The organism is Stenomitos frigidus ULC18 (assembly GCF_003003795.1).
Taxonomy (GTDB): Bacteria; Cyanobacteriota; Cyanobacteriia; order Leptolyngbyales; family Leptolyngbyaceae; genus Stenomitos; species Stenomitos frigidus_A.
Genome location: NZ_PVWK01000014.1, coordinates 115,343 through 230,685, shown reverse-complemented (window position 1 = coordinate 230,685; position 115,343 = coordinate 115,343). Strand labels below are relative to the sequence as shown.

Annotated in this window: 106 protein-coding genes, 1 tRNA gene, 1 other RNA gene and 1 pseudogene (2 of these 109 running past the window's edge); 43 read left to right on the top strand and 66 right to left on the bottom strand. The window is 50.1% G+C overall.

All coding sequences use genetic code 11. The features are described 5' to 3' along the window. On the bottom strand, positions 1–127 hold the 5' end (the start) of the coding sequence (locus tag C7B82_RS03045) for a Calx-beta domain-containing protein (RefSeq protein ID WP_106254819.1). 5,306 nt of this gene lie to the left of the window's left edge; only the first 127 of its 5,433 coding nucleotides appear in the window; the start codon lies at positions 125–127; its stop codon lies beyond the left edge, outside the window. 560 nt (positions 128–687) lie between these two features. On the opposite strand from C7B82_RS03045, the gene ssrA reads away from it, so the two are divergent. Then, positions 688–1,076, top strand: a transfer-messenger RNA (tmRNA) gene (ssrA, locus tag C7B82_RS03040). 21 nt (positions 1,077–1,097) lie between these two features. Here the strand turns inward: ssrA and thiO are convergent. The 3 genes from thiO to C7B82_RS03025 all read right to left on the bottom strand — a co-directional run bounded on the left by thiO (position 1,098) and on the right by C7B82_RS03025 (position 3,014). Then, positions 1,098–2,297: a glycine oxidase ThiO gene (gene thiO / locus C7B82_RS03035; protein WP_106254818.1), complete on the bottom strand. Its 1,200-nt coding sequence runs from the start codon at positions 2,295–2,297 to the stop codon at positions 1,098–1,100. Between the two features lie 10 nt (positions 2,298–2,307). Further along, entirely contained in the window at positions 2,308–2,598 is a 291-nt protein-coding gene (locus tag C7B82_RS03030) for a hypothetical protein (RefSeq protein WP_106254817.1), read from the bottom strand. Positions 2,599–2,669: 71 nt separating this feature from the next. Then, positions 2,670–3,014: a 2Fe-2S iron-sulfur cluster-binding protein gene (locus tag C7B82_RS03025; protein WP_106254859.1), complete on the bottom strand. Its 345-nt coding sequence runs from the start codon at positions 3,012–3,014 to the stop codon at positions 2,670–2,672. A gap of 307 nt (positions 3,015–3,321) precedes the next feature. Between C7B82_RS03025 and cimA the strand changes: the two genes are divergently transcribed. After that, entirely contained in the window at positions 3,322–5,136 is a 1,815-nt protein-coding gene (gene cimA, locus C7B82_RS03020; RefSeq protein WP_106254816.1) for a citramalate synthase, read from the top strand. Between the two features lie 60 nt (positions 5,137–5,196). Here the strand turns inward: cimA and C7B82_RS03015 are convergent, their stop codons facing one another. After that, complete coding sequence (locus tag C7B82_RS03015; RefSeq protein WP_106254858.1) at positions 5,197–5,481, bottom strand: DUF427 domain-containing protein; 285 nt, start codon at positions 5,479–5,481, stop codon at positions 5,197–5,199. A 129-nt stretch (positions 5,482–5,610) separates the two neighbouring features. Here C7B82_RS03015 and C7B82_RS03010 point away from each other — a divergent pair, with 129 nt between their 5' ends. From C7B82_RS03010 to C7B82_RS02995, 4 genes are all read left to right on the top strand, one after another. Beyond that, the gene (locus C7B82_RS03010) at positions 5,611–6,495 is read left to right on the top strand and encodes an alpha/beta fold hydrolase (protein ID WP_106254815.1); all 885 of its coding nucleotides are present in this window, start codon (positions 5,611–5,613) and stop codon (positions 6,493–6,495) included. A gap of 192 nt (positions 6,496–6,687) precedes the next feature. After that, a complete protein-coding gene (hpxZ, locus tag C7B82_RS03005; protein WP_106254814.1) occupies positions 6,688–7,074 on the top strand; it encodes an oxalurate catabolism protein HpxZ in 387 nt (128 codons plus the stop codon). 180 nt (positions 7,075–7,254) lie between these two features. Further along, complete coding sequence (gene glsA / locus C7B82_RS03000; RefSeq protein WP_106254813.1) at positions 7,255–8,181, top strand: glutaminase A; 927 nt, start codon at positions 7,255–7,257, stop codon at positions 8,179–8,181. Positions 8,182–8,386: 205 nt separating this feature from the next. Continuing rightward, positions 8,387–9,862 carry an aminobutyraldehyde dehydrogenase gene (locus tag C7B82_RS02995; RefSeq protein WP_106254812.1) on the top strand — a complete coding sequence of 492 codons (1,476 nt, stop codon included), beginning with the start codon at positions 8,387–8,389 and terminating at the stop codon, positions 9,860–9,862. A 45-nt stretch (positions 9,863–9,907) separates the two neighbouring features. On the opposite strand, the gene C7B82_RS02990 is transcribed toward C7B82_RS02995, so the two are convergent. Continuing rightward, positions 9,908–11,332 (bottom strand): APC family permease, encoded by a 1,425-nt coding sequence (locus tag C7B82_RS02990; RefSeq protein ID WP_106254811.1) that lies wholly within the window; start codon positions 11,330–11,332, stop codon positions 9,908–9,910. 378 nt (positions 11,333–11,710) lie between these two features. Further along, positions 11,711–13,057, bottom strand: coding sequence for a methylglyoxal synthase (locus tag C7B82_RS02985; RefSeq protein WP_106254810.1), 1,347 nt, complete (start codon positions 13,055–13,057; stop codon positions 11,711–11,713). Positions 13,058–13,262: 205 nt separating this feature from the next. Here C7B82_RS02985 and C7B82_RS02980 point away from each other — a divergent pair, with 205 nt between their 5' ends. The 3 genes from C7B82_RS02980 (at position 13,263) to C7B82_RS02970 (ending at position 15,584) form a co-directional block, all read left to right on the top strand. Beyond that, positions 13,263–14,156, top strand: coding sequence for a polyphosphate kinase 2 family protein (locus C7B82_RS02980; RefSeq protein WP_106254809.1), 894 nt, complete (start codon positions 13,263–13,265; stop codon positions 14,154–14,156). A gap of 505 nt (positions 14,157–14,661) precedes the next feature. After that, complete coding sequence (locus C7B82_RS02975; protein ID WP_181357323.1) at positions 14,662–15,315, top strand: class I SAM-dependent methyltransferase; 654 nt, start codon at positions 14,662–14,664, stop codon at positions 15,313–15,315. Continuing rightward, on the top strand, positions 15,312–15,584 hold the full coding sequence (locus tag C7B82_RS02970; RefSeq protein ID WP_106254807.1) for a hypothetical protein: 273 nt from the start codon (positions 15,312–15,314) through the stop codon (positions 15,582–15,584). Before C7B82_RS02975 ends, C7B82_RS02970 begins: the two co-directional genes overlap by 4 nt. Before the next feature lie 35 nt (positions 15,585–15,619). Here C7B82_RS02970 and C7B82_RS02965 read toward each other — a convergent pair whose 3' ends face one another. The 4 genes from C7B82_RS02965 to C7B82_RS02950 form a co-directional block, all read right to left on the bottom strand. After that, entirely contained in the window at positions 15,620–15,895 is a 276-nt protein-coding gene (locus C7B82_RS02965) for a DUF1830 domain-containing protein (protein ID WP_106254806.1), read from the bottom strand. Positions 15,896–16,065: 170 nt separating this feature from the next. Next, positions 16,066–18,144 carry a glycogen debranching protein GlgX gene (gene glgX, locus C7B82_RS02960; protein ID WP_245939704.1) on the bottom strand — a complete coding sequence of 693 codons (2,079 nt, stop codon included), beginning with the start codon at positions 18,142–18,144 and terminating at the stop codon, positions 16,066–16,068. A gap of 88 nt (positions 18,145–18,232) precedes the next feature. After that, positions 18,233–19,426, bottom strand: coding sequence for an HhoA/HhoB/HtrA family serine endopeptidase (locus tag C7B82_RS02955; protein WP_106254805.1), 1,194 nt, complete (start codon positions 19,424–19,426; stop codon positions 18,233–18,235). Between the two features lie 82 nt (positions 19,427–19,508). Continuing rightward, positions 19,509–20,192, bottom strand: a complete 684-nt coding sequence (locus C7B82_RS02950) for a DUF1345 domain-containing protein (RefSeq protein WP_245939703.1) — start codon at positions 20,190–20,192, stop codon at positions 19,509–19,511. A 149-nt stretch (positions 20,193–20,341) separates the two neighbouring features. Between C7B82_RS02950 and C7B82_RS02945 the strand changes: the two genes are divergently transcribed. Next, a complete protein-coding gene (locus C7B82_RS02945) occupies positions 20,342–20,821 on the top strand; it encodes a DUF3122 domain-containing protein (RefSeq protein WP_106254804.1) in 480 nt (159 codons plus the stop codon). Between the two features lie 63 nt (positions 20,822–20,884). Here C7B82_RS02945 and purN read toward each other — a convergent pair whose 3' ends face one another. The 30 genes from purN to C7B82_RS02805 form a co-directional block, all read right to left on the bottom strand. After that, complete coding sequence (purN, locus tag C7B82_RS02940; protein WP_106254803.1) at positions 20,885–21,535, bottom strand: phosphoribosylglycinamide formyltransferase; 651 nt, start codon at positions 21,533–21,535, stop codon at positions 20,885–20,887. Between the two features lie 475 nt (positions 21,536–22,010). Further along, complete coding sequence (locus C7B82_RS02935; RefSeq protein WP_106254802.1) at positions 22,011–22,499, bottom strand: PIN domain-containing protein; 489 nt, start codon at positions 22,497–22,499, stop codon at positions 22,011–22,013. Beyond that, positions 22,496–22,741, bottom strand: coding sequence for a UPF0175 family protein (locus tag C7B82_RS02930; protein WP_106254801.1), 246 nt, complete (start codon positions 22,739–22,741; stop codon positions 22,496–22,498). The genes C7B82_RS02935 and C7B82_RS02930 overlap by 4 nt, the downstream gene beginning before the upstream one ends. A gap of 54 nt (positions 22,742–22,795) precedes the next feature. Then, positions 22,796–23,074, bottom strand: coding sequence for a hypothetical protein (locus C7B82_RS02925; RefSeq protein ID WP_106254800.1), 279 nt, complete (start codon positions 23,072–23,074; stop codon positions 22,796–22,798). 19 nt (positions 23,075–23,093) lie between these two features. Beyond that, on the bottom strand, positions 23,094–23,306 hold the full coding sequence (locus C7B82_RS02920; RefSeq protein WP_106254799.1) for a DUF2283 domain-containing protein: 213 nt from the start codon (positions 23,304–23,306) through the stop codon (positions 23,094–23,096). Between the two features lie 12 nt (positions 23,307–23,318). Further along, positions 23,319–23,633 (bottom strand): HepT-like ribonuclease domain-containing protein, encoded by a 315-nt coding sequence (locus C7B82_RS02915; protein WP_106254798.1) that lies wholly within the window; start codon positions 23,631–23,633, stop codon positions 23,319–23,321. Positions 23,634–23,651: 18 nt separating this feature from the next. Then, positions 23,652–23,963: a nucleotidyltransferase family protein gene (locus tag C7B82_RS02910; RefSeq protein WP_219903946.1), complete on the bottom strand. Its 312-nt coding sequence runs from the start codon at positions 23,961–23,963 to the stop codon at positions 23,652–23,654. Positions 23,964–23,976: 13 nt separating this feature from the next. After that, positions 23,977–26,715 (bottom strand): SMEK domain-containing protein, encoded by a 2,739-nt coding sequence (locus C7B82_RS02905; RefSeq protein ID WP_281258912.1) that lies wholly within the window; start codon positions 26,713–26,715, stop codon positions 23,977–23,979. 542 nt (positions 26,716–27,257) lie between these two features. After that, positions 27,258–27,395 carry a hypothetical protein gene (locus tag C7B82_RS34950; RefSeq protein ID WP_219903936.1) on the bottom strand — a complete coding sequence of 46 codons (138 nt, stop codon included), beginning with the start codon at positions 27,393–27,395 and terminating at the stop codon, positions 27,258–27,260. Positions 27,396–27,419: 24 nt separating this feature from the next. Continuing rightward, positions 27,420–27,668 (bottom strand): hypothetical protein, encoded by a 249-nt coding sequence (locus C7B82_RS34945; protein WP_219903934.1) that lies wholly within the window; start codon positions 27,666–27,668, stop codon positions 27,420–27,422. Between the two features lie 139 nt (positions 27,669–27,807). Beyond that, on the bottom strand, positions 27,808–28,311 hold the full coding sequence (locus C7B82_RS02895; RefSeq protein ID WP_245939702.1) for a hypothetical protein: 504 nt from the start codon (positions 28,309–28,311) through the stop codon (positions 27,808–27,810). A gap of 583 nt (positions 28,312–28,894) precedes the next feature. Continuing rightward, the gene (locus tag C7B82_RS02890) at positions 28,895–30,301 is read right to left on the bottom strand and encodes an SLATT domain-containing protein (protein ID WP_146141034.1); all 1,407 of its coding nucleotides are present in this window, start codon (positions 30,299–30,301) and stop codon (positions 28,895–28,897) included. An 18-nt stretch (positions 30,302–30,319) separates the two neighbouring features. Beyond that, positions 30,320–30,586, bottom strand: coding sequence for a hypothetical protein (locus C7B82_RS02885; protein ID WP_106254795.1), 267 nt, complete (start codon positions 30,584–30,586; stop codon positions 30,320–30,322). Between the two features lie 130 nt (positions 30,587–30,716). Then, positions 30,717–32,327, bottom strand: coding sequence for a tail fiber domain-containing protein (locus C7B82_RS02880; RefSeq protein ID WP_106254794.1), 1,611 nt, complete (start codon positions 32,325–32,327; stop codon positions 30,717–30,719). Positions 32,328–32,404: 77 nt separating this feature from the next. Then, complete coding sequence (locus C7B82_RS02875) at positions 32,405–33,139, bottom strand: phage tail protein I (protein WP_106254793.1); 735 nt, start codon at positions 33,137–33,139, stop codon at positions 32,405–32,407. Continuing rightward, entirely contained in the window at positions 33,136–34,014 is an 879-nt protein-coding gene (locus tag C7B82_RS02870) for a baseplate J/gp47 family protein (RefSeq protein ID WP_219903932.1), read from the bottom strand. Before C7B82_RS02870 ends, C7B82_RS02875 begins: the two co-directional genes overlap by 4 nt. A gap of 82 nt (positions 34,015–34,096) precedes the next feature. After that, entirely contained in the window at positions 34,097–37,066 is a 2,970-nt protein-coding gene (locus C7B82_RS02865) for a putative baseplate assembly protein (protein ID WP_106254791.1), read from the bottom strand. A gap of 10 nt (positions 37,067–37,076) precedes the next feature. Further along, the gene (locus C7B82_RS02860) at positions 37,077–37,460 is read right to left on the bottom strand and encodes a GPW/gp25 family protein (protein WP_106254790.1); all 384 of its coding nucleotides are present in this window, start codon (positions 37,458–37,460) and stop codon (positions 37,077–37,079) included. Positions 37,461–37,463: 3 nt separating this feature from the next. Next, positions 37,464–38,048 carry a phage baseplate assembly protein V gene (locus C7B82_RS02855; protein WP_106254789.1) on the bottom strand — a complete coding sequence of 195 codons (585 nt, stop codon included), beginning with the start codon at positions 38,046–38,048 and terminating at the stop codon, positions 37,464–37,466. Further along, positions 38,048–39,115, bottom strand: coding sequence for a phage late control D family protein (locus C7B82_RS02850; RefSeq protein WP_106254788.1), 1,068 nt, complete (start codon positions 39,113–39,115; stop codon positions 38,048–38,050). Before C7B82_RS02850 ends, C7B82_RS02855 begins: the two co-directional genes overlap by 1 nt. 2 nt (positions 39,116–39,117) lie before the next feature. Next, positions 39,118–39,858: a CIS tube protein gene (locus tag C7B82_RS02845; protein WP_106254787.1), complete on the bottom strand. Its 741-nt coding sequence runs from the start codon at positions 39,856–39,858 to the stop codon at positions 39,118–39,120. Further along, the gene (locus C7B82_RS02840) at positions 39,849–40,967 is read right to left on the bottom strand and encodes a hypothetical protein (RefSeq protein WP_106254786.1); all 1,119 of its coding nucleotides are present in this window, start codon (positions 40,965–40,967) and stop codon (positions 39,849–39,851) included. The genes C7B82_RS02845 and C7B82_RS02840 overlap by 10 nt, the downstream gene beginning before the upstream one ends. A gap of 109 nt (positions 40,968–41,076) precedes the next feature. Continuing rightward, positions 41,077–41,649 carry a phage tail protein gene (locus tag C7B82_RS02835; protein ID WP_106254785.1) on the bottom strand — a complete coding sequence of 191 codons (573 nt, stop codon included), beginning with the start codon at positions 41,647–41,649 and terminating at the stop codon, positions 41,077–41,079. 17 nt (positions 41,650–41,666) lie between these two features. Next, positions 41,667–41,804 (bottom strand): DUF6760 family protein, encoded by a 138-nt coding sequence (locus C7B82_RS34535; RefSeq protein ID WP_342761303.1) that lies wholly within the window; start codon positions 41,802–41,804, stop codon positions 41,667–41,669. 17 nt (positions 41,805–41,821) lie between these two features. Then, a complete protein-coding gene (locus C7B82_RS02830; protein ID WP_245939701.1) occupies positions 41,822–42,199 on the bottom strand; it encodes a phage tail assembly protein in 378 nt (125 codons plus the stop codon). Between the two features lie 18 nt (positions 42,200–42,217). Next, a complete protein-coding gene (locus tag C7B82_RS02825; RefSeq protein WP_106254784.1) occupies positions 42,218–42,670 on the bottom strand; it encodes a phage tail protein in 453 nt (150 codons plus the stop codon). 41 nt (positions 42,671–42,711) lie between these two features. Continuing rightward, complete coding sequence (locus C7B82_RS02820) at positions 42,712–43,845, bottom strand: phage tail sheath family protein (RefSeq protein ID WP_106254783.1); 1,134 nt, start codon at positions 43,843–43,845, stop codon at positions 42,712–42,714. Next, positions 43,845–45,554: a phage tail sheath family protein gene (locus C7B82_RS02815; protein ID WP_245939700.1), complete on the bottom strand. Its 1,710-nt coding sequence runs from the start codon at positions 45,552–45,554 to the stop codon at positions 43,845–43,847. Before C7B82_RS02815 ends, C7B82_RS02820 begins: the two co-directional genes overlap by 1 nt. 23 nt (positions 45,555–45,577) lie before the next feature. Beyond that, positions 45,578–46,288 carry a collagen binding domain-containing protein gene (locus C7B82_RS02810; RefSeq protein WP_181357322.1) on the bottom strand — a complete coding sequence of 237 codons (711 nt, stop codon included), beginning with the start codon at positions 46,286–46,288 and terminating at the stop codon, positions 45,578–45,580. Positions 46,289–46,292: 4 nt separating this feature from the next. Then, positions 46,293–46,901 carry a Pvc16 family protein gene (locus C7B82_RS02805; protein WP_106254781.1) on the bottom strand — a complete coding sequence of 203 codons (609 nt, stop codon included), beginning with the start codon at positions 46,899–46,901 and terminating at the stop codon, positions 46,293–46,295. Positions 46,902–46,968: 67 nt separating this feature from the next. On the opposite strand from C7B82_RS02805, the gene C7B82_RS31895 reads away from it, so the two are divergent. Next, on the top strand, positions 46,969–47,112 hold the full coding sequence (locus tag C7B82_RS31895) for a hypothetical protein (RefSeq protein WP_181357321.1): 144 nt from the start codon (positions 46,969–46,971) through the stop codon (positions 47,110–47,112). Positions 47,113–47,346: 234 nt separating this feature from the next. On the opposite strand, the gene C7B82_RS02800 is transcribed toward C7B82_RS31895, so the two are convergent. Continuing rightward, positions 47,347–49,452 (bottom strand): ATP-binding protein, encoded by a 2,106-nt coding sequence (locus C7B82_RS02800; protein ID WP_219903930.1) that lies wholly within the window; start codon positions 49,450–49,452, stop codon positions 47,347–47,349. Here C7B82_RS02800 and C7B82_RS34120 point away from each other — a divergent pair. Next, positions 49,446–49,571, top strand: a complete 126-nt coding sequence (locus tag C7B82_RS34120) for a hypothetical protein (RefSeq protein ID WP_281258911.1) — start codon at positions 49,446–49,448, stop codon at positions 49,569–49,571. The two genes, C7B82_RS02800 and C7B82_RS34120, sit on opposite strands and share 7 nt — an antisense overlap. Before the next feature lie 51 nt (positions 49,572–49,622). After that, entirely contained in the window at positions 49,623–49,964 is a 342-nt protein-coding gene (locus C7B82_RS02795; protein WP_106254779.1) for a hypothetical protein, read from the top strand. 297 nt (positions 49,965–50,261) lie between these two features. Here the strand turns inward: C7B82_RS02795 and C7B82_RS02790 are convergent, their stop codons facing one another. Next, positions 50,262–50,519, bottom strand: a complete 258-nt coding sequence (locus C7B82_RS02790) for a Uma2 family endonuclease (protein WP_339375156.1) — start codon at positions 50,517–50,519, stop codon at positions 50,262–50,264. A 292-nt stretch (positions 50,520–50,811) separates the two neighbouring features. On the opposite strand from C7B82_RS02790, the gene C7B82_RS02785 reads away from it, so the two are divergent. Together C7B82_RS02785 and C7B82_RS02780 are read left to right on the top strand one after the other, a co-directional pair. Further along, complete coding sequence (locus C7B82_RS02785; protein ID WP_181357320.1) at positions 50,812–52,662, top strand: eCIS core domain-containing protein; 1,851 nt, start codon at positions 50,812–50,814, stop codon at positions 52,660–52,662. A gap of 99 nt (positions 52,663–52,761) precedes the next feature. After that, positions 52,762–54,378: an eCIS core domain-containing protein gene (locus C7B82_RS02780; RefSeq protein ID WP_245939699.1), complete on the top strand. Its 1,617-nt coding sequence runs from the start codon at positions 52,762–52,764 to the stop codon at positions 54,376–54,378. A 279-nt stretch (positions 54,379–54,657) separates the two neighbouring features. On the opposite strand, the gene C7B82_RS02775 is transcribed toward C7B82_RS02780, so the two are convergent. From C7B82_RS02775 to C7B82_RS02740, 8 genes are all read right to left on the bottom strand, one after another. Further along, positions 54,658–56,283 (bottom strand): hypothetical protein, encoded by a 1,626-nt coding sequence (locus tag C7B82_RS02775; protein ID WP_106254777.1) that lies wholly within the window; start codon positions 56,281–56,283, stop codon positions 54,658–54,660. After that, complete coding sequence (locus tag C7B82_RS02770) at positions 56,246–58,213, bottom strand: TnsD family Tn7-like transposition protein (RefSeq protein WP_106254776.1); 1,968 nt, start codon at positions 58,211–58,213, stop codon at positions 56,246–56,248. Before C7B82_RS02770 ends, C7B82_RS02775 begins: the two co-directional genes overlap by 38 nt. Next, a complete protein-coding gene (locus C7B82_RS02765) occupies positions 58,213–59,754 on the bottom strand; it encodes an ATP-binding protein (RefSeq protein WP_219903928.1) in 1,542 nt (513 codons plus the stop codon). The genes C7B82_RS02770 and C7B82_RS02765 overlap by 1 nt, the downstream gene beginning before the upstream one ends. Next, entirely contained in the window at positions 59,747–62,032 is a 2,286-nt protein-coding gene (locus C7B82_RS02760; RefSeq protein ID WP_106254774.1) for a Mu transposase C-terminal domain-containing protein, read from the bottom strand. The genes C7B82_RS02765 and C7B82_RS02760 overlap by 8 nt, the downstream gene beginning before the upstream one ends. Further along, the gene (locus C7B82_RS02755; RefSeq protein WP_106254773.1) at positions 62,029–62,874 is read right to left on the bottom strand and encodes a TnsA endonuclease N-terminal domain-containing protein; all 846 of its coding nucleotides are present in this window, start codon (positions 62,872–62,874) and stop codon (positions 62,029–62,031) included. The genes C7B82_RS02760 and C7B82_RS02755 overlap by 4 nt, the downstream gene beginning before the upstream one ends. 296 nt (positions 62,875–63,170) lie before the next feature. Further along, positions 63,171–65,087: a glutamine--fructose-6-phosphate transaminase (isomerizing) gene (glmS, locus tag C7B82_RS02750; RefSeq protein ID WP_106254772.1), complete on the bottom strand. Its 1,917-nt coding sequence runs from the start codon at positions 65,085–65,087 to the stop codon at positions 63,171–63,173. A 232-nt stretch (positions 65,088–65,319) separates the two neighbouring features. Continuing rightward, on the bottom strand, positions 65,320–66,099 hold the full coding sequence (locus C7B82_RS02745; RefSeq protein ID WP_106254771.1) for a class I SAM-dependent methyltransferase: 780 nt from the start codon (positions 66,097–66,099) through the stop codon (positions 65,320–65,322). A gap of 137 nt (positions 66,100–66,236) precedes the next feature. Continuing rightward, entirely contained in the window at positions 66,237–66,746 is a 510-nt protein-coding gene (locus tag C7B82_RS02740; protein ID WP_106254770.1) for a hypothetical protein, read from the bottom strand. A 396-nt stretch (positions 66,747–67,142) separates the two neighbouring features. On the opposite strand from C7B82_RS02740, the gene C7B82_RS02735 reads away from it, so the two are divergent. Next, positions 67,143–69,131, top strand: coding sequence for a StlD/DarB family beta-ketosynthase (locus C7B82_RS02735; RefSeq protein ID WP_106254769.1), 1,989 nt, complete (start codon positions 67,143–67,145; stop codon positions 69,129–69,131). Between the two features lie 105 nt (positions 69,132–69,236). After that, on the top strand, positions 69,237–70,178 hold the full coding sequence (locus C7B82_RS02730) for a DUF6999 family protein (protein ID WP_245939698.1): 942 nt from the start codon (positions 69,237–69,239) through the stop codon (positions 70,176–70,178). Here C7B82_RS02730 and C7B82_RS02725 read toward each other — a convergent pair. After that, positions 70,165–70,557: a LapA family protein gene (locus C7B82_RS02725; RefSeq protein ID WP_106254768.1), complete on the bottom strand. Its 393-nt coding sequence runs from the start codon at positions 70,555–70,557 to the stop codon at positions 70,165–70,167. The two genes, C7B82_RS02730 and C7B82_RS02725, sit on opposite strands and share 14 nt — an antisense overlap. 268 nt (positions 70,558–70,825) lie before the next feature. Further along, a complete protein-coding gene (locus C7B82_RS02720; protein ID WP_106254767.1) occupies positions 70,826–71,392 on the bottom strand; it encodes a Uma2 family endonuclease in 567 nt (188 codons plus the stop codon). A gap of 63 nt (positions 71,393–71,455) precedes the next feature. On the opposite strand from C7B82_RS02720, the gene C7B82_RS33540 reads away from it, so the two are divergent. After that, on the top strand, positions 71,456–75,115 hold the full coding sequence (locus C7B82_RS33540; protein ID WP_245939707.1) for an alpha-mannosidase: 3,660 nt from the start codon (positions 71,456–71,458) through the stop codon (positions 75,113–75,115). Positions 75,116–75,153: 38 nt separating this feature from the next. Here C7B82_RS33540 and psbN read toward each other — a convergent pair whose 3' ends face one another. Next, entirely contained in the window at positions 75,154–75,285 is a 132-nt protein-coding gene (gene psbN / locus C7B82_RS02710) for a photosystem II reaction center protein PsbN (RefSeq protein ID WP_106254766.1), read from the bottom strand. Between the two features lie 79 nt (positions 75,286–75,364). On the opposite strand from psbN, the gene psbH reads away from it, so the two are divergent. From psbH to C7B82_RS02660, 10 genes are all read left to right on the top strand, one after another. Further along, on the top strand, positions 75,365–75,568 hold the full coding sequence (gene psbH / locus C7B82_RS02705; protein WP_106254765.1) for a photosystem II reaction center phosphoprotein PsbH: 204 nt from the start codon (positions 75,365–75,367) through the stop codon (positions 75,566–75,568). A gap of 289 nt (positions 75,569–75,857) precedes the next feature. Then, positions 75,858–76,199 (top strand): TatA/E family twin arginine-targeting protein translocase, encoded by a 342-nt coding sequence (locus C7B82_RS02700; protein WP_106254764.1) that lies wholly within the window; start codon positions 75,858–75,860, stop codon positions 76,197–76,199. Positions 76,200–76,243: 44 nt separating this feature from the next. After that, positions 76,244–76,876, top strand: coding sequence for an aminoacyl-tRNA hydrolase (pth, locus tag C7B82_RS02695; RefSeq protein ID WP_106254763.1), 633 nt, complete (start codon positions 76,244–76,246; stop codon positions 76,874–76,876). A 146-nt stretch (positions 76,877–77,022) separates the two neighbouring features. Further along, positions 77,023–77,388, top strand: coding sequence for a hypothetical protein (locus C7B82_RS02690; RefSeq protein WP_106254762.1), 366 nt, complete (start codon positions 77,023–77,025; stop codon positions 77,386–77,388). A gap of 70 nt (positions 77,389–77,458) precedes the next feature. Beyond that, on the top strand, positions 77,459–77,719 hold the full coding sequence (locus C7B82_RS02685) for a DUF3146 family protein (protein WP_425443594.1): 261 nt from the start codon (positions 77,459–77,461) through the stop codon (positions 77,717–77,719). Positions 77,720–77,884: 165 nt separating this feature from the next. After that, a complete protein-coding gene (locus tag C7B82_RS02680) occupies positions 77,885–78,409 on the top strand; it encodes a polyketide cyclase / dehydrase and lipid transport (RefSeq protein WP_106254760.1) in 525 nt (174 codons plus the stop codon). Between the two features lie 93 nt (positions 78,410–78,502). Continuing rightward, a complete protein-coding gene (locus tag C7B82_RS02675; RefSeq protein WP_106254759.1) occupies positions 78,503–79,573 on the top strand; it encodes an Mrp/NBP35 family ATP-binding protein in 1,071 nt (356 codons plus the stop codon). 79 nt (positions 79,574–79,652) lie between these two features. Further along, positions 79,653–80,930 (top strand): rod shape-determining protein RodA, encoded by a 1,278-nt coding sequence (gene rodA / locus C7B82_RS02670; RefSeq protein WP_106254758.1) that lies wholly within the window; start codon positions 79,653–79,655, stop codon positions 80,928–80,930. Between the two features lie 126 nt (positions 80,931–81,056). Then, positions 81,057–81,254: an NAD(P)H dehydrogenase subunit NdhS gene (locus C7B82_RS02665; protein ID WP_106254757.1), complete on the top strand. Its 198-nt coding sequence runs from the start codon at positions 81,057–81,059 to the stop codon at positions 81,252–81,254. Positions 81,255–81,337: 83 nt separating this feature from the next. After that, a complete protein-coding gene (locus C7B82_RS02660) occupies positions 81,338–82,006 on the top strand; it encodes an HAS-barrel domain-containing protein (RefSeq protein WP_106254756.1) in 669 nt (222 codons plus the stop codon). 99 nt (positions 82,007–82,105) lie between these two features. On the opposite strand, the gene C7B82_RS02655 is transcribed toward C7B82_RS02660, so the two are convergent. Next, the gene (locus tag C7B82_RS02655) at positions 82,106–82,651 is read right to left on the bottom strand and encodes a pentapeptide repeat-containing protein (protein ID WP_146141032.1); all 546 of its coding nucleotides are present in this window, start codon (positions 82,649–82,651) and stop codon (positions 82,106–82,108) included. A gap of 199 nt (positions 82,652–82,850) precedes the next feature. Here C7B82_RS02655 and C7B82_RS02650 point away from each other — a divergent pair, with 199 nt between their 5' ends. The 3 genes from C7B82_RS02650 to ftsZ all read left to right on the top strand — a co-directional run bounded on the left by C7B82_RS02650 (position 82,851) and on the right by ftsZ (position 86,054). Beyond that, on the top strand, positions 82,851–83,297 hold the full coding sequence (locus C7B82_RS02650) for a DUF4168 domain-containing protein (RefSeq protein WP_106254754.1): 447 nt from the start codon (positions 82,851–82,853) through the stop codon (positions 83,295–83,297). 419 nt (positions 83,298–83,716) lie between these two features. After that, positions 83,717–84,556, top strand: a complete 840-nt coding sequence (locus C7B82_RS02645) for a cell division protein FtsQ/DivIB (protein WP_245939697.1) — start codon at positions 83,717–83,719, stop codon at positions 84,554–84,556. Positions 84,557–84,758: 202 nt separating this feature from the next. Further along, entirely contained in the window at positions 84,759–86,054 is a 1,296-nt protein-coding gene (gene ftsZ, locus C7B82_RS02640) for a cell division protein FtsZ (protein WP_245939696.1), read from the top strand. Positions 86,055–86,179: 125 nt separating this feature from the next. Here ftsZ and nblS read toward each other — a convergent pair whose 3' ends face one another. Then, a complete protein-coding gene (gene nblS / locus C7B82_RS02635; protein ID WP_106254752.1) occupies positions 86,180–88,225 on the bottom strand; it encodes a two-component system sensor histidine kinase NblS in 2,046 nt (681 codons plus the stop codon). Between the two features lie 81 nt (positions 88,226–88,306). After that, entirely contained in the window at positions 88,307–89,599 is a 1,293-nt protein-coding gene (gene purD / locus C7B82_RS02630) for a phosphoribosylamine--glycine ligase (RefSeq protein WP_106254751.1), read from the bottom strand. 420 nt (positions 89,600–90,019) lie between these two features. Here purD and C7B82_RS02625 point away from each other — a divergent pair, with 420 nt between their 5' ends. The 5 genes from C7B82_RS02625 to C7B82_RS02605 all read left to right on the top strand — a co-directional run bounded on the left by C7B82_RS02625 (position 90,020) and on the right by C7B82_RS02605 (position 96,178). Further along, entirely contained in the window at positions 90,020–91,438 is a 1,419-nt protein-coding gene (locus C7B82_RS02625) for a tetratricopeptide repeat protein (protein ID WP_146141031.1), read from the top strand. Positions 91,439–91,676: 238 nt separating this feature from the next. Continuing rightward, positions 91,677–92,672 (top strand): ketol-acid reductoisomerase, encoded by a 996-nt coding sequence (gene ilvC / locus C7B82_RS02620; RefSeq protein WP_106254749.1) that lies wholly within the window; start codon positions 91,677–91,679, stop codon positions 92,670–92,672. A gap of 294 nt (positions 92,673–92,966) precedes the next feature. Continuing rightward, positions 92,967–93,575, top strand: coding sequence for a DedA family protein (locus tag C7B82_RS02615; protein ID WP_106254748.1), 609 nt, complete (start codon positions 92,967–92,969; stop codon positions 93,573–93,575). A 267-nt stretch (positions 93,576–93,842) separates the two neighbouring features. Then, positions 93,843–94,454, top strand: a complete 612-nt coding sequence (locus tag C7B82_RS02610) for a DedA family protein (RefSeq protein WP_106254747.1) — start codon at positions 93,843–93,845, stop codon at positions 94,452–94,454. Further along, positions 94,451–96,178, top strand: a complete 1,728-nt coding sequence (locus C7B82_RS02605) for an ABC transporter ATP-binding protein (RefSeq protein WP_106254746.1) — start codon at positions 94,451–94,453, stop codon at positions 96,176–96,178. The genes C7B82_RS02610 and C7B82_RS02605 overlap by 4 nt, the downstream gene beginning before the upstream one ends. 128 nt (positions 96,179–96,306) lie before the next feature. Here the strand turns inward: C7B82_RS02605 and glsA (C7B82_RS02600) are convergent, their stop codons facing one another. Beyond that, the gene (gene glsA / locus C7B82_RS02600) at positions 96,307–97,296 is read right to left on the bottom strand and encodes a glutaminase A (protein ID WP_106254745.1); all 990 of its coding nucleotides are present in this window, start codon (positions 97,294–97,296) and stop codon (positions 96,307–96,309) included. A gap of 145 nt (positions 97,297–97,441) precedes the next feature. After that, positions 97,442–98,452, bottom strand: coding sequence for a Rieske 2Fe-2S domain-containing protein (locus C7B82_RS02595; protein ID WP_106254744.1), 1,011 nt, complete (start codon positions 98,450–98,452; stop codon positions 97,442–97,444). 150 nt (positions 98,453–98,602) lie between these two features. On the opposite strand from C7B82_RS02595, the gene C7B82_RS02590 reads away from it, so the two are divergent. Beyond that, positions 98,603–99,034, top strand: a complete 432-nt coding sequence (locus tag C7B82_RS02590) for an ArsR/SmtB family transcription factor (RefSeq protein WP_106254743.1) — start codon at positions 98,603–98,605, stop codon at positions 99,032–99,034. Positions 99,035–99,633: 599 nt separating this feature from the next. Here C7B82_RS02590 and C7B82_RS02585 read toward each other — a convergent pair. From C7B82_RS02585 to C7B82_RS02575, 4 genes and pseudogenes are all read right to left on the bottom strand, one after another. After that, complete coding sequence (locus C7B82_RS02585) at positions 99,634–102,324, bottom strand: MHYT domain-containing protein (protein WP_106254742.1); 2,691 nt, start codon at positions 102,322–102,324, stop codon at positions 99,634–99,636. 155 nt (positions 102,325–102,479) lie between these two features. Beyond that, positions 102,480–102,680: a hypothetical protein gene (locus C7B82_RS31270; RefSeq protein ID WP_146141030.1), complete on the bottom strand. Its 201-nt coding sequence runs from the start codon at positions 102,678–102,680 to the stop codon at positions 102,480–102,482. A gap of 307 nt (positions 102,681–102,987) precedes the next feature. Continuing rightward, positions 102,988–103,608: a DUF2808 domain-containing protein gene (locus C7B82_RS02580; RefSeq protein ID WP_106254741.1), complete on the bottom strand. Its 621-nt coding sequence runs from the start codon at positions 103,606–103,608 to the stop codon at positions 102,988–102,990. A 127-nt stretch (positions 103,609–103,735) separates the two neighbouring features. Continuing rightward, positions 103,736–104,614, bottom strand: a pseudogene (locus C7B82_RS02575) (iron uptake porin); the annotation flags it as partial. Positions 104,615–105,018: 404 nt separating this feature from the next. Here C7B82_RS02575 and C7B82_RS31885 point away from each other — a divergent pair. Beyond that, positions 105,019–105,183: a hypothetical protein gene (locus tag C7B82_RS31885; RefSeq protein WP_181357319.1), complete on the top strand. Its 165-nt coding sequence runs from the start codon at positions 105,019–105,021 to the stop codon at positions 105,181–105,183. A gap of 358 nt (positions 105,184–105,541) precedes the next feature. Here C7B82_RS31885 and C7B82_RS02565 read toward each other — a convergent pair. Beyond that, a tRNA-Gly gene (locus tag C7B82_RS02565) sits at positions 105,542–105,613 on the bottom strand. A 451-nt stretch (positions 105,614–106,064) separates the two neighbouring features. On the opposite strand from C7B82_RS02565, the gene folB reads away from it, so the two are divergent. Further along, complete coding sequence (folB, locus tag C7B82_RS02560) at positions 106,065–106,439, top strand: dihydroneopterin aldolase (protein WP_106254739.1); 375 nt, start codon at positions 106,065–106,067, stop codon at positions 106,437–106,439. 204 nt (positions 106,440–106,643) lie between these two features. On the opposite strand, the gene C7B82_RS31880 is transcribed toward folB, so the two are convergent. After that, a complete protein-coding gene (locus C7B82_RS31880; RefSeq protein ID WP_181357318.1) occupies positions 106,644–106,814 on the bottom strand; it encodes a hypothetical protein in 171 nt (56 codons plus the stop codon). Between C7B82_RS31880 and glgA the strand changes: the two genes are divergently transcribed. Together glgA and C7B82_RS02550 are read left to right on the top strand one after the other, a co-directional pair. Then, positions 106,813–108,237: a glycogen synthase GlgA gene (glgA, locus tag C7B82_RS02555; protein WP_106254738.1), complete on the top strand. Its 1,425-nt coding sequence runs from the start codon at positions 106,813–106,815 to the stop codon at positions 108,235–108,237. The two genes, C7B82_RS31880 and glgA, sit on opposite strands and share 2 nt — an antisense overlap. Positions 108,238–108,422: 185 nt before the next feature. Next, positions 108,423–108,899 carry a hypothetical protein gene (locus C7B82_RS02550; RefSeq protein ID WP_106254737.1) on the top strand — a complete coding sequence of 159 codons (477 nt, stop codon included), beginning with the start codon at positions 108,423–108,425 and terminating at the stop codon, positions 108,897–108,899. A 67-nt stretch (positions 108,900–108,966) separates the two neighbouring features. Here the strand turns inward: C7B82_RS02550 and C7B82_RS02545 are convergent, their stop codons facing one another. Then, complete coding sequence (locus C7B82_RS02545; protein WP_181357317.1) at positions 108,967–112,215, bottom strand: leucine-rich repeat domain-containing protein; 3,249 nt, start codon at positions 112,213–112,215, stop codon at positions 108,967–108,969. 623 nt (positions 112,216–112,838) lie between these two features. On the opposite strand from C7B82_RS02545, the gene C7B82_RS02535 reads away from it, so the two are divergent. Together C7B82_RS02535 and C7B82_RS02530 are read left to right on the top strand one after the other, a co-directional pair. Then, a complete protein-coding gene (locus C7B82_RS02535; protein ID WP_106254735.1) occupies positions 112,839–114,797 on the top strand; it encodes a CHASE2 domain-containing protein in 1,959 nt (652 codons plus the stop codon). Positions 114,798–114,804: 7 nt separating this feature from the next. After that, positions 114,805–115,343: the 5' portion of a DUF928 domain-containing protein gene (locus C7B82_RS02530; protein ID WP_106254734.1), read on the top strand. Its footprint extends 292 nt past the window's final position; 539 of the gene's 831 nt are visible here — the first part of the coding sequence; its start codon is at positions 114,805–114,807; its stop codon lies off the right edge, out of view.

The window sequence follows — 115,343 nt, the reverse complement described above, 5'->3', positions numbered from 1 at the left end:
CACTCCAACCAGCCAGGGGACTCATCCCAATGGCAGCAGCAGTATCCAACGCAGAGGTTAGCGAGAACACACTATCGGGTGTGGTCTTCAGGGAATCACTCAACACAGACGGTTTAGCAAAGTTCATACAAAGGCTCGATAGGTTGACACGACAAGATGAGGGACTGCGATCGTCCACGTCAGTGGGGGCCAACGTACGTCGATGCCAAATGGCTACAAGCTATTTCAAGTTTTGTGAACTCACGCTTTATGAGGAGAAGAGACTTGACTAACGGACTATACGTAGGCGTTACCAGCGTCTACGTTTGCGTTAGCGTAAGTGCCAACCTTTAAACATGAAAACTTAAATATGGAGGACGTAGTTGCACCTACTTCATAGATGCCCCAATCGTCTAAAGAAATATCAGAGGCAAAAAGTAGTCTTGATCGAACGTTGCTATAACGGCTCGTTTCTGGGTGGTATGTCTCCATCTGTGGACTGGCTTGGTGAGCGCTAGCGCCGCCCAGGCGTAACAGTTTGCAAGCATCAGTCAATGGAGTGATTTCGGTGCATGGGTCTCCAGAAGCGGCCATTCAGTGTGGGTAAAATCGGTCTCTGGGCGTTGCTAAAGGTGGTTCAAACGCTATAAGCCACGAATGTTATGCAGCCAACACCCACCAAGAGCCGCTATAATAGGAAGACTATAGGGGGCTGCAACGGTTTCGACGTTTTGGCGAACACTACAGTGTGATTCAGGCTGAGAGCGAGCTAACTCTCATAAATCAATGGCTCAAAACAACGTACATGCGAACAACATCGTACCCTTTGCTCGTAAGCAAGCACTTGTTGCTGCCTAACAACCTCTAACTGGTTCGAGCGTTTCCCATACGACTCCGTTAAGTATGGGAGACAACCCCCAACGGATGCTCTAGGAAGCTTTCTCTGGTAGGCTTTCTAGCTAAGAAATTATCAGAGAATCCCACCGTCCGGGACAAGGGACGGTTCCCGCTTCGAGGATCAGAGAAGCTAAGCCTGTGAATGAGCGATGTACCAATACCCAGGGCGGACACGGGTTCGACTCCCGTCAGCTCCACTTTTTAACCACTTGATGCCATTGTTAAGGCGCGGTTCTAAACCGTGACCAGTGGAAGGCATCTAGCAATTCATCAGATTGTTGCTGTAGGCGATCGGCGATCAACTGAGCCGTCACAGGAGCTAACAAAATGCCGTTGCGATAGTGTCCCGTTGCCAGTGTCAGGTTGCCGTAAGGGCTGTCACCCAATAGCGGCAACTCATCGGGCGTGGCTGGTCGAAAACCCCACCAAAATTCTTGTAGTGGAAAGTCCCGCAAGGCTGGATAGAGACGGATCGCCCGTTCCAATAGTGCTTGCACCCCTTCAGGCGTATTGTTTGGCGTAAAGCCAACATCCTCGCTCGTCGCACCGATGACAATTCGCCCATCGCGACGAGGCACGATATAAATTTCGCTGCCAAACAAGACTGTTTTTAACGGTAACTCCTGTCCTGCAGGCACGCGCACCGATAGCATTTGCCCCTTCCTGGGCGTTACTGGAATGGGTAACAATGCCTGTGACCATGCACCTGTCGCCAGCACATACTGCTCCGATTGCATTGTTCCGCTGGATGTTTGCACGCCCGTAATGCGATCGCTCTGATGCAGCATCGTTGCTACAGCAACCCCTTCTTGTAAGTCAACGCCAGCATCATAAGCGGCAACCCACAAGGCTTTCGCCAGCAGCCGATTATCAACCTGAGCATCGTCTGGATACCACCACCCGCCGCTAACGTCCTGGCTTAAGCCGGGTTGGTGCTGATGGATGGCAGCGCGATCGAGCCAGAGAGAGGGAGTGGGGGGTAGGGAGAGTTTTGAGTTTTGAGTTTTGAGTTCTCCTTGCTCTTTTACTCTCTCTGCTCCTCTAATTCCATCTTCCCCCTGCGCCTCTGCTGACGGTTGACGGTTGACGGTTGACGGCTGACCGCTGACCGCTGACTCCTTTTCATACACAGGCGCTAAAATGCCGCACGCCCAATACCCTGTCGGTAAACCTGTAAGCGTTTCTAGTTTTTGTGTCCAGCCTGGATAGAGCGATCGACTGCGCAGGCAGAACTCCCGCATGGCCCCGGGGGGAATCATTTCTGCTTGAGGAGCCAGCATCCCAGCCGCAGCCTGACTCGCTGCTTCAGCAAAGTCGCGGGTTAGAACGGTAACAGCCGCTCCCCGTAGGCGTAATTCGAGGGCGATCGCTAGACCAATCACACCGCCACCAATGATCAAGACATGTGATACTGCTGCCATTGACTGATGCTTACCATCCACCTGGGACTGCTCGCAGAGGTCTGGGTGGCAAAGGCGTGGTGTTGGCACCTACCGGATTAGATGTATTGACTTGATTGGGCGCATTGAAGTTTGACGAGACACCAGCATTGTTCGTAGTAGCGGCTCCTGTTGCTTCACTACTAAAGCCCGTGTTGCGCGTTGGTGGCGTAGGATTATTGCCCTGAATCAATAAATTACTCTGCAACAGAGACGGATTGCTTGCCTTCAGCCCGATGAGAACGGCAAATAAAATGAGGATGGCAGCTACCAGTCTGGTCATAGAATTTTCTCCAGAGTTTCTCTCACTCCAGTTAGCAGTCAATTTGAGCCGGTTATCAATTTGATCCTAAGTCAGACTACTCGTTCAGGCGTCCACATCACGCGATCGCCCTGTCCCCACAAGCCATCGTACTTGGTCACTGTGACATCACCCAAAACTTTTACCTGGCACGACAGGCGACGACCGTTCTCAAGGTTATGAGGTGGCAGCGACAGCCGTGTTTTCTCACGCCACTCTGGCTCTGAAACGGCCCCTTGCACCTGCACTGCACACGTGCCACAAGTCCCCAACCCATGACAGTTGATGACCGAAGCGGCGCCATTGTAAACATCAATGCCGTTATCCAGCATTACCTGACGCAGGTTTGCACCACTTTCGCAGGTAAACGTTTTACCCTCAGCTTGAACAGTTGGCATCGTAGTTGCCCCCATATGGCGTATTCCCTCTATTGTCGTGCTTTTTCTCTCTGTTTCGGTTCTTCCCATAGCATGAGGTGCGATCGTCTTTGCCCAAACTCTCATATAGCTGTTGTCACAAAGCTGAGGACATTAGGATCAAAGGGGGAGTGGGGGCGCGCCCCCAGCCAGGGGGGGCAGGGGTGCAACCCGTCCTAACCAATATGGCTATAGCTATATCTAATTTTTGCTACATGATCCCCGTCGATCGGTCGAACAGTTCCCTAAAATAGTCTTTTATCGGCTTAAATTTTCCAGTTGCTTCCCCATGACCTCAGACACCTCTCGCCAGATCTGGATCTACGACACAACCTTGCGCGATGGCTCCCAACGGGAAGGCTTGTCGCTGTCTCTGGAAGACAAACTGCGGATTGTGCGTCAACTCGATCGCTTGGGCGTGCCGTTTATTGAAGGTGGCTGGCCTGGTGCGAATCCCAAGGATGTGCAGTTTTTCTGGCAGCTACAAGAAGAGCCATTAACACAGGCAGAACTGGTCGCGTTTTGCTCCACGCGTCGTCCCAGCATGGCGGCAGCAGCAGACCCCATGCTGCAGCCCATTCTGGCAGCAGGAACCCGCTGGGTGACCATTTTTGGCAAGTCCTGGGATCTGCATGTCACAGAAGGACTCAAGACGACGCTTGATGAAAACCTGGCAATGATTCAGGACACCATTGAGTACCTGCGTGCCAATGGTCGCCGCGTGATTTACGATGCCGAGCATTGGTTTGACGGCTATAAGCACAATCGGGAGTATGCGTTAGAGACATTGAGGGTGGCGATCGCCGCTGGCGCTGAATGGCTCGTCTTTTGCGACACGAACGGCGGCACGTTGCCACACGAGATTGCTCAGATTGTGCATGATGTGTTGCAGGCGTTTGACTTTCCCGTGTTGGAGGAGTCAGCGGTCAGCGGTCAGCCGTTAGCGGTCAGCGGTCAGCGGTCAGCAGAGGAGCAGGGGGAAGATGGAATTAGCAGAGCAGAGGGAGCCACAGAGCAAGGAGAACTCAAAACTCAAAACTCAAAACTCAAAACTCAGAACTCAAAACTTCCCCCACACCCCACACCCCACACCCTCCGCCTCGGCATCCACACTCACAACGACTCTGAAACCGCTGTTGCCAACGCTCTCGCAGCCGTCATGCAGGGTGTCCGCATGGTGCAAGGCACGATCAATGGCTATGGCGAACGGTGTGGCAATGCTAACTTATGCTCACTGATTCCCAACCTGCAAGCGAAGCTGGGCTTTACCTGTATTTCAGATGAGCAACTGGCACAACTCACTGAAACCAGCCGTTTTGTTAGCGAAGTGGTTAATCTTGCCCCGGATGACCACGCGCCGTTTGTGGGGCTATCTGCGTTTGCCCATAAAGGCGGCATTCATGTGAGTGCGGTTGAGCGCAATCCGCTGACCTACGAGCATATGCAGCCAGAGCAGGTGGGCAACCGTCGCCGCATTGTGATTTCTGACCAGTCCGGTTTGAGCAACATTCTGGCAAAAGCCCGTAGCTTTGGCATCGAGTTGAACAAACAAGACCCCACTTGCCGTCAGATTCTCACTCGTTTGAAGAATTTGGAAAGCGAAGGGTATCAGTTTGAAGCGGCTGAAGCGAGCTTTGAGCTACTAATGCGCGAGGCGCTAGGACAACGGCAAAAGCCCTTTGAGGTGAAGGGGTTTCAGGTGCACTACAATATGCTGCCAGATGCGGAAGTCGATCGCGAGACCTCGTTGGCAACCGTCAAGCTATCAGTGAACGGTAAAGACATTCTGGAAGCGGCTGAGGGAAATGGTCCTGTTTCGGCGCTGGATGCAGCCTTGCGGAAAGCACTGGTTAGCTTCTATCCCGAAATCGGCACGTTTCACCTGACCGATTACAAAGTGCGGATTTTGGATGGTGCGGCTGGAACGTCTGCCAAAACGCGGGTGTTAATTGAATCCAGCAATGGACATCAGCGCTGGACGACGGTTGGTGTGTCCGGCAATATTTTGGAAGCATCCTATCTGGCAGTGGTGGAAGGCTTGGAGTATGGATTGCTGTTGCAGAATCAAGCAAAGTCAGCACTTTCCACCTCCACAACAGCCTGAAGACCGCTGGTAGGGACGTTCCATGGAACGTCCCTACCAATCAGAACGATTACCGTCCGGCTAAACTTCTACCTTTACGCCTTTCCAGAAAGCGATGTAGCCAGTGATGTTTTTGGCGGCATCTTTGGGGGTGGGGTAGTACCAGGCAGCGTCGGGATTGGTTTTGCCGTCTACTTCGATCGTGTAGTAGCTGGCAGTTCCCTTCCACGGGCAGCCCGTGTGGGTGTTGCTCTCTTTGAAATACTCACTGTGAATGGCATCAGGTGGAAAGTATTGATTGCCTTCTACCACTTCACACCGATCGCTCTCGGCTAATACAGTACCATTCCAAATTGCTTTCGGCATCGGTTTGTCATCTAACAACGTCATCAAAAGCCTAACGAACTCTGGGATTGGCTGCAAGGTGAAGAGAGTTTTGAGTTTTGAGTTTTTGCCCAGAGCTTTTCAGAGCTGGAACGGGATACACTGAACCTCATGATTGCCAGTTTTCTTCCGCCCGAAAGTGCTCAACTGACCGAAGCTACGTCGATCGCTTTAGCCAAAGACATTGAGCGGACTGACATTCCAACGCCACTTAGCGCGGCACCGATCGCCACTGCTTACGTCTACAAAGGCTCCGGTGGTATACCGATCATGTTGCTGCATGGTTTTGACAGTTCGGTGTTTGAGTTTCGTCGTCTGTTGCCGCTACTTGCTGCCTCTCACGAAACCTGGGCTGTTGATTTGCTTGGCTTTGGTTTCACCGATCGCCCTGTGGACAGTCCCTTCACTCCAGCCGCGATCAAAACCCATCTTTATGACTTCTGGAAAACGTTAATTGCTCGACCGATGATCTTAGTGGGCGCGTCAATGGGTGGAGCCGCTGCGATCGATTTTGCGTTGACCTATCCCGATGCGGTACAGAAGCTCGTGCTGATTGATAGTGCAGGCTTTGCTCGTGGTCCCGCGATCGCTCGGTTCCTTTTTCCACCCTTGGGCGAACTGGCAGCCAACTTTCTTCGCAGTCCTGGAGTCCGGCGCAAGGTGAGCCTTCAGGCGTATCGTGAGCCCACCTTTGCCTCGCCAGATGCATTAATATGTGCGGCTTTACATCTGCAGTCTCCCAACTGGCAGCAAGCCATTATTGCCTTTACCAAAAGCGGTGGCTATAATTTTCTGGCAGATAAAATTGCAGCGATCGACCAGCCAACCCTGATCTTGTGGGGTGACTCCGATAAAATCTTGGGCACACAGGATGCTGTGAAATTTCAACAGGCGATCGCCCACAGCAAGCTTGTTTGGGTAGAAAACTGTGGTCATGTCCCTCATTTGGAAAAACCCCACTTTACGGTAGAGCAGATTTTGGCGTTTAGTAGCTAGAAGCGGTCAGCGGTCAGTGGTCAGCAATCAGCAATCAGCAATCAGCGGTCAGCGGTCAGCAGTCAGCGGTCAGTGGTTAGTGGTCAGTAGCTGGAAACTCAAAACTCAAAACTCAAAATATTTCCTTCGGAAACGCTTCGCGTTTCTTGAATGCCGAAGGCTATACAAAACTCAAAACTCAAAACTTCCCCCATGCCCCAACTCAACGACCCGGCGATCGTGGCTGAACTCACTGCACTGTATCTAACCTACGAAAAGGCTCTGGTCGAAAATGACATCGCGACACTGGATGCCTTGTTTTGGGATTCTCCTGAAGTGCTGCGGTTTGGTGCGACCGAAAACTTGTATGGGATGGAGGCGATCAGAGGGTTCCGACAGGGGCGTCCCACCAAAAACCTGGTGCGCGAGATCTCGAATCTCAAAGTAGTGACGTTTGATGCTGATACGGCGATCGTCACGCTAGAGTTTCAACGCCTCGCGGATGGTCGGCTTCGCTCTGGTAGACAAAGCCAGGTTTGGCGTAAATTACCTGAAGGATGGAAGATTGTCTCAGCCCATGTGTCTTTGCTGCCAGAGTGACGGGGGGAAGGGGAAAAGGCTAAAGGTTCAGAGAGGTGAGAGGGGTCAGAATCAATTCCTCACGCCTCATCTGATCTTAAAACTCACCTTCTGCTTGAGCTTAGGAGTTCAGTGAGGCTCACTTGAGCCGTCGAAAGCAAAACTTTCATCCTTCATCCTTCATCCTTCATCCTTTCCCCTTTGAACCCTTCTCCTACACGATTCGCAGCCTTAACCCAAACTCAGTTAGAGAACTGGGTCGGGCAAGCGAGGGTCTATGCTCTGACAGGTCGCTTGCCGGACTATATTCCCTTGCTGGCACAGGCAGAGGCTCAGCGGGTGGCTGTAGCCATACGTTCGCTCGATGGACATGGCTATTTTGCAGGTGAACGCGATCAACCGTTTGCGCTGATGAGTGTGGTTAAGCCCTTGCTGCTGCTGTTTTTGCTGGAAACGTCGGGATGGGACGCGGTGTTTGATCGTGTTGGTATCGATCCATCCGAGCAGTCGTTTCACTCGTTAGCGCAGTTAAATGTCGATCGCGGCTTTCCCCGTAACCCCATGTTGAACAGTGGCGCGATCGCCCTTGCTGCGATGCTGCCCGGAGCGAAAGGTGCTGATCGGTGTGAAGCGCTACGTGTGTGGTTGAACCAGGCATCCGGTAGCCGCTTTGTGTTGGATCAGGCAATGCTGGCATCAGTGCGATCGCTACGAAACGAAGCCAATCGGGCGATCGCGGAGGTTCTCCTTAGAGCAGAGTCGATCGATCACGTCGAGACGGCTCTGGATACCTACAATCACATCTGCTGCCTCTCTGGTACCGCTGCCGATTTGGCGCAGGTGGGATTGTTACTCGCACAACCCAATGCCCCCACTCAACCAGTCCATCAACGTGCTGTGAATGCTTTGATGCTGACCTGCGGCCTGTATGAAGCGTCTGGTCGCTTTGCAGTGCGGATTGGACTGCCTACCAAATCGGGTGTGAGCGGTGCCTTGCTATCCATTGTGCCAGGCCAGGGAGCGATCGCCTGCTACAGCCCCACACTGGATGCTACAGGTAACTCGATCGCCGGACTCTTTCTGCTCGAACAACTGACTCAAACGCTGAATCTGAGTGTGTTTGGGTGAGAGGGGCAAAGGGGAAAGAGGAAAGGGGAGTTTTGAGTTTTGAGTTTTGAGTTACTTTAGCTTCCTCCTTTAGCCTTCCTCCTTTAGCCTTCTTCCGCTTCCCCTGCTTCCCATTCCACCGCTTGTATTCAAATTGACTGTTGTGTGTCCCGCGAATCTGTTCCAATCAATGCGATTGCCTTAAATTACCGCTTGTGAAGAACATATGGAAAAGTTTCCCCACTACCCGATGGTCATTGGCGATCGACTGGTCACTACTGGTAGCCAAGATTTAATCGATCCTGCGAATGGTGAATGCTTTGCAACTGTGGCGATCGGCACACCGGATGATGTGGCGATCGCGGTGGCACAGGCACAGCAAGCACAGCGCGAATGGAGCCAGCTTTCCTATGGCGAACGGAGCCTCGCGTTGCTCAAGTTTGCGGATGTGGTTGAACAACATACGGACGACCTTGCCAAGTTGGAAAGTCAGAATGCTGGCAAACCCATCAAGCTGGCACAGAACGGTGATGTCCCCTTTTCCATTGATAATATTCGCTACTTTGCCTCTGTGGTGCGACGGCAGGAAGGGGCGGCAGCAGGCAGCTATGTGGGCGGCTACACCAGTATGCTGCGACGCGAACCGATCGGCGTTGTGGCTGCCATTACCCCGTGGAATTATCCGTTGATGATGGCGGTGTGGAAATTGGCTCCGGCACTGGCGGCAGGGAATGCGATCGTCATTAAGCCTGCACCTAACACGCCGATTACGACGATTGAGCTTGCCAAACTCGCCCTCGAAGCGGGATTGCCAGCAGGACTCATCAACGTGGTTACAGGTGGTCCAGACGTGGGCGAGAGCCTATGTACCCACCCTCTCGTACGCATGATCAGCTTCACAGGCAGTACGCTGACGGGTAAACGGGTGATGGAACTGGCAAGCCAGCACCTCAAGCGCGTCACGCTGGAACTGGGCGGCAAGGCTCCCTTTGTGGTATTTGCAGATGCGGATCTTGAAGCCGCTGTGCAGGGTGCTGTGGTGGCTGGCTACATGAACACGGGACAAGACTGTACGGCGGCGACTCGTCTTTATGTGCAAAACGAGGTGTTTGATCAATTTCTCGATCGCCTCATCGAAGTCAGCAAGCAAGTCCGCATGGGTGATCCGACCCAGTCCGACACCGATATGGGGCCACTTGTGAGCCAAACCCAACGCCATAAAGTACATGGCTACGTGGAAGCGGCTCGTCAGCAGGGTATCAAGGTTGCGCTAGGTGGTGAGCTGCCAGAGGACGCTGGCTTTTTCTATCCACCAACCATTCTGGTCGATCCACCGCAAACGGCAAGCTGTGTGCAAGAAGAGATCTTTGGCCCCGTTCTGGTGGTGAAGCGCTTTACGGATGAGGCAGAGGCGATCGCGCTGGCAAACGACATCCCCTATGGTTTAGCAGGTAGCGTGTGGACTGCCAACGTCCAGCGTGCCATGCGAGTCTCTGCGGCTCTGGAGTTTGGCACGGTTTGGGTCAATGATCACATCCCCATTGCCAGCGAAATGCCGCATGGTGGTTTCAAACAAAGTGGTTTCGGCAAGGATATGTCCCACTACGCGCTGGAGGAATACACGATCGTCAAGCATGTGATGTTTGAAAACACCGGAGCCCAGCGCAAACCCTGGCATTTCTGTGCGTTCGGCGATGCGTGATGTCACATTTAGTAGGGACGTGACATGGAACGTCCCTACTAACGTTCAAACCTTTTCTAGCACGCGATCGTCATCGACGACTGGCTCATACGCTTCCGCTGGTGCCGTGTAGAACTCGCTGCCATACTTCCAACGGTAAAACAGCATTGGTATGATACCGATCGCGATCGCGGCAACGCTGAGAAACGCTACTATCCGATCCAGTTGCGTTAACTGGAAGGCTCCCACTGCCAGCAGAAAGAGTGCCGACAGTAAGGGCCAGGCGCCCTTCAGCAACAGCGTTTTGGTGTCATCCCGAAGTTGCTTGCGGTAGTACCAGGCACAGGCAAAGCCCGTCATCGCATAGTAAAAGGCAACCTGAACACTGATGGTATTGATGAGATTCGCCATCAGTCCATTGATGCTGGAGCTGGAGCTAGAGCCAATGAGCAACGCCAGCGCCAAAACGGTAATCACCAGTGTAGCCAGCCACGGCGTTTGAAAGAGGGGATGCAAGTCGCCAAACCGACGACTGATCACGCGATCGCGTGCCATTGAAAAGAGCGTCCGAGAACATTGGGTTAACTGAGTTTCAATCGTGCCAACCGTACTCAGCAAAACAGCCAGGATGGCAATCTTGCCCCAGGGCGCAGGCAGCAGCAAATCGCCCAACTGCGGCAACAGATCGGCGCCTGCTTTATCCACCTGTTCTGGGGTCATGCCCATCTGCACCAGAATTTGAAACAGTTGGAACATCAGAAAGACGCCAATCATCCCGAAGACGCCACTATAGCCAGGCGTTGTGCTCGATCCCTTCGTTTCTTCAGCAACGTTGGACGACACATCCCAACCAAAGTAATAGAAGGTGGCAATCAGCATCCCTGCCATAAACGTCTGGAAATTACCAAAGGCAAAGGGTGACAGCCAACTCCAGGAAAAAGCTGCAACAGGGCTAGTAGACACTTTGACGATCGCCCCGATCGCCAACGCGAGTAAGCTGATGACCTCGATCGCGGTCATCAACCGCTGAAACCGGGCTGCAAAGTTGACGCCCAGAAGCGTCACGGTGGCGACCATCGCAAACCACAATCCACCCACCAGCGTCGCCATGCCTACATTCTCAACCTGACTGGGAGCAATCAGCGACAGGGTTGACACTCCAATGGGCAAAGCGGCTGCCGCCATAAAAATGGTGCTTAAGCTCAGAAACGTCCACCCCGACAAGAAACCAAGTGACGGACGAATGGTGCGACCCACCCAGGCGTAGGACGCACCCGCATCCGATCGCCAGTGGTTCAGGTACATAAATGCAAACGAAATGCCAAACATGGGAATGGCCGCATACAACAGCGCTCCCGGAGAAGCTAAGCCGACCGCTGCAATGAGGGTTGCCGTAGTTGCATTCAATGAATAAGACGGAGCCGATCCGGCAACGGCAAGTGTTACCGTATCAACCATAGACAAGGCGTTGCTCTTGAGTCCTTTTGCCATAACGTGGTACCTGAAGTGGACGCTTCCTGATGACGACCAGCATGACCACTGGCAGCCTATTACTCTGTAGAAACAGAATGCGGCTTAGGCATAGGATGGGGCAGTATCGCTTGCTACGCAACAAGGTTGAGGTTATTGAAAGCTATCAGCTATCAGCTATCAGCCCTGCTAGAGTTTTGAGTTTTGAGTTTTGAGTTTTGAGTTTTGAGTTTTGAGTTTTGAGTTTTGAGTTTTGAGTTTTGAGTTTTGAGTTTTGAGTTTTGAGTTTTGAGTTTTGAGTTGCGCTTTGCGCCGACAAGCTAGAGAGTTTTGAGTTTTGAGTTTCCAGCTACTGACCACTAACCACTGACCGCTGACCGCTGACCGCTGACCGCTGACCTACGATTCTTGAAACCATTCCTCAGCATTGTCTTCGATCGACGCTGGCGGTGCTGCTGGCGCAGCCATAGCTGTTGGTGCAGCCAGTAATGGCGGTGCGAAGACGGTCAATCCCGCTGGGATACACTCAACTTCGACGGGCGTTGTGCCAATAATTTCGCCATCAAGCACCACTTTTTGCGGTGGATTGGTTGTTACTTTCAGCTGCTTTGTGCGGAGACAAATGATATCTTCACGATTGGGTGCAACGCGAATGAGCGCAGAACCAAACAATTGCAGCATAGCCGCGATCGCCTGCACTCGTGTTTGAGCCGCGCCAATGGTGACTTCCAGCAACCCATCGTTCACAATGACCTGCCCAAAACCTTGAGCAAGAACAGAGGTGGGTGGCGCTGCGTTGGCGATCGTAATGGCTGCGGCCTGAAACTCGCTCACTTTGCCATCTACCTCAATTTGCGCCGTGAAGGCCTGTTGCTCATTCAACTGCTGTGCACCCGCCAGAATGTATGCCAGTGGCCCGAAGCGGTCTTTCACTTCCCGACTGGCTTTCTCCACCGTTTCGGCTTCAAACCCAATGCCTGCTAGCAAAATCATCGGTAAGCCATTGCAGCGGGCAATATCCACGACCTGAGTCATCCCGGCGAGAATGGTCTGACAGGCAGCCTGCGTGTTCACCGGAATGCCAAGTGCTACTGCAAAGGCGTTGGCGGTGCCTCTCGGAATGACGCCTAGCGGAATGTTGGTGCCAATCAGTGCGCCAGCCACGGCAGAAACGGTGCCATCGCCGCCAGAGACAATGATCAAATCGGCTCCTGCCGCGATCGCCGTTTGCGCCAGATGTTCGGCACCCACTTCAGTCGTCGTCAGGTGGATGGTCAGGTGGAGTTCCACCGTCAGCAGTTGGCGAATGGTGAGCAATGCCTGCTGTGAGTTGCCCTGCCCAGAGATGGGATTGAAAATGAGATGCGCCGATCGTGTGTCTCGTAGGCTGGCTGCAATGACGTCTGCTGTCGCCAGGTTGGTTGCCAGCATGACGTTGTGCAGTTCGCATACCCGCAGAAGTCCCTGCAGTGCTGGTTCGTGAGGACGAGCATAGGCCTGGTCAACTAGAAAGATGACCGCGATGACGTTTCCTGCCACCACTTCGGCTGCAATCTGCACATCGCCACCCATCGCTCCCGGTAATAGTGCCTCTACGGCTAGTCCTGTGGCCTCTTGGATGCGTTGTGCCGTAATGCCCGTGGCAATCAATCGGTAGCGCGCTAAGAGAGCAGCATATTTGCGGGTAAACACTGCCATCGTCTCTTTTTTGGTGTCATGAGCCAGCAGCGCGATCGTCGGAGTCATAGAACGTCAAGAGGAACTGCCTGATTATGAAGCAAGTTATGAGTTGCTGTGTGGCGCGATCGCAAAATCGCTATAAGTAAACTAAGGATCGTGGATTGAATAAAATCGACATATTGTTTCCCGTAGGGGTGCCGGAGTGATTAAATTCGTGTTCCTAAGCCATCGTGCCTGAGACAGTGTTTTTTATCTATCGGTTTTTCTGAGTATGGACGTCAAAACCTTTACTGATCAACTGGATCCGAAGGCCTTTATGGCCAAGCCCGGTTCAAAGATTAAGCTGAAACACTTCGACCCAAACTACACCGCAGAGATTAAGCATAGAGCTGATGTCAAAGGGGTGTTACAGGCAGGCATTGAGGCTCTAGCGACGTATCAGGATATTCTTTACGCGCAGGATACCTATGCGCTGCTCATTATCTTTCAGGCAATGGATGCCGCTGGTAAAGACGGCACCATCAAACATGTAATGTCGGGTCTTAATCCCCAGGGCTGTCAGGTCTTCAGCTTTAAAGCACCGTCCTCAGAGGAGTTAGATCACGACTATCTCTGGCGATCGTTCAAAGCCTTGCCTGAACGGGGACGTATTGGCATCTTTAACCGCTCTTACTACGAAGAAACCCTGGTTGTGCGCGTGCACCCAGACCTCTTGGAAAAGCAAAAACTGCCTCAAGGCACCCAGAATACCAACATCTGGGAGCAGCGTTTTACAGAAATCAATCACTTTGAAAAGTATCTGGTTGACAACGGCATTATTGTGCTCAAATTCTTCCTTAATGTTTCTAAAGAGGAACAAAAGCAGCGCTTTTTAGACCGGATCAATTTGCCTGAAAAGAACTGGAAGTTTTCTGAAAACGATGTTACAGAACGAGAGTTTTGGGACGACTACATGCAGGCGTATGAAGCTGTTTTTACCCACACCAGCACTGAATGGGCCCCGTGGCACATCATTCCCGCAAATAACAAATGGTTCACGCGCCTCGTCGTCGCTTACTTTATTGAGCAAAAACTAAAAGCCCTGAAGCTCAGCTATCCCAAAGTGACGGAGGAGCATCAGCAGCAGTTGTTAAAGGCAAAAAAAGTGCTGAAAAATGAGCGCTAAAGACCTAATGATGGGTTTATAAGCTGGCTTGAGAAGTTTGCTGAGTATCCGTTGCTACACAACCCCATTTCCTTTGCAAAAATTGACACAAAGTTTAAGGCTATTGTTCCTGCTAGCCAAATTTAGCTTAGAAAAAAGATAGTATTCTTGACTAAATCTGTATAGATGCAAGCGCGAGAAGATTGGCCTTTTCACAGACTAATTTTTGTTCGTTTCCGTTGACCTAGTTCCCAGGTTGATGACGGCAGTCAATAGGGTGTTTCTTCAAACTCGGCAAGCTGAAACTTCTTTTTTGTTGAGTTGCGATCCCAGGCAGGAACCGCTAGCGTCCTTTCAGTTCGCCCTGCCATTCTAGTGCCAGACTCACAGGCAGTTAGCGCAATCTCTACGCCCTAGTTCAGTACTAAGAAGAGGCTCCTGTAACATGCAGTCCCTAAGCTATCTGCGTATTAACTTGTTTTACCGTCTGCTGCATCCCTTTTCTGCATACACGCGTGAACGACGTATGCAGTTGTTCAAAAAATGGCTTAATGCGCGAAGTGGTGAATGCTTGCGGGTGTTGGATTTGGGAGGCGGCCCTGAGCTTTGGGACTTTGTTGAGCAACCGCTGGACATTACGATCTTGAATCTTCCTGGTGAAAACACTGAGCAAGAACCTTCAAAGCGTCATCGCTTTACCTATGTTGAGGGCGATGGCTGTAATGTAAGTGCGTTTGACGATCAGTCGTTTGATCTGGTTTTTACTAATAGCGTCATTGAACATGTTGGCGATGAAAATAAACAAGAAGCGTTTGCTAGAGAGGTTCGCCGTCTTGGTCGCCGCTATTGGGTTCAAACGCCATCAAAGTACTTTCCGATCGAGGCACATTCGGGGATGCTGTTTTGGTGGTTTTATCCAACTTCGTGGCGTCGTACGTTCATTGAGCGCTGGAGGAAAAAGCTGCCCGCGTGGACAGAATATATAGAAGAAACGCGTGTGCTGGAGATCCAGAGACTCAAACAGTTGTTTCCCGAAGCAACGTTGAAAACCGAATGGATTCTTGGCTTGCCAAAAAGTTACGTATTGTATACAACTTCAGAAGAGCCAACTGCTTTAAGAGAAGAGCCAACTGCTTTAAGAGAAGAGCCAACTGCTTTAAGTCGACTACAACAGATGTGAAACATGCAGGCGATCGCGCACTAGACACTCTGACCGATCTACTGACTACCATTCGCGTTGTGGGTGGGTTGAAAGAAAAGAAAAGGGGTATTTTCTACCGTAAAGCACAGGCGTTTCTTCACTTCCACGAAGATCCCACTGGGCTTTTTGCTGATGTTAGACAAGGTTCCGACTGGGAGCGCTGTCCGGTCAATACTCCGGAAGAACAGACCCAATTGCTTGAACGGTTAGCGGCGATGCTGCCCGTAAGCCCAACCAATGATGAGTGATACGATCGCCGGTTTTATCCAATGAAACCAATGATTTACAGTTCACCGGGCTCCCCACTCCCCACCTGCAACGAATGACAAGCAATGCGATCGGACAAAATTGCACTCGCCATTGAACCTGTATGGATTTCAAGTTGCGCCTCAGGCACTGCTTCAAACAAAAGCCGCTGCCCTGGAAACACGACGCGCTCAAAGTACCAGTTGGGGATATTGCTGATGCGTGCGATTTGAATGCGACTAGAACCATTGACGTAGCAGCAAATAATGCCATCAGGTTGGCCAGCCGCTAACGGGTCTAAAATCTGAGCCATCTTGCTTGCCAATCACTACGTTGCCAATCACTACGAAGATCTTAGCTGAGTGTGGCTAGAAGACATCATTCTCTCTGCGAAAATCAATGTTCTCATCGACACCAGCCCTGGACAGCAATCAATCATGTACTCATAGCTGACTGCTGTCCAGGGCTGCTGATCGCTCAAATTCATACCGAACCTGCCCTGGCCATCAACACAACCGATGATCGTGCTTCCACAGGGTATTTCCTTCGCCTGACTTGTGGGGCTGCTGTTGGCTCTGCGATGTCTCTAGGCGAGGGTAGGGCGGTGTCGATGATTCTGTACCATCGTTCGCTTTGACCCAGCGGTGGCAATTCGAACGTGAGTGGCTCCCAATAGGCGTTGAGCATCACGTGAAAATGTTCGCTTGCCTCTGGGTGGCGCAACGTAAACGCAAGGCAGTGGGACTGTTCGCCCCAATCGGGTTTGCCTAGCTCCGTGCCATGCCAAACGATATGGGGCTTTTGGCTGGCATAGGTGACTTCGAGCAGCCGTTCTTGCCGAAAAATTTCGAGTGATTGAGTAAAGTGAATCAGTTTCTGGACAAACCGCAGGAGCCCCTCCTCTCGTTGCAGGCTGTCCCAGTCAAACCAGCTCAATTCATTGTTCTGACAATAGCTATTGTTGTTACCGAGCTGCGATCGCCGCACCTCGTCGCCCATCGATAGCATGGGTGTGCCCTGCGCAAAAAAGAGAATCGTAAGGAAATTTCTGATTTGCTTCTGGCGTAACGCTTCAATGGTGGTGTCAGTCGTTGGACCTTCGAAGCCACAGTTCCAGCTATGGTTGTCGTTGGAGCCATCACGACTATCTTCTTTGTTGGCGACGTTGTGCTTTTCGTTGTAAGCCACCAGGTCATTCAGCGTGAAGCCATCGTGACAAGTAATGAAATTGATGCTACGGCTGGGTTCTCGATCGGCCTGCGGATAAATATCAGGGCTACCCAGCAAGCGGTCTGCCAGCGTTGCCACTGTCTTGCTATCGCCTTTGACAAAGCGACGAACATCATCGCGAAAGGGGCCGTTCCATTCAGCAAAGCGATCGCCAATAAAGGAACCAACCTGATACAGCCCTGCGGCATCCCAGGCTTCGGCGATAATTTTAGTGCCTGCCAGAATGGGATGGGATTCGATCGTCCAGAGAATCGGCGGATCTTCCAATGGTTGTCCAGAGCGACTGCGCGACAGCACGGATGCTAAATCAAAGCGGAACCCATCGATATGCATGTCTGCCACCCAATAGAGCAGACTTTCGAGAATCATGCGCCCCACAATGTCATGATTTGCCTTCAGCGTGTTGCCGCAGCCGCTGTAGTTGCTGTAGAGCTCCCGATCTGGCTCCAGGATGTAGTATGCCGCATTCTCTAAGCCTTTAAAGGATAAGGTGGGGCCGTCCTCATTGCCTTCTGCCGTGTGGTTAAACACCACGTCCAGAATGACTTCAATGCCAGCCTTGTGCAGCGCTTTGACCATGTCCCGAAATTCGTCCACAGGCCCTAATGGGTCACGTCGCGAACTGTAGCCTGTATGTGGTGCAAAAAAGGCGATCGTGCTGTAGCCCCAGTAGTTCGTCAACCCAGGCTGTACATCTTGTTCATCAAACTGGTGAACGGGGAGTAACTCTACCGCTGTTACGCCCAGTTGTTTCAGGTATGGGATTTTTTCGATCAGACCCGCGTAGGTGCCCCGCTTCTCCGGCGACACGCCCGAATTGGGATTGCGGGTGAAGCCGCCCACATGCATCTCATAGATCACGCTGTCAGCGTGGGGAATATTCAACGGTGCATCGCCTTCCCAAGCGTAGGCGCTGGTATCGACCACCACGCCGCGTAGTGCCTGAGCGCAATTATCACCAGGGCGCATTGCTGCTTCACGGCTGTAGTTTTCCCATCCTACAACGGCTTTGGCATAGGGGTCGAGCAAGACTTTGTTGCAATCAAACCGATGCCCTTGTTCGGGAATAAACGGCCCATCGACCCGGTAGGCATAGATCTGTCCGGCACCAATGCCTGGAACGAACACATGCCAGTAGTAGAACGTTTTGTTTTGCTTGGGATGCAGCGTGATGACGCGTGCAGGCTTAGGATCGTCGGCTCGATCGAACAAGAGCAGCTCTAAGGCTTTGCCGCTTTTAGAAAAAATGGAAAAATTAACGCCTTCGGGGTAAACCGTTGCACCTAAGGGAAAACTGCGACCCGGCAAAACTTCAGACTCTATAGCACCCACAGTGGTTAAGCTTCAAAGCATTAGAGGACAGTGAAAAGAGACAAACTCTAGCACATGCGCGATCGCACATGGCACCGCGATCGTGATCTTAGCCCGGTTCTCTCACAGGCAAGGGCTCTGGCTTCACAGTGAGAGTTTGCTTCTGACCATTGCGGTTGACAATCATCTGCAGTGGGCTACCGATCGACGTTGCTTCTACCTGCTGCTGCACCTGTTGAGCCGTTTGAATCGCCGTGCCGTTGATGCTGGCTACAATGTCACCCGGTCGTACACCTCCCCGTGCGGCTGGAGAATTAGACTGGACGGCAATAATCAACACACCCTGCTCCTGGTTAATTTTGAAGCCAGCGTTGCTCTGATTAATTTCGTTACGGAGCTCAGGGGTCAGTTCTGCCATCTTGACGCCCAGATAGGGATGCTCCGCTTTACCAGTCGCGACGATCTGATCGGCAACGCGTGACGCCGTGGCGATCGGGATCGCAAACCCCAGCCCAGCGGCTCCTTGAATGATGGCAGAGTTGATGCCAATCACTTCTCCTTCGGCGTTAATCAACGGCCCGCCCGAATTACCCGGATTAATGGCAGCGTCGGTCTGGATAAAATCGACTCGCTCGGCGGGTACGCCCACATCAGCCGCCGATCGCCCCGTCGCGCTAATAATGCCTTGCGTCACCGTAAAGCTCAGTCCAAGAGGATTGCCGATCGCGATCGCGGCTTGCCCCGGCAACAGATTGTCTGAATTGCCCAATTTCACGACGGGTAGGTTTTGGGCATTGATTTTCACTACCGCTACATCCGTGGTCGAGTCTGCTCCCACCACTGTTCCCTTAAACCGTCGTCCATCCTTCAGTACTACCGTCACGCTATCAGCGCCCTGCACCACGTGAGCATTCGTCAACACGCGTCCATCAGCAGTGGTGATAAAGCCAGAACCTGTGCCGCGCTGCACTCGCTGCGTTTGGGGTTCCTGACCACCAAAAAACCGCTCAAAGCCAGGGTCGCCAAAGGATTGCCCCACTGTGCGAGTCGAATCAATCCGCACTACGGCCGGCCCAACCTTCTGCACAATCTGAGCCACATAGTCCAGGCTCGTCAATTTCGGTGGTGCCAAAGGTGCCGTGGCAGGGCTGCTTTGCAGGGGCGGTAAGGATTCTGTTGGCGTTGGTGCGCTGCCCAATTCAGGACGAATAACCCCACAGCCAGCGGTACTGCTCACCAGCAGCAGTAAAAGGTAAAAAGAGGATGGGTGAAGGCGATCGCCTGGTCGCAGAAATATTTTCATACAACCGATCTTACCGCTTCGACTTCTTCTTACGGCTTCAATTTCTCCATAGTGGCAACGATCGCCCACCTGAACACCAGAATCATCCGCCTTGAATTAAGCCTGCAATAAGATTGATGCTCATCGCCACGATCGCGGTGTTAAAAAAGAACGACAGGACACCGTGAAGCAACGCCAACCGCCGCATCGATCGCGATTCGATTTGCACATCCGAAACCTGGCTCGTCATGCCGATCACAAACGAGAAATACAGAAAGTCCCAATAATCGGGCTCGATATCACCCGGAAAATCCAGTCCTTCTGCCTTAGCCTCCTCTAGTGACTGGCTACCGTCCTGGTAATAGCCGTGCGCATAATGCAACGCAAAAATCGTATGCACCAGCAGCCAGGAACCCAAAATCGTGAAGGCCGCAAGGATGACATGCAGGATCAGGATCGACCCTGATCCGCTTTTGGCATCTTTAAGCATAAAGCCGATCGCAAAAATGCTGGCACAGGCCGCCGTTGTGACTAAACTCAAAATGACCAAACGCCCTTCATCTTGCCGTTGGGCATTCAGCCGCATGGTTTCTGGCGTTGCGCGCAGCATGACCCACCAGCTCATCAGCAGGAAGAAAAGCATGCCTGAGTCCCAGATGCAAAGCACACGAGAGGGTAGATGCAGCCAGGCAGGCAGAAGCGCAGCCACAGCCATAGCCACTAAAACAGACCCAATCAGGTGGGTTCGCACATAAAATTTTCGGCGTGACGTTGAAAGGGGCTTCACAAGCGATGCAAGTAGAGTGACTGACTGGAAGTATAGATCTGAACACCTTCGTTCTGTAGCGCGACTGCCTTAAGGGGCGTATTTTGTAGGGGCGGCCCTACCTTTTCGGCCTACACTAACTCAGTAGTGGCAGTCAGGAGCATGACCAGATGTATCGGCTTGGATGGTTCCTTGGTGTGGCTCTTGCGCTCGTCATGACATTGGGTGTGCCGGACGGGCTCGCGTCGGTGCATACCTATCCTGAAGGGGGCGATCGCGTGATGTATCGATCGCTGCAGACCTTGCGCGATCGTACCGATCAGGCGTGGCAGGTGGTTTTCTACAAGCGGGTGCAAGGGGGACAGACGGAGAGCATCCATCTCCGGTTGGTTGGGTTTCCAGGCGGGGCAGCGTTAGAGCATCCGCATCCACTGAAAATTACAACGGGAACGGAGCGTGTCTGGCTGGCAGCAGAGACAGACACAGTCACCGATGTTCCTAATGTGGCTGAGTATGACTTGCTTGAGGTGATGCGTCAGCTGACCGCAACGACCCCGCTACGGCTGACATTGCCATTGCAGAAAACCGCGATCGACCTGCCAGTACCACCCTTTGTTGTCGAAGAATGGCGGCAGGTCGCTCAAAAATGAGTGGTCGGTGGTCGGTGGTCGGTGTCCAGCGCAACGCTGATCGCGCCATCAGGCCTTTGATGGCTATTGACCCTGAGCCGCCAGCGCGATCGCCTGAGGAAAGATGCGATGTTCCTGAATGTGGATGCGATCGTGGAGTGTTTCAAGCGTGTCGTCGGGCAATACAGGCACCGCAGCTTGGACAATAATGTCGCCGCTATCGACCTCTGTCACGACGCGATGAACCGTGCAGCCAGTGATTTTAACGCCTGCTGCGAGCGCTTGCTCGACTGCTCGGTTGCCCTTAAAGCTGGGCAGTAAACTGGGATGGATGTTCAGAATGCGTCTGGGAAACGCATTAATCAAAACAGGCGTGACAATCCGCATCCAGCCAGCCATGATGACCCACTCGACGTCATGCTGTTGCAGCGTTTCGACGATCGCTGCATCCAACGCTTCCCGGTTGGCAAACTCACGATGATTGAGTAGCACGGAAGGAATGCCCCACTGTTCTGCTCTGGCAGCAGCCTTGGCACCAGGATTGTTATAAAGCAGGACTTGTACCTGAGCCTTGAGTTTCTGATCGGCAATGGCTTGCGCGATCGCCTCAAAATTACTGCCGCTTCCTGATGCCATCACGCCCAATTTCAGCAAGGGCACGTTTGGGTTTACGACTGTTGAGTATTCAGGTGAAATGAGGCTGGGGGTGACAGCAACAGGAGAACGAGTGCCCATACTTCCACAAAATAATGTTGTACATCAGTAGTGCTAGTACCGCTTGGCATTATAAGCTGCAATTTCAACTTACTACTTGCCTGGACTCCTACGCTGTCGTGAATGTATCGCCTTTGAAGCCTCTGACCCCGCTTGCAGCTCTGTGGTCGGCGTCCCGTGCTCCAAGCTCGGCGTTCCGTGCTCCAAACTCGACGTTCCGTGCTCCAAGCTCGACGTTCCGTGTTCTAAGGTTGGCGTTCCGAGCTTAGAGGCTGACATTCCGTGTTCGGAGGTTGGCGGTTCAAGCTTAGAGGCTGGCGTTTCGAGTTCGGAGGTCAAAGCCGCGTGTTCTGATCGAGGAATTTTCTGTTCCAGGGGCGAAGGTTTGGCTTTTGAGGGTGAAGTTTCGAGGTTGGAGGTTGAATGGTGAGGGATAGAGGGCGAACTGACAAGTCAGCGCTTCGCGATCGCATGGCTTCCTGCAAGAATCGCGCTCTTAAGCCTCACCAGTAGTCTGTAAAACTGTCTCATATAGCCGCTTGCTGACCCGAAACTCTAATTCGTTGATCAGTCGATCGACTAGAGGTTGGACACTGGCGATTAACCCTTGTTGTTTTGCCTCCAATAACACGCCTAATACGCCGATGATGAGGATGCTGTTTTGTCGGGCAATGCTTCTACCGGGTCTTTCGTCGATAATCAAGAGTGATGCGTTGAGTTCCAGAGCCAGCACAATGGCTTCGGCTTTACCCGGATCTAAAACGGCTCGGAGTGCTTCGACCTGGTTTTGGTCTTTTACGGGTTGAACTGTGATCCAGGGGAGCGTTTGTACTTCAAGTGCGCCTGGTACAGCTCTGCCGATGGTTGCCATTTCGTTGTAAACGGCTTGAGGAATGGTAATAGTGTCGTAGAATTGGTGAAGCAGGTCAAGTTGCCCGATGCCTGCCAGATTGGTGATGGGTGAGGTGTTGCTGACGACACTCATAGCCTGCCAAGGGAGCGCAGGGTTTCGACATCTGCCTGAAAGTCGTCAACATCGTAGTTAATCGTCAGTCCTCGGTTGCCCAACTCTCGGCGAAACTCGACTAGATTAAGCCCCAACCACTCACAGGCTTTGCCAGCGCTGATTTTCTCGCGCTTGTAAAGGAGAACGGCAACTTCCAGCTTCAAGTCTGCTTCCGACATTTCGCTGGCTGTCAGGATATCGTCGGGAATGGTGAGATTCATCGGGCTTGCTCCGAGCGCACTGCTAAGGCTTGTCCTAGTCTACAGGTTTCATCCTTAGTTCTTCGGTGAGCCATACAAGTAGTGATCGATGTTTTTGGAAAGGTCGCTGGGTAGCTTTGCCCATTCCTCTCTAGGAACTTGGGCACTAATCTCTTCAACAAACTGGAGAAAGGGTGGAAGACTGGGGGCTTGCTGCGAACTGTCAGGCTGCTCTTCCTTGATTTCGCGCTTTAACCGAACTTTGATGAACAGCAGAAGGTCTAAAACTTCCTGCACAACGAAATCAGGTGTCTGGTCTAGTTCTTGAATGGGCTGTTCTTTGGCGCTTGTCATGATAGTGAAAGTGAAAGGGTTATGCTGATGCTGTTTCAAAGGAGATCTTGAGGTTTGTGGTGGCTGGAAGGGTGTAGTTGAGTTTTTCAAAGCCGATGACTTGTCCGTTGCTATCTTTTATCAAGACCACTTCATCCCCCGTTTCTTCACAGGTGTATTCATCTTGAGGATTGCCAAACCAGACGGTTAAGGTGTTGCCAATTTGATCGTAGTAAACTTTTACTTCTGCCATACGGTTTCTCCTCTATCCGAGATTGTCGGCATTCAATATTCTCTCAAGTTCATTCACTAAAGAGGGGAGTTCATTCAATACGGTGTCCCAAACGATATCTTCATCGACATTTAAGTAATCGTGAACAACTTTGCTTCGCATTCCGACGATCGCTTTCCAGTCTATTTGAGGGTAAGCGGCTCGAAAGTCTGGGGAGACTCTTCGGGCTGCTTCACCAATCACCTGCAATAAATGGGTCAGGGATAGACGCAGAAGTTCATCGTTGTCAAAATTTTCCCTAGTTACACCTTGCACAAACCCGATCGCTTTATTAGCAATATCTACCATGTGTCCAAATAAACCCGATCATCTCTCTGCGACATAGTGAACCTCTGCTTCTGATAGGATGCGATCGCGAATCCGATGATTCAGAAATTTGGGCGTAACAAGATCAATGGGTCGATTTCCCAGGAGGGTTGAAAGTTCTTCTTGAATCCGATGGAGTTTAAGAAAGCCAGGAATATATTCGGGTTGAAATTCGACCAACACATCAATATCGCTATCGGGGCGAAAGTCGTCACGAAGGACAGAGCCAAACAGTGAAAGTTTAGTGATGTGCCAGTGTTGACAGAAGTGAGCGATCGTCTCTTTAGGAATATCAATATTTTGAGTTTTCATAGCTTTTTACCTCTCAACTATCTATAGGTAACTCGGCATCAGTGGAGGAAGAAGAACTGTGCCATGCTTGATAAAAGTCTGGATAGGGAAGTCTGTTGCAGCGAAGAATAACTTCTCTACACCACTTATATAAAGTGTAGTCAGACTCATAAAACCCTTCGACTGTATAATACTTTAAACGTTCGACTACTAAGATTAGAATCTTTTCTGGAAAATTATTCTCAACTAAAACTCTAATTAGAAACTTTGCTGCCCACTTTCGGGTCAACCAATGCTGTATAGTTTGCTTTTTTTGATTTTCAATCCGAAGAGCTTCAATAAGAAGTTTAGAGACACTCATAAGATTACTATATCCAATTCTTCGTGATTCCCAAACCAACTTTGTCAAGACCCAAGTAATTATTCTACATATATCCTCTTTGGCAGGCTCAAAGAGTTTCATAAAATTTATTTCAACCAAGTCTGTATCACTTTCCGAATTTATCTCAAGAAGTCTCTTCAGAATGCCCAGATTGAATAAGTCATTTTTACTTTCAGATAAACTCTCTAAGAGTTGGTTAATCTCAGCAAGCTCCTCAGAATTAAGTTCCGTCCAACTTAAGTCACCTTGACTCTCTTCTAGTTGATCAAGCAGAAATTTTGTATGTTCAAAATGGGTTTCATCAGGAGAAACCCCTTTAATAAAGACATCAGCTACATTAATCTCTAAACACGATCCAGCCTGAACTGTTATTGAATAATCCCTAGGCTTTCTGTGAATTCCAAACTCATTCATTGATATAATTTCTTTTGAAAATCTTTCAGCCTCATATCTGTAAAATCCACCACATTCTTGAAAATCTTCGAGTATATCTAAGAATGAGTGTTTTTCACTTTTATCAATGTCACCTCGTCCTAGCCACAGAACGATTACTTGTCTCCATTGAGGTTCAAAGATAACAGCTTGCTTTAAAAAGTAGTGCCAATCATTAATCGCCAATGCCGCAAAATATTCCTGAAACGTCGGATGAAAGAAAGCATAGACATTTTCGAGTGGGTTTTCTGCTGCAACACCGATACGATTGAGCCAGCCGAGTTGGAGAGCCAGGTAAAACAGAGAATCTTCATCATCGGCAGCATCTAGAAACCGCTTGACAAATTTCTCTTGTAGACGAAAGCGGGAACTTTCTTGATCAATGGCTGCTTTTGCCAGCTCTCCTAAAGCACGGTTCAATTCCTCGCGCTTCGTCACACTCAACTTTAATGGAACCTTACCTTTGTTCCATTCATAAAACGCATTCACAAACCACTCATACAGTCCAGCTTGCGTTTCTGGGAGTTCGCCTTCCTGCAATTGCCAGCTATAGCAAAGCAACGTCAACCGCAATGGGTTCTTCACCATATCCCGAATCCGTTCTTTGCCTGGTTGCTCCAACGCCACCTTCAGTTTTTGCTGCAATGCTGGTTCAGTTGCAAACCATTGATTAATAAACTGATGCACTTCGCTGGGATATTCAAAATCCAGATTGCGGTATACATCGAAACCATCAAGCGCATTCTTTCCTGCATCCCACACATTTAAGCGACAGGTCAGAACCACGCGGACATTTCCCAACCATCCTTCACGCATCTGAGTAGCAATCTGGTAAAGCGCATCTGAGATTGCCATTTCATCCACACCATCCAGCAACAACCAGACCTTTCCAGTTTTCAGCAGTTGCCCCAGATCATCTCGATGCGCTTGTGAAACGTCTAGCTCCTCAATGGCTGTTTGCAGCCAGTCACTCAGTAAATAGTCCCTCAGTTTTTTTGCACCCACTGCTGCCAATGGAATCCAAATGGGAGTTCCATCCGTTTCTGTTAGAATCCAATCCGCTATCTTCTGAAGCTGTGTTGTTTTTCCCGCTCCAGGTTCACCAATAATGGCAATACGGCTTCCCTGGCTATGCTTGCTTTGCCCTTGTCGCAATACTTGTTCAAAAAAGTCATTCTGGCTAATGGGTGTGACCTTCTCCTCATAGAGTTCCGAACCCTGCTCTGCTGGAAACCCATCATGAGAGCGGTGTTTTGGCTTTTTTTGCCTCTCCACCAATCCTAACGGTACAAAGACCTCATCCAGTTGAAAACGAACGCCATTCGGCTTGGTTAGGACATTGGTTGTTAGTCCCTTCCAGTGGTTCAGTAACTCTCGACAAGTTTCTCGCCAGTTAATGCTCTGCTCTAGGCTGTCAGCAAGTAATGATGGAAGCCTTTGATCTCCACCAAAATTTGCTTCTAAAATTTCTTGAACTCTAAGCGCCCGATCGATTGGGAAATTAGAAACTTCTTTAAGTATTTTGCGATGATCCCAAATATCTTTTTGAGAATCAAAGCCGAACTTGTTTTGAATAATTCCTTGAATCGCTGTTTCTGAATAAGAATCCTGTTTCTTCTTCAGAATATAAATAATCAGCCGATTATATTTTAAGTGCTGGTTATGCTTAGTAAATTGCTCCAGAGTATGTTTGACCTTTGTAAGATCAGGAGTCGCTGTGACTTGAACAGAGATTCCCGCTACCTTGTCAGCTAAATCAATACCAGGATAGTTATTATTGTCCTCAGCATAATTGATATTTTCTAAGCTCCAACCATACACCTCGTTGAGTAAAGGTATCAATATTGTTTCGGCAGCTTTGTTTAAGTCTGTTCTGCTCATTGCTGCTTCCATCTCGATTTGCGCTACAAAACGAGACATTAGCTCCTGAATTCGATTCTGAGCATTTACTAACTTCACTAACTACCTCAAGTGCAAATATTTTCTTGAAGATTACTTTTCCTGGACGTGGGCAGCAGTCTTTTGCTGTTCACACCGAGTATTTTAGCTATTTCAAGGAGCGATCGCCCTCCGACCCTCGCCTTTTAACCTCTGATCGCGGAACTCCGACCTCAGAACTCGAAGCTCCAGGCTCAGAACACGAAACTCCGACCTCAGACCTCCAAGCTCCGACCTTTTTACTCCAAAATTAAAGCTCAGAACCCGGAACGTCGAGCTTTTTGCTCCAATGTCCAGGCTCCGAGCTTCAACCGTCAGCCTCCGAAGTCAAATCGTCAGGCTTTGAGCTACAGTGTTGCCTCTTGTGGCTGCGTCGTTCCTTCTGTAACCTTCACCTTCCGAGGTTTCCGGGCAAACTGTTGCCAAACATACTTTAGACGCAGACAGCGGCACGCCAGCGGCTAGAGTATGTTTAATCTCCCCTACTACCACATCTAACCCCGCGCCCTGTCCACTCGCCTTCGCATAGTTATACACCTGCAACGCTGCCGCATACGCTACTGCTAACGCAACGCTTCGCGAACACTCCCCGCTGCCAGACAGGTATCATCCACCAATTCCTGTAGCTGCGTCAGTGCCACCACGATCGGAGACATCGCCTCAAACATAAACACATTCGGCAACAAATCCTCTAAGTCCAAATTAAATAAGGTTGCCGAATGTGTTTACAGCACATCCTTCCGCAACTCCTCCAGGTTAAATGACCTCGGCAAAAAGTTCGGGTTCTGCGTCGCCACCTCCAGCGCCTTACTCACAAACGCCCGACTCTTATCGCCCATCTTGGGTAACGCCTTCCGGTCATCTGCGGTCAAATCGATCAAAAACGGCAGCTTTTCTTTAATGGTTGCGATCGCTGCCATCACCGTTTCCCGGTCTTTCGAGTCCAGCGTCGCACTAATTGGAGACATAGACATAGCAGATTTCTCCCTGGGAGATTTACCAGCCTAGAGTGCCCCAGCAAAAATGAACACTCAACACGGTCAAACTCATCCCAGAAGCGATCACTGCCACGGTTTCACGACGAGACAGCTAAGGGCGATCGCTCGTTTACCGCTACAGATTCAACTTCTTTCGCATCACTTCGCTGGCAGCTTCATAATCTGCGCCAATCAGATAGGAAAAGTGATAGTAACTGGCAAGGTAGAAATCACAACCAAACTTCTGATAGCGATCGGCGACTGCTAGAAACCCATACCTCGCCGACCATTCGTCGTTGAAGTAGGACTCATGAAACGAATCGTGCAGAAACAGCGTCAGCGTTTGATGATTCACCCCTGGAATGAGACGAATGAGTTCAATGTTTGGATGATGGGAACGGGACACTGGCAGCAACACATCAAACCCATCAAACGTCAAAAAATCCGCTAAATCCGCTTCGGTTGACTCGTAGTAAGGTGAAGGGTTTTTCGGTAAGGCAACGAAGTATCGCCAAGACAGAAAGAACTCATGCTTGGCATCAAAACCTGGATCAATATCCAGTCGCCAGCGATCCTCTTGACAGAGGTCTTCTATCACTCCACCTGGAAGATCTTGTAACTTAAAAATAAAGTTGTACACCTAAAATGCCCTAAAGGGTTAAAATTAGCATTCTTGGAACAAGAGTGTAGAGTAATAAAGTTTTACACTATCAATGTGGGTTCCGAGTTTTGTACTTCAATCCAAGGAAAATAAAGTTGTACACTATGAATTGAGCTTATTCCTGATGAATCACCGACACCGATAGCACTACACAATGGTTTTAAGACCAGGCGTTGTGGAAACGACAAATGCAGGATGTAGCAAAGCACACTATAAGAATTTTGGAAGCGGTAGGGAATTCGCGCCATGCTGCTTGATCGTGTCCTTCAATCTCGACAGGGAATTATTTTAAGCTACAACAGGGAGAAATTCTGATGACGGCGAACCGAATTACAACCACGGATGCCACAGGCTTGAGCAATTTGCTACTCTGATACAGAGTCAGCAACTCCAGGTGATTAGATAAGACCGCTAACAAGGGGAACAGATTTAGCAATTGTTGAGCTATTTATCCCATATAAGCTCTTGGCAATGGGGGAAGGAACAGTAGCCAAATAATGTGAAAATTCCACAATGTTATTGTGGGGTGTCTATTTTGGCTATTAGGCCTTGTTACCAGATGCTACAAGGTCGAGCGCGTTGAGCTAGCAGATCCCCCCTCTTTCGAAAGATTTTGCATATCCTGAACAAAACTACTACTTACCCTTTGAATAACTTGTTCGGTATCTCGAACCAAATTCTTAAAAGTCTCTGTATCATTTTCTGCACCTGAAGATTCCCAGGCAAGGAGGTTGCGGTAAAGGAGGTCTGCAGCTTGATTGTAGTTGATTAAGGTTGGCTCCATCCTAATCAATTCCAAGTAGCTGGTGACTGTACCGACTAAAGTACTGGATACTGCCACCCATGCTTGCGAGCTAGGAATTGTTGCCAGGAAAGTGCTAACTCCTCCAAGGATATAAATAATCCATCGAAGAATCTCCAGTTGAATCGACAAACCTTTTGCCTCCGAGCGGTAGAACTTGAATTGCTGCTCAATTCGTTTTGATTTATACATTTTGGGGCATAAGAAGGGTGCTTTGGAATTTGGTTGGATCTCCAAAGAAGATAATTCAGGAAGCTGAGTATTAACTTTTAGAGGTGATTCAGAACTCTTGGAATCATCTTTTGGAGGTGATTCAGAACTCTTGGAATCATCTTCAGGAAAATCTCCTTCCGAAGAAGTATTATTTTTGTGTTTAGAACGATCGCTATCGTCTCCTTCAAAAGGGCGAAAGGAAGTTTTGTGTACGGGAGTTCCATTGAAGCTATCTTGGATGATTTTAACTTGTTCGATTAACTTCCTGATTGAATCCTTTAAATCTGTTGGGTCTTTGTCTTTATCTTTTCCAGTCTGAGTTAAGAAATAATAAATTTCACTTTTGAGGGTTTCAGACGCACCTTTCAATAAAAGCCAATTAGAGCTTTTATCAAGCTTGATTGAGCCTGCAATTAGAATACTGGTTGTAATCGGAACAATAATCAGACAATATCTGGCGATTTCAGATATCAGATTTGAAGATGTTAGACCTGGAGGTTGAGAGATTACCACGGGGGAATTAGTGGTAGTTTGAGCGGTGCCTACCGAATTATTTGTCAGATTTGGAGATGTAAGACCTGGAGGTTGAGAGATTACCACGGGGGAATTAGTGGTAGTTTGAGCGGTGCCTACCGAATTATTTGTCAGATTTGGAGATGTAAGACCTGGAGGTTTAGAGATTACCACGGGGGGTAGCCATGTTACACTAGCGACTGCAAGAAGAGAGGCTAATGTCGTTAAAGTTAGAATTAGTATCCTTAATCCAAGAAACCATCTTTTTGCCTTGACGGCGTTTTTCTCATAAGTTTGTTGAAGCTGATATATCTTTTTTAGGAACTCCTTTAATGAATTTTCAGATAGATCTGAAGAGGTTTTTGCAGGGGGGGTATTCGTTGTATCCCCTGTTAATGAGGGGATGGATGAACCTTTTTGGGGAATGTCCGAGCTTTGCATGAGACTATGAACCTCGTCTTAGGAATTAGTGATACTTTGAGGGGTGCCTACCGAATCATTTACCTGCGGACTGTCAGAATTGACGTTATTAGTATTCAGAGGCGGACTGGCTTCAGGGGTGTCAGCTTCGCTGAGGGCTTCTTCCAGTACCTGAATGGCACCGCTGATGCGGAGGAGGGTGTCCCGCAGGTTGGATTGCTGGGCTTCCAGATCTGCCAGCATTTTTTGTCCGGCTGCGTATTCAGATTTGAGAGAGTTGAGGCGTTGTTGGAGTTTGTCTTGCATGATTTGAGAGGAAGAATTTTGGAGGGGAGGGGGTGGATATTGCTTAAGCTGGGTCTACGATACCTGTGTTTGTTGGGTTTCGTGCATCAGCCCAACCTACGGTCATGCAGCGATCGCACTTACTCAATTATTAAGATAAGCATTCTTCCTTGTGTTTATCAGCTTGGAGCCAAATCACATCAACCTTTTCCTGAAGTTGTTTGATGGACTCTTGCTGCAACTGAATGACTTTTGTTAAGACCGGGATTACTTCAAAAGGAGATAAGGATTGACGATCTTGACTAGCTAAGTTGTCAGGCATTTCTTCTGCAATAAACCCTAAAATTTGCCGAAAAGCCCTTTCCCCTTTGTAATCGTATTTTACAGATCTCAAGCCGATCAAGGTTTGGATAGCTTCATCACTGGACAAAGACAAAATATTTTCTTTTAATGTGCGGGAGCAAGCCATTTCAAGTTTGAATTCTGAGTCAGGCGTTTTATCAGCCGAACTACCTATTGTGTCGCTATCACCACAAATTATATATTTATTTTTATTTGCAGTTTTAATCAGAATTTTACCTCCAGTGCTAATACTCTCAACTTTAACTTCGCCGTTATTTTTTACAGTAACAGCTGAGCCAATTTCCACATCGGCTGATGGACTGATCAAAAGTTTACCACCACCAGTATTTTCAATAATGGTCGATGAGTCTCCACCTGATTTTGGACGGACAATAAAATTTGAACCATTATGCTCACACTTGAGGCTTGTGGTTTTTCCACCTCCAGTATTCACCTCCAATTTTGCTGCTGGGTTTGTTGTACCGATTCCTACATTACCGCTTTCAACGATCAATCCATTCAGCTGGATTCCTGTATAAGAAGAGGTGGGAACAATTGGCTTAATATGAACAGCGCTGAGAGTTTGGTTGCTGGCAGTTGCAGTTAAAGATGGTTGTATGGTTGCCTTTCCAAGTAGAGTGCTTTCTCCGTTAACACTCAGTGTTCCATCTACTAAAAGATTTTTATCCCCTGGGTCTGAATCTCCTCCGACATGCAATCCTCCATTGATGGCAAGCTTGGCTGCTGGACTGGTTGTGCCAATTCCCACATTGCCAGTAACGCTCAAACTGCCTGTGAGGATGGCGCGATCGCTGGCTCCATCCTGCGACCTTAACGTTACGCCTTTGCCATCCTTTGCTGGTAGTTTTAGACCAGAATATTGACGGAGATCGGTTTGACCGACTGTAAAACCATCACTAGAAGCATTCAAAACAGCCAGAAAAACTGAAGGGACTTCGGGCTTATTCTGGGAAGGTAGCAGTTGAATTTCGGGGCGTTCGTAAAATCGAGTATTTTTATCTTTTTCAAGAGCTTCCTCTGTTTGGGGATCAGACTCAACCTTTCTCCAAGTAATCCATAAATTGTAGGATTGGGTGCGAGAAAATTTTGAAATATCCGATAAATCAATCACAAATCGATTGGAAGATTGTAATAGGTTTTCTCTAAACATTGCTTCACTACGCAACAGGATCTGTTGCCCCTGGTCGTCAATGGCTGCCCCTGGCGTAATTGTTAGTTGAGTATTGCTGCCAACTGTTACATCTAAACCTTCCAAAATTCCAGAAATCTGCAAAAACTTGCTGATGCGACGCTGGCGATCGATATGATACTCCTGCTCACTCACAAAGTCATCAACATTCAGGTACTGACCATCAAAATAGCGAGGTCGTTTTGCAATGGATTGTTTGTCTTCTGGCATGATAAGTGACTCCAGTTTAAGCAAGTAGAAAAAAGACTTCAGGATTATCGAGGGGTTGGGGAAATCGTGATAGAACTTTAAGATTTTGGTTTCTGATCAGTTGTACCCAAAATAGTTCTGTTGTGATGCTCTTTATGGCTTTCAGGGTCAGGACTTTTAAAAAGCTTCAACCTTCGATTTGGAATTTCTGCCTCACTCACACCTTCTTTTTTGAGCATTTCTTTGAGCATTTCTTCTGAAACCAACCGTATGCTGGGCAACAGAATTCGCAGAGAATAGACTGTATAAGCAGGCTTTTCCTGCTCGATAATGGCACGGGCAATGGTTTCCTTGCGGTCATATTCAGCTAAATCTTGATTATCAACGCGGAGTTGTACCTGAAAGTAATAAGGAATTTGATCAAACTCAAAAATTTCCACATATTCTATGGATGACTTGTCGCTCGGTTCTACCTGTCTTTGCAGATAAATCTGGAGTATTTTCTTCAGTGCCTCTGTTGTACCCCGCCGCTGGTAAAGCGGTACGATACTTTGAATAAAATCGCGTTTTACTTTTTCGTTCCAGTCGTCGCGCAGGCTGAGAGCAACCCAACCCGCCAACCAGGGCAAAAACTCTGTCGGGGTCGTAGCTGGTGCAAACTTGGTGTGGATGTCAGTTAAGGTTTGCTCAAATCCATTCGGATATGCTTGCTTATCACCGCTTAGAATTGCCTCAAACGCTTGGAGAAACTGTCCCAGAAATGGATCTTCCTGCAGTACGGCTGGTAGATAGTCGAGATAGTTGCTGACAGGGATGTTAGAGGTTGAAGTCATGATTTCCCCTCTACAGAAGTGATATTACTCTTCTGTTCAAACTGCACCAGTTGATGGGGAAGCAACGAAATGGATTCCTCCCCATTATTAATCCGCAAGTCTTGCACGTAGTCAACACCTTCAACCTGATCAAGTTGCTGATAAATCTCAGAGATATACACTGATCGACCGAAGGGCCATCCCTGCTGATCTTTACCACTCGATAGAGGATGGAAAAACTGGGCTAATTGATTGATACATATGGTTTTGACTTGATCAAATACCCGACCTGGTTCTAAATGCAATTTAGCAGAAACAGAAATCTGAACATAGTCAGGATAAACAACATGATGTTTTGTACCTAACAGTCGGCGATCATCAAGAAATTTGAAAATTTCATCTTTAAATGTTTGATCGGGGACAACGAAGGGATTTTGAGCGCCTTGAGGCATTACTACCAGGCTGATGTGACCTGTATCGGTAGGTTTGTGACCCGTAACTGGCTCAGTAGGTTGCGGCTTTACAGTCAAATTGCTGTTTGCAAATGCTTTGACTCGGTTAACCTTAACATTGAAGTTTTCCATGACCAGAATTTCATAATCCCGTGCAGTAACGGCTCGATAACGTTGTCTCAGTGTGAGGATTGCCTCTTGGGTAGCCTTCTGTAAAGCCTGAGGATCAACACTTTCTCCATTCTGCTTGGCGCTAAATTTTGCATCACCCTTAAGCAGTTGAAGAAACACCTCGTAGGATTTGTCAGGCACCTGATTGACCTGATACAGCAGCAGGTCAGTTAACCAGGCGAACAACTCCAGCAGGATGATGCCTGTATCGGAAGGGTTATGGTCCGTCCATTCCGAGCACTCGCTGGGGATCAGCGATCGCGCCATTTCCACCAGATCGGCGTAGTCATGATCATCAAGATTCGGTAATGGGAGGGGCATAGGAGGAGGGAATTAGGAATTAGGAATTAAGGGGTTAAGGTTGATTGGGCGGTGAGTCAATGGTGATACTGTGAGTGCCGGAATAGATGAGGAATGAGTCTTCTTCTTCTGTTTTGGATATCTGAAGCTCCGTCACATGGCTGACTCCTTGTTGTCGTTGAATCAGGGCGTAAATATCAGACTTCTGGGGAAACCGTCCAAAGGGCCAGCCTCGTTTTTGGGGACCTCCCGTGAGGGGGTGTAGAAAGGCAGTGAGGGAGGCTTCCACCTTCGCGTTTAACCAATTCGTTGCTTCAAGAGACACCGGGAAGACTTTGGCAGTGACAGTGACTTGTACCCAGGGTGGTTCCATGACTTCTAAGGTGAGTGTTGGGCTGCTGCGATCGCTTAAATAGCGTTTGACCTGTTCCACCAGAGCCAAACTGGGGGTGGGCTGCTGGACCGGGCTATTAGGAACGATGAACACAGTTACCTGGTCTGCCCGATTTAAAGCCTGCTCCAATCCAGGCAATTCTTGAAGTAAATCACTTTTCTTGCTCTCCTTCATTGAAGGTGAAATCCAAGTTTTTGTTAAATTAGTTGGCTTCAATTCAGGAGGAGGGAGGACTTTCACACGGGCTACTTCACTGGAAGCCGCGTAGGCCAAATCTTCAATATCCTGCCAGGTGACGGCGCGATCGCCATGCCGCAGTTGCTTCGGGCCTGACTCCTGTACCGCTGCGATGGATTCCACATCGGCTCCACCGCTGGCAGGTTCGTGGTTGATGACCCGATCGATATAGGGCACCGTCGTTTTCAGGTCCGTCAGGGTTTCCGCTGCTCGATTGCCCTGACTGCCCCCACCCGATTTGTAGCAAGCCATGCGGATGTTGTTGCGACCTACGGGTGGTGGCAACCCCTGCCCCTCACCACCAAAACGAATTTCACCCGTCATCCGATCCAGGGTATAGTGGCGATCGCGACTGCCAGACCCGTAAAAGTCACTTACTTCGTGCCAGCGTACCCAAATCTCTTCCGGTTGCCCGGAAGCATCCTTAGGAATGGCGATCGCGTCCTCTCCCTCCAGTTTTTTGATCTCCTTCAGTTCCTCGGCGGATGGCAGTTCCGGCTCTCGCACCAGTAGCTGTTGCCCTGGCAATACCGGAGTGTATAGCGTATGCAGCATCAAATTGGGATCGCCCGTACCACTGCCCAGAATTTCGTCCTGGTGGGTAGTTGCCTGAATCGCCCACACTGTATTGGTTAACACCCGCTGCAATCGAGGCTGAATCTGGAAACCTCCTTCCAGCAGTCGCAACCGCAGCCAGTAGCCCGATTGCCCGAACAATGTCTGAGACGCAAAATCGGCAGGACCAATAAACTGCACCATACCTCGTTGACTCAGGTTTTGGGTGCCATCCTGAACCGTGAGCGATCGCCAACCTTCAGCAACGCTATACTCCCATTGCAGTTTGGCAGGGGTTTTAGGAGCAGTAGACTTTTGCAAAGCGCCTGGTTCAGGAGCAGCGATTTGCAGGTAGAGGGCGATGGTTTGATTGGGGAAGGGGCGATCGAAGCCTAGATAAAAGCCCGTATCTGAAGATTGAATTTGAGGGTCATGGTGAATAAAAACCTCAGAAGATAATTCTTTCAGTACAGCTTTGGAAGCAATGTTCAATTCACCCCGACTAAACTTGACAGATTTTAGACTGGGAAGAGAATATCCTGTACCAGTTACTTTTTCAAGAGTCGTCGTCGTTTTGTTGCTGCTTGTCGTACTTGTTGCTTGATAACTAGGTTCACTACCATAGCTGCCAGATACAAATCTCGCTCGTAACCAATAATTGTCTTTGCTGTTCACCTCTACTGAGGCAATCTTTTCAGGTAACGAAAGCTGTTTTGGTCCGTTCCATTCCTCCAGTTGAGTATCTGCGTTTTTGGACTCATCCAACAGTTTTCTCCAATCAGTACCATCCCACATTTCCCACCTAATCGTTCGTCCAGTAGAAGAAATAGAGTTACTTGCAGTCGCTTGTAAGGTAAGGGTTATATTTTGGTTGGGGGGATTTAAACAGGCGTGACTTGCCACATAGAAAGTGTCACCAATCTGCGGGGTTTGACCCAATGGAAAGAAGTCTTGACTCACATCAATTGCTTCAGTGTTGAAAAACGCCTGGTCGGGATCCACCGGACCGATGGGTGCCCATATCAGCTTTATTCCACCGAGTTTTTGGAAAGTTTTATCAGGTTCCGGCACATTTTTAGGTGCAATTCCTCGTAACCATTGAGACTCTATCTGTTCAATCAATTTTGACTGGGGAGGTTGCCAGTGCTCCGGTTCGGAGACCGTCAGTTTGAGCCGATTGCTCTCAAGATTGGAGTGTAGCGCCTGCCAATTCTTTCCGTTCCAATAGCTCCAGTCCCATGTCATAAAGCTGTCTGCATTGGAGGGCGGGGAGAACGCTAAAATGATTGCTTGCGAATCTTCCGTTGTCAGACGATCAGCAGCAATGTAGATGGTATTGGATGATTCGATGGTAAAGACTGGAAAATCGTTGACAGTCCAAGTGACATTCGAAAAATAGTTGCAATACTGATGGTCTTGACATGCGATCGCGGCTTTTATTTGCGATCGCACGACCACCAGATCCTGCTCTGTTTCAAACAAAACTTCCTCTGTTTCGCCCGCTTGGGGTGGGGCTGCAATCTGGGTATGAGCCGGAATCAGGGCATCGACGGGGCTGTCGTCTACCAGATAGGCTGTCAGGGGTACACGAGCAGGTCGGGGGGGCTGCTGTTTTGCACCAATCAGGTTAAGGAATGCCAGGAAGTGCTTTTCAGGGACACGGTTGAGGCGATCAGTGACCATCATCGCCATCCGCCCAAAAATGCGAATCAGGGCACGACCAGGATCAGTACTGCCGTCCGCAGCTCTCCACTGGCTAAACTTTTGGGCCAGCTTTTCAGTCTCGTCTACTAGCTCAGCATAAGTCCGGGGATCGATTTTGGGGGGCTTAAGAGTCATGGAACACAGACTAATTCAAATAGAAGGGATAAACGAGGTTAAAGCGGTTGTTGGTAGTACGGACTAAATAGCGAATGTCAATCAGTAATTGATTGGGTTTATCTGCGTCGGGAACTGCCGTCACATCCAGTACATCAATGCGAGGTTCCCATTGGATTAATGACTCCTGCACAGCACTAATTACCTGACCGATCGCTGTTGCACTATTGGTCGAAAACACCAGATCATGCAGACTACAGCCGAAATCAGGACGCATCAATCGTTCGCCTCTGGCTGTGCTTAAGATCATGTGGATCGATTGGCGCACAGCTTCCTCATATTTAGCAGGCTTAATTTGACCTTTATCAAGCTTGACAGGAGAAGTCCAGCCAACCCCTAAAAAATTGCCATCCATTGGTTACTTCACCTCCATTTGACTGGCTTTAAAATTGACCTGACTACCCTGGGCATCAATATCCACTCCCTTACCTGAAAGAGTCAGTTTGCCTTTTGCCTGGATCGTGATTTCCCCCTCGGTTTCGATGACCAGACTGTTATCTTTGCTGATGATGGTGATGCGGTTTTTGCCAGTGCGATCGCGAATCTCGACTCGCTCTGAACCTTCCGTGTCATCCAGTATAATTTTGTGACCACTACGAGACACCAGTTGGCGCTGGCTGACTGCGGCTTGGGGAGGCATTGCACTGGCACTCCAGAGAGCACCTAATACATAGGGTCGCTGGGGATCCCCTTGTTCAAACCCGACTAACACCTCATCATTTACTTGAGGGAAGCAATAAAACCCCTGCCCATTGCCAGCCATAGGGGTAAGCATTCGGACCCAATCGCTCTCATCGTCCATTGACAACAATGGCAACTTCACCTTGACTCGCCCCAGCTTTTTGGGATCCTGAACGTTCGTGACGATCGCAATGGTGACCCCATTGATGCGATCGCTGGCTTCCACAGGTGCTAGTAAACTCACCAAATCTCCTAATGGCATCAGGTCGCATTCCTCCTTACACTGAAATGGGTACGATATCCTTCTCCAACGGCGTAGCGATGGTTCGTGGCAGTCACGTAATAATTGCCACTGAATCGCTTGCCCAGTCCTTGAATTTCAATCACTCGCCCGACTCGCAGGGCTGTGTTGCCCTGGCAGGAACCTTCCCCCGTGATATAGTCCAGAGCCATGCGATTGATTTGCCCTTCAGCGATCGCCTGGGCTTCTTGAGAGGTGGTGATTGGCTGGTCAATAATGGCATAAGCAGTTTTACCAAATTCTCGATTGGTGGTACTGATGCCACTGGTTCTGCCCATATTCACCACGTTGTAATCATTGGCTTTACCCACCACAGTTGGCTTTTTCTGCTGAGCATCCCAACCGCGCACTTCCACTTCATTGACCTGTCCCAGCGTACTCAACCGTGGGGAGAATTCCAGCAAATCCTTGCGGTCCAGGGTCAGCACAGCTTTGCCTTGGGGCTTTAACGGGCGAAATATCAGTGTGGTGCCTTCCACCAGAGTTTCATAACCGATTCGGGAAGCGCGATCGCGAATAAACGCCAGATCGGTCTGGTTTCGTTGCAATACATAGTCCAATGGTTCCGGAGTACGGCTGGCTTTTACCGTCAGTTTGGCATCTCTAGCAACCTGCGCCACAATATCGCTGTCTCGCATGTGACTGAAGGTGCGCGTTCTGGTGCCCCGCATCAAGCGGTGACTAAAATCATGCCCCCGCACAACCAACCGGGGAGCCTGTTCTGAAGAAAACTCCGGTTCTAACCCAGTAATTTCCCCGACCATAACCACTTCTGTCTGGTTGCCATAGCCAAACTTAATCTTGACCTCATTACCCAATTCAAACTGAGCATCATCAGACCAGGTTATTGCCTGAGATTTAAGATCCCAGTTATTTAGCTCCAGAGTAAACATACCCAATGCATCAATATCTTCAGAAACTTCCACGGCTAATACGCTCGCGTCAGCCTCTGGTTTGAGCGGGCGATCGCCAATCAAAACCTCGGCTTTTGGGGCTAACTCATCAAACCCTGAGTTAAGGGATGGCATAGCTAGAGACCTCCTTGTCGAGGTAAGGGAGGAACAGTCAATACACTACCTACCTCTAGCTTGCGAGGATTGGCTAAGCGATTGGCATCAGCAATAATTCGCCACAGAGCCGAGTCACCATATTCTTCCTGAGCAATACTGCTAAGAGTTTCTCCTTGTTTAATAATGCGAATCGGGTCATCAATTGGATTAAGTTTTTTCACTTTATTGACAGCATCTTCATATTCTAAGAATGTGCAATTGAGATTTGCTCTTACAGGAATTCCTTCTGCAGTAAAGCGAGTGAAGGTTTTCGTAACACTCTGCAAAACCCCTTGAAACATTACTGTTCCTGCATATTTTTCTAGTTTAGTATGAGCTTCATTTCTGCCACCCCAAATTAAACGGCAAATTGGAGGACGATTACTTAGTTCTGATCTGGGATTGGCTAAGTTGAAAATTTGGTTGACATAATTGCGGACATCAAGGGTTTCATATGTATATTTATTGATACCAAAGGAATCTTTATAGAAACGTTCAGTGTCAGAACCTGCTACATCAGTTGGAATACTGGTGTCGAAAAAAAGATTTACGGTTAAAGTTGCCGAACTGGGTTTACTAAAAGGCTGCTTTGTCTCTTCATCAGTGGCCCAACCAGTTTTAGTAATCTCAATTTGACTGGGGTTAAATAAGACTTGAATTGCTGTAGAGTCGAAGCCATGACCTTGATCTTCTACTGCAATAATGAGCTTCTTTAATGCCATGACCGTTGCCCCCTACGCTCACGTTCTACAGTGAGTTTTCGCATCAATTTTCGTTCCACTTGTTGAGTCAGGGTGTTGACATTGATAGTTGGAATTGGTTGCGGTGATGGAGTGAGCATCGCTGGCTTCTGAGGCACAGGTTGAGCATGGGTTATGGACGATCGCTCAACCATTTGATGGCTAGCAGCCGAAGGCATCATGGACGATTCTTCACTGCCTGAAGCAATGCGCGATGACATCGGGCGAGCCAGAACCAATGGTTGGGTGACTCCGGTTGGTTGGGAGAAAGACTCGGCAGCCGCCACTCTCTGTGCCTTAACCAATGGCAGTTCTTTTAGCAGCGGGAACGAGGATGCTGAATCTGCAAATGAGGGTGCCAGAAGCGATTCTCCTTCCAAGAGACTTTGTAAACGCTTTTCAGAAAAAGCCTCAGACTCTTGTGCGCGTTGAGCGAATTGACCCTGCTGAACCGATCCGGGGACAACGAGAGGCAGTACTCCATTCCTTACTGTGGATTCTCTTGATGGAAGTGGTGCTGCGATCGAAATCTGGGAAATAGTCGTTGTGGACGTGATCCTTTCAACTTCAATTGAACCCTTTAAACGATCTCTCGCTTGAGCATTCGGAGACACTTTGGGCACCGAACTTGTGGTGATGGGGAATGTAGGCTCAGCGTCAGGAGAAGAAATGGGTGGATTTGCAAATTTGGCTTGAATCACCAGCGGTTGAGTTGGAGAGGCTAAAGCCGTTGGCTCGGTTACAGGTTGCTGAGGCGTAATTTGAGTAACAGTTGTATGCTGCTCTACCTGCATGGATTGACTATTACCTTGATTGGCTAAACCAGGAGAGATTAAAGGTGTGGTTGCTGGTTCTGTTGATTCTACCCATTGGGCATAAACAATCGGTGTATCAGGCACCTGTAAAGCGGATTGTCTGCCCCAGCGCTGCTGAAACTGATGGAGCAGACTGAGGCGCTGCTTGAACTGGCGCGATCGCTCAAAAATTGCCGCTGCTAGCGTGTCAGGAATTACGCCAGGACACACGAGAGGCCGCAGCAATCGCTGCGTAAGTTGTGGGTTGAGAGCATTTTGCCAGGGGGATTGAACCATATTCAGGAATTAGGAGACAGAAACTAAAAGAAGCCTGAACTAGAGCCAAGTTGTTTAAGCCATTGTTGTTGGATTTTTTTACGCCCTATTCCGGTTACTGAGTTCGCTATCAATAATTTCTGATGACTCTGCCACCAAGATTTACAACTGACTCAGAAACTGCTAACGATTGATTGAATTCCTTACGATCGTTTGCTAATGTTTTACTTTCCAGGGGCATGGTAATTCCCCGATGCACAAGCTCGATACGTTCGACAGCGACCTCTTGAGCACTGCTGTTGAACTGAGGGCCTGCCCACTTTACCGGGTAAGCATCGTTAAAATTCCACCATCTGACGGGCAGTCGCTGATGGTCCAGCAGCATAATGGTGCCGTTACGGCGGCGGATCATGCCCTGACGGGCTTCGTCAAACCAGTTCCATAAGGTCCATACGTCGGTCAATCCTTTACTTAAGACCAGATTGGGATAGGTGATCCGTGTGGGAAATTGATGGACATAATCGTTTTGCCCACCTTCTTCATAGGATTCGAGTGTGATATCACATTCCAGCCCAGATACTTCCATGAAACCGCCCGTAATTAGCCCATCCAATTCCACCAGGAAGTTATAGGGCATGTACGGATTCAGGCTCACTCCTAAAACACCGGAGGCGATCGCCGATACACCAGTTAATCCACGCATGATATGTTCTCTCTCACCTATCGTTCCTCGTTCAACTGTTGATTAATTCGAGCCAATTCAGCTACCCATTGCTGTCGTTCCCAGTGCTCCATTCCCATCACCCGCTCATAGGACCAATGAAAGTGGTAAGCCAGGTAGGCAATTTCTTCCCGCAATCGCTCCGTTGGGTAGCCTACAACTCCCCCAAAGGGGCTGTCTCCACTTGAAACTCTCCCTGACAGTGAGGGCAGGTCACCTGCAATCGACTGTGCCCGTTCTGGTTAATCCGCTGATAAAAGTCCTGCAAGAAAATCAGGTCCCCGGAGAACAAACCCTCGATGAGTTTAGGAGTGATGTTCTGTACCGTTCCTAACCGAGTAATCACGCGCGACAGCAGAATGATCACCAGGTAGCCAGGATTGGACTGCACTCGCGGGTCGCGCATGGGAGCAATTTCATCGTAAGCCGTAGATAGGCGCATGGTGCCTTCCCGGTGCATGGTGCCTTCACCATCGATGTAGCCCTGAGGCAGCACAAAGGAAAATTCGGTCTGTTGCATTGTCGGTTGCATCATCTCTTGCATAGGACTTTACGACCATTTATCAACGGTTAACCCTTCATGAACCAATTCCAGTGCTTCGATCGCCACTTCCTCCGAGGTGGCATTAAATGAAGGAGCCGTCCAGGTTGTGGGCCAGCAGTGAAACAGATTCCAGCGAATTTTCTCTTCGCCGGTATGGTCAAGCATCACGATAGAAATATCTCGACGAAGGGCAACCCCATCAGCATTGGTCTGCCACCAATCCCAAAGTTCTCGATTATTCGTCGTACCCCGATGCAGAGTGACATTCGGGTAAGTCTTCATTCCACCCAGTTTTCGCATGTTGGGAGGGTCGGTGCCTTCCCGATAGTCCTGAGAGTTGCGGGTAGCAGCCAGACCGCTACATTCCCGAAATCCCGCCTGGATGATTCCGTTCCATTCCACAAAAAAGTTATATCCCATGTAGGGATCAGGCTGATGTGGGGCTTTGACATTGGGCATGGGTATTCTCCTTAAATTAACAACTGGCTTGGGAAAATGAGTCAGGTGGGCAAGATCCCTACTCCGGTATCCCCATGAATCAACCGCATCTGGATAAATTCATTAGGAATGGTTGGGGCAAATTCAATCTGGGTTACCACTTCACCGCGATCTCGCCCCTCTGGTGGATTGGTTTCGCCATTGCAACGCACTCTAAAGGCTTCATTGGGGGTTGCTCCCTGAAGATACCCCCGCTGCCACAGAGTTTGCAGATAGGCATTCAGTTCTCGCTCAATGCGGACCCATAGCCGAAAGTCATTCGGCTCAAAGGCGACATCTGCCAGGTTGAGATTAATCCAGCGGCGAATGGTAATCGCCAGTCGGCGGACATTCACATACCGCCACTGAGGGTCAGAACTGAGAGTCCGTGCTCCCCAAATGCGAACCCCTCGCCCCCGCAAACTGCGAATGCCGTTAATGGGGTTGTTATCTGAAAGTTGAGCCAACTGAGTTTGCTGCTCACGGGTTAAAGCTGCCACATCCAGAACGCCCTCTAGCATGATGTTGGCTGGAGCACGGGGAACATCGGCGCGATCGCTGGATGCATACACCCCCGCTACGTGACCACAGGGGGGAACAGGAGTTGTGCTGGAAGGAGTTTTTAGCCAGGGACCGTAAAGCGCTCCATAATCACTACCTGGCAGTTTTTTAAGAGATTCTGCATACTGTCTCAGCGTTGGTACATCAAAAGAGGGAGGTGCATCTAGAATGGCAAAGCGATCGCCCATGTCGGCGCAGTACTTGAGAATCTGGGCTTGCCGATCCACGTCTATAATCCCGGGTGCACAGATTAGGTCGGCTGTATCGATAACAGAATTTGCTGTTAAACCGTTTTCTAGTGCTTGTGGAGAGCCATCCTCCAGCCAGATCACAATGCAATCACGCCCACCGTTTTCAAAGAATCCTCGCACCGCGTCTGCCATCGAACTTCCCGGGGTTGAGGTGGTGAACCGTTCTTCAAACTGAGTCCAGAGGTGCAAAACCTGGGGTTGATTGACCTCATATAAACAAGTGATGCCATCCTTGGAAGGGCGAACTCCTAAAAAGGCTGGCACTCCCGTTAAGGGCAATACTGGTCTGGGTGGAAATACATCCTGCCAGTAAAGTCCGGGAAGTGAGGAAGTGGTTGTGGGCATTACTTCCCTCCAGACATCTGGCTCAACTCGAAGATGACGAATTCGGCGGGCTTAACTACAGCCACCCCAACTTTCACGATCAGTTGACCCGCATCGCGCACTTCGGGTGGGTTCGTCTCTTCGTCGCACTGCACGAAAAAGGCTTCCTGTGGAGTTGCACCAAACAATGCCCCACTGCGCCAGACCATCGTCAGAAAAGCCGTAACGCTCCGGCGTATTTTTGCCCACAGCTCCGGACTATTGGGTTCAAACACAGCCCACTGAGTGCCCTCATCGATAGATTCCCGCAGGTAGTTAAACAAACGGCGAACATTGATGTACTTAAATTCTCCGTTCGCATCCCCGCCCCAGGTGCGAGCACCCCAAACCAGAATGTTGCCGTTCAGGTTGCGAAGGCAGTTCACCCCTTGAGGATTGAGTCCATCCTGCTTAGCTCGGGTCAGGGCAACCTGCAAATCTGTCGCCCCTATAATTACTTCATTGGCAGGGGCTTTATGTACCCCCCGCTGAGTATCAACCCGAGCATAAATTCCGGCAATATGACCACTGGGAGGGACAACCTTTAACCCATCACCTTTGGGATTCGCGTCTTTCGTAGGCGGGTCGAAAACCTTAATCCAAGGATAGTAAAGAGCAGCGTAATTCGTGTTTCCTGGCAGGTTGCCTTCCCCTGGTTTTAGGTTTGTGGCATTTGCATCGTTAGGACCATCGAAAATGGCAACGCGATCGCCCAAATCCTGACAATGGGCAGAAAGGTTATCGAGTACTGTTTTGCTAGTACAACCGGGGACTGCGACAATGGCAATTTCATCAACAGCAGCGAAATCTGCCAAAGCCGTGTCAATGGCAGATTCATCAGTTACCCAGGTTACAAAGCAGCGAGTGCCACCATTGCGGAAGAACCCATAAACGGCATGAGCCAGGTTAGATTGCCCTTCATCCGTTGAAAAGTCACCAAAATACTTCTTGAACTCACTGAAGTTGGTACACAGTTGCACATCTCCAGCAGGAGCAGACTGCGGAGTATAATTCACTGAAATTTGAACATTTGCTGCTGGAGCCGGACTCAATGTAATCTTGGAAACTCGGTTCTGTTGATCGTTCGTAACCGATTGAACTCTAATATCTTGGCTCTTTGTTCCATCTTTGTAGACAGCCACAATTGTTGCTGTTGAAGCGACAGGGTAGCGGCTCAGAGTAAATTCTGTCTTTGTCCCATCTCCCTTGCCAACAACTTCGCCTGTGACTTTTTCAAATAAGTAGCGTTGGGGTATGCTCGCTTGGCTTGGGGGACTGTAAGTTGCCAGCAGCTTTTTACCAGCAGGGATTGGATCAGTGAACGTGACTGTTGCGGTGTTAGTAGTAATATTAAAACTGTTGTTTACAATCTTCAATTCGACTGGCTGATTACCTGCCGTATCAGCCTCACGAGAAAACTTATATCCTTCTTTAGAAGGACCGAATGGAGATTCAACGGTGAAAGAGTAGGTTTTATTGCCGTCTTGATTACCTGTGATTTCTTGTCCACTAGATTTGAGAGAAGTTGGTGTCGTTACTCCACCTAAGCTTGGCGATGGATTACCAACAGGTGGAGCCGAAGGACTGATAATACCAATAAAGCCTGCGGTACTGGTGCCCACGCCAGCAATAGTTGCCAGACCGGATGGGACTTCTTTAACGTAAACACCGGGAGATAGGTAAGTGGTCATTGTGTTGGATTCCTTGGCAATATTTAGGGTCTAGTACCGTTAGCTTTAGTGGACGATTTTTTAGAGAGTTGAATATTCTGAATGCGATGAACCGTGCCTCGTGAGATAGCAGTCGGATCTGTTGTGTACAAGTCATAACCGGAAGCAGAGATCTCAAATTGAACCGAACGGGTAGAGGGGGATTCTGGAGCTTCCAGATTCAGAAGTTGGAATTTACCGTCGCGATCGCACCGGGTCTGTTCATTACCACCCTTCAACTTCACCTGGGCGTAAGCCACTGGTTTGGTTCCTTGTTCAGGTGGGCTTATGACTTGTCCAACGATGCCAGTTGTAAGCAGAACTAAATCACGCGGGAGCGGGTTTAGTTTGGCATCGGTTTTGACAACTGTGACAACCTCCTTCGCGACTTGAAGACGGGTCAGTTTTTGAGGCAAGCTTGCCTTCAGCGTGTAGTTATCTGGAGGCAAATCAATGAAGTAAAAAGAGCCATCAACTGCCGTATGAGTGCGATCGGGACGAGGGGATAAGGACTCCCAATTCTGACCGTGGCTGAGGGATTTCAGATCTAATTTCCGTTTAAAGCTTTCGGGGGGTTCGATAATTTCCACCTGAGCTTGTCGAACTGGATCAAGTAGAACGGTGTCTGGCTCACCCTTTATGGTGTAACCAATGAGAACTCGACCATGTATGGATATGGCAACAGGATGATGGAGTGGGCTGCTCTTGATAGTCATCTTTTTATCCATTGCTTTCTTCCCTCCCATCACGAAAAGCAATGCTTGAGACTACTAAAGGCAGTGTTTGAGGCTCGGTAGGCGCTGGCACCGAAATTGTGAGCGTATAGTTGAGTGTTGCTTTCGGCTTTCCTCCCATTGCCTGCCAGAATTCGCCCAGGCTTTGCAACTTTACCTGTCCCAATATGGAGACTCGCGAGGGTGGCTGGAATTCCTGTAAGCTTCCTTGCAATACAGTGGATGGTAGCTTGGGATAGCGCAATAACGCCTGCATCACTTCCCCCAGGGTCTTATGCTCAACTTGAAAGTCGTATTCATCGTTTGGCCATACTGTGATCAAATAGGAACAATCAACCCTCACAGGGGGCGGTTCCCGGGTTGCAGTTCCATTCTCATTGCGGGTCACTGTCCAACTGTTACTTCGTAACTCCTGATTTTCGCGGATGTCGTACAGAAACAAATTGAGTGCAGGAAATTTACCCTTCGATCCAATGGCATCTCGATTCGGTGTACAGAAAGTAATTGCCGTCTGAGTGCCAGAGGTCTCGCCAAATCGTTCAGGCAACTCAGCCTTTAGCAACTCTTGAAGTGTCATATCCAGGTCATAAAGCATCGGCACGCTCTAAATATCTAGTTGAATTCTGGAGACATATCTGGCAAGCTGGAGGTTCACTGGCAAAATGCCACTAGAAATGGATGCGAAGCGATCGCACACTAAAGAAAGCCTGGAAACCTGCCAGGAAATTATCCCGATGCTAGAGGTGGGTAAAACTGAAGCGCAGACCCATTTAATTTGCACTTCAGCACTCTTATCGTTCAGGTAAATATGCCTGCTTAAGCTTAGTATCTAAGGCGTAACTTGTTTCTTAGAGAAGAATATAGGAAATCCGTGTAAGCCCTAGGAACTTTAACATTACTTACAGAATCACAAAAAACGATATTTCTTGGAAGTATAAATTGATCTTGTCTGGCATTCGTATTTTCCTTACTTTAATCTCACGTCCTTTAATCAATTAGATACAGATTGTCGAATTCCTGTTCCAACGTTTTTAGCGTCTCTATAAGTCCGCAAACTCGCTATTCATCAAGGGTTTGCCCATTTTTTGATATTCTCGACGAATCGCTCGTTTAATATGGAAGATTGATAGGTTTTCTCCGTCCTCGGCGGCTAGAAAGGCAGCCGCCAGGGCAATATTGCGAATGTTACCACCAGTAATATCAAACTTTTCAGCTAAGGCTTTCCAGTTGATGTTCGAGTCAAACGGTATCAGAATCGGCCAAATTTTCTGCCAGATCTGATACCGTTCCTGAACTGATGGGAAAGGAAAGTCCACAATGAACCGTAGGCGACGGGTGAAGGCTTCATCTAAATTACCCTTCAAGTTCGTTGTCAGAATGGCTAACCCTTCGTAGGCTTCCATTTGTTGCAGCAGGTAGCCCACTTCAATATTGGCGTAGCGATCGTGGGAGTCTTTAATTTCGGTGCGTTTGCCAAACAGGGCATCAGCTTCGTCAAACAGTAGGATGGCATTGGCGTTGGCCGCAGCGGTGAAAATCTGGTTCAGATTTTTCTCGGTTTCTCCGATATACTTGCTCACCACCTGAGACAGGTCAATGCGGTAGAGGTCGAGTTGCAGAGCTTTGGCAATCACTTCGGCAGCCATTGTTTTACCTGTACCGGGCGGACCCGCAAACAGGGCGTTGACTCCTTTGCCCAGGGAGAGCTTGCGATTGAATCCCCAGGTTTCAAAGACGGTATGGCGGTGCTTGAGATGGATGCAGATTTCCTGAAGTTGTTCAAACTGCACGGGGGGGAGCACTAAGTCTTCCCATGTGTAGCGGGGCTGAATCGGCTGGGTGAGTTTGGCGAGCGCGTGTCCCGACTGATTGCGAGCGGACTGAAATAGGGTTGCTTCGAGGGCAGGAGAGGTCAATCCGTAGGCAAGGTGGTTTTGGGTGGTGGCGATCGCCGCTTGAATCTGGGTCGCGGTTAGCCGAAACTGATCGGCCAGGGTAGTCAGAGTTGATGGCTCAACGGTGAGTCCTGCCCTGGCTAAGTGGGTGCTCCAGCAGGTGTGGCGATCGCCAAAATCAGGAGCCGCGATGGGAAGTGTCACCATGCCCAGACTGCGATCGCCAGAAGGTTGCCAGGGTTGGCTTCCGGCGACCACGATGGGAATATCGGTATCCGTCAGGAGATTGATCAGAAGGGGATACAGGGGAATGCTGGAGTCCTGATGCAGGCGATCGACGGGGTGCAGGTAGAGCAGGGTGTTTTGCAACCAGGCATCACGTCCGATGTGGTGGAGTCGCTGCCGGAGTTGTTCCGGTTGCTGCATCAGAGCATCGAGGTCAACAGTTAGCAGGGGACGTTTTAGCTGGTGGGCAAGCCCCTGGGCAAATTGACGGGTTGCAACGGCATCGACACTTTGCAGGTAAAGCCGGAGTGGGTGAGTAGTTGGGGGGTGGTTGGAGAGGGCTTGAATGCGCTGCACCAGTGCGGCGGGTAAGTTGTCCAGATCGGGGGGATCGGAGACTGAGAGCAGGGTACAACCGGGACTGAGGTCAGCGTCTAAACCGGTTTCGTCCAGCAGGTAGCGGACGATCGCGGGGTCTAGGCTGATCTCTTGAGCCAGCAGGGAGGAGTGGTTTGTGGGTTGGGGCGGGGTGAGGTGCAGCAGGGTATGGTGACGCAGGGGAGCATTGGGGGCAAAGTGCGATCGCTGTTGCAGTTTTTCGGTGGCGGTAGGGCAAAGCAAATTCAGCACCAGGTTGACGCTGGGGCGAATGCCACGACCATCCTGCTGGAGGTAGGCATAAATTTGCTCGTAGCGGCGATCGAGTTCGGGGGCCAGGGCGATCAGGAGGATGTCCAGGTCGAATGGGGTGAAGCCAAATTGGTGTTGCAGCAGCCCCAGACGGGAGGATGACTCGATCTGACTGGAGGGTAAGTCGGGGGATTGGGCGGGGCTGTAGCGGGGATAGCCAGGAGGGAGGGCGAGTTCAATTTGGCGGAGTTGGTCGGGGTTGGGAAGGGCTTGAGTTGCTCCTGTGCTGCTGGGGTGGAGGGTCTCGGTTAACTGCATACTGCGATCGAGTAGCCCGTCGAGCAGGTGGAGGGCAGGTAGCAGTTCTTCCAGGGGGGGATTGAAAGCCGATGGCATCATGGGGTGGAATGGATGCAGGAGTTGACCATCCGGGAGCGGAATTTTCGTTTCATCCTGATATATTAAGCGTGGATCTCCTGATCACGGTGCTGGAAGATCTGATTGACTGGTGGTGAGAGAGTGCCCTCTGTGGGATCAAGTCGGCTGTTAAGCAAGAGGTGCAGATCATGGGAAAATCGATTGCGCTTCAGGGAGAGGTGGTTGCCATTCCGGGGGCAATGCCTTATCCACCTGCCCAGACTGGAGCATGGATGCCTCTTCCCATACAGGTGAAGGCGTACCCGAAGCTGAAGGTGGGGGGGCGAGCGGTGATTTATGAGGCGGAATGCAGGTTTATGTTTACGGGGGCCAATGCAACAGGGGCTCCGGTAAGTGGGCATGAAACGGTGAAACTGACGGCAAAGCGTACAAAATTGCAAAAGAAGGTGCTGGTGCAGGGGGATATGATGCAGAGTCCCTATGGCAATCAGTTAAAAGTTGTGACGATGAGTAAGGTAAAAACGACGTAAAACTAAGATTCTCTCAACGTCCCATGATTGCGATTTAGTAGCCCGGTTACCTATCACCAGACGCTTATCTGGAAGCGAGAAATTAAGTCCGGTGAAGCATGAATACCATGATGGATTATTTATGCGATCGCAGTGCCAGGTTGGAGGTCATCCATGCCCTTAAACCCCCGAACCAAAGATCTGGGCCACTGCACAGTTAAATTCTGGCAGGAGGGGTGAGGTGAGGGTGTCTAGTTCGGGTGCGCCCTGAAAGTGTCCGGCGTCGTTTTGAATCTGGGCTAATCGTTCGTTGCTGAGCTATATCACGTCGGGAATTACATTGTCGTAGTCTGAGAAGATGACTCCCGGCATGATGGAGGCTTCCCCTAAGCCACTGACGAGGGACCAACGATCGAGAACCGCAAAGATCCGCCCGGTTGTTTGTTGATGTTTATGGTGAGGAGATTGTGTCACAAACAATTCTCCATCAATAATTTCGTAGCGAATCCCTTCATTCTCAGGTAGGGCTTCGAGATCTTGGATGGTCCAGCGGACGTCGGGGGTTGCTTGGCTCATGATGGTTTACACGGATTGTCTGATGCCGAATCGTTGAATTTTACCGTCGCCTGATATTGAACGTTGGGGCATAACGTTTACTTACAAGTTAACCCCTAATGAGCCAGTTGGGTATGTAGGCAGGGTTTTCTGTGTCAACCCACCCTGCGGTGAGGGTAGATCGCCGCTAACTTCCCGATCAAGACCTTGTTTTGTAGCGAACCTTTTTTATGCCGGGAGTGATTAGCGGTAGGATTAGCTCACCGCTCCGCTGATGTGGCGAGGGCTTGTTGGTACTGCGAGGGCTTTAGCGATGACAGAATTGCGCCAGGTTCAAGGAAAAGGAGCCAAAGTATCCCGTTCTTTCAGCCTAGCAGCGTCAACTGTGCGAAGGGCGAAACTGCCAGGGAATACCGCTGAGTTTGAGGCGATGCATGATGTGGCTCAGCGACCGCAGTTTGGTGGGTTGGCGGGAGAGTTGGGGGTGACTTCGGCGGGAGTGCCGATTCAGGCGAAGATGAGGGTGGGGGAGGCAAATGATTGCTATGAGCAGGAGGCGGATCGTCTTGCACCTCTGATTGTTCGTCAGATTAATGCACCAGGGTTTGGGGAAGAGTTACAAGATTCTCAATCTGAAATGCAGGAAGATGTCCCATCAAAACAGTTGCAAGCTTTGAGACCCACATTGCAACTTAAAGGTGAAAGTACAGGGAGAACTGTGCCCTCTCCAATTGACTTTACAATCTCCAGTGCGAGAGGTGCAGGACAACCGCTAGAGCCTGTATTGCAAGAACGATTTGGGCAGGCGATGGGAGTAGACTTTAGTGGGGTGCGAATCCATGCAGATGTACGTTCAGACAAGTTGAACTGTGCGTTAAATTCACTAGCATTTACAACTAAGAAAGATTTATTTTTTCAAATAGGAAAGTATCTACCGAGAAGCATTAGTGGGCAACAGCTAATAGCCCATGAGTTAGTTCATGTGATGCAGCAGTGTAACCCGCCATCAAAAACAAGAGGTAGAGAGATCATTAGCAGTCAAATGGTTGATAGTAAAGAGATGAACCGTCAGATTCAAAGTGAAGCAGAAGTCATACAAGCGAAACTCATTAATACATATGGAGGGGAAAAGACTTTAAACGAGGCAGTTGAGGTGCAGATGCAAGAAGAAGAAGTTTATCTCCCCTTAAGGGGGTTAGTGTTAGCAGCCTTTAACGAAATGATAACAAACATGAGTCACTGGGAGTATCTATCAACCGAATTTATGGATTTGTATTCAAGAGCAATAGAGGTAGTACGGCAAAAAATAGAAGCAGAAGATAGTCCAGAAAATTATTTTAAAACAGAAGAAGAAACCACCTATAGAACCAAAGAAAGAGAACAAAAAAGTGGTGGAAAAGGAATAGGTAAACGAGTGAAGCAAGTTAGTCAAGGTGTTGGCTATGTAGGTAAAGGTGTCGGAATGATGACTAAAGGAGCAGGGGTATTTGATTTTCCCGGAGCAGAGGCAGTTTTCTCTGGTGTAGGACACGCCATAGGACCGGTTTCGTCTGCTTTAAGTAGTGGAAGCAAGGCTGTTGAAAGTTATAAAGCAACTGAAAGAGGGCGAAAGCTGCGTTCAGTAGTGCCAACAGAAGATGATTCTTTAGATGCAGATAATATTGAGGAGAGTGATGCTTATTTGGGCCGATTTAAAGGCGAAGATGGAAGATCTTTTATGGAAAGGATTGGTGACTTATCAAGAAGTGAAAGGCTAGATGCAATACAAATGTACACTCAAAGCCGAATGAGTGAGCGGGCTTCTAGTAGGGCAGCAAAGTCAGTATTTGCTGGAGCGAGTGCAGTAGGGGCAACACTTACCTTCACGGGGGCAGGGGCTGTAGCTGGCGTTCCCTTGATGTCCATAGGAGCAGTCGGTAGTGGTGCCGTCTGGCTTGTGGGAAAGCTGATGGATCGCCAATTCAAGTATCGTAAGGAAGTTGAGAAATACCTTGCACGCGAATTGGTAAATATATGGTTGGATAGTGATGACAAGGCCAATTCCAGTAGGGCAGAAACAATTTTGCGAAGTCTAGATGTGGTGAAGGAAACAGAATGGAGAGAAGAGTTTTTCTGGAAAGAAAATAAGCTGGTAGAGAGAGTGCTTAAAAAGCTAGAACGGTGAATAGTAGGGCGATCATCGATCTTTCAGGGTGCATTAGCACAACAGTGTGGAGCGTAATAGACGTTTTTCTATCCGTGAATTACTTTGAGGTTTGTAGCGATGGGAGTTTTGCACCAGGGCCGGGGGAAGAGACCGGTGACTGCGAAGTTGCTGGGGGGAATGGCGATGGCTAGGCAGGGGGCGAAACTGCCGGAAGAGAGTGCTGAGTTTGAGGCGATGCATGATGTGGCTCAGCAACCGCAGTTTGGTGGGTTGGCGGGCGAGTTGGGGGTGACTTCGGCAGGGGTGCCGATTCAGGCGAAGATGCGGGTGGGGGAGGCGAATGATCGCTATGAACAGGAAGCCGATCGGCTTGCATCTCTGATTGTTCGACAGATTAATGCACCAGGGTTTGGGGAAGAGCTACGAGATTCCCAAGCTGAAATTCAGGAAGATGCCCTGCCGAAACAGATGCCAGCTTTACAACCTAAGCTGCAACTGAAGGGTGAAAGTAGTGGGGGAGCCGCCTCTCCTGAAATTGAATCTGCGATCGCCAATGCGAGAGGTGGAGGAAACCCGCTTGAGCCTGAATTGCAGGAGCGATTTGGACAGGCGATGGGAGTAGATTTTAGTGGGGTACGAGTGCATACTGATGCAGAGTCCAATGCATTGAACCGAGCATTGAGTTCAGTAGCATTTACAAAGCAACAGGATGTTTATTTCAGAGAAGGAGCGTATAAACCACAAACTCACAGAGGGCAGGCATTACTTGCTCATGAGTTGACCCACGTGGTACAGCAGGGACTGCAATTCAAAGGTAGTGCAGAACAACAAAGCAACTCTATACAAATAGTGCAGCGACAACTAGCATTGCCTGCAGGAAAGAGCGGTTTTTTCTTTAATAGGGAATATAACAATATCAAAACACTAATCCAGACATACAATATAAACCCAAGGATTACGAGTTTGGAGGATGAGGGTCAAGATAATGCTACTCGACATGCGTGTGCACAAACCGCGATGAAAGAACTTTTCAAGATTCAGCAAATGGCAACAAAGTGGCTTGAAACGGAGAAGAACAAAGGGGTAAGACATCAAGATACACGACGAATTGGGTGGCTCGATGCATGGTACAACAGGTTTTTCTTGCCTGAGTATGATCGCGTCGACAGTATTCTATTATCAACAGCGACTGTTTCAGAAGAGAGCCCAGCACCATTGCCGCGAGAAACGGTTCGCGCGTTAAATCGATTTGAAGTTGCAAGCGGACGTGAGCGCGATAAGAGCATTACGGGAGCGATTACGGAACGTGGTGATTGGTGGACGGTGATTGCTAGTGAAAGTTATATGACAACTATGCCAACGTATGCGTATCGAGTCGGTTATGCCAGGGACAATGAGAACACAATCAGATCATATAATCCACGATCTGCCCGCCCGATAAAGCCACGTCGACCTGATAGACTAACTCCAAGTGAGATGATGTCCTATGGTCATGTGTACTTTGCACTGGATCAAAGAATCATCCTACCGTATGTAAACATGCTTCCAGATCCAGACGAAGGCAAGGTCAAGGCGATCGGGCGATACCTGCTACCGGTAGGGTATGAGTTTAAGCGAGATCCAGAAATCCCTGGAGGTTTTCGCTCAACGTCAACACTACCCGCACCTGAAGAAATTCGAGTGACTCCCACTACAAGAGGGGCGCGAGATGTCATGCACGAGATTACCAGATGATTGAGTAACCCGCATGGTGGTGTAATGTAGGTCATTACGGCAAAGGGAGCTAGGAGTGAATCTTTCGCACCCTACACTCGCATCAACCTGGTCATCTCCACTGTATCGTTGTTAACCAGTTGTCGTCTACCACAAAAGCTACCCATTCGAGTGCTCCCAAAACTGTCGTTGCCTAAAATCTCCATACGCTAATTACAGTGCGATCGCCCATTGCTGTAGTGCGATCGCTTGTGGGGAGGGCGGCTGATGAAAAGGAACGATCGCTCGTTCTCACCACCCTCATTTCCACCTTGCAACCTCCTGGGCATTTTTATAAAGCCGTTCTCCCCAATCTTCAGTCGAGCTACCCGTATGTTTAGACCATCCAAACTTAAACCCCCTTATTTGTTCAGGAATTTTCTTCAACGGACTCCTGTTCCAACCACCCTGCGGTAGCAGCGCAGTCTCTAAAATTGCCTCAAGTAACGCCTGAAGTTCCTCAGCAGAATCGTATCTATCAAATGTGAATAGCAAAGTCGAGATCGGAAAACTATCGGGTCTACCAAATTCCAAAATCCAGCAAGGAGCTTTTCTAGAAACCTTGAGCCTGACTAACGCATATTTCCTGGGGCGATCTCCAACAGTAGCAAACGGAATCTCCTGTTGAAGCTCATGCACTTCCCAATGCACAGCGACTTCCGGATGTATTTCATCCAGGCAGCGGATCGCCTCAGAAAACTCATCTAAGCCATCATCGGTATTGACGAAAATCTCAACAGGCACATTGAATCCAAACTCAGCCGCAGGATTTTGCCCTCCTTTACCGACGTCTGATAGACTGACTGCCCTATTCTTGAATTGCGCCTCTGATTCTGAAGGCTCTGTTGAGACTGAAGAAGGTTTCAAGGTCACAACAGAAGTCTGACCCGTTTTAATAATCTTGGGTCGCCTCTTTTCCATCAAACACAGCCCTAATTGGGGCAACTTGAGAGAAGGCTTGGAGACTGCGGGGGGTTCGGCATCAGGGTTAATTTGGTACTCTACTACCTTCTTTTGTTGGCGCTGACGTTTAGCAGCATTACTTTTGACAAACTCTCGTTTCCTGATTCCCGGATGGGTAAATTCAAGCTCTTTGAAGGGCAAGGAGCGAGAAGGTTCGACCTCAAGAATTTCGTAGACGAACAGAACCCTCTCTAGCAACACTCCTCGCACTAACCAGGTTGCCCCTAGCTGGGGAAGAAGGGTTCTGAGCGGTATAGCGGTATTCCAGCTGGCTTGCTCCGCTCGGCGTAAGCGATCGTGATAAACACTATTCCAGGCATTGCGAAAAGACTGGTCATGCAACAAGCGTGCCATAAAGAAAACCAGCGATCGATTCAGAACCCTTTGAGGAATATCTTTTGAGAAATCCAGATGCAGTTTGTCACCGATGACTTCATTCCGGATGAGAATCCGCTCAAAGTAGTTCGGTTCCAGTAAACCAAACGCCAGTGATTTGTTAGGAGTTAAAAAGGCACGAATACATTCCAAAACGGGCAATATCGCATAACTTTGTTGCGCTCCGATCGTAATGCAGTACTCAGACAAATTCGCGGCTTCTGAAGGTAGGCGTTCTTGTAGGACAGATAGATTTGCGGCTCTGGACAATCGCATAGAAGAAGAATCAGGAACCTGTATCCGAAAAATATCGCCTCTTTTGGTATCCCAAACAGGTTGACCATCCTCAAACACTTGCCCCAAGCGTAACCAGGGGAGCAACCCCCAAGGAAAGTCAACTTCCCTAAACTCTCCAGAGGTTCGCCTAAAAACTGCCGTTGTTCGCCACTGTCGATGCATCCCTTCGCGCAAGGGCGATCGCAACCACCATAACGTCACCTTCTCACCTGGATCAAAAAGCCAATCGCTGAGGCGAACGATCTCGGTCATACTGTAGCGGCATAATTTTTAATGATTCTACCGCTTCGTCAAGAGCTTTTTGTACTACAGGCAATCCTTCTATTTCTGGGCGCAAGCCCGCTCTGCGTACTAGCTGCCACCTCTGCGGGCAAATCCCTTCCTCTCTATAGCATTCCACAACCCATTGAATTCGGCGTAACGCAAAAGCTTCACGGGTTTCGACCAACTCGGAAAGAACCTGTGCAGTAACTGGAAGCTTATCTAGATGGCGTTGAATTAAAGCCAGTTGACCCAACTGCCGTCCAACTGCCGCGATCGTAATTTGGGTTGGCTTGCCAGGTCTAGTCTGTAACTGGATAGCAGCCTGCCTTGCTGCATCCGCCAGTTCAATGTCTCGATGCTCCCAATCAACTCGTACAGGTGGGGGAGATTTTGCCATTCGAGGTGGGAGATGAGCCTCCAACCATTCCCGGTCGTTGCGATACAACCAGGTATAAACTCTTTGAAATTGTTTCTTCAAGGCAGTTCGTCCTGCTTCAGGGTATACTTGCCTTGCCGTTAACCATTCCCGTCGATAACGATGTAACGAGGCTTCTGAAACCCCTGGCTCCACTTCTAGAGGACGTGCTAGAGTTCGGCTCATTCGAGTAGTTTGTCGCTTTCCCGGTCGCGGAAACTCAAGTTCCAGTGCAGCCGCATGAAGCTTAATGGTTGCTGCATCCACCCCAAGCTGACGAGCGATCTCACGCAGGCTAACAGATGAGTCATACCAGAGTGTCTTGAGGGCATCTTCCCAGACTGAGCCAAAAGCTCGAATTTTGGTAATTCTCAGTGTGTCCTCTTCAGATTCATCAGGTCCAGTCCGGCTGTAGACAAAGCCACAGGAGCAAGAGAACGTTCCGATCGGTTTGCCATGTTCTTTGCTGTAAGCCAGTTCGCATTCAGTGATTACAGGTTTCCGAAAGTGATCAGCCGCTTTATTCAGGCAGAGCCACGGACCCTTACCAAAAGGCTTGAATTGTTGAGGTAGCTTGAAGAATGATTCGGCTGTATGACCCAAAAACTGCATCAGGAGAAGATGCCGTAATGGATGCTGCGATCCTTTAGGCGATCGAACTAACCGAAACAACCAATTGTGTTGGCTTTCAACATCGATCTGGCACTGAAGGTATTTAAGGAGTTCAGGAGAGTAACATTCGCAAAACTGGTTCAGTAGTTCACTGACTCGCACTCTACCGCTATAGGTTGCAAGGTCTCGTTCTGCTAAAAGTTCACGGTATCGTTTCGCTAAGATGTCTAAACCAGGAATTAGAGGCTGATGTTTTAGTAACCAGGCAGCATCCTGAGCAATTCTCAGTAGAACAGCTTGATGTGAGTTAAAAAGTTTATATGAGCGCGACCTGGGAAGCTGAGTTCCTCGATCTGCTGAAACAAATTCATGCCGAGTTTGAGGATTTTGAATCCGAATTTTACTGTCTAAAACCCTGACGTTGTGTTCTGGGCAGACCTCAATGCCTGGTAACTGATGAATCCGATGCCAGTAATATTCACCGAGTAGTTCTTTATCCTCCTGTGCACATACAGGACAAAACCTCAACCATTCCATCGGTTGTATGGTACTTGCCATGATCCCAGAACGCATGTAGATCGATGGTCCTCTTGCCCCTTCCATATCTGCCCAAAGCTGTCGCGCTTGCTCGCAGTCAAGAAAAGGAGCATAAAAGGGATACAGGGTGTGATTATTAATCAAACGTTCAACGGTGTACGGGCTACCAGGAGGCAACATCGAAACAAGTGTTTGTAAATTACTGGGTAACCCGACAGTGGCGATCGCAGCCTCATCCCCAAATAACTCCCGCATCGTATTCTTTTTGTTGGGATATTGGACGCGATCGTGAAACCGGGCACAGACGCTATAGAGTAGTTCGTCTGGGTAGGGATCGGGAAAGCAGCCTATCATCAGGATACTTCCTCCAAATACTCATTGGCAGAACGGATCAATCCTGCTTGATAGAGCGCATCATAGGCTGTTAGCTGTTGCTTCTCGCCTCTTGCAGCAATCTCCGGTAAGCTGCCCTCTAGAGGAGCAGCCTTCTTTCGTTTTCTAGAGGCTTTTGGGGTTGTAGCAGATGGAACTTCTGATTCGATCACAGCAGTTGAATCAGATTGAAGTATTTGCCCACCATTAGCAGCTGCGCGCATCCTGGCTAATGCCCGAAGTTGTTCAGCTTTATTCAGCTTGCCTTGTGCCTCTTCTAAAAATGACGTGAGATCCACAGGATGCACATCTTCGACAGTAGAGAGAATCCGAATATCGTTATTTCTGAGGGCGGTCAAAATAGGATTTGCCATCCGTAAACCCTCTTCAGCCGCTAGCCGAATATTTCGCTCAGTAACAATCTCGTCCTTATCTACAATTGCTCGAATTTGAGCCAGCATATAAACTTTAATCGCAAAGTCTGTAATTCCTTGCGTTACGTCATACAAAGCAGCACTCAGCATTGAGTTGAGAGGAGAAGGCTTGTTGACATACTGATATTCCCATAAACACTCCAAAAACCAGTCCCACGTTTCGTCCTTCTTCATCCGATCCCACACTAAATCCCCCTGACCCGTGCCTCTACGAGTTTGCCGAAACTCCCCACAAAGAACAGACATGGCTTTATAGGTGCCGACTAACACCACAGGTAATCCGATCGTATTGATCAATTGGACAAAGAAGTTGAGCATTTTACTGGAACCGCCACTCTTTGCTTGGCTTAAATGCTGAATCTCATCAATGACCAGCACACCGATTGAGTGTAAAGAGGCAACTTTTGCCATCCGAGGCAATAACTCATCAACGGTCTTGCGCCCACTGGCATAGTTATCGTAGTAACGAGTTCCAAGCAGATCATCAACTGCCTGAAAAAAGTTGAGGCACAACCCCTTAATTGAGCCGTCAAATGGGCAATCAAGCTTCAACCAAACAATTTGTGTAAAGCTAAAGTCTCGCTCGTGATAGCGGTTATGGATAATGACCTGCGGATACAGAGATAGAATTGCCTCGATCGAAGTGGTTTTACCGACACCACTAATTCCAACAATGGTGAACCCTGTCGCCGTTGAGCGTGGTGAACTCTGCGTAGTCCCTAATGCTTGCACTCTTGCATTAACATCGCTCCAAAATCCTTGTAATGCTGGGTTACGTGCCTGATATCCGATCCGAATCATCCGGGAGAAGCGTTGCTCTAAATCAAAGTGAACTGGTAAAGGAACAAAGAACTGAAGTGCATTTTGAATCAGATGAAGGCGTAAATGAGCAGGCATACTACGATGCCCTTCGTCATACTCTGGAAAGTGTGCAAGGCGAGCCGCAGTGCCATCTTGATTCAAAATCGGTGGTAAGGTTTCAATTAAGGGGTTTCCCTGGTAGTTCGGGATCTCAGAATCATGGTAATTTGCCTGCTCAACCCGCCCTCTACTGACTAGAAGAGATGGAATATGTGGATTACTATTCATCATCAACCCCCTTCTTATTTTTTAGCTTACGCAGCTTGTCAATTAATTGAGATCGAGCAACATGGGTAGAATCAGTGGCGGTTTCGTCATCTGCTATTTCGCTCTCCGGAACCCCTACAGGTTCATCTAACTCCTCTTCTGAATCTGTTTCCTGATTCTCGTTTGTGGGCATAATGAGTGGAACTACTTTTGCAGATTCACCAGTTGGTTCTGGTTTCCCCAACCTCCATGCCTGGTCCTCACGATCTACCTCACTCGCTTCTTTACGGTTCTGACGGATTCCCTGAATGCGCGATCGCTTGCTTTGTTGACCCGCAGACTCTAAATCTCTAGATGTTTGTTCTGTTGCCTCAGAAATAATTTGCTCCATCTGGGCATTCAAAGCAGCTTTAGATTGTTGCTTGCGACTCTTAGCCCGTTCCTTCTCCTGCTGACGAACCTCCAAGTAGTCAGCAGCTTCATACCAGTCCTTTCCCCGGAATGTTTTGTCAGCATCTATAAGCTGGCAACATTCTAAACTCCGACCACCGTCAAGGCGAAGATAAATCTCGTCCAGCCTTCGTGGATCATAGGCAATATTAATTTTCCAAGAGCCTCTTTCTCGTGCCCGTACAAACCATTGTTCTCTTAATGCTAAATCACAAGAATAAAGTAACCCTTGAAAACAACGAATTCCTCGATAAGTCACAGTAGCCTTTTCACCTGGTAGCAGGTTCAATCGAAGAATTTCAGGGGTAACGGTACGAAGGTGTCCTACTCGGTTACGAATTCCCCAGTTCCAAAGATCGATTGGATAAGGATCAATATGTTCCCGAATCATAAATTCATCCATTCGATACCAATCCATTCGATGATCCTTGTTGTGATCGAGGATGGAAAGAATCATCAGTTTGCGGAATTGATGAAGATCTAGGACTGCATCGAGCCGATAGTCTGCATCTCCTCGCTGACGTGGTTTATAAACGGCTCCCGGTGCCCAGTGGATGAATTTGTCATTGCTTAATCGGAAGTTACGCTCAACGATCGCCTTCCAATCGGCTCGGTAAGGTGGTGTATTCGAGATACGAATATTGAGGGCATTAACAAGATTGTCAGCGTTATACCCTTCAAACTCTCCCCGGTCTGCCAGAATCATCTCTGGCAAATGGTAACAGGGCCAATCCTCCTCAGTGATCTCGACTCCATATTCTCGGCAAAACGACACTTTATCGCTCGCGGCATTTTCCACTGCCTGCATTGCACCTACCCAACTCGGTCCCTCCAGTAGAACGCTCATGCCTACAATCAGGCGAGTGAATACATCAATCACTACATAGATTACAGGTCTACCAATGATTCGAGTGCGGTCCAGGGAGCTGACTAGATAGATGTCACCGATGGTGGCATCTATCTGATAGACAGACCCAGGTCCAAACGCCATTTGGGTAGAATCTCCTAACACCTCACGATGGCGTAGGTTATAGCGACGCTTGCCTTCACGCGTAGACAAAGCTTGAGTAACATTCCGTTCCTTCTCATACCAGTAACGAAATTGTCCAAAACTGGGTAATTCCTCCGCAGGTGGAAGAAACGGGACAAGCGTTCCGTCAGGGAGCTTATCGTAACCCTTATGGAAAAACTTCTCTAATGTTTTCTGATAAGCGTCCTGCAATGTTCTTTGTTCAGCCGTTTCATAAAATAGGCGAATACCACGGCTAAACTTCTCACGGACCGCGGCATCCACATTAATCCCTGTAGGTAGACTTGTCACCTTAGTCAGCCTGCTGGGACGACCCCGCTTTCGTCCAGTGCTACTTTGTCGTTCTTTACCCTTGCCACCACACTTGTCATATAAGGGCAGCAAAGCGTTCTTTGTCTGTCCACCCTGCCAGTAACGTCTCAAGAACTTGTAAATGGTCTTCTTTGTCCATCCCGTCTTTTCTTCGTGTGCATTCAGCAATGCACCTCGCCCGTGTGAATAAAAGATTTGCCCTGTAGGATCTTCAACTAGAGGTGCGATGACTTCCCAGGCTGCATCTCGCTTTTGGCGATGTTTTTCTTGAATATCGTTCTCTGCACGTAGAAATACAGCATAAGGATCGACTTCTAAAACTTGACTATCCCCTGAAGCGATTGCTGCTTCGATCTCTGAAGACTTACGAAAAACTGGCAAAGCATTGGGATTAATAATATCAATCGTAGCAACGTCTGTTCCTGAAGAATCAATCCAGAGTACACGCTCAATATATGGTTCTGTACTCCCTTGCCACTCGATTAGCATGTTGACAAATAGCTTCATGCCAGTTCTCCACTCGCTTGAGCAGTTTCGATTGGCATGACAGCTAAGAGTCTTAACCTCTGATTGGGATGGATAGTTTGATGCATATCTACTCGCCAACAACGATTAGCGAGTAAATGTCGAGCTACCGATAGACTTAAGCCGGGAGCTAATCCAAGTCGGTCATCACAAGTAGCGGTAATATCAGCTAAAGTAGCCTCAGTCTGGGATACCATAGGAGTCATGACTGCAAAGATCCGTAGGATATCGCTTGGTGTCAAAGATGTGATGTCTGTGAGGTGTAGGCAAGGATGCAACCACTTAACATTTGCAGCTACAGTGTTTGGAACATCTCGTTCAGTTACAATCCCCCAATCAATCCCCCGTTTTTGCCAGTAACATCGCTCAATTTCCAGCTTTTCCAAAATACGCTGCGATTGCAAGTCTTTTACGTACTTAACGGTTCTTGCTTGCTCAACAGTTTTAGTTCCCTGCTTAACTGTGACTCGAAAGTCAGTAGTCATTACAATTGGCTCTTTAGTCTTTGGATCTGAAGGGTGAGCAAACCCGCATTGATCAGCGATCGCTAATGTTTCTTCCAATGGTAGAAGAGGGAATTGCTCACGAATATCCAGCACCTTAGGTGACCACTCCAGTACATAGAAGTAATTGGTTTCCATCTCACTCAACAGGTGATGAACCCTATCCGTCTTCCACCCCTTAATGCGACTGCAAAGCCCTTGAGAAGGCACATCTTGAATATGCAACCAAGGGTTATATTTTGCTCCCTTGCCACTACCACGCCCTTCCTTCAATCGCCTCTCAATAGTTGTTGTGCTAGTAGCACGTTGACGTTTAGCCATTTGCCAATCTGTGATCTAGTGAAATGTCGGTCCGGCGAGATCATATTGGTTAACGCTCAAACCCCTCAAACGTACAGACATCAAATTTCAGCCAATATTCACTTCGTCCCATTAACCTCCACCATCAGGTGAGCGATAAAGGGGTTGCATATAACCAAAGAAAAAGCCGTACACTTGTATTGGTAGTGTACAGCTTTTTTCTCTAGTGTACAACTTCATCCAATAGTGTAAAACTTTATTTGATAGTGTACGACTTTATTTTCTATCTTCAGATCTGCTAGTTGCATACGTCAGACCTATTCCACAGTTACCGACTTTGCAAGGTTACGAGGCTGATCGACATCCAAGCCTCTGCGTGCCGCAATGTGATACGCCAGCAGTTGCAGGGGAATTACCGTGACGATCGGCGACAGAATCTCATCCACATGGGGCACCGGAATCAACGTATCGAAGGTTTCCGCCGCTTCGTGTTCATCCATCGGCGTGACTCCGATTAAACGCGCATCGCGGGCTTTGGCTTCCTGGGCGTTGGAGAGCACTTTTTCAAAGACCGTTCCTGGCATGGCGATCGCGACCACAGGCACCTTCGCATCCAACAGCGCGATCGGTCCGTGCTTCATCTCGCCAGCGGGGTAGCCTTCCGCATGGATGTAGCTGATTTCCTTCAGTTTGAGTGCACCTTCAAGGGCGATCGGGAAATTAATGCCGCGTCCCAAAAAGATGAAATCTTGCGTTTCGGCAAAATCGTGAGCGAGTTGCTCAATATAGCGCTCCTGGCTTTCCAGCACCACTTCAATTTGGGCGGGGAGTTGTTGTAAACCTTCTAGCAGTTGTTCAAGCTGAGTGGGCGCAATGACCTGACGATGGTGTGCCAGGTCGATCGCCAGACAGTAAAACGCCATCAACTGCGCGACAAAGGTTTTCGTTGCCGCGACGCCAATTTCAATCCCTGCGTGCGTATCAATAATGTGGGGCACCAGATCCCCTAATGAACTCTCTGGACGATTGGTAATGCCTAATAGCCGTGCCTGAAATTCGGCTGAGTGCCCCGATCGGCGCTGCTTCTCCATCGCCAGCGCTGCCAGCGTATCAGCCGTTTCGCCCGATTGTGTCACGCCAATGGTGAGGGTATGAGGCGTCAGCGGTGACGGCGCATAACGAAACTCAGACGCATACTGCACAGAAGTGGGAATGCCAGCCAATTGCTCCAGCAAATACTTCCCAACCAGACCCGCATGCCAACTGGTGCCACACGCCACAATTTGAATGTGTTGCAAATCGGCGTACAGGTCAGCAGGCAAATTCAAACGAATGGGCGAATGGGTGTGGTCGGCGGCTGTCCAATGGGTGTCGATATAAGCTTCCAGGCACGATCGCACGACTCCGGGCTGCTCGTAGATTTCCTTGAGCATGAAGTGTTTGAAACCCTGCTTTTCCACCATCACCGGGTTCCAGTTCAGCGTCCGGGGCGTTTTCTTCAGGCGCTGTCCCTCAAAGCTGTAGACTTCCACTCCCAACGGTGTCATCCGCGCCAGTTCGCCGTTGTCCAGGGTCAGCACTGCACGCGTGTAAGGGACGATCGCAGGCGTATCCGAGGCACAGTAAAACTCACCCTGCCCAAAGCCAATGACCACAGGGGCTTGCTGCCGCGCCACGATGAGTTCATCGGGGTAATCGGCAGAAATGACAGCGATCGCAAAGGCACCTTCGAGGCGATTGACGACCAGACGAACCGCTTCGAGAAAGGGAGTAGGGAGTGGAGAGTAGGGAGTAGGGCTGGACTCCTGATTCCTCAGTTCTGCTAATGCTTCGGCAATTAGATGGGGAATAACCTCAGTATCCGTATCGGAGCGAAACGCCACGCCACGAGCCTTTAATGCTTCGCGCAGGTCACGATAGTTTTCGATGATGCCGTTTTGGATCACCGCGATGCGATTGGCGGTGTCTGTATGGGGATGAGCGTTGTATTCTTCAGGCTTGCCATGGGTTGCCCAGCGAGTATGAGCAATGCCGATGCGTGCCGGGTTTTCTTCACCTGCCAGCTTTTCTTCCAGGTTGTGCAGCTTACCTTTGGCGCGGACGCAGTGGATCTCGCCTTCCAGCACAGTGGCAATGCCCGCAGAGTCATACCCGCGATATTCCAGCTTCCGCAGCCCTTCAAGCAAAATACCGCTTGCTGCCTGGGTGCCAATATAGCCAACAATTCCGCACATCTAGAGTCACTCCTGCCAAGCCTACATACTCGTCAATATACTCCGTTTTTTTAACCTCTAATGGGAGGTGAGGGGAGAGGAGTGAGGGGAGAGGGGAATGAGAGGGAAAGCGTTTTGAGTGAAATCTGCTTCCCCTGCCTTCTTGACCCGACTTCTAAAGTTTTCTTGAGCGGCTGTAAACAACCTCGAATTCAGCACCACTGACTTCCGGCAGTCTGCTCTGAGAAAATTGTTAGGCACTTTTGCAAGCGGAGACAGCAGATGGCGCGAAACTACCAAACGTGACGGCTTTAAGCACTAAATCTCGGATTGCATTGTTATGACGCTGAACGTTCGTCATGCCATGACGCTCAAAATAGTGTGCATATTCAGCTTGATAGATGATGTCTGACAGAACGACCATGCCATTTGGTTTGAGGACTCTGACAATTTCATCGAGTGCTGTTTTGCGATCGGTTTCGGCTTCTATGTTATGAACCGCCCAACTTGAGAGCACCACATCAAAGTAGTTTTCTGAAAAAGGCAACTGACGCATATCGGCTGTTTTGACTTCAACACGCTCTGTAACCCCTTCAGTTGCAGCATTTGATAGCGCAGCCGCAGCACTATTGTTGGCTTGATCGTGCTGTTGCCACAGGTCGATACCGATCGCCTTGCCAGTAGTAAGCCGCTTTGCAGCCCCAACTAGCATTAAACCTCGTCCACAACCGACATCGAGCACAAGCTCACGACCTGACCACGGCACAAGATTCAGTAGGTTATCTCTGTCTTTTAACTTCATGACCTTACTGCCATACAGCATGAAGCAACCCATGCCAAGCAAGTAGGTAGCTGCAATACCCAAGAGTGTACCGACGACTATTTTGGGAATTTGCCCCCATAGCGATGAAAACAGCACCACAAGAAAGATTGCGAGTGCCACTGCACCAGCAGTAAAAAAGAAGCGCACTAGACCAGGCGCATCAATGCCGTAATTCGGTTTGGTTTGAATTTGAACATTTTTAGCCCTCATTAGCCTTTTGTCTCATAAGAAACTATTGAGACAAAATAGTACGTTTGCTCACATTGTTCAAGTGCTGGCAAACACGCTTTCGAGCTGTATTTTCTAACGGCTTGCGGCATCACTCCTGTCTCCTGCCTCCCTCCGCTTCAATCCCATGCGCCTGCGTTTTGAATGCCGTATTCCGATCGCAGTGATGCCAGGTCGAGATCGAGCACCGTAGACGGATCGATCGCGGCATTGATCTTTTGATGTACCGTCAAGCCTTGCTTAACGCCCTTGAGGTACAGTCGGCAAACCTGCACAGGATTGTGATAGATCCCACCCCACGCTTTGCCCTGGATGGACTGCCACAGAAGCTCTAGAAACACGACAAAGCTCTGCGCGTAGTAGTACCAGGGACGTTTCCAGGTGAGGGATGTGAGCAGAAAGCCGATGAGTTGGAGTTCTTGTTCCAATGCCGTGCTGTAGCCCGTGACGACGTGCATGATGTCGTGTCGCTGCATATCGCACCAGGGAATGCGCATGATGCCAACCCAGAGATCTTGATCACGCACAAAATCAGGATTTGCCTCATAGTAACGGTCGAGTCCTTGCCGCAAGGTAAGCGATCGTTGCAGTGGTTCAATGGGCAAACTAAGCGTATCGATCGTGTCCATTATCTGGTTTTGATTGAGCTTTATGATTAGTCTGTGCTAAATCAATCGCGAAACCGTCAAATTTGTGACAGTGGATCAAACTGTCACAAATTCATGTCAAGCTCTACGCAAAATTACTAGAGTCAATCTATCGAGCTTGTGGTTGATTTAGATGTTTTAGAAAGCTGCGAAGCCAATCTTTAGGCTTTATGGTGGAGCGTATTTTTTCCTTAAACACATTTCAGGAATCTTCGACAGATTACTTGATTAATTAACTTACAAAAAGTTCCAAGCGATCAGATTTGTCGAGGATGAAGGCAACGAATGAGTGCTTCAGACTCAGAGTGTTAATGTCTGAGTGTTTGGGTTAGGGCAATAATGCCCTCAAAATTTACCTTTTCAAAAAACGAGTCACATATGTACGGTGTATTCATTAACAGCATCGGCAAGTTTTTGCCTGGAAATCCGATCACGAATGACGAGATGGAAGACTATTTAGGAAAGGTGAACGGTCGCCCTTCTAAAGTTAAACATCGCATTCTCAAAAGTAACGGTATTCAGCAGCGCTATTATGCGATCGATCGGCAGCAGCAGCCCACGTATAGCAACAGCCAGATGGCGGCGATCGCCATTCGGGATGCGATCGCCAAGGCTAATTTAGAACCGGGCGCGATCGACCTTCTCGCCGCTGCTACCAGTTGGTCAGATTTGCTCGTTCCTGGTTTTGGCAGCATGGTACATGGAGAATTATCGGAATTGTCACCGATCGAAGTGACCTCCAATCAAGGGGTGTGTTGTGCAGGAGTGGCAGCACTCAAATATGCTGCATCGCAGGTGAAATTGGGTGAAAAAAGAGCAGCGATCGCCGTTGCATCTGAACTGCCATCACGTTTGTTTAAACACACTCATTTTGAAGCAGAAGCAGGCGTAAAAGCAGGAAAACCACTTGGTTTTGACACCGAATTTCTGCGCTGGATGCTCTCCGATGGTGCTGGTGCCTTTCTTGTTCAAGACCATCCAAATGCTTCAGGAATCAGTCTGAAAATTGAATGGATTGAACTCATTTCTCACGCCAATGCTTATCCCGTTTGTATGTATGCTGGCACGGAAGATGAAACGGCGCAAAAAAGCTGGATGGATTATCCGTCCTACATGGAAGCAGCGCAATCAGGTGCCATAAACCTACGGCAAAACATTCGCTTGTTGGACAACGTTATTAAGCTGGGTGTGGAAGGTTGGCTGAAATTAATCGAACGGGGTCGTGTGCAACCGGATGATATTGATTGGCTGTTGTGTCACTACTCGTCTCACTTTTTTAGGGGACAAATTGTGGAACTGCTGGAAAAAGCAAACTGCATGATTCCCGAATCAAAATGGTTCACGAACCTCTACACACGCGGTAATACAGGTTGTGCCTCCATCTATTTAATGCTGGAAGAATTATTTCACTCTGGCAAACTCCAACCGGGTCAAAAAATCTTTTGCTTCGTGCCCGAAAGTGGACGGTTTACAACGGCTTATATGATGTTGAGCGTGGTGGGAAGTCAGCCATCAGCCGTCAGCCATCAGCCATCAGCCGTTGAGGAACCAGCATTAACTCAAACCATAGAGCGCTCTAACGTAGCAATGCAAAGCAAAACTCAAAACTCAAAACTCTCTAGCGTAGAGCCTCTGGCATCCAAGAAACGCGAAGCGTGTCCAACGGAATCAGCGGCGCAAAGCGCTACTCAAAACTCTTTCCCTACACCTGAAGAACCTGTCTCTGCTTACCTCCTCCGTCAACTCGCGCTCATTTGGCTAGAGTTTGAACGCGAGATTCGTTCCGTCCCCATTGTCCGCAAATTACATCGTGGTGAGTTTACGGTAGACGACTACAGGGCGATGCTGCGAAATCTGCGTCCGCAAGTGGTGGAAGGGGCACGGTGGATTGCGCGGGCTGCGTCGAATATGACGGACTTTCGGCTGCGATCGACCTTCATTGGTCATGCTCAAGATGAACACCGCGATTATCAAATGCTGGAGCGCAATTATGTTTCTGTTGGTGGTGCGCTGGAAGAGATTGTCAATGCGGAGAAAAACATTGGCAGTGAAGCACTGTCCGCATTTATTTTCCATCAAGCCTCGCGCGAAAATCCGGTAGACCTGCTGGGGAGCATGTTTATTATTGAAGGACTGGGCAACAATCTGGCGGGACAATGGGCAGCGCAAATTAAGACAACGCTGGGTCTAAAGGATGAACAGGTGTCGTTTTTGGGCTATCACGGCGCAAATGACGAAGCACATCTGGGCAAGCTGAATGAATTGATTAATGCCGAATGGATGACACAAGACATTGCCGATCGCATCCTTAAAACCGCACGAGTGACTGCTCGACTCTACCGACTGCAACTAGAAGAAATCCAGTAATGTAACCATCGCAGAGACGCAGAGAAATTCTCACCTCTTTGCTCTCTGCACCACTGACAACACCCAGATCAAACTCAACGTTCCATCGTCAACCTGTTGATCGCCATGAGCCAAGCTGAACTGATCTCACAAGAGTTAGACACCGCCATCTCTTCGCCAACCGCCCAACCATACATCCCAGAACCACACGATCGCCGCAATCCTAATGCCTGGGATGCGCTGTATGTGGATCAGGCGATTCCGGTAGACCCGATTTCAAAGGGTTATATGATTCGCGACTTGCGAAACTGGACGCGCAGTTATCTGTTGGTGCCGATCGCCTTGATTGCGAATCTACTGCTGGCGATCATTATGACGGTGAAGCGGCTGTTGCCCTTTCAGTTCAGCAACTATACGCTGATGCATCAATCGGCAGCTTGGTTTCTCAACACCTTCGTGTCGCCGGAAGCATGTTATCTGATTGTGCGGCACATTTGCCTTGGTTCCAATATCGTCAACTTCTTGATTGATAACGGTCCTGATCCAGCGATCGAGAAATCCCAACTGTATCCCCGCACCGTCGGCAATCTGGCAGAGAACGCCTTTCTTGAACACGACCTGATTCTCTACAACTTTGTGCTGGATTACAGCAAAGCACAGCGCGAAAAGCCTCACTGGATCGAGCCGGTGAAAGAACGGGGATTGAATTTTGACAGCATCAAATCAGTACAGGTAGATATCGATTTCAAAAAGCGACGCTGGTTGCGGATATTGGATCTGGAGTCGGCGATCGAACTTTTCAAAGTCTTCTATTCGCTCTGCCTCACCAGCGATGAATTTGAACGGGCAGTTTTGTCCCTGGAATTCGACGAAAACTTTGGCTGCTACATCAGTGCGCTCACAGGCGACTACAACTGGAACCACGTCATCACCAACCGTCACCCGCTGGCTCCCGAAAGTCCGTTTGGGGCTGCACGTAATCTCCTGCTGCACGGCATCATCTCAGAGTATCTGCATCGCTATCTGGAGTTACGGAAGGAAATGGCGCAGACTGTTAGCGATCGCTAATCAGGCCGTCTGAGTCGATCGCCTTGACTTCAACCGTTTGTTTCACATTCTCCAACTGGGCATTGCGCTCTTTTAAGGCAACATTTTCTTGCTCAAGTGATGCCTTCAGGCGTTCTAACTCACTGTTTCGTTGCTCCAAACCAGTCAGTTGCTTATTCGTCCGCATAGTACGGATGCCGCGTCGCGCACTGTCCCACAGGCTGAGTAGCCCAATCAACGCTGCGCCAATGAGAGCAGACACCACAATGACCAGTGACAGCGAGATGTTACCGCTTTCGATAGCAAAAAATCGGACATTGACTGGCTGGGGATTTTGAACGCCGAAGATGACCATGACGATCGACAGAACAATCATCAGGATGAGTACGATGACTCCCATAGCGGTGCTTTGTTACAGACGGAGTACACGCTTGATAATATCACTCTGAACTGAAGGCGTTAGTTCACTCAAACCCTGCACTTTCGCGATACCCCGCCCTTGAATCAATTCAGGGCTAATGGCTAAAACCCATTGTAGGCTTTGCCTTCCCGTAGGGTAATGGGTTGAAATGGTTGTCTGTTGAGTATCTTAGTCCGTTTGAACGGACTTCGTTCTGTTAGCCCGCAATTCATTGCAGGGCGGTGTTGAGAGTGGTGAAAGCTTTCAATTAAGCAAACAACTCTGCAACTGGAATGCTGAAGCCTTGCAGAACAGTTTGAGTATTCACGGTTTCAGCTTCGGTGAAGATCAACGACTTCTCGGACGTAATAATGATGACGATCGCATTCTCAGGGAACAGTAACCAGACCTCCTGACAGCCCGATGCTAAATACTCTCTGGCTTTTGCAAACAATTCCTCTGCGCTATCTTTGGGTGAAGCAACTTCGCCAATGAGTGGAAAGCTTTGAGGAAAGACACTTGGTTGACCAAATTGTTCAATCAGTTCAGCAGAAAGATAAGCAACATCGGGGCGACGCTTCTGTTTTTCAGTTTGACAAACAACCTCTGTCATGGCTTTGCCGCCCTGGTTGCTAGAGCGAACGTAATATTTCCATTCGCTAGCAAGATTTGTCTGAGTCGTCCCATGCTCGATCGTCATACCTGTTTTCTCAACTAGCTCCCCATCAACCTCCTCCATGCCTTCTGGAACTTCGTCATAGCGATCGAGCGGTAAAGCAGACGCATCAAAGTCTTCTTCCTCGATCGCGGTAGAGATTGTTGGAGTTGTCACCATGTTCTAGACCTGCATCGCTGAACTCTGTCTACATCTATTATGTATGTGCAGTCAGTGGAATCGATGATAGTGGTGAGCAATCCCGTTTCAGCCCCAGCCGATCAGCTTTCGGAAGCGATTACGCGCCTTCGCAGCCTGACTCAAACCAGCATTCAGGAAGGTTGGCGTTACTGCGATGAGGATCTGTCGATCGCCCAGGCAACCCAACCCGACACCTGGCAGGATTGGCCGATCGCGCCCCTCAACGAGAAAGATCACATCGCCTGGGCAAAAGGCAAACACGTCCGCTGGCTCGGTCAACTCATCACCGTACCCCACGACCTCGCAGGCTATCCACTGGCAGGAATGACCCTGCGACTAGCCCTGACTTGGTGGGCGATCGACACCCAAATCTTTGTTAACGGTGCCTTAGTGCAAGCAGGCGATCTGTTTGACTGCGTCACCCGCATCTTGCTCAGCGAAGCCGTCACAACCGGAGGCACCTTCGCGATCGCACTTCGTCTTGTCAGCCCCGGACACGATGATGGTGCACTCGTGCGATCGGTCTGCCATTACGAATCCTCCAACGACATCCCCGAACCCAGCTTCATCGCCGACGAACTCGACATCCTCCGCCTCTACCTCCAAACCTTCGCCCCCGAAAAACTGGCTTTCCTCACTGAAGCCGTCACCGCGATCGACTGGTCAAGCATTCTCCTTTCCCTTGCTCCCCCCACTCCCCACTCCCCACTCCCCACTCCCCACTCCCTCCTCCCCTTCACCCACACCCTCACCCACCTCCGCGATCGCCTCCTCCCCCTCTCTCCCCTCCTCAAACAGCGCCGCATTCGCCTTCTCGGACACGCCCACCTCGACATGGCATGGCTCTGGACAGTCGATGAAACCTGGAAGGCTGCCGAACGCACCTTTGAGTCTGCCCTGAACCTTCAAAAAGACTTCCCCGAACTCATCTTCTGCCACTCCACACCTGCGCTCTACGCCTGGATGGAGCAAAACCGTCCGGCACTGTTCGAGCAGATCCGACAGGCGATCGCCGCCGGATGGTGGGAACTTGTGGGCGGACTGTGGATCGAGCCAGAGTTAAATATCATCAGCGGCGAGTCAATGGTGCGGCAGGTGCTGTACGGTCAGCGCTACTTTCAGGAGAAGTTTGGCAGCATCAACCGTATGGCATGGTTGCCCGATAGCTTTGGTTTCACCTGGCAGCTACCGCAGATCCTCAAGCAGGGCGGCATGGATTACTTCGTCACCCAAAAACTGCGCTGGAACGATACCACCAAGTTCCCCTACGAAGTCTTTAAGTGGCAGGCTCCCGATCGCACTGAGATCTTCAGCCTCATGTCAGCACCGATCGGCGAAGGCATTGACCCCATCAAAATGGCAACCTATGCCTGCGACTGGGAAACCAAAACCGGCATTCCCGATGTCCTCTGGCTCCCTGGAGTGGGCGATCATGGCGGTGGTCCTACCCGCGATATGCTCGAAATCGCCCGCCGCTGGCAGCAGTCACCCTTCTTCCCTCAGCTAGAATTCTCCACCGCCCTCGACTATCTGCAAGACCTCGAAGCAAATTACACGCCTGACGCAGCTTCAAGCGTCTCCGCTGATGTGTCAAACATCGTGAATGAACCTCAGAACATCACGAACGAACCTCAAACATTCAACGCTGAACCTCAGACCATCAACGACTTACCTCAAACATTCGAGCGTGAACCTCAAACATTCGAGCGTGAACCTCAAAGCATCAACGACGAAACTAAAAGTATCAGCGACAAAGCTAAAAGTATCAGCCATGAACCTCTGAGCATCAACGACGAACCTCTGAGCATCAGCGCTGAACCCCAGAACATCAACGCCGAATCTCAAAGCATCGTGAGTGAACCTCAGAATGCGAAACTCTTTCCCCCTCTGCCCCCCCTGCCTCCTCTGCCCCCCACACCCGACCCCACACACCAGACCCCCCCAACCCTCCCCTCCTGGCACTCCGACCTCTACCTCGAATTCCATCGCGGCTGCTACACTACCCACGCCGATCAGAAGCGTGATAATCGTCGAGCTGAAACCCTTTTATACCGTGCAGAGCTACTAACTTCATTCGCTACGTTAGTTGCCAGCGTTCCCTACCCCAAGGTGCAGCTAGAAGCAGCATGGAAACAAGTTTTATTCAATCAATTTCACGACATTTTACCCGGTTCGTCCGTTGCATCAGTTTTTGTAGATGCAAATGATGCATGGAATCAAGTGTTTGCAGATGCAATTTTTTTGGCGCGGGGGGCACTGGAGGCGATCGGACAGTGCATGCTTCTACCGCCACCACCGCACCCACAGGCGCAAACGGTGATGGTATTTAACTCGCTGACTTGGGAGCGATCAGAGATCGTCACAGTTGTAGCGCAGCAGCAACCGATGCAATCACAGCAAGACGAGGAGTTGAACTGGCAAGTTTCCGATCTAGAGGGACAGCCAATCAATTTGCAGTCTTGCTTGTCAACCAATGTCCCAACCACGTCACAGCCGAAAGCATGCCTCGTATCTTTCCTCGCAGAAAACATTCCTGCCATTGGCTACCGCTCCTTCTGGCTCTATCCCCACAATCAGTCTGTTCAAAATGTGCCATCAGTCACCGAGTCCTTTGTCCTCGAAAATGAGTTTTTGCGAGTTACCATTAACCCGGAAACCGGAGACTTATCGAGCGTGCTGGATAAAGTGCAGCAGCGTGAAGTACTTAACGGACCAGGTAATCAACTGCAAGCCTTTAAGGACAGTGGGCAGTATTGGGATGCCTGGAATATTGACCCAAACTATGCCCAATTTCCTCTCCCTCCTGCTGAACTTATCCACATTTCCGCAATACCACAGGTGATGGGTACGCTAGAGCGCTGTGTTCAGGTTGATCGCACAATTGGTCAGTCTACTTTTCGTCAGACTTACAGCTTGCAGCAAGGTGCAAAGATGCTCAAGATGCAGACGAGAGTCGATTGGCAAGAGCGGCACACCTTAGTCAAGGTTTCGTTTCCGCTGAATCTAGAAGCAGACTACGCAACGTATGAGATTCCCTGCGGAGTAATTCAGCGAACCACGAAGCCGGAGACTGAGGCTGAAAAAGCCCAGTGGGAAGTTCCCGCCATGCACTGGGCAGATCTCAGCGACGGCAACTACGGCGTGAGCTTACTCAACGACTGCAAATACGGTTACGACGTGAAACCCAACCAACTCCTTCTCACCCTACTGCGCGGTGCCGAATGGCCCGATCCAGACGCAGACAAAGGGCAGCACTTCTTCACCTATGCCCTCTATCCCCACGCAGGAGACTGGAAAGCCGCTCAAAGCGTCAAGCATGGCTATGAGTTAAACATGCCGCTCATGGCACAGGTCATTCCTGCTAACGGAGACGATCGCCCTCAAACCCTGCCACCCACAGCATCGCTTCTAGACCTGGGAGCTGACAATCTCGTGCTAATGGCATTCAAGCAGTCAGAAGACTCGCCCGATGAATGGATTCTGCGTTGCTACGAGTGCCATGGTGAAGACGCACAGCTAACATTCCACAGTGATCTAGGTTTGGAGTTAGGAGAACGGGTTGATTTGCTGGAGCGATCGACAGACCTACAAACGACTAAGGGGCAAACCGCTACAGTTCGCCCCTGGGAAATCGCCAGCTTTAGAGTTAGCAGTCAGCAGTCAGCGGTCAGCCAAATTCTCAATCCGAAGCTTAAGTCTTGAATGACTGCAACAAGCTGATAGCTGATAGCTAAGAGCTCCTAATCTTCGTGATCCTCAAAGGGGTCATCCAGCGCCTTCGATGGTGGCCCAAACGCCGTGTAGATGGCATATGCCGTCAGGCCGACCAACGTGGCGCAGATCGAAATATTAAGAGCTGTTGCGGGTTCCATATGCGAGAAAAATTATGAGTGCGTTGCCATATAATGTTACAAACAATATACATGTTCTGTCGAGCTATATAGGTGACTCATGGCACAGCGGACTCGGTTAGGAGACGTTCTTAAACCCCTGAACTCTGAATACGGTAAGGTTGTTCCCGGCTGGGGCACCACAACGTTGATGGGTGTTTTTATGTTGCTCTTTTTGGTATTCCTGCTTATCATCTTGCAGATCTACAACTCCTCACTCCTGCTGAACGATGTCGATGTTGATTGGACGGCTCTAGGCGGCTAAAAGCGCTCGGCTGACCAATCCGAACGACCATTCGGCTTCCCGGCTTGACCGGGATTTTTTATGCCGCTTTATACTAAGTGAGCAGCAAGACTCTGGTTAAACAAAAGACGGTGGGCGATAGACTAAGAACTGTGGACTGAAAGAAGGCGCTATTCTTTGATAACAGTTCTTTGATGGCAGCGTGGGGTCTGCGTCTAAAAACAGTCAGTTTAAAGTCTAAAGTTCAGGCTCTTAAGGTGCTCACATCTACAGCTCATAGTCCAGCGAAGCGGTTGCAGGAGGCGATACGGTGAATATTTTTGGAATTGGCTTGCCAGAAATGGCAGTGATTATGGTTTTGGCTCTGCTTGTGTTTGGGCCCAAGAAATTGCCAGAAATTGGTCGCAGTGTCGGTAAAGCCATTCGCGGATTCCAGGACGCGTCAAAGGAATTTGAAGCAGAGTTTAAGCGCGAAGCAGAGCAGATTGAGCAAGCGGTGAAAGCGCCGATGGAAGCAACGCTAGAAACACCCTTTCAGCCAACGCTATCGCCTGCTTCTGAGACAACTCCGATCGATGAAGAGACAGCGCCGATCGACGAAAGCGTTGCTGAGGCTGAGAAGGAAGTTGCCACACCCAGCGAAGTTAGCTAATCTAACTAGTCTTTGTTTGCATTGAATCTGCCTGGACTGAACGCATGACAGAGGCGACTACTGCATTACCCGTCATACCCCAGCTCATCGTAGGTTTGGGCAATCCGGGTGCAAAGTACGATCGCACCCGACATAACATCGGCTTTGATGCGATCGATGCTTTGGCGAAAACCTGGCAGATCAGTCTGGCAGAGAATCGTAAATTTCAGGGCATCTTTGGCGAGGGCGTTGCAGCGCGAGCGAAGATCCGCTTGCTGAAGCCCACCACCTACATGAACAACTCTGGGCAAGCCATTCGAGCGGTCACTGATTGGTATAAGCTGCCGCCAGAGTCGGTGCTGGTGATTTACGACGACATGGATCTACCCGTAGGTAAACTGCGGTTACGCTTGTCGGGGTCTGCGGGTGGTCAGAATGGCATGAAATCGGCGATCGCGCACCTCGGCACCCAAGCGTTTCCTCGCCTGCGGATTGGTATTGGTAGTGCCAAAGATGTCGATCGGCGGGGCGACGCGATCGGCCATGTATTGGGGCGCTTCTCACCAAAGGAATCTGAGGTTATGGCAGAGGTCTTACATGTTGTCGTTGGCGCTGTAGAGCTCAGCCTCAAGCAAGGGGTGGAGAAAGCTATGAGTCTGTACAACAGCCGCACTGTAGGGCAAGCAATCTCTGAGTAGGTTGATTGTGAGTCTGAACGTTTGGATACTGAAGGTTGGGCTTGCTAGTGTCAAGCTGAGGATTCGGTAGCAGGGTGTCTCAACTGCCGATCGCAAAGTAGGCTAAGATGCCACTTAAGTCTTTTGTAAAGTCCTATCAACCCTCCATGACTGGATATTCTTCGCCAAACAATCAAGACTTGCTGACGACCCTGGTACAGGCGACTGCTGAACTGGTGCAGTCAAATGCTGAACTGGTACAGTCAAATAAACAACAGAACCAGTTGCTTGGCACTTTTGGCACAACCATCGACGCATTTGGCCTCAAAATTGACGCCATTGCAGACCAAATTGGTAAGCTGTCGGAATCGATTACTGCCCTCAATCTGGGTCTTGGTGAAATCAAAGAGACTACTCGACAACAAGCTGAGATAGCCAAAACTCAAGCTGAGACAGCCAAAACTCAAGCTGAGACAGCTAAAACTCAAGCTGAAAATGTTGCTCAGTTGATTACACGGTTGGGAAGCAAGTGAAGCTAACTCACGAACGTTAACGAGTCTCTGTTCTCTGTAACGATGTACTTTTTATTCAATACCTATCATCGTGGGTCGCCGCTTACCTGAAACTACTGCACATGTTCGCATTCTTCGCCAGTCCTGGCAGCAGGGCAAGCTTGAGGGCGAAGTAAGAGCCAATCAATTTGAATGGCAATTTCAATGGTGCTTTCAGCGCGGCGAATTGTCTGTAGAACCATCCCTTGGTCGATCGCTGATCAAAGAGCCATTGGGTCGCTTTCTAGAGCAACGTGATTACCAATTAGAGCCTGGCGGCGACTACTCATTTACCATTCGAGCCGACGTTTAGCAGCACCCAAGCGGTAATCATTGACAGAGAGGTGGTTCCTTTAGAGGGTCTATCCGAGTGTGCGAGAGAGCGGTAGGCTATAAATAGTCCGTAGACAGATGTGAGCTACTTAACAAGTGTTGTATCGGTAGTCTAAGTAAGGTTCGCTATAGGAGCGATCGCGCCATGTTTGGCTTTTTGCCCAGATTTATACGTTGTAAACAGCACTGGTTTCCAGGCTCCTTAGCCAGAACGTATCAGGCGCTGAGTTCTGCCTCCGTAGATGATCTGTGGCGCAAGATTGTCGATTTGACGGATGTCTCTTGGCACCCAATTATTATCAGCACAAATGTTCCAAACGGATTGGTCGCCAAGCCAGGGCTCATTTATCAGGCAGCCACGCGCATGAGTCCGATTCCCATTCAAATCTTTGTCGAGCGTGTGCGACCGGGTGAACTGCTTAGCGTCCGCATTCTTGTGCTACCGGGTTTGGAAGAACAGGTGACGTATCAGGTCAAATCGACTGTGTGTGGTACCTGCGTTTCCTACTCTGTGACGCTGAAAGGCTGGCTCTCCCCGCTCGTCTGGTCGTTTATTCGTCCCTATGCAGCGCGAGTGGCCTCGGATCTTGTGCGCGCGGCAGAACAAGCAGCACTGCAAGCCGTCCCTGGAACCTTGAAGCCGGCAAAGCAACGTTGCCTTGATTTCTAGCCGCAAACCTTGCTCATAATAGTGGTGCGATCGCTTAACGGTAAGATCGTTACACATGCCGATCGATTTTTCGCACTGGAGTCAGGGTTAACTATGCCCAATCGCCTTGATACAAGTTCTGTCCTTGAAGTGCTCAAACCGGTACAAGACCCCGAGCTGAACAAAAGCTTGGTGGACTTGAATATGATCCGCAACGTCGCGATCGCCGATGGTAACGTTAGCTTCACCCTGGTGCTCACCACACCCGCTTGCCCACTCCGCCAATTTATTGTTGATGAATGTGAACGAGCGGTGAAAACACTGCCAGACGTTAAAACGGTGAGCGTTGACGTAACGGCTGAAACTCCCACTCAGAAAGCCTTGCCCGATCGTACTGGTATTGATGGCGTCAAAAATATTCTGGCAATTTCTAGCGGCAAGGGGGGCGTCGGCAAAAGTACCGTTGCTGTGAATGTGGCAGTCGCCTTGGCACAGGCTGGTGCTAAGGTCGGGCTGATCGACGCCGATATTTATGGCCCTAATGCGCCCATGATGCTCGGACTAGAAGGTGCTAAAGTCACCGTGCGGCAGTCAGGGGCGCAAGAAGTGCTAGAGCCTGCGTTCAACCACGGCGTTAAACTGGTTTCGATGGGCTTTCTGATTGACAAAGATCAGCCTGTCATTTGGCGCGGGCCCATGCTCAATGGAGTGATTCGTCAGTTTCTGTATCAGGTGCAGTGGGGCGATTTAGATTACTTAATCGTCGATATGCCACCGGGTACGGGTGATGCTCAGCTTACCCTGGCTCAAGCCGTGCCGATGGCAGGAGCGGTGATTGTCACCACACCTCAAAGCGTCGCGTTGCTCGATTCTCGTCGGGGCTTAAAAATGTTCCAACAGCTGGGCGTGCCTGTCCTGGGCATTGTCGAGAATATGAGCTATTTCATCCCACCCGACATGCCAGAGAAGCAGTACGACATTTTTGGCTCTGCTGGCGGCGAAAAAACCGCACAAGAACTACAGGTGCCTCTACTGGGTTGCATTCCGCTTGAAATTTCGCTGCGTGAAGGGGGCGATCGCGGTATTCCTATCGTGCTGGCAGCTCCAGAGTCGGCGTCAGCCAAGGCGTTAACGGCGATCGCAGAACGTATTGCAGGCAGAGTTTCAGTCGCTGCCTTAGCGTAGGTATCTGTAGGGACGTTCCTACGAATGGAATCAATCTCCTTAAACCATTACCGCCTGTCCGTCTCCATTCTCCCCAAACATGTTGCAAAAATTCCCTCGTCGCATTCGCTGGAAATCGTTGGTGCAGCCCTGGCAGCATACTGACTGGTTGCTGTTTGTTCTGACTGTGGGGCTCACCGCCTTTGGGGGCTTGATTATTCGCAGCACGGAACTCAATCAAGGTTGGACAGATTGGTATCAGCACTGGATTATTGGCGCGATCGGGTTTGTCATCTCGCTGGCGATCGCCCGATCACGGTACGACAACCTGATGCAGTCTCGCTGGCTGATCTATGGGTTGACCAATCTTTCGCTGCTGGCGGTCATCTTCCTGGGAACATCTGCGCTGGGGGCACAGCGCTGGATTACGATTGGGGGCTTCAACATACAGCCATCCGAGTTCGCCAAGCTAGGGATCATTGTGACCTTGGCAGCCATTCTGAGCGATCGCCCTGCTTCCACACTGCCGGTTTTAGTGCGAGCACTGGCAATTACGGCTGTCCCATGGGCGCTCGTCTTTGTGCAACCCGACCTGGGTACGTCGCTGGTGTTCGGTGCGATTACTCTGGGAGCACTCTACTGGGGCGATGCCAAACCAGGGTGGCTGTTGCTTCTAGTCTCACCGCTGATTTCGGCCATCTTCTTTAACTTGATCGGGCTTTCACCCTGGTTTATTGGCTTGCTCGCTCTTTGGATTGCGCTGACAGGTTTTATCGGTTGGCGAACGCTACCTTGGCATCGGTTTGGGGCTGCCGGAGCGCTAGTCCTAAACCTGGTTGCAGGTGAACTTGGGCACATTGCCTGGGGCTTTCTGAAAGACTATCAGAAGGATCGACTGATCTTGTTTCTCGACCCAGATAAAGATCCGTTAGGGGGTGGCTATCACCTGATCCAATCACGTATTGCGATCGGCGCTGGAGAACTGTGGGGACGCGGACTCACACAAGGCACCCAAACGCAGCTCAACTTTATTCCAGAGCAGCATACAGACTTCATCTTTTCAGCCATTGGCGAAGAACTGGGTTTTGTGGGTTGCTTTGTTGTCTTGCTCGTCTTTTGGGTGATTTGTCTGCGCATCATTATCATTGCGCAGAATGCTCGTGATAATTTTGGCTCACTGCTGGCAATCGGCGTGCTGTCGATGCTGGTCTTTCAGGTCGTTGTCAACGTCGGTATGACGATCGGCCTGGCACCTGTAACGGGCATTCCGCTACCCTGGATTAGTTACGGTCGCTCTGCCTTAATTACCAACTTTGTTGCGATCGGGTTAGTACAATCCGTTGCAAACTTCCGTCAGCGCCTGAATTTTAGAGATTGAAGCAGGAAGTATAGAGTCTGAAGTGAAGGATCAATAGGAAATTTCTAGTGGTTAGCTCTCATCCTTAAGCCTTTCTTTTGGTCTCTATCCTTTAATCTATTAATAACTGTCACATCGTGAAAAACTATGATTTTGCCAGGTTCAGCCGTTAAGGTCGTCAATGCAGAAGATACATACTATGCTTTTCAGGGCTTAGTCCAGCGAGTCTCTGACGGTAAAGCTGCTGTCCTGTTTGAAGGCGGCAACTGGGATAAACTGGTCACCTTTCGCTTAGCAGAACTAGAAGAAGTTGATGTTACGGCTGGCAAGAAAAAAGGCAAGTGAGGCGATGAAAGGTTTGAGTTGGGAGTTTTGAGTTATGAATTAAAGACAACTCAACACTTAGCACTCAACACTCAGCACTCTCTATGCGTCTTCCTCTCCCTCAATTTGCGGCTCAGAATCGTCCTCCCAATCACATTGCTGAGGTCATTGAGACGGCAACGACTGAGTTTCTGGCACAGTGCTTAGAGCCGGAAAACTTAAGTTTTCCGGTAATGCCGCCGTTTGGCAGTTGGGTTAAATCAGTCGATGAAGAATCTGGCAATCAGATTTATGCCGTGGTTTATCATGCCACCACTAGCCCGATCGACTCCGTTCATCGGGCGCGGGCGTTAGGGCTCTCGCTACAAGACTTGCGTGAGCAGCAGCCCCAAATCTTTGCCATGCTGAAGACGGAGTTTCGGGCGGCGATCGTCGGTTATTGTCCTCCCTTGAGTATGGGGAATGCTCGTTCTACGGAGAATGCCACCGTTTATCAGCATTTGCCGCCACGCCCACCGCAAATTCATCAAGCGGTCTATGTTTGCGAAGTGGCTGAAATTCTTCACTTTAGCGAGACCTTAGACTTCCTGCGCACTCTACTGCAAATGCCTGGTGCCCCTGTCGATGCGCTAGCTGCCGCGACCATTCGCGAGATTTACCAACTGCGGCAAGCCGATCGCGCCTGGTTAGTGCAAGCAGGGCGATCGCTCAGCTTGCTGCTCAAAGACGACTACGATCGTCTACGGATGATCTTGAGCCAAATTCACCTTTAGTTGGATGGAACGTCTGAAGCAGTTTGAGCTGAGCAGAAACCGGGTTTCTATCCCGAAGCATTGAGGTTTTGTTGGCTTCACTGGCAGAAACCAGGTTTCTTAACGCTTTACCTTGAAGTCTAAGGTCTGGTGAGGGTTATCGGTCTGAACCTTCGGCGTTGGTAGCACCGTTCCAACGAGTTCCGTCTGCAAAAGGTTGGCTCCGTGGAGATCCACCTGCCTCAAATCAACATTGCCAAGATTGGCTCCCTGAAGGTCAGCAAACAGTAAATTTGACTGTCTCAGCTCTGCATCCTGGAAATCCGCGCTGATCAGGTTCGCGCCACTCAGGTTGGCGGTTCTCACATTAGCGTCTACTAAACTGGCATGGCTCAAGTTACTCAAGCTCAAATCTGCCCGCTCTAAGCTCGCTGACGCCAGGTTGCTCCCTTGCAGGTTCGCCTCACTCAGATTGGCGTCACTCAAGTTTGCCCCTTGGAGATTTGCGCCTTGTAGCTCGGCCCCAAGCAAGTTTTTGCCCTTGAGGTCACAGCCCGGACATTGCTTGGTCACGAGCAGCCAGATAACCAATGACTCTCGGCGGTAAAGCAAGAGCACACTGCATAGACTGAGTGCAACCAACAGCCCCATCCATTTCAGCTTCACAACGTTAACTCACTCATTGTCTCCATACTGTAGCGAGTGGTGCCCCAACAGCAAGCGATTGGCCGCTGTTGATGAGTGAGTCAGCAGGTACGATGACACGATATCCCTAAAAAAGGGTGTGATCGTGATGGATCAAATGCCCCAAACGCGCTAGGTTAAAGCCATCGGTCGTGTTACTCATGCCTTTCCTGACTTCGCTATGAACCTCTTCCTCCCTCGTGTTTGGCATGTCGTTCTGGTTTTTCTAGGCACCTTCATTTTCTGTTTCTCTACCATCCATCAACCTGCGGCTCTGGCAGCAACAGTACCGCCTGTTGGCGATCCTCCTGCTGCATCCCAAGAGCTGGTAGCACCCAGTCGATCGGTGGTTGATCCCAGCAGCATTCCTTCAGAAAAGGTCAGCGAATTTGTTCATGCGTGTTTGCAGGTCGTTGCACTGATTGAGCGCCGTGAGGGAGAACTTCAGGGGTCAGAAACCGAGTCAGAATCGCTGCGCGTTGAGCAGGAAATCGAATCTGAAGCACTAGCGATTATTGAAAAAGCTGGTTTGACGCGTCAAGAGTATTTGCAACTCTTGGGCTTGGCGAATACCGATCCAGAATTTGGTGAACGCATCGCTGTACAACTTCAGGAAGCGACGAGCTAAGTAGGGGCTGAGGGGCTGGCTGTTGAGGTTTGAGGCTTGAGTAGCGCTTTGCGCCGCTGCGTTAAAGAGGCTTGCCTGCCTTTAAGCTTTTCCCCCTGTCCGACTTCCGACTCCTACACCTACAGGCAACGTCTCAAAACAACCTTGCAGAAAAGGTGATGAGTGGTTAAATGGGGGAAGTAGGCGAGCGGTTCGAGAAACACATTAACTGTTTCCATGAGTGCTGTATTGAGCTTAGAACGGCATTTGGATAGTCCTTTCTAGACGTTTGTTCGATGCCCGATCGAGCGCGATGAGTAAATTTTGCTAAACCTCAAACATTGCCGAGATTATTTGTCAAAATCAGGTATCTTGAGAGATTGATTCGTTTACTCATGATATGAGTCTTAAAAAAGTGGATGATTAGCAGCATTGCGTCAGTGTCTCAAACAGAGTTAGCACAGCGGCGACAAAAATTGCGCCAACGCAGGCGTGTGAAGTTCTTGCAGGCAAGCTGGAGAGTGGTAGCGGTTTGTGGGCTGACTGCTGGGGTTGTTTGGGCGGCAACGCTGCCGACATGGGTGATTCGTCGTCCAGAGCAGGTGCGGATCGAGGGAAATCACTTTATTCCAGTGCGTACACTGAGATCGCTCCTACCCATTCCGTATCCACAATCACTTTTTCGAGTAGAGCCCCAACTGATTGCACGCGAGCTCCAGGCACGCGCGCCCATCGAAGCAGTGATTGTGAGCCGCCAACTCTTTCCACCAGGGCTCATTGTACAGGTGAAAGAGCGGCTTCCTGTGGCGATCGCGGTGACATCAGACGATCGCCCAGCACCAGGAGGAACCGCAAAACCAGCGACGGCCGCTAAAAGTGGCTTGCTCGATGAAAAAGGGATGATCATCCCTTTAGAAAGCTATGTCTCACTGGATCAATCGCTCAAATTGCCAACGCTTAAAGTCATCGGTAACCCAGAGAGCTACCGTTCCTCTTGGCCCAAGCTCTATCGAGAGCTGATGCAAGGCCCACCGATCAACGTTTCTGAGCTGGATTGGCGTGATCCCGCTAATCTGATCCTTAAGACAGAATTGGGTTTGGTGTATACAGGGCCGTATAACGCTCAGTTTCCGTCGCAGCTCAAAGTAATCGATCGCATGCGAAGGCTATCAAAGCACCCAAGCGTCAGTCAAATAACGTACATTGATCTCCGTAATCCGGAGGCTCCAACTGTGCAGATGCCAAAACCCCAAAACCTTGTAAAATCTGGTAATCCTTAGTTTTATAAGTATGAGATTATGGATAGCCAGTCATGAGGCTGATCAGATTCCGTCAAAAGAATGAGCTTTTCAGCCTGTTGCAAGGTCGTCCTCATCTCCCTATAGCTGTTTTTTTGAATCAGTTGGTTTTTTGAATCGCTTCCCTTATAGTTGACCACACTGTCTGAGTACTAAAACGTAGTTTATAATCGCTGCAATTCCAATGACTCTTAATAGTAATTCGGCTGCAACTCAAATGGCACTCAATGATAATTTAAAGGAAGCCCACAACGGCTCCCACCCCGAAGGACAGAATAACTTTTCAGTGCCAGCGGAGGCGTCAAATCCCTTTGGCAACTCCGGACTACACTTAAGTCAACCGGCAAACGTTAAGGGTCTGCCAGGGGAAGAATCAAGGAGTGGTGATATTGTGCCCAGTAGCGTAGCCAAGATTAAAGTCATTGGAGTTGGCGGCGGCGGTGGCAACGCGGTCAACCGTATGATTGCCAGCGATGTGGCAGGTGTTGAATTTTGGTCCATTAATACAGACGCACAGGCACTGACCTATGCCACTGCGATCAACCGTCTGCAGATGGGTCAAAAGCTAACGCGTGGGTTGGGCGCAGGGGGTAATCCGGCGATCGGTCAAAAGGCAGCCGAAGAGTCACGCGACGAAATCGCGAAAGCGTTGGAAAATGCCGATCTTGTCTTTATTACTGCTGGTATGGGAGGCGGTACAGGTACAGGCGCTGCGCCGATCGTGGCAGAGGTCGCCAAGGAAATGGGTGCACTGACCGTTGGTGTTGTCACCAGACCCTTTACCTTTGAAGGGCGTCGCCGCACCGGTCAGGCAGAAGAAGGGATTGCAGCATTGCAAAGTCGGGTTGATACCCTCATCGTGATCCCTAACGACAAGTTGTTATCGGTCATTTCAGAACAGACGCCAGTTCAGGAAGCCTTTCGCGTTGCGGATGACATTCTGCGGCAAGGTGTACAGGGCATTTCAGACATCATTACCATTCCAGGCTTGGTGAACGTTGACTTTGCTGATGTGCGGGCTGTAATGGCAGATGCTGGTTCAGCACTGATGGGCATTGGCATTGGCTCGGGCAAGTCGAGAGCGAGGGAAGCAGCCGTTGCATCAATTTCCTCACCGCTACTCGAATCCTCGATCGAGGGTGCTCGTGGCGTTGTCTTTAACATTACAGGTGGCACAGACCTGACGCTGCATGAAGTCAACGCAGCTGCTGAAATCATCTATGAAGTTGTCGATCCAGAAGCGAACATTATCTTCGGCGCGGTGATTGACGAGCGGATGCAGGGAGAGCTCCGGATTACCGTCATCGCTACTGGGTTTACCCACGACGTCCGGCCACAGAACTTATCCAAGACAACAGGCACTAGACGCCCCGTTGCACCACCGGTAGGCAGTCAGCCGCCTGTTGCAGAGCCCAAAAACAAGCCACCTGGTGGGCTCGACATTCCTGAATTTCTGCAGCGCCGCCGCCCCCCCCGTTAGTACGGCGCAGAAAGAAAGTACCAGTTACCACGAGGGACCTTGCACTGCAAGGCCCCTCAACTGGTGTGATCTCAGCCCCTCAAAGAAACCTCCTCAAAACCTTAGCGGTTAATTGAAACTGACGGCTAGGTAACGACCGAACTCGTTTGGGCCCCAATCAATGTCTCTGAGGGCTGGGAGTGGTCTGTTTCGTCAGATTCGGCCAACGTATTTTCCTGAAACACTTTGAGATCAAACCAGAACGTCGTACCAATGCCCACTTCACTGACTAAACGGACGTGGCTATGGTGCTTCTCAATAATATTCCGCACAATAGACAAGCCTAAGCCAGTGCCTTCAAGTGTATGCACCCGATTTTCGACGCGGAAAAAGCGATCGAAGATGGCGCTTTGATCATCCATATCAATGCCAATGCCTGTATCTGAGACTTCAATCCGAACCATTTGGAAGTCAAGATTCTGAGCGTCAGTAGTGTTCACACTCTCAGCAGGCGGACAAAGAAACGGCTGTTTCTCATGCTGTTCATGCATGGGGCGATCGCTGCCCAGCAAGTACGCCCGAATCGCCACTTTCCCTCCCGTTTCGGTAAATTTCAGTGCATTACCAACCAGATTGGTAAACACTTGCAGCAACAAGTCGTAGTGCCCGACAACAGACGGCAAGGATGGTTCAATGTCCTGAACGAGCTCAATACCTTTATCGCGAGCATTTAAGCGATAAGTTCGCAAGGTTTGCTCAACGGGTTGCGCCAGATCAACCGGCTCAAAGTTGTAGAGCTTGAAGGATTCTAAGCGAGACAAATCCAGCACATCGTTGACGAGTCGCGTAAGGCGATCGGTCTCCCGATTGGCAGTGTCCAAAAACTCCCGCTGTTCGGCAACGCTCAAATCTTCGCCATACTCATGCAGCGTTTCAATAAAGGACTTGATGTTGAACAGTGGCGTTCTGAGTTCGTGAGAGACGTTGCTAATAAATTGGCTCTTCGCTTCGTTGAGTTCGGCTTCGCGGGTGATATCCTGTACTGTCATCGCAATGCCTTTCACGTTCTCCCGCGACAAATCCAGCACAGTCGTCAGCAGAATGCGCACGGTGCGATCGAGTGGTTCCTTCAGCGCAATGCGAAACTCGGCACCCTCGCGCAGTTCACCTTTCGCAATTTGGTATAACGGGCGGGTAATTTCTGCCTGGACGGGTGAGGGTAGCAAGCGCAGTAAATTGACTCCTTCCACTGGTTTGCCTTCCCAGCCAAAGAGGCGGCGAGCGGTTGGATTGACTAGCACCACCTGCATGTCAATGTCTAGCAGCACCGCGCCATCGGCGATCGTAGACACCAGCGTTTCGAGCTTCGCTTTTTCGGCAGTCAGTTCTTCGATATTTTGCTCTTCGTAGCGCTCCAGCTTTTCTGCCATCTCGTTAAAACTGGCAATCAGTTCGCCTAGTTCCCCTCCAAGGGGCAGATCGACCCGTTGCTTGAAGTTGCCAGAGGAGATGTTTTTAACACCAAATAACAATTCTTTGATGGGTTTGGTAATCGTCAGCGCATTAAAGACTGCTCCCAAAATCACCATGACCCAGATCGAAACAAAGACCGCGATCGTCACATCACGCGTCAAATGAGAGGAGGTCACTACTGTCGGATTTGGGTTGGTGCCGATCGCCAGCACGCCTTTGTACCCTCCCTCATCAACGAGCGGGACAAACACATCGGTGACTTCACCATCGGGTGTCATGTGCTGTCGCACCATTGGTGCGTCTGTATGCTCGGCGTAATTGTCGGGTAAGTGAATTTTCCGACGAATGGTGAGCGAGTTCTGCACTTCCGACTCGGAAAACGGAATCCCGAAAAAAATATTGCCCTCAGCATCGGCATAGAGCATGTAGCGGATGCTAGAAGTGCTGCTGTAAAAGCGATGGGAGAAACGTGCCAGTTCAGTGCGATTTTCATCGACCAGCGGCGCGACGTTGGCTGCCAACAGCAAGCCCAGATCACGACCGAAACGGGTGTCGTTGAGGCGAGCGTCTTCCTGAATCGTGTTCACGGCCCAGAAGGTCAGCCCACTCATAATCAAAGAAACCACAAGCGTTGCCGCTGCCATCAGCTTAGTCTGGAGGGTAAACTCCGACCACCAACTGGCAATAGTTGCTCGAATTTGGCTCAGGAAAGCAAGCAAGGGCGTGGAGATAGTGGTTGGTGGTTAGTGGTTGGTGCGCTGTTTTGTCTAACAACAACCGACCACTAACTTAACTATAAGTTAACTGGAGGCGGACTTAGCAGTTCTGACGCGATCGCCGATATCTTGTCGGTAATAAGCACCCTCAAAATGGATGCTATTAACGGCGGCATACGCCTGATCGAGCGCGGCATCAAACGTTTCACCGACGGTTGTTACGCCCAACACGCGCCCCCCATCAGAAACAAGGGCTTTCTGCTTGGTTTGGGTGCCAGCATGAAAGACCATTGCGCCCTGGGTTTCTGCGTCCTCAATGCCAGTCAGGCGATCACCCTTGCGGAAAGCGTCAGGATAGCCTTCAGAAGCCATCACGACGCAAGCGGCAACGCCAGGTTTCCAGGTCAAAGGCGGGAACTCCGCCAGACGTTTCTGGGCACAGGCGAGGAGCAGTTCGTCCAGTGGGGTGTCTAGCAGGGGCAAAATTACCTGGGTCTCAGGATCACCAAAGCGACAATTAAACTCAATCACCTTTGGATCACCCTCTGGCGTAATGATCAAGCCAGCGTAGAGCACGCCGCAGTAGTCGATTTTACGCGCTTGAAGAGCGGCGATCGCAGGTTCCAGAATTTCTGTCTGAATCCGTCTCATCAAAGCAGGCGTTGCGATCGGCGCTGGTGCATAAGCTCCCATTCCGCCTGTATTGGGGCCTGTGTCTCCATTGCCAATACGCTTATGATCTTGGGCCGGCAGCAGCGGGCGAATGGTGATGCCGTCCGTTAGCGCCAGCACTGAGATCTCCTGCCCAGTTAAATATTCTTCGATGACTACACGCTCTCCAGCTTTGCCAAATTGCCCGTCAAAACTGGCCGCGATCGCCGCTTGTGCCTCTGCTACTGTGGTAGCGACTGTAACGCCTTTGCCGGCTGCGAGTCCGTCCGCCTTCACCACGATCGGGGCACCTTGCGCTTGCACGTAAGCTTGTGCAGCCTCTTTCTCCGTAAACACGGCCGCGTGTGCAGTGGGAATCTTGGCTTCTTGCATCAAGGCTTTGGCCCATGCCTTGCTCGCTTCAATCTGCGCGCCCAACCGTGTGGGACCAAACACAGTCAAATGCTGATGCCGCAAGTAGTCCGTCATGCCTGCTGCTAACGGAGCCTCAGGGCCAATGACAACTAGACCCATGCCATTGACCAGAGCAAAGCGTCCAATCCCTTCAAAATCTTCAACATTGAGTGGCAAGTTCTGACAGTGTTCTAGTGAAGCTGTTCCCCCATTACCAGGAATACACGTCACCTGCTGCACCTTAGGAGATTGCAGTAGCTTCCACGCCAACGCGTGTTCGCGACCACCATTGCCAACTACCAGAACTTTCACGTTTTTCTCATCCGTAGAACAGCCGAGCCTGCAGACAGACATTGGACACAAAGAGACTTTAGATGCAGAGTAGGCGTCGAACTGAGCCTCTGGCTCGTAACTTCAGTGACGGACTAAAGCTGCTCTGCCTGATCCCCAAACGCGCGCCTCCCCATAGCCTTTTCGGGGTTCAAAGTCTTTAGTCTAATGTCCACCTTACAACGCACAGCTAAATGCAACTCATTATGTCATCTTCGCTTACGGAATTGTTATCAAGTGGACACAAACGCTGCAAGCGCTTTATAACGGAGACGTCGGCACATATTTAACGGCGATCGTCGTGTTGAAATGATGGTAGGGCTTCGCGGTGCGTCTTGCCACGACGAGCGATTGCGGCGATTTCGGTCATTTGTAATGCAGTAGTTTTCTAGAGGAGTGGTCATGCCAACGCCTGGGGAATGCAGAAGCGCACAGAGAACACAGAAACTCGGATCACGGCAGGCGCAAAGACGTAAAGAACGGTTTTTGCGGCACTGGAGCGTCTCACCGTACCGCCTTGTGAGCCTGGGGCTGCTGTTGAGCCTGGGGCTAGCGTCCCGTACCACCGCCCAAATGACACCTGGCTCGTTGCCTGGAGCGCAACCAGAGCCGAAGCCGGAGGTGAAGCCCTCTCCGCCGCGCAACTCTGACGAGTTTCCGCCCAATCCGCTAGAAAGCACCGCACCTGACCCACTGTTGCCGACTAATGCCAGTCAACGTCCGCTTTCAGCGATCGAGCGCAAGCAGTTGGCGGTGGCGCTGGATGGTTTGAATAGTCAGGCAGCCGAAAAGCTGAAGCAACGCGATCGCGTGGGTGCCTTTGCTATCTGGTATCGGGAACTCCGTCTACGGCGATCGCTGGGCGTGCTGGAAGAAGTCACCGCGTTAGGACGCGTCGGAGAAACTGCCTGGAAAGAGAACCTGACCCCCGATGTGCGTTGGATTAGCAAGCGGCTGGATGCCATTCTGGCGCAGAATCAGCTATCCACCGATATAGCCCCAACCACCTCCAACGCGATCCCTGTCGGTAGCGCCAGTGCTCTCAGTAGTGGCGATCGTGCTAGCCGCATAGCAGTGTTAGAAGCGTTAGGTCTTGCGTATCAACAGGTGAGATTGCCGCAAACGGCCGTAAGCATCTATCAGCAAATTCTGACGGATGCCAAGCAGCGCCGCGACGAAAAAAAAGTTGACGAAACGCTGATTACGCTAGGCAAACTGCAGCTGGGTTGGTTCGATTACCCTAACGCCGCTGCGACGTATCAGGAACTAGCGAAGAGAGCAAAGGTACGCAGCGATCGCCCCAACGAAATTATCTATCTCACCCAACTGTCATACGTTCACGAACAGGCAAAACAGCCAGAGCAGGCAATTGCCTACCAGCAGAAACTTGTGGCGCTGTATGAACAATTGCCCGATTCCAGGTCTATTCCACCGCTAAAGATTAAGATTGCCGATAATTATCAGCTGCTTGCACGACCCGACCAGGCCGAACAAAACTATCAGTCAGCCTATCAATTGGCTCAACCCACTCTCCAGTTTGCTTACGCCAGCGAAGCACTACAAAAGCTGGGAGCACTCTACCGTTCGAACGATCGCCTTGATGCCGCTCTAAAAGTCTTTGACTACCTGGTCAGCCTCGAACAACAGTCCTATAACCTGTATGGGATGATGAACGCCTACGACCAGATCGGTCAGATTCAGCTCGCTCGCAAGCAGAACCAGCGAGCCTTAGTCGCCTTTCAGCAAGGGCTCGGTCTGGCAAAACAGCTTAAGTACCGCCAAGACTACTTCACGGCTCAGATTCAAAAAATCGGCAAGTAGGGGAAAGGCTGAGGGATGAAGGCTAAAGGCTAAAGGAGTTGTTGGTTATTGGTTGTTAGTTGTTGGTTTTTAGAAGCAGGCTGACCACTGACCGCTTAATCAACTTAGAATTCAAAACTCAAAACTTCAACCCCTCATCCTTTAGCCTTCATCCTTTAGCCTTTCCCCCTCTGTCCCCTGGGATCTGATAAAATTTTGAGTTCGCACAGAACTCGACCCTTGCAAGGAGACTCCCACTATGGCGCGGATGTATTACGACGCGGATGCCAATTTAGATTTGCTGGCTGGAAAGACGATCGCAATTATCGGTTACGGTTCTCAAGGTCATGCCCATGCGCTGAACTTGAAAGACAGCGGGATGAACGTGATTGTGGGACTATACCCAGGCAGTAAGTCGGCGATTAAGGCAAAGGAGTCTGGGTTAACGGTTTATGCGGTCGAAGAAGCAGCAAAGCGAGCCGACTTCATCATGGTTTTGCTGCCCGATGAAGTGCAAAAGACGGTTTACAAGAGCGAGATTGAGCCGCATTTGACCGAGGGTAAGGTGCTGGCATTTGCTCACGGTTTCAACATTCATTTTGCGCAGGTTGTGCCTCCCAGCAATATTGATGTCGTAATGATTGCTCCTAAAGGGCCAGGGCATCTGGTGCGGCGCACCTATGAACAGGGCGAAGGTGTACCGGCTCTGTTTGCGGTGTTTCAAGATGCGTCAGGGCAGGCGCGCGATCGAGCAATGGCATACGCCAAAGGGATTGGTGGCACCCGTGCGGGCATTCTTGAAACGACCTTCCGTGAAGAAACTGAGACTGACCTCTTTGGCGAACAGGTGGTTCTCTGCGGTGGCTTGACGGCTCTAATCAAGTCAGGTTTTGAAACGCTTGTTGAAGCTGGCTATCAGCCGGAAGTGGCCTACTTTGAATGCTTGCATGAAGTCAAGCTGATCGTGGACTTGATTGTGGAAGGTGGTCTCGCCAAAATGCGCGACAGCATCTCGAATACGGCTGAGTATGGCGACTTTACACGTGGTCCTCGGATCGTCAATGACCAGACTCGCGCTGAAATGCGGAAGATCCTGTACGAAATCCAGACGGGGCAGTTTGCCCGTGAGTTTGTTCTGGAGAATCAGTCTGGCAAACCTGGTTTTACCGCTATGCGTCGTCGGGAAGCTGAGCATCCGATCGAAGCAGTCGGTAAGGATTTACGAGCAATGTTTAGCTGGCTGAAGAAGGCATAGCTCTGTAGTCATTGAGTGCAAGGCGGCCTGCTGAAACCACTTGCAGCAGGTTGCTTTGTCCTGAAGATTACAAATTTGCAATGAAGAATGAGCTTAGCTTCTGCCCTGCAAACGGAAAGCTGTTAAAGTTGAGCAAAAAGTTTGTCTGAGGCCGCTTGAGAACAATTTTATGTGCTTTGCAGTCTAAGACTCTGCCTACGCGTATTTTTTATACACACTTCTAATCATCGTTTGAGGCCTGCATCAGCCTAAGTGGGTGCATGCTTTTAGTCGCTCATCTAGAGAACCTTTGTCATGACTGAGTGGATCACCAATACGATGACATCCCTGGGCTACTTAGGGATTGGGCTACTGATGTTTCTGGAGAACCTGTTTCCACCAATTCCTTCGGAACTCATTATGCCATTGGCCGGGTTTACGATCGCTCAAGGCAAAATGAGCTTTGTGCCAGCGGTGCTTGCTGGCGTGATCGGCACTATGTTAGGCGCCTTGCCCTGGTATTACGCTGGAAAGCTTATGGGCGAACGACGGTTGCGCCGCCTGGTCGATCGATATGGCCGATGGCTAACGCTTTCTGGTAAAGATATTGACAAAGCAAACAGCTGGTTTAGTCGGCATGGTGCGAAGACTGTGTTGTTTTGTCGGTTGATTCCAGGCATAAGGACGCTGATTTCCTTGCCGGCAGGAATCAACGACATGCCGATCGCACTGTTTCTGCTGTATTCAACAGTAGGAACAGCGCTTTGGGTTGTCTTGCTCACAGCACTGGGGTATTTTTTAGGCAACAACTACAGCCTGGTCGAGACTTACCTTGCTCCTGTTTCCAAACTTGTTTTGCTGGGGTTGCTTGTCGCGCTTGTGGTTTGGGCTGTGCGGCGAAAAGGCCGGCGGGTAATCCGATGAGGTGGTCATGCCTTCCTCAGTTGAGCGCAGCATTGAGTGGTTTAAACACAGGGTGCGAGGGGTGGAGTGCAGGAAATGCAGGCGAGAAACACTCTGGGTAAGATGTGTAATGCTCTTGTCTCTTGGATCAATGTTTTGGGTCAGCTTTTAGCCTGATCGACCCTGGACGTTGCAATCAAGACAACTGCACGAAGGAATCACCTCAAAGAGGCGAGTTACGGTAGAGACAGCAGTTCTAAAATTATTGAATGAGGAAATCGAACGATTATGGATGACCATTTGAAACAGCTCCTGACCTCGTTGGGCTTTTGGGGCGGTCATCTAGCCATCTGGGCGATCGTGTTCGCGGAATCTGGGCTGTTCTTTGGGTTCTTTTTGCCAGGCGACAGCTTGCTGTTTACAGCGGGGATCTTGGCCTCCCAGAACTTTCTGAGCATCCAGCTTCTCGTGCTAGGCGCTTTTATCTGTGCCGTTGTAGGGGATAATGTTGGCTATGTCATGGGTCATAAATTTGGTCGTCGCCTATTCCGCAAGGAGGACTCCTGGCTCTTCCACAAAAAACATCTGATTACAGCCCAGACGTTTTATGACAAGCATGGTAAAAAAACAATTGTGCTGGCGCGGTTTATGCCGATTGTTCGCACCTTTGCGCCGATCGTTGCTGGGATTGGAGCAATGCACTATCGCACCTTTATCGCATACAACCTGATTGGCGGTTTTGCATGGACGTTTGGCATCACGCTATTAGGTTACTTCCTAGGGAAAAATATTCCCGATGTCGATAAGTATCTGCTGCCAATCATTGGGGTTATTGTCGTCGTCTCGATCGCCCCATCGATTTTGCACCTCTATCAAGAAAACAAATTAAACAAACATTGAAAGCACGCGATCGCTACTGGCAGCTTCTTGATTACATCCGACCGCATGGTCGTACGCTCGTTCAAGCACTGTTCTGTACGCTCGTGTTCACAGCGATCTGGCCCGTGTTGGCATGGATTGCAGGCAAAATGGCGGCATTGATTGGGCAGGGCAACGTGCTTGCGATCGCGCAATTGGCTGGAGCTAGCACGATCGTCTTCCTGGCACAAAAACTTGCCCAGTATGGTCAAGATTCGCTGATGGCGAAAGCCGCACTAGCGATCACCCTTGATTTGCGGAAACAAGTTTATGCCCATCTGCAACGGCTCAGCCTTAGCTATTTTGAAACGGCTCAAAGCGGGGACCTTGCCTATCGGTTGACGGAGGATGTCGATCGCATCGGTGAGGTTGTTAATAAGGTCTTTCATCAGTTTGTGCCAAGTGTGCTGCAACTGATTGTGGTCTTGGGCTACATGGTCTATCTAAACTGGCAATTGACGTTAGCAACGCTCATGATTGCCCCACTGATGGCGCTGTTGATTACCTGGTTTGGGGAGCAGCTCCGACAACTTTCTTACCGTAGCCAGAGTCGAGTGTCTGATCTGTCGGCGCTACTAGTGGAAGTGTTTAGCGGCATGCGTTTGGTTCAAGCTTTTGCGGCCGAAGATTACATGCTCGATCGCTTTGGTCGTGAGGCCGAGCGCAACCGTCGAGCACGCTTTCGGGCAGAGCAGCTCAAAGCGATTCAAATACCCGTGGTTGGCTTTTTACTGTCCCTCAGCCTGCTGTTTGTCCTGCTGCTCGGTGGTTGGCAGGTTTCGCAGGGCAACCTGACAGGTGGCGAGTTTGTGAGCTATCTGACGGCTGTGGTGATGCTGATTGATCCAATCTCGCTGATTACCAGCAACTACAACGAATTTAAGCAAGGAGAGGCATCGCTCGATCGCATCTTTGAGCTACTCGATATTCAGCCTACGGTTGTTGAGCATCCTGGGGTTTTCACCCTGCCACCGGTGACGGGCAAAGTCGAATACCGCAACGTGAGTTTTGCTTATAAGCCCGATCAGCCCGTGCTGAAAAATTTGAGCCTGTTGGCGTTACCGGGAGAAGCGATCGCCCTTGTTGGGTCTTCGGGTGCTGGCAAGACCACCCTGGCAAATCTACTGCCTCGCTTTTACGATCCTCAAGACGGGCATATCTTCATTGATGGCGTTGATGTTAAGGACGTTACCCTCGGCAGTTTGCGCCGCCAGATTGGCATTGTGCCCCAGGAAACGATTCTCTTTTCGGGGACGATCGCCCAAAACATTGCCTTTGGACAAGCCGATCTGGATCTGGATGTGGTGCAGAACGCGGCCAAAATTGCTAATGCTCACCAGTTTATTGTGGAGTTTCCGCAGGGCTATCAAACCTGGTTGGGGGAACGCGGCGTTAACCTTTCGGGCGGACAACGGCAACGGTTAGCGATCGCTCGTGCTGTGCTGCTGAACCCGCGCATTTTGATTTTGGATGAAGCCACCTCTGCACTCGATTCTGAATCGGAAGCGTTGGTGCAAGAAGCGCTGGAACGCCTGATGCAGAATCGTACCGTCTTCATCATCGCTCACCGTCTGGCCACTGTTCGCCGTGCCGATCGGATTCTGGTGCTGGAGCAAGGTCAGGTTGTTGAGTCTGGCACTCATGCTGAGCTGCTCGATCAAAGTGGACGCTATGCTCGCTTCTACGCCCAGCAGTTTCAGGATTAAAAGCAAAAGGCAGAGTGCAGAAAGGCTAAACGCCTCTTACCTCTCTTCCAACTCAAAACTCAAAACTCAAAACTTTCTTCTCTTCCAACTCAAAGCTCAAAACTCAAAACTCAAAACTTTCTTCCCCCTCACCCCTCACCCCTCACGGCTCCCAACTGTTCCAATAAGTGTGAACAGCCCATCGGTGGGTCAAACATGTGTAGTTCAAACTGACGGGATAGTTCCTCGCAGACTTTAATGCCCCGGACACTATTGCCGTGCGTATCCAGCGGTGGTGAAAAAACAGCAATGCCGACCTGGCGTGGGACGATCGCAATAATGCCGCCTGAAACCCCACTTTTGGCTGGAATGCCGACTGTATAAGCCCATTGCCCTGCGAAATTATACATACCGCAGGTGTACATGACGCTGAGAATATCCCGAATGTAGCGAGTTGGCACGGCACGATCGCCCGTGATGGGATTGATCCCTCGATTGGCTAACGTTGCTGCCATGACGGCTAGATCGCGACAGTTCACCATCATGGAACATTGCTGAAAGTACAAATCCAGCGATTCATCCATGCGATCGTCAATCATCCCAAAATGGCGCATCAGGGATGCCATCGCTCGATTGCGATGACCCGACGATCGCTCTGAGACAAACACCGACATGTCGATATATACGTCATGTCCTACGTAACGTCGAAACATATCCAGCATCCGATTGAGCCGCTCAGTGGCACCATTGCCTTTGATCAAGCTGGTAGTGGCGATCGCACCCGCGTTGATCATCGGGTTATCGGGACGCTTGGAGTATTCATCCAGCCGAATAATGGAGTTAAAGGGGTCACCCGTTGGCTCAACACCCACTTTGGACAACACCGCTTCGCGTCCATGATCCTCTAGCGCCAGACCATACACAAATACTTTCGAGATTGACTGAATTGTAAACAACTGCTCCGCGTCCCCCGCCACAAAGACGCGACCGTCGGCTGTCACCACGCAGATGCTAAACCAATTTGGGTTCATCTTTGCCAGTTCAGGAATGTAACTGGCAACTTTACCGTCATCTAAGGTTTTGTACTTGTGATATAGGTCGTCCAGAATGGCTTGAAAAGACTGTGAGGAGACACCCATAGGAAGAAAGGCTAAAGGCTAAAGGCTAAAGGCTAAAGGCTAAAGGCTAAATTGCGGCTCTGCTGGAGTCTCTTGCTGCCCATCGACACAGTACAGCCATAAACCCAAGCTAATAAAGCAACTCTATGCCATTTGCTGACCAGCGTTACGTGCGTTGTGATTCAAACGATCGGGAAAGATTGGTTTCTATCGCCTCAGGAAATCGCTCAAAGTTCCGCCGCACCCAATCCATACCCACTTCGTTATTCAGCTTGATCTTTTGAGGAGTGTTGGGATAAATTTTGCTTAAGATTGCCGAGTCTTGTTCGACCACCACTTTCGCTAAATGAAGAAACTGTTTACCTAACGACCTAAAAATAGGATGCTTGCTGATACCGTACATGAGCACGTAGGTGCGTGTGTGCGTCTCAGACTCTGGCACAAAGATGTGGATTTGTGCTACTTTACCCAACGCATTTTGCCCATGAAAAATCACTAGTGATGGAAAGTGATTTTCCAAATGTGCGACGAGCACTTTAGGCAGCGTTAACAAAATGGGATTGGTGAGTTTCTCACTCAGACTAGTGGCTGCTGTGGGCATGTTGTAGAAGGCGTGCGATCGATAGCCCTCATCCATAAACTGTTCAAATTGCACTGCCTCAATCCGAAACAAAGGGCGATGCGTGCCGTTTTGATGGTTGTAGTCATGCATGTTCAGCAGCATGGAGAGCAAATCAGTTTCCACGCTGGTATCGGCGGTATGCCCGATGAATGCATACCTGTCAGCAATATCGTTCAGCACCGAGGGAAGCGGCATTTTCGGTTCGTAGCCGCCGTAAGACCAGATGAAATTGTTCTGAATGATGAGTTTTAAAGGCTGTAGCTGTGGCAGCATTTTCTTGTTGGTACCGGGTAAGACTGTGCACCCATCGCTGTCAAATTCAAGCGCATGAAAGGGACAAACTACAGTGCTCATTTGGTGGTCTTTCTCCTGACACCAGCCTTCAGACAGCATGGCTCCCATGTGCGGACACGCGTTGGGCAAGGCACTAATCTTGCCCGATCGATCTTTCCAAAGTACGTAGTCTGAACCGTATAAAGAGATTTTCCTCGGCTGATTAACGACCAGCATTGATGTATGTGCGAGCAACCAAGGCGCTCCCTGCAACATTGTCATGATGTTCTCCTGAAAACCAAAACTAACTAACTGTTTAGTTAGTATGCGCGATCAAGTTTTGGCTGTCAAATGGCCGGGGATGGTCGCCCTGGTTCGTCAAGTTAGACTACTATATAGTTATTAAATTTTTATGTTGCCTTGCTCAGTTCAATGCCAAAGCCTGCCAAGCCGTTAGTTCCTGTGGCTGTCCTCGAAGCCGTTGCAGATTACTTCAAAATCCTCTCTGAAACGAGCCGATTGCACATTCTGCAATGCCTCAGATCCGGTTCCATGAATGTTATGGAGCTCTGTGAAGAAACAGGTCTAGGTCAGGCAAATCTTTCTAAGCACCTCAAGGTGATGACTCAAGCAGGGATTCTGACCCGTCATCCGAAGGGCACCAGTGCTTATTATGAAATTGCCGATCCGCTGGTGTTTGAGTTTTGTGAGCTAGCCTGCAACCAGATTGGCGATCGCCTGCGTCAACAAGCTGAGACGTTTTTGCAAGCCGCTTCACTGCAATCAAGTGGCAGCGCGGCTAAGAAAAGCACCAAACTACAGAAAACTAGAGAGAAAGCGCAAGCTTCTAGTGCTCGACGCTAGAACATAGTTGATTGGCAGCAGCTAGGTGTGATAATCACTCAATCCTTATTTGGTTGTTGAGTGATTATTTTGTATGCTTCGATCACTTCCTTCACTCAAAATTGGTCAACAGACTGCCCGTTATCCCATTGTTCAAGGAGCAATAGCAGTGTGAATCTCTGGTACTATTTTGATGGCAGTGGTTGCCAAGCTGGCGGTGTGAGACTCATCTCGTCATTAGGCTTAGGGCTTGAGTGTCCTGATCGATGAACTCCAAAAGACACGTGCGATCAGCCCCAATGGGATGCTTGGAGTGCATATTCTGGTCGCAACGAAGATTTCCCTTGATGGCACAAACGGCGAGTGCAAATGGAGCTGAGCTGATCATTCTAGCGGCAGGGTTGCTCTTGAACCTACCCGCTTACGTTGCAACTTCCAGGGAGGGGTTGCGTTAGAAGGAGTTTAAAAATAACCGTATATTTTCTCAATAACGCCCTGATACAGGCAGATCAAGCGAAAAAATTCTTGATAATATTCGCTATAGGGTAAATACCCCGAAAAAATTCTCGGTAATGTCTGAATTGAAACATTATCCAGAGAAAATTCCGTGTAATAAGTTGTTAAACAGACCTAAAAGCTTGTTGCTGGATGGGAATCTGGATCACAAATTCTGTGCCGTGATGGGGAGTTGAGAAGCACTCAAGCTTTCCACCATGCTTTTCGGCAATGATTTGATAGCTGATCGACAGTCCCATGCCAGTTCCTTTACCAATCAGCTTTGTGGTAAAGAAGGGGTCAAAAATCCGTTCCTTCACTTTTTCAGAAATGCCGGAACCATTGTCAGCGATCGCAATTTCTACCCACTGGTGATCGATCATGCATGTCCGAATGGTGATCTGACTGGGATGATCTTTGATGTCTTGAAAGGTTCGTGTTGCATCGGCATCTTCCAGCGCATCGATCGCGTTCGTCAGAAGATTCATTAATACCTGGTTGAGTTGTCCGGGGTAGCACTCCACCAACGGCAACTTGGCATAGTCCCGCATCACCTCAATGGTTGGACGGTCAGAACGAGCCTTCAGGCGATGTTGCAGAATCATTAAGGTGCTATCAATCCCCTCGTGGATATCAACTGCCTTAAATGCGGCTTCATCCATCCGGGAAAAGTTACGTAACGACAGGACAATTTGGCGAATGCGATCGGTGCCTATTTTCATTGAGGCAAGGGTCTTATCGAGATCCTGCTGTAAAAATTGCAGGTCGATTTCGTCTGCCTTTGCTTGTATCTCAGCGATCGGCTTTGGGTAGTGCTTTTGGTAAAGTGCCACAAAACTCAATAAATCCTGAGCATAGTCCTGCACATGTTTCAGGTTGCCGTGGATGAAATTGACCGGATTATTGATTTCATGGGCAACGCCAGCCACCAGTTGTCCCAGACTGGACATCTTTTCACTTTGAACAAGCTGTATTTGGAGGGTTTGTAGCTCCTGAAGAGTTTGTTGGAGGGCTTGGGCTTGCTGCTTGAGCAGAGCTTCGGATTCGCGCAATTGCTGGGCTTGGGCCTGGGCTTGCAGCGCACTTTGCTCGGCCTGGCTATAGAGGTCTGATTGTTGAATGGCAATGCCTAACTGAATGGCTAGCCGATTTAATAGATTGCCTTCCTCCTCTTTCCAGACTCTTGGGTGACTACATTGATGTACAATCAGCAGTCCCCAGAGCTGATCGCACACCATAATCGGCACAATCAGATTAGCCTGCACCCGCAGTCGTTGCAAAAACTGGAGATGATTAGAGTCTAACCCTGCTTCCAGGATGTTGTTAATTGCCTTTATCCTGCCATCTCGGTAGCGTTCCAGACACTCTCTCGGAAAGCAATCATCTGCCGCTTCTCCTAAGGTGGGAAACCAGGGCTCAGCTACATCCTCAAGAATAACCTGTCCGTGCCAATTGGCATCGAACCGATAGATCACTGCTCGATCGGTTGCAAAAAAATTACGGACTTCACAGACTGCGGTTTGCAGAATCGTAGGCAGATCCAGAGATTGCCGAATCTGGTTTGAGAGACGATTTAAGAGTTCTTCTTGTGTCGCTAAGTCCCTGAATTTAGCCTCAGATTCTTTGAGGCAGTTTTCGGTTCGCTTCAGGTCTGTAATCTCGCTAAACGTACAGATCATCTGAGTTAAGGAGGTATCAGATCGGTGTAAAGGAACCGCATTCACGAGTAGTGCAGTTGATTCTTGGTGGGTTGGGGCTGCACTGTAAACAACTGTATTCTGCACAGACTGCCTGGCGGCAATTTGCTGCAACACAGGTTGAAGCGACTGGAGAAGCTGATCCTCTGAATGGTCGGGAGAGGATGAATCCAGGTTGTTGGTGACCGTTCGATCCCACAATTGTTGCAATTCTGCGGTGTTAGAAAGATGTAACAGGTCAAGAACAGCATGATTGGCTGCCTGAACTTGAGCATCATCTCCGAGCACCAACACCCCGACCTGAATACCTTCCAGAATTGCTTTGAGAGATTTTTGACTCTCCTGAAGTGCCTGGGCATAGATGACCTGAGCAGACAGTCGGCGATCAAAAAAGGCAGCCAACAAGGCTAGTCCTAAAATAATCAGGGTGCCGATAACTACAGCAGCAGCTAAGGGGATTATGTTTTCGGGAGGCTGTAAGTCCGACTCCAATACTGCATTGGGCATGGGTATGAAACAGGCGGCTGCCATACCTGTATAGTGCATCGTTGGAATCGCCGTTCCCATCATGATGGCAGCCAGGAGCTTTTTCCAGGTTTGATGCGGCGTTGTTTCTTCCCGCAACTGGAACACCAAAAATAGTCCTGCAAAGGAGACTGCGATCGCAATCAGAATAGAGCGCGCAACGATCTGGGGATCATAATGCATCACTGCTGATGTACGCATTGCAGCCATGCCGAGATAGTGCATTGACGCAATCCCCAATCCCATGAAGACGCTTCCCTCCAATAGCCGGAGCCAACCCAATGTCGGGCGACTGACCAAAAATAGAGCCAGTCCTGAGGCAATCATGGCGGGCAAAACGGAAACGAGAACCGTTAGAAAGTCGTAATGAACGAGAACAGGCAATCGAAATGCCAACATGCCAATAAAGTGCATCGACCAGATGCCAGTGCCCATGGCAGCCGCTCCACTGATTAGCCAACCCATTTGGGCACGGTTCTGGGTTGCATTCACTCGTCCAGCTAGGTCTAAAGCAGTGTAGGAGGCTAGCACGGCGATCGCGACAGAGACAATGACAAGTTGGAGGTTATAACCCGTGGCTAAGGGATAAGTCATAGAACTAAGAGAGATTTAGTCAATAACATACGTGATAGAGATTCGCTAATGCCGACGTTCTAGCAGTTCATTCCTTTGGGAAAAGCATGAATGGTTCTTTATCTAGAGGATGCCCACAAAGAGACGAGGATGCACTGCACGATGGAGGCCAAGTTCTAAGATTGAGCAACACGCCAGAATTCGTTGGGGTAAGGCGCGATCGCAGCCGCGATCGGTTTCTCACGGTCAGTCCATTTCGACTCAGGTGCAGTGTCTAACAACGCCCATGCACACCGACCGCCGAGATGTGCCCGGGGCTGTAGTGCAGAGGTTATTTGCGGCGGCTGATTGGGAACGTTAGACGCCGAAAGCCCCACAGTCAGACACAGGAGTGAGCTATGGGAGCATGGTCACACGAACCATTCGGAAATGACACTGCCAATGATTGAGTTTACGGGCTCGAAGGTGCTACAAATGCATGTCATTCAGTGGAGCCGGGTTGCAGGCTTTGAGAGCGTGAATGTGCCAATTTCAACTCTTGCCCAAAGCTGTGGAAGAAAAATACTACCTTGGCTTTGATCTGGATTTTGCGACGTACTCATCTGCAATGGAAACGAGTCCCCTTTGTTGGCTGGATGGTTTCCACTGCAGACGCTCTCTGACTGCATTCGGTTGAAGAGCACGTTAATTTGAGTTGCTGTAGAAGTTGAGGCGTCCGTAGCCCAAGAATTGTCCACGCCCGTTTTCGCCCTCTGGATAGGCCGTTACACCAAATTCATAGGTGCCCCCAAAGCTAGGATTGGCGTTGGCTGCGATCGCTACGGTAACAGTGCTACCTGGCTGTAGGGGCTGATCAAACACAACGGTGACTTCGCCAGGATTTGCCGGTTGCGACCCACCAACGCTCGCTAAGGGAATCTCAGGACCCGCGGCAAACCGTCCGCCTGCAAACGCTTTGCTTTGGCCTACATCAAATTTGATGGTTTCTAGATTTGTCGCTTGAGCGATCGTCACTGCTTTGAGTGGCTGCCCTGCATCCGCTGGAATAGTCAGCGTAAATTCATAGGTTGAGGGTGTGTAGCGTCCGCTTTGAGATGCCGCCACTCGATTGAGGCTAGGAGGATGAGCAAAAAAGGTTTGCCGACTGCTGAGTTGGGTGGAAGTGCTGTGGCGCTCAACTGCTGGCAGGGGGGCGGCTTGGGGTGGCGCTGCCTGGACCCGTATGGCTGGAGCCGCAGTGAGATCAGCAAGTGTTGGATGTGTTGAGTTTTTAAATGATTGAGAAAAGGCAGCGGGCTGGGCCACAGCACGTCACACCGTACAGTGCGCGAAGGTCGATCGCCTCTGACAGGCTCAAAATGATACCAGCTGCTGAGTCTAGCCCCGTTTGAGACGCACCGCCAGACACCTGCTGGGCAGCTGGAAGCGTTGCAAAGCGGGAGATCGCCCCCTGTCCCTCACTTGACCAGGGCAGAATGGATGGAAAGACATCCGATACTTCGGCATTGGTGCCAATGAAGGCGGTCACTTTGTTGGCAACCGGGAAAATGTAGAGCAACTTGTAGAGATCGACCCGATTTCCCCCACGTCCACCGGATAAGTTTTGGGGATTCGTTTCAGGAAACTGTGGCGCATAGCCTAGATACACCTGGCTAGCATTCCCGAAGATCGGATCGCCATAGCCCAATGTGCCACCCAGGCTACCCGACCCACCTAACAGCGCACTTGGACCTTGTCCAAAGTTGTAGGCTTGCAAGCCCGTAATCAGCAAGTCTTTGCCCGTAAAGCTGGTTGTCAGGTTTAGGCGTACCCGATTGTTCAAGGCTGGCTGTGCATCGTTGAAACCGGGAGCCGCGCCATACGCACTTGCCAGGCTGAAAATGACTTCGCCACTTAGCTTGGTTGTCGTGGAAAATTGCTGCTTCTCTAGCGTTGCGGTACGGGCTTCCAGCGCACCGACTCGACCGCGCAATGTTGCTAGCTCTGAGGCAAATTCTTCTTGCAGTTTTTGCAGCGCGACCAAATCTTCTTTTTTTACCAGGTCAGCCGTGCCTGCGGCAATCAACTCATTGACGCGATCGAGGCAAGCATTCAAGCCCGCTGCAAACTCATAGCGCGTCAAAGCCCGATTGCCACGGTACGTTTTATCGGGATAGCCAACGATGCAGCCATAACGTTCAACTAATGACTGTAATGACTGAAAGGCGCAATCAGTCGGCTTTACATCCGATAGCTGAGAGACGGAAGTAACTTGTGCCATCGGTTCGGTTGCAGAGCCGATGGCCAACTCATCTGCTGATGGCTTGCTCATCGTGCTGTCAGCTTGTGCCTTAGCCTCAATGCTGCTCACGTGCCGCGATGCCTCAGGCAGCTTGCGATCGCTCGTTGGTGTAGACGCGGTCGCTGAACCCATGCCCAACGGTATCAGAGCCATCAACAAGCCTAAAAGGCTCAGTTAAACCGCTCTCAATTCATTCGAATGCCGTTGATCTTGCTTCACAGTGACTCCTCACGCTTTAACTTCAAAATGGCACAGTGAAAAACAGTTGCTGTTGCTACTTTCTGCTTCTAGTTAACGATTATTTTGCTAAACAGCCACAAGATCAAATTGATATTGATCTGCTTTTTCATAGCTTTGAGTCTATAGTTTCTGACAGCCGTACCCACAAGGCTGAGCAATGCGCTGGATCAATTCGCTGTACGCGCGGTGTGCCAATGCTGACAACCCACTTCGATCGGCCACCGTCAACACTGGCACCTGCCAACGTACCCGCGATCGTCAACTTAAGGGTTAACCAAGCCTTTCCAGTTTTGTGCTCAAATTACAGCGGTTCTCAATCGAGTAAGCCACAGTTCGATCAAGACGGGTGTGGGGTGTAGTGTATCGGGTGTGGTGAATGCAAATGAAAACGGCTGTAAAATGCACTGTAGCGAGTGAAAGAATCAAAAGTGGTGCTCGATCTTGATATCAACTGACAGCAATTTCTAGTTGCAGCAGCGATACCGCTACGCAATGCCTTTGTGGATGCCAATGTGAAAAGTTTTGCAGCTTGTCAGAGCCCAGATAGCAAGCGATTAAACGTGAACTCGTCACGACTGCTTTCAATGGGCTTTAACCAAGCCAGATCATTGAGTCAAACTGCACAGAAAACCAAACTCTTCGATACGGGCTTCCTTGTTGAGGAGCACCATTAAAGGCTCCTAAGATGCGATGAAGTTGAGTTGGTTCTCTGAAGGAAGCGGGTGACGCGATTCGAACGCGCGACATTCACCTTGGCAAGGTGACGCTCTACCACTGAGCCACACCCGCATAATTCAGACGATCTTTAGCTTCTCAAAAGAGGAGGGATCTGTCAACCCTCTTTTTGGAAAGAGTCGCTGGACTTGAGACGCTAAGGGGCTGTAAAGAAATAACGTCATGGACTGTAGCGGTCAGCCGTCAGCGGTCAGCCATTAGAGAAAAGCTGATAAAGAAAAGCTGATAGCTGACGGCTGATCGCTAATCCAAACGTATGCAGTTATTTTTTAACAAGTCCTAAGACCTTAAACTGTACTGAGTTAACAGCTTAAGAACACAGATTCAATCAGGTCTCATTCCCGGCGTAGGGACATGGCATTGTCATATCCCTACAGAGTGGCAGATTTGCAGATTATTTAAGCCGCGTTCCTTAGAGTGCTTGTTAACGCTTATTCAGGCATGCTTTAGTCTGAGTCGCCTCGTTCGGTTTCATGTCTCTTGTCCCTCCTCTAAGGCTGAGTTTATGGATTGCATTCACTTAAGCGGCATTCGCTGCTACGGCTATACAGGGGCGCTGCCAGAAGAGCAGGTTCTGGGGCAATGGTTTGAGGTGGGGCTGACGCTGTGGCTGGATCTGGCTCTGGCGGGGCAGAGCGATCGCCTGAGCGACACACTTGACTACCGCATCGTGATTGCTACGGTACAGGCGCTGGTAAAAACTTCAAAATTTACGCTGCTGGAACGCCTGGCAGTCGCGATCGCGGAGGCTGTGTTGCATTCAGCCGCACTGACGGCTGCTGTGCCCGTACAACAAGTGCAAGTCCGTTTGTGCAAACCAGCCGCGCCCATCCCAGACTTCGGTGGTGCGATTACGGTTGAGGTAACACGATCGCGCTGACGACCAATCGCGCTGAGATCTGAAGTCGAGCTGGGAAAGACGCTCAAGCGAAAAAACCAGACAGAAGCCCTATGGAGCGATGCAGCGCTGGCAGGCTCCATAGGGCTAGAGACGCAGTTAGGAGGTATCTTGCTCTTAACGTACCGAGAGAAAGGCGATCGCCCTCATTTTTTAATAAGTTCTTAAACTCTGTGAAGCAAAACGTTACTCAGACCGCTGTTGCGTTGTTTTTAAAGACCCCGTTTGGGTACGGCGATCGATCTGCTGGCTGGCAGTGCGCAACAACTGGCGATCGATTTCACCGTTGGTCGCGGAAAGCTGGTAGCGTTTGAGCAAGACTTGATGCAGACATTGAGGGAGATCAGAACTCAACATGCGAATTTTGTTTGTTGCTGCCGAGGCAGCTCCGATCGCAAAGGTCGGCGGCATGGGAGATGTTGTTGGAGCGCTTCCGAGGGTGCTACGCAAAATGGGGCACGATGTCCGCATCTTTTTGCCTTACTACGGTTTTTTACCCGACAAGATGACGGTGCCCAAAAAGCCCGTTTGGTCGGGGAACGCCATGTTTCAGAGCTTCGACGTCTACGAAGCGGTCTTGCCTGGAACGGATGTGCCCCTGTACCTGTTTGGGCATCCTGCCTTCTTGCCGCGACACATCTATGCGGGTGATATGGAAGAGTGGCGGTTCACGCTGTTTGCAAACGGAGCCGCTGAATTTGCCTGGAACTACTGGAAGCCCGAAATTATGCACTGCCACGATTGGCATACGGGGATGATTCCGGTCTGGATGCACCAGTCTCCCGATATTGCGACCGTCTTCACGATTCATAACCTGGCGTATCAAGGGCCGTGGCGCTGGAAGCTGGAGCAGATGACCTGGTGCCCGTGGTATATGCAGGGACACAACACGATGGCAGCCGCCGTACAGTTTGCCGATCGCGTCAATACAGTGTCGCCAACCTACGCGGAGCAAATTAAAACCCCTGCCTATGGCGAATCGCTGGAAGGGCTCTTGTCTTTTATCAGCGGCAAGCTGTCGGGCATTGTGAATGGCATTGATACCGAATCGTACAATCCGGCAACCGATAAAAGTCTGACTCAAACCTTTACAGCAGAGACGCTTGACCGGCGCAAAGCCAACAAGATTGCCTTGCAAGAAGAAGTGGGGCTGGAAGTGAATTCGGGCGCCTTTTTGATTGGCATGGTCACGCGACTGGTAGAGCAAAAGGGCTTGGATCTGGTGCTTCAGGTGCTCGATCGCTTCATGGCGTATACCGACTCTCAGTTTGTGCTGTTAGGAACGGGCGATCGCTACTACGAAACCCAGATGTGGCAGCTTGCCTCTCGCTATCCGGGTCGCATGTCTGTTTACCTGTTGTTCAACGAAGCCCTCTCACGCCGTATTTATGCAGGCAGCGATGCCTTCCTGATGCCGTCTCGCTTTGAGCCCTGTGGCATTAGCCAAATGCTGTCGTTGCGGTATGGCTGTGTGCCGATCGTGCGTCGCACGGGTGGTCTGGTGGATACGGTCGAACCGCATGACCCAGCGAATGAGAAGGGGACAGGCTATGCCTTCGATCGCTACGAGCCGCTAGACCTCTATACGGGCATGGTGCGAGCGTGGGAAGGCTTCCGGTTCAAAGATGCCTGGCGCAAGCTGCAACAGCGTGGGATGGCCGTGAACTTCAGCTGGGACAAGTCTGCTGCGGAATACGATCGGCTCTATCGCGACGTGTTGGGACTGCCCCCGGCTGCACCGGAAACCAAGGAGCCGTCCGAACTAATCACCAAACCGTGAACTGAGGAGCAACTGAGGGCTGACCGCTCATGGCTCATCCCGCACGACTCTTATGCATGCCCCAACGGTGTCATCGTTTGCGTTGACCAGTGGTTCTGTCGGTGCCGCTCGATTCTTGCGATCGGCGGCAACTTTTCGGGTTTAATTGAGGTCAATGGATACACGGCTCTTCCTTCATTTTATTCATGTCAATTCCTTTTTCTCGACGGTGGATGGCTTTGCTGGCGCTGCCTTTGTCCCTTAGCACGATCGCATTGCACCTGACGACAGCCACTGCAAACGCCCAGACCGATTGCGTGACGACTGTACAGAATACTCCCGGTTCGCGTCAGCTTGTGGCGCAACGATCGCGCGTTCAGCGGATGCGGTTTGCCCCTGGTGAAGATTCTGCCAGCATCAAAACCAGCGTTTTGAATGGGACTCGCGACATGTACCTCCTTGATGCCCAGGAAGGGCAGACCATGCAGGTCAAAATTACATCGTTGGAAAACAACGCTGTCTTTGCCATTGTTGCCCCACCCAATGGCACCCAACCCCGACAAGTGTTGAAGCAAGAAGTCGTCACCTGGAGCAAGGTTCTTCCCGCCACTGGCGACTATCAGATCGTTGTGGGTTCCACGCGAGGGAATGCCAGCTATCGGCTGGAGGTGACGATTCGGTAGGTTGCAGGGCATATGCCCTGCCATGCCCCTACCCAACGATCGCGCCATTTCCATCTCTACATAGTGTCTAGCGGTTCATTTTTGGCTGGATCGCCTGTCGGATAATCGTTTCAACATTGAGCCAGGCTTCATCCCGATCGGGCCATTTTGTTACAGGTCGGAGGTCTGTGGGCATTGCCTGGAGTCGGCTAAACGGCAGCGCGTTCCAATTCACTGGGCGCAGGAGGATGGGGAGCACCAGGGCTTCGCCTGCATCATGGCGTTCTAAGGCACGGGTCATTTCTTTCTCGTAGCAGTAATCGGAGTTGATAAAATCTGGGCTGACGAGGAGCAGAATGATGTCGGCTTGCTCCAGGTTGTTGTCCAGTTCTTGTTTCCAGTCGGTGCCGGGAATAATGCGACGATCGTGCCAGGGCTGGATCAGCTTTTGGCGTTGGAGTAATTTCAGGCGTACTTCTAGCTCATCACGGAGCGCTTCATCTTTGTGGGCATAGCTATAGAACAACCGGAGTGCCTGAGAACGCATGGCTAGCTCTGGTTCTCGTCTGCGGCTATTCTCTAAATCAACCCCTCTCAATAGATCTTGAACATTGAGCTTGATGACTTTGCCATTGATGACCTGGGGCAATTCCCTCAAACCCTCTTGTTCCATCACAATCAGGTCTTGATAGTTCAAGACCACGCCTGGGTGGGACGGAACAGGGACTTGCTCAGCGGGTTTGAACTTGAAACTGCTGTGAATGCGTTCAAAGTCCGATCGAATAATCGCTAACAACCGATTGCGCCCGTTGATGGCACCATTCACGTTAATGGTGACGCAGCGATCGGTGCGATCGGCTTTGACCAATGCCTGATTGCCCTCAAATTCTAGAATGACACCTGTGCGCCAGCGATATTGAGGGGCACTCAAAACGTGGGTGCGAACAATGAAGCGGGGCAGTAACCCTTCTGGCAGAACAGGGTATTCATACCGAAAGTTAAGGCAGGCTTCTGGATGAAACGCTTCGGCTTCAGGAGCCTGCTGTTTATCTAGCAGATCGGGAATCAGGTAGCGGTTTTCGTCTTCCTGGAAGCGAAAGCACAGCTCAAACTTACGCATGAGTTCGAGCAAAAAGCTGTGGCGTTCGGGGGGATAGTGTTGCCGATCGAGAATTTGGGCAAGACTCGCTACATCTAGGTCGCCATTGGTGCTGGTGAGCGTGTGGGCATTCAGCAGTTGATAGATGCCGCTGGTGACCCAGTGGGGATTGAGCACGTGGGTATCGCGCAGGCGCGGGTCGTCTTTGTAGTTGAGGGCAATGCCGAGGCTGTGGAGATGGACTGCTAGAGAATCTTGAGCACCAAAGTTGGTTTCGCCGTCTTCCTTGCAAATGACTCGAAATTGCTCAAAGGAGATGTAGTTGGCTGCCATGTCGGTCAGCCGATTTTTGATGGTCACCCAACTGGCGGGGAAGGCATCGCGCAGGTGCTCCAGTCGATCGGTCTCACGCTCAATAGCAGTTCGCAATTGGTCGAGTCCCAGGCTGGTTTCGCAGTCGGTGGCAATGAACGCCTGAATATTGGGAAACTTTTGCTTGAGGGCACTGCGATTGACATCAAAGGGATGTTCGTTGACTTTGTTGAGCACCACAATAACGGGAGAATTGCCGCCGAAGCTCTGGATCAGTTCTAACCAATATTCGGCATCGGTGTCTTCGTGCCCCTGGCGACCGTTGAGCACCAGCAGATAGAGGCTGCGCTCGGTGAGAAAGAACTGGTGGGTCGAGTGCATGATTTCCTGCCCACCAAAATCCCAGACGTGCAGTTTGATGTCTTCGGTGTCGTGCAGCCGCAAGCCCCACTGGGTAATTTGAATGCCCTCGGTTTTCTTGGAGTCGGGATCAAAGGTGTTGTGAAGGAGGCGATCGACGAGGGAGGTTTTACCCACGTTGCCGAACCCGACGAGGATGAGTTTGGCTTCGTTTAACGGTTGGCGATCGACTTGAATACGGAAGTAGTAGTTCAGAATCTCTTTGGGGTTGGCTCGTGGCGCTCCGTCGTCTACTTCTTGCCGGGTCGGTCCAAGAATCTCAGCCGAAAGGCCTAGTTTGTCATTCCCGTGGAGGTGAAGCAGCTTCAGCTTGGAGAGCTTCCCAAAAGTTTCTGGTACCGTTGTCAGTTGATTTTGGTGAAGGTAAAGCAGTTTCAGCTTGGAGAGGTTCCCAAATTCCTTTGGCACCGCTGTCAGCTGATTGTAGGAAAGGTAAAGCTCCGTCAGGTGGGATAGGTTACCCAATGCTCCGGGTACCGTCGTCAATTGATTGTGGGAGAGGTAAAGCTTCGTCAGCTTGAAGAGGTTCCCAAATTCCTTTGGCACCACTGTCAGTTGATTGTAGGAAAGGACAAGTGTTGTCAGGTTGGAGAGGTTGCCCAAGGACGCTGGCACCTTCGTCAGTTGATTATGGGAGAGGGAAAGCGTTGTCAGGTTGGAGAGGTTGCCCAAGGCCGCTGGCACCTTCGTCAGTTGATTGTCGAAGAGGGAAAGCGTTGTCAGGTTGGAGAGGTTGCCCAAGGTCTCGGGCACCGTCGTCAGTTGATTATGGGAGAGGGAAAGCGTTGTCAGGTTGGAGAGGTTGCCCAAGGACGCTGGCACCGTCATCAGTTGATTGGTGGAGAAGTCAAGCCATGTCAGGTTGGAGAGGTTGCCCAAGGTCTCGGGCACCGTCGTCAGTTGATTGCCGAAGAGGTAAAGCTCCGTCAGGTTGGACAGGTTACCCAAGGACGCTGGTACCATCGTCAGTTGATTGTTGTGAAGGTAAAGCCCCGTCAGGCTGGAGAGGTTGCCCAACGCCTCTGGCACCGTCATTAGTTGATTTTGAGCGAGGGAAAGCGTTGTCAGGTTAGACAGGTTGCCCAAGGTCTCGGGCACCGTCGTCAGTTGATTATGGCCGAGATCAAGCCATGTCAGTTGAATAAGTTGACCGATCAACGCTGGCACACTGGTCAATTGCAACTCTGACAAATCCAGCACAGTAGCGTTGGTTAACAATGCGTGCTGAATTCGCCGTTCCGCTTCAGCTAAATGTTCGTCCTGCCATTCATCCTCAGTCACAATATCTTCTGGTAGCAGTTCCAACACCTGTGCAATAGCAACGATGCTGGCTTCACTCACTCGCTTGCCCCGCTCAGGATGCAGCAACCGCCCCACCGTATCGGCACTCACCCCCGCCTGTTCTGCAATGGTAGCGTTGGTGAGCTTCAGCCGTGTTTTGGCGTCGTTTAGGCGGTTGACGCCGTCTGGGCTGGCTAAGAAACTGCGAGGGTTGGCTGGTGGCATGGCACGTCTATTAATTAGCTCTGTTATAGCCTCAACTGGGCCGTGCGCCCCTACCGGATGTTGTGGTGTGTTGGGTGGATTGATGACCCACATTGCCGTTGGTACGTACAGAGCGTGATGAAATACAGCCCGGCGGACGTGTCGTCATACCCTGGCAACCGCAGCGAGTTTCGGTGAGGTTTCTCCGGGTCGGATGTCATGCCATTCTGATCCTGGCAATCCACGGATCTTCCGATCGGTATTCCCCCAGTCAGAGCCACGCCATCTTAGGACTTGTTAAAAAATAACTGCACACGTTTAGCGATCAGCGATCAGCGATCAGCGATCAGCGATCAGCTGTCAGACATTAGAGAAAAGCTGACCGCTGACCGCTGACCGCACAGTCCATGACGTTATTTCTTTACAGCCCCTTAACCACGCCACACCCTAAGTGGAGTCTGTAAACTTTCCTAATTTGGCAAACCTATTGAGAAGCGCGAGCGTTTACTAGATACTATGTTCAGTCGGTTATTTTCTCGTCACCAGGTATTGCTGTTTCTGCACCAGGCGATCGCTTAGAGCAGCCGACAGGACATCACGACGTTAAGCATCCCCACTCAACGTCTATCACTCCAGGGTGCATCATGACGGATGTATTTATTTCCTACTCCCGTAGAGATAAAGAGTTTGTCCAAACTCTCCATGCGGCACTAAAGGCGAACAATCGTGACACCTGGATCGATTGGGAAGCGATCCCATTGACGACCGATTGGTGGCTGGAGATTCAGTCTGGCATTGAAGCGGCAGACACCTTTATCTTTGTCATCTCGCCAGATTCCATTGCTTCAACCGTTTGTAATCAAGAAATTGATCATGCCGTCAGGCACAACAAGCGGTTGTTGCCGATCGTCCACCGTGAGGTAGACATGAAGGAGGTGCGTACTGCTTTAGCCAAGCACAACGCACTCTTTTTCCGTGATGTCGATGACTTTGATACGGCCTTTGCCTTGCTGCTAAAAGGACTGGATACAGACTTAAAGCATGTGCGGATGCATACCCGTTTGTTGGTGCGTGCCATCGAATGGGATCGAGAAAGTCGTGATAGCAGCTTTTTGTTGCGCGATCGTGATTTGGACATGTCCGAGCACTGGCTTGAGCAAGCGGTTGACAAAGACCCGCCTCCGACCGATCGCCAAATTCAATACATCACTGCCAGTCAACAATTGCGGCGGCAACAGGAAGCCTACGATGCGTCGTACAAACGAGCCGAGCAGGAACTGAAACGAGCGCTTGTTTACCGTAGACCCACACTGCGCATCGTCTTCTGGTCTAGCGTAACGGTCACGGCGCTGCTGTTTTTAGTGCGTTTCTTAGGACTGTTACAGCCTCTAGAACTGGCTGCCTACGACCAGTTGATGCGGCTGCGACCCAGTGAAGGCAAAGACAAGCGGTTTGTCATTGTGGAAGTGACTGATGCCGATATTCAAAAAGAACTAAAGGAAAGAGGTACCGCTTTATCGGATGCGTCGCTCGATCGGCTTCTAGCAAAATTGCAACTGTATCAGCCACGCTTGATTGGGTTAGATCTCTATCGTGATTTCGCCTCCAACCGCACGACTTTAACGACTCAACTGCGCCAAAACAATCGCCTCTATGGGCTTTGTAAGGTTGCCGAAACCGATGCGCAAGGAAACGTCACATCCGCCGCTGGTACGGCTCCTCCCAGTGGAATGCCACCCGAACGCGTGGGCTTCAGTGATGTTGTAGATGATGACGGTGGCATCATTCGTCGTCAGCTCTTACTGCAAGCAAAAGTGCCTGGGTCGCAATGCGATTCAGACTATGCCTTCAGTCTTCTTCTGGCAAAGCGCTATTTAGAGCTAGAACCGGGAGCGAAGCAGCAAGACAGAATTCCGCTACCTGATCCGATGGCTCTAGATGGTGATGCTCTTAAGCTCGGCGACACGACCTTCAAGCGACTGCAAGCGTTCACGGGTGGCTATCAGTATGTTGATGATGCGAGCTACCAGATTTTGCTCAACTACCGTGCCTATACCGACAATGTGAAGGGCCCCTTCGATCGCATCTCTCTGGGGCAAATGCTCAATGGCACGATCGACCCCAACTTGATCAAGGACAAGCTGGTTCTAATCGGTGTTACCTCTCAAGAAAGCGTCAAAGATTACAAAGCCACGCCTTTTGGGGCGGGGAGTCAGGAGCTTCCAGGCGTCGTGCTTCAGGCTCATATGACCAGTCAGCTTTTGAGTGCAGCGTTAGAACGTCGTCCGCTTTTGTGGGTCTGGACGCTGTGGGGTGAGGCACTGTGGATGTTTGGTTGGGCGTTGGTGGGTGGCTTCCTGGCCTGGCAATTTCAACGTTGGCCGCTTCTGGGTGGGTCGGTGGTGGTGGCGATCGTCGGCCTGACAGGTATTTGCTTTGTGCTGTTGACCCAGGCTGGTTGGGTGCCATTAGTGCCATCGATGCTGAGTTTGGTTGGTACAAGTGGGCTGTTGGTGTATATCGCGTTTCGACGCCCTCAGCCGATCGCTGCTCTAGCTGCACCCAAAGAGCCTGCATCCAGTGCTACCAATCGTTTACTGTGAGGGACTGATGGCTCGCCCAACGTTAAAGCGATGGCACACACTACTCAGCTACCTGCTGGTACTGGCGTTAATGGAAAGCGTCATAATCGCTCCCCAACCTGCTGTTGGTTTTGATCTATTCGGCAGAATCAGATCCATCTTCGTGCCCAGGCGATCGGTCGGAGTCGCGCGGGGTCGTCGGACTGGCGCAGCCGTGCGTGATCCTGATTTATGCCGACCCGTGGAGTTGCCGCTAACGGCTCTCGTGCCCGATACGGATGAACCGGCTAAAACCATTGCTGAGTATCCGACTTTCTGGTTCTATGTTCCCTACACACTCACACCAAGCACTGCTGCTGCCTCTCAGTCGAGTAAAGTTGTTGCGCCTACGGAAACGTATACGCTGAAATTTGTGCTTCAAGATGAGCAGCATCATGATGTTTACCAAACTACCTTTGCGCTACCTGAAACGAGCAATCCAGGCGTGCTGAGTCTACGCTTTCTGTCTCCCAAGGCAGCCCTGGAAACGGGTAAGAAATATCGCTGGTATTTCTTGGTTTACTGTAA

What these genes read in the sequence shown, in the direction of transcription:
- thiO (WP_106254818.1), bottom strand. Translation starts at nt 2,297, where the DNA reads ATGGCAGCAGTATCACATGTCTTGATCATTGGTGGCGGTGTGATTGGT.
- C7B82_RS03030 (WP_106254817.1), bottom strand. Translation starts at nt 2,598, where the DNA reads ATGACCAGACTGGTAGCTGCCATCCTCATTTTATTTGCCGTTCTCATC.
- C7B82_RS03025 (WP_106254859.1), bottom strand. Translation starts at nt 3,014, where the DNA reads ATGCCAACTGTTCAAGCTGAGGGTAAAACGTTTACCTGCGAAAGTGGT.
- cimA (WP_106254816.1), top strand. Translation starts at nt 3,322, where the DNA reads ATGACCTCAGACACCTCTCGCCAGATCTGGATCTACGACACAACCTTG.
- C7B82_RS03015 (WP_106254858.1), bottom strand. Translation starts at nt 5,481, where the DNA reads ATGCCGAAAGCAATTTGGAATGGTACTGTATTAGCCGAGAGCGATCGG.
- C7B82_RS03010 (WP_106254815.1), top strand. Translation starts at nt 5,611, where the DNA reads ATGATTGCCAGTTTTCTTCCGCCCGAAAGTGCTCAACTGACCGAAGCT.
- hpxZ (WP_106254814.1), top strand. Translation starts at nt 6,688, where the DNA reads ATGCCCCAACTCAACGACCCGGCGATCGTGGCTGAACTCACTGCACTG.
- C7B82_RS02995 (WP_106254812.1), top strand. Translation starts at nt 8,387, where the DNA reads ATGGAAAAGTTTCCCCACTACCCGATGGTCATTGGCGATCGACTGGTC.
- C7B82_RS02990 (WP_106254811.1), bottom strand. Translation starts at nt 11,332, where the DNA reads ATGGCAAAAGGACTCAAGAGCAACGCCTTGTCTATGGTTGATACGGTA.
- C7B82_RS02985 (WP_106254810.1), bottom strand. Translation starts at nt 13,057, where the DNA reads ATGACTCCGACGATCGCGCTGCTGGCTCATGACACCAAAAAAGAGACG.
- C7B82_RS02980 (WP_106254809.1), top strand. Translation starts at nt 13,263, where the DNA reads ATGGACGTCAAAACCTTTACTGATCAACTGGATCCGAAGGCCTTTATG.
- C7B82_RS02975 (WP_181357323.1), top strand. Translation starts at nt 14,662, where the DNA reads ATGCAGTTGTTCAAAAAATGGCTTAATGCGCGAAGTGGTGAATGCTTG.
- C7B82_RS02965 (WP_106254806.1), bottom strand. Translation starts at nt 15,895, where the DNA reads ATGGCTCAGATTTTAGACCCGTTAGCGGCTGGCCAACCTGATGGCATT.
- C7B82_RS02955 (WP_106254805.1), bottom strand. Translation starts at nt 19,426, where the DNA reads ATGAAAATATTTCTGCGACCAGGCGATCGCCTTCACCCATCCTCTTTT.
- C7B82_RS02945 (WP_106254804.1), top strand. Translation starts at nt 20,342, where the DNA reads ATGTATCGGCTTGGATGGTTCCTTGGTGTGGCTCTTGCGCTCGTCATG.
- purN (WP_106254803.1), bottom strand. Translation starts at nt 21,535, where the DNA reads ATGGGCACTCGTTCTCCTGTTGCTGTCACCCCCAGCCTCATTTCACCT.
- C7B82_RS02935 (WP_106254802.1), bottom strand. Translation starts at nt 22,499, where the DNA reads ATGAGTGTCGTCAGCAACACCTCACCCATCACCAATCTGGCAGGCATC.
- C7B82_RS02930 (WP_106254801.1), bottom strand. Translation starts at nt 22,741, where the DNA reads ATGAATCTCACCATTCCCGACGATATCCTGACAGCCAGCGAAATGTCG.
- C7B82_RS02925 (WP_106254800.1), bottom strand. Translation starts at nt 23,074, where the DNA reads ATGACAAGCGCCAAAGAACAGCCCATTCAAGAACTAGACCAGACACCT.
- C7B82_RS02920 (WP_106254799.1), bottom strand. Translation starts at nt 23,306, where the DNA reads ATGGCAGAAGTAAAAGTTTACTACGATCAAATTGGCAACACCTTAACC.
- C7B82_RS02915 (WP_106254798.1), bottom strand. Translation starts at nt 23,633, where the DNA reads ATGGTAGATATTGCTAATAAAGCGATCGGGTTTGTGCAAGGTGTAACT.
- C7B82_RS02910 (WP_219903946.1), bottom strand. Translation starts at nt 23,963, where the DNA reads ATGAAAACTCAAAATATTGATATTCCTAAAGAGACGATCGCTCACTTC.
- C7B82_RS34945 (WP_219903934.1), bottom strand. Translation starts at nt 27,668, where the DNA reads ATGTCTATGTCTCCAATTAGTGCGACGCTGGACTCGAAAGACCGGGAA.
- C7B82_RS02890 (WP_146141034.1), bottom strand. Translation starts at nt 30,301, where the DNA reads ATGCAAAGCTCGGACATTCCCCAAAAAGGTTCATCCATCCCCTCATTA.
- C7B82_RS02885 (WP_106254795.1), bottom strand. Translation starts at nt 30,586, where the DNA reads ATGCAAGACAAACTCCAACAACGCCTCAACTCTCTCAAATCTGAATAC.
- C7B82_RS02880 (WP_106254794.1), bottom strand. Translation starts at nt 32,327, where the DNA reads ATGCCAGAAGACAAACAATCCATTGCAAAACGACCTCGCTATTTTGAT.
- C7B82_RS02875 (WP_106254793.1), bottom strand. Translation starts at nt 33,139, where the DNA reads ATGACTTCAACCTCTAACATCCCTGTCAGCAACTATCTCGACTATCTA.
- C7B82_RS02865 (WP_106254791.1), bottom strand. Translation starts at nt 37,066, where the DNA reads ATGACTCTTAAGCCCCCCAAAATCGATCCCCGGACTTATGCTGAGCTA.
- C7B82_RS02860 (WP_106254790.1), bottom strand. Translation starts at nt 37,460, where the DNA reads ATGGATGGCAATTTTTTAGGGGTTGGCTGGACTTCTCCTGTCAAGCTT.
- C7B82_RS02855 (WP_106254789.1), bottom strand. Translation starts at nt 38,048, where the DNA reads ATGCCATTAGGAGATTTGGTGAGTTTACTAGCACCTGTGGAAGCCAGC.
- C7B82_RS02850 (WP_106254788.1), bottom strand. Translation starts at nt 39,115, where the DNA reads ATGCCATCCCTTAACTCAGGGTTTGATGAGTTAGCCCCAAAAGCCGAG.
- C7B82_RS02845 (WP_106254787.1), bottom strand. Translation starts at nt 39,858, where the DNA reads ATGGCATTAAAGAAGCTCATTATTGCAGTAGAAGATCAAGGTCATGGC.
- C7B82_RS02840 (WP_106254786.1), bottom strand. Translation starts at nt 40,967, where the DNA reads ATGGTTCAATCCCCCTGGCAAAATGCTCTCAACCCACAACTTACGCAG.
- C7B82_RS02835 (WP_106254785.1), bottom strand. Translation starts at nt 41,649, where the DNA reads ATGCGTGGATTAACTGGTGTATCGGCGATCGCCTCCGGTGTTTTAGGA.
- C7B82_RS02830 (WP_245939701.1), bottom strand. Translation starts at nt 42,199, where the DNA reads ATGCAACCGACAATGCAACAGACCGAATTTTCCTTTGTGCTGCCTCAG.
- C7B82_RS02825 (WP_106254784.1), bottom strand. Translation starts at nt 42,670, where the DNA reads ATGCCCAATGTCAAAGCCCCACATCAGCCTGATCCCTACATGGGATAT.
- C7B82_RS02820 (WP_106254783.1), bottom strand. Translation starts at nt 43,845, where the DNA reads ATGCCCACAACCACTTCCTCACTTCCCGGACTTTACTGGCAGGATGTA.
- C7B82_RS02815 (WP_245939700.1), bottom strand. Translation starts at nt 45,554, where the DNA reads ATGACCACTTACCTATCTCCCGGTGTTTACGTTAAAGAAGTCCCATCC.
- C7B82_RS02810 (WP_181357322.1), bottom strand. Translation starts at nt 46,288, where the DNA reads ATGACTATCAAGAGCAGCCCACTCCATCATCCTGTTGCCATATCCATA.
- C7B82_RS02805 (WP_106254781.1), bottom strand. Translation starts at nt 46,901, where the DNA reads ATGCTTTATGACCTGGATATGACACTTCAAGAGTTGCTAAAGGCTGAG.
- C7B82_RS31895 (WP_181357321.1), top strand. Translation starts at nt 46,969, where the DNA reads ATGCCACTAGAAATGGATGCGAAGCGATCGCACACTAAAGAAAGCCTG.
- C7B82_RS34120 (WP_281258911.1), top strand. Translation starts at nt 49,446, where the DNA reads ATGGCATCATGGGGTGGAATGGATGCAGGAGTTGACCATCCGGGAGCG.
- C7B82_RS02800 (WP_219903930.1), bottom strand. Translation starts at nt 49,452, where the DNA reads ATGCCATCGGCTTTCAATCCCCCCCTGGAAGAACTGCTACCTGCCCTC.
- C7B82_RS02795 (WP_106254779.1), top strand. Translation starts at nt 49,623, where the DNA reads ATGGGAAAATCGATTGCGCTTCAGGGAGAGGTGGTTGCCATTCCGGGG.
- C7B82_RS02790 (WP_339375156.1), bottom strand. Translation starts at nt 50,519, where the DNA reads ATGAGCCAAGCAACCCCCGACGTCCGCTGGACCATCCAAGATCTCGAA.
- C7B82_RS02785 (WP_181357320.1), top strand. Translation starts at nt 50,812, where the DNA reads ATGACAGAATTGCGCCAGGTTCAAGGAAAAGGAGCCAAAGTATCCCGT.
- C7B82_RS02780 (WP_245939699.1), top strand. Translation starts at nt 52,762, where the DNA reads ATGGGAGTTTTGCACCAGGGCCGGGGGAAGAGACCGGTGACTGCGAAG.
- C7B82_RS02775 (WP_106254777.1), bottom strand. Translation starts at nt 56,283, where the DNA reads ATGACCGAGATCGTTCGCCTCAGCGATTGGCTTTTTGATCCAGGTGAG.
- C7B82_RS02770 (WP_106254776.1), bottom strand. Translation starts at nt 58,213, where the DNA reads ATGATAGGCTGCTTTCCCGATCCCTACCCAGACGAACTACTCTATAGC.
- C7B82_RS02765 (WP_219903928.1), bottom strand. Translation starts at nt 59,754, where the DNA reads ATGAATAGTAATCCACATATTCCATCTCTTCTAGTCAGTAGAGGGCGG.
- C7B82_RS02760 (WP_106254774.1), bottom strand. Translation starts at nt 62,032, where the DNA reads ATGAAGCTATTTGTCAACATGCTAATCGAGTGGCAAGGGAGTACAGAA.
- C7B82_RS02755 (WP_106254773.1), bottom strand. Translation starts at nt 62,874, where the DNA reads ATGGCTAAACGTCAACGTGCTACTAGCACAACAACTATTGAGAGGCGA.
- glmS (WP_106254772.1), bottom strand. Translation starts at nt 65,087, where the DNA reads ATGTGCGGAATTGTTGGCTATATTGGCACCCAGGCAGCAAGCGGTATT.
- C7B82_RS02745 (WP_106254771.1), bottom strand. Translation starts at nt 66,099, where the DNA reads ATGAGGGCTAAAAATGTTCAAATTCAAACCAAACCGAATTACGGCATT.
- C7B82_RS02740 (WP_106254770.1), bottom strand. Translation starts at nt 66,746, where the DNA reads ATGGACACGATCGATACGCTTAGTTTGCCCATTGAACCACTGCAACGA.
- C7B82_RS02735 (WP_106254769.1), top strand. Translation starts at nt 67,143, where the DNA reads ATGTACGGTGTATTCATTAACAGCATCGGCAAGTTTTTGCCTGGAAAT.
- C7B82_RS02730 (WP_245939698.1), top strand. Translation starts at nt 69,237, where the DNA reads ATGAGCCAAGCTGAACTGATCTCACAAGAGTTAGACACCGCCATCTCT.
- C7B82_RS02725 (WP_106254768.1), bottom strand. Translation starts at nt 70,557, where the DNA reads ATGGGAGTCATCGTACTCATCCTGATGATTGTTCTGTCGATCGTCATG.
- C7B82_RS02720 (WP_106254767.1), bottom strand. Translation starts at nt 71,392, where the DNA reads ATGGTGACAACTCCAACAATCTCTACCGCGATCGAGGAAGAAGACTTT.
- C7B82_RS33540 (WP_245939707.1), top strand. Translation starts at nt 71,456, where the DNA reads ATGATAGTGGTGAGCAATCCCGTTTCAGCCCCAGCCGATCAGCTTTCG.
- psbN (WP_106254766.1), bottom strand. Translation starts at nt 75,285, where the DNA reads ATGGAACCCGCAACAGCTCTTAATATTTCGATCTGCGCCACGTTGGTC.
- psbH (WP_106254765.1), top strand. Translation starts at nt 75,365, where the DNA reads ATGGCACAGCGGACTCGGTTAGGAGACGTTCTTAAACCCCTGAACTCT.
- pth (WP_106254763.1), top strand. Translation starts at nt 76,244, where the DNA reads ATGACAGAGGCGACTACTGCATTACCCGTCATACCCCAGCTCATCGTA.
- C7B82_RS02690 (WP_106254762.1), top strand. Translation starts at nt 77,023, where the DNA reads ATGACTGGATATTCTTCGCCAAACAATCAAGACTTGCTGACGACCCTG.
- C7B82_RS02680 (WP_106254760.1), top strand. Translation starts at nt 77,885, where the DNA reads ATGTTTGGCTTTTTGCCCAGATTTATACGTTGTAAACAGCACTGGTTT.
- C7B82_RS02675 (WP_106254759.1), top strand. Translation starts at nt 78,503, where the DNA reads ATGCCCAATCGCCTTGATACAAGTTCTGTCCTTGAAGTGCTCAAACCG.
- rodA (WP_106254758.1), top strand. Translation starts at nt 79,653, where the DNA reads ATGTTGCAAAAATTCCCTCGTCGCATTCGCTGGAAATCGTTGGTGCAG.
- C7B82_RS02665 (WP_106254757.1), top strand. Translation starts at nt 81,057, where the DNA reads ATGATTTTGCCAGGTTCAGCCGTTAAGGTCGTCAATGCAGAAGATACA.
- C7B82_RS02660 (WP_106254756.1), top strand. Translation starts at nt 81,338, where the DNA reads ATGCGTCTTCCTCTCCCTCAATTTGCGGCTCAGAATCGTCCTCCCAAT.
- C7B82_RS02650 (WP_106254754.1), top strand. Translation starts at nt 82,851, where the DNA reads ATGAACCTCTTCCTCCCTCGTGTTTGGCATGTCGTTCTGGTTTTTCTA.
- ftsZ (WP_245939696.1), top strand. Translation starts at nt 84,759, where the DNA reads ATGACTCTTAATAGTAATTCGGCTGCAACTCAAATGGCACTCAATGAT.
- C7B82_RS02625 (WP_146141031.1), top strand. Translation starts at nt 90,020, where the DNA reads ATGCCAACGCCTGGGGAATGCAGAAGCGCACAGAGAACACAGAAACTC.
- ilvC (WP_106254749.1), top strand. Translation starts at nt 91,677, where the DNA reads ATGGCGCGGATGTATTACGACGCGGATGCCAATTTAGATTTGCTGGCT.
- C7B82_RS02615 (WP_106254748.1), top strand. Translation starts at nt 92,967, where the DNA reads ATGACTGAGTGGATCACCAATACGATGACATCCCTGGGCTACTTAGGG.
- C7B82_RS02610 (WP_106254747.1), top strand. Translation starts at nt 93,843, where the DNA reads ATGGATGACCATTTGAAACAGCTCCTGACCTCGTTGGGCTTTTGGGGC.
- glsA (WP_106254745.1), bottom strand. Translation starts at nt 97,296, where the DNA reads ATGGGTGTCTCCTCACAGTCTTTTCAAGCCATTCTGGACGACCTATAT.
- C7B82_RS02595 (WP_106254744.1), bottom strand. Translation starts at nt 98,452, where the DNA reads ATGACAATGTTGCAGGGAGCGCCTTGGTTGCTCGCACATACATCAATG.
- C7B82_RS02590 (WP_106254743.1), top strand. Translation starts at nt 98,603, where the DNA reads ATGCCAAAGCCTGCCAAGCCGTTAGTTCCTGTGGCTGTCCTCGAAGCC.
- C7B82_RS02585 (WP_106254742.1), bottom strand. Translation starts at nt 102,324, where the DNA reads ATGACTTATCCCTTAGCCACGGGTTATAACCTCCAACTTGTCATTGTC.
- C7B82_RS31885 (WP_181357319.1), top strand. Translation starts at nt 105,019, where the DNA reads ATGCTGACAACCCACTTCGATCGGCCACCGTCAACACTGGCACCTGCC.
- folB (WP_106254739.1), top strand. Translation starts at nt 106,065, where the DNA reads ATGGATTGCATTCACTTAAGCGGCATTCGCTGCTACGGCTATACAGGG.
- glgA (WP_106254738.1), top strand. Translation starts at nt 106,813, where the DNA reads ATGCGAATTTTGTTTGTTGCTGCCGAGGCAGCTCCGATCGCAAAGGTC.
- C7B82_RS31880 (WP_181357318.1), bottom strand. Translation starts at nt 106,814, where the DNA reads ATGTTGAGTTCTGATCTCCCTCAATGTCTGCATCAAGTCTTGCTCAAA.
- C7B82_RS02550 (WP_106254737.1), top strand. Translation starts at nt 108,423, where the DNA reads ATGTCAATTCCTTTTTCTCGACGGTGGATGGCTTTGCTGGCGCTGCCT.
- C7B82_RS02545 (WP_181357317.1), bottom strand. Translation starts at nt 112,215, where the DNA reads ATGCCACCAGCCAACCCTCGCAGTTTCTTAGCCAGCCCAGACGGCGTC.
- C7B82_RS02535 (WP_106254735.1), top strand. Translation starts at nt 112,839, where the DNA reads ATGACGGATGTATTTATTTCCTACTCCCGTAGAGATAAAGAGTTTGTC.